The sequence below is a fragment of the Arthrobacter sp. IK3 genome (assembly GCF_051337705.1).
In the GTDB taxonomy this organism is placed as follows: Bacteria; Actinomycetota; Actinomycetes; order Actinomycetales; family Micrococcaceae; genus Arthrobacter_B; species Arthrobacter_B koreensis.
On record NZ_JBPPSW010000001.1, the window covers coordinates 335730 to 448322 of the forward strand.

Consider the following 112593-nt stretch of genomic DNA (forward strand, 5'->3'; position numbering starts at 1 on the left):
ACCGCGGCCCTCCTGGCCCGCGAGGGCCTGGACGTCACGGTGCTGGAGAAGAACAGCACACCCGGCGGCCGCACCGGCAACTGGGAAACCGAAGGCTTCCGCTTCGACACCGGGCCCTCCTGGTACCTGATGCCCGAGGTATTCGACCACTTCTTCCGCCTGCTGGGCACCAGCGCGGAGGAACAGCTGGAACTGGTGCAACTGGACCCGGGGTACCGCGTGTACTTCGAGGACGAGGCTGCTCCGGTTGATGTGCAGGCCACCCGTGCGAAGAACGTTGAACTGTTCGAGTCGCTGGAACCCGGAGCCGGCGCCCGGCTGGAGAAGTACCTGGATTCCGCTGCCGAGGTCTACGACGTGGCAAAGAAGCGTTTCCTCTACAGCACCTTCGCCTCTTTCCTGCCGCTGCTGCGCCCGGACGTGCTCTCCCGCGGGCCGCGCCTGGCGAAGCTGCTGCTGCAGCCGCTGAGCTCCTTCGTTGCGAAGCGGTTCACCGATCCGCGGATCCGGCAGATCCTGGGCTATCCGGCAGTGTTCCTGGGCTCTTCCCCGTTCACGACGCCGAGCATGTACCACCTGATGAGCCGCCTGGACCTGTCCGACGGCGTGCTCTATCCGCGCGGCGGGTTCCACCGGCTGATCACGGTGATCGCTTCCCTGGCCGAGTCCGAGGGAGTGAAGATCCAGCTGGAAGCCAACGTCACCGCGATCCGCACCGAACAGCAGGGCAACGGCAGGGCCCGGGCCACCGGCGTCGAATACCGCGACGCCGCCGGCATGCCTGCAGTGCTCGACGCCGATCTGGTGGTCTCCGCGGCTGACCTGCACCACACCGAAACCCGGTTGCTGCCCGCCCAGCTGCAGACCTACCCGCCGAAGTACTGGGAATCCCGCATCCCCGGCCCCGGCGGTATCCTCCTGCACCTGGGCGTCCGCGGCGAACTGCCGGAGCTGGCCCACCACACCCTGCTCTTCACCAAGGACTGGGAAGCGAACTTCGAAAAGATCTTCGGCAAGCACACGTCGGTGCCGGACCCGGCGTCGCTGTACATCTGCAGGCCCTCAGCCACGGATGAGGATGCCGCCCCTGAAGGACACGAGAACCTCTTTGTGCTGGTCCCCGTCCCGTCGGACCCCGCGCTGGGCAGTGGTGGCGTGGACGGCGCGGGCGATCCGCGGCTTGAGGCGATGGCGGACACCGTCATTGCCCAGATCTCCGGCTGGGCCGGCATCCCGGACCTCGCCGAGCGGATCACCGTGCGCCGGACGGTGGGACCGGGCGACTTCACCGCGGACTTCAATTCCTGGAAAGGTACGCTGCTGGGCCCGGCACACGTGCTGAAGCAAAGCGCCTTCCTGCGCGGCACCAATGCCAGCCGCAAGGTGGACGGCCTGCTGTACGCCGGCGGGTCAACCTTGCCTGGAATTGGGCTGCCGATGTGCCTCATCAGCGCCGAGCTGGTCCTCAAGCGCCTGCGCGGGGACACCAGCACCGAGGCGCTTCCCGAGCCGCCCCGGGTATCGGAGAAGACACACTGATGGGGGCTTTGTACCTGCTGTTCCTGCTGGCATCGATCGGCTGCATGATGCTGCTGGACCACCGTTTTCAGCTGTTCTTCTTTTCCGGGGCACCCCTGCGTGCCGCGGCCGTCCTGGTTGCGGGACTGGCATTCTTCCTGGTCTGGGACCTCTTCGGCATTGGCCTGGATATCTTCTACCGCGGCGAAACCCAATTCATGCTCGGCCTTGAACTGGCACCCCACCTGCCGCTGGAAGAAGCGTTCTTCCTGGCCTTCCTCTGCTACCTCACCATGGTGCTGTTCGGCCTGCTGAAGGTAGCGGCGGCCCGTTTCGGCAGGCCCCACACGCAGGCGGAGGCGCAGCGGTGACGTACTGGCTGCTGAACCTCTGTTTCCTGCTCCCCGCTGCGGGTCTGCTCGCAGCAGTACTCCTGCGCCGCCGTCGTTCCGGCCACCGCAACCGCGGCTTCATCCTGCGCCTGGCCGGAACCGCCGGGGTGCTGCTGGCACTGACTGCCGTCTTCGACAACCTGATGATCGCCGTGGACCTGTTCGGCTATAACCCTGAGCGCATCTCCGGTGCGTTCCTGGGCCTGGCCCCGCTGGAAGACTTCGCCTATCCGCTGGCCGCCGTCCTTTTGCTGCCCGCGCTCTGGGAACTGCTGTCCCCGCGCGCCGCCGCCCTCCCGGAGGAGAATCAATGAGCGCCCCCGCCACCCGCACGCCCGGCACCCTTCGGATGCTGCTGCTCTCCTCCCGGCCGCTTTCCTGGGTCAACACTGCCTACCCCTTCGCAGCCGCGTACCTGCTGACCACGGGCGGGATTGACGCGGCATGGGTGATCGGCACGCTGTACTTCCTGATCCCGTACAACCTGGCCATGTACGGCATCAATGACGTCTTCGACTATGAATCCGACCTGCGCAATCCACGCAAGGGCGGCGTGGAAGGAGCGTTGCTGGACCGCCGGTTCCACCGCATCACGCTGTGGGCGGCGGTCGCTGCCAACGTGCCGTTCCTGGCGGTGCTGGCGTTTCTGGGCTCCCCGCTGTCCTGGCTGGTGCTGGCGGTCAGCGTTTTCGCGGTTATCGCCTACAGCGCTCCCGGGCTGCGGTTCAAGGAACGGCCGTTCCTCGACTCCATTACTTCGAGCACGCACTTCGTTTCCCCGGCCGTGTACGCGCTGGTGCTCGCCGGCGCGCAGTTCAACCCGGGACTCTGGGCGGTGCTGGGCGCGTTCTTCCTGTGGGGCATGGCGAGCCAGGCCTTCGGCGCCGTGCAGGACATCATTCCCGACCGCGAGGGCGGACTGTCTTCCATTGCCACCGTGCTTGGCGGCAAGACCGTAGTGCGGCTGGCCTTCGCCGCCTACGCTGCGGCCGGAGCCCTGATGCTGCTCACCCCGTGGCCCGCGCGGCTCGGTGCACTGCTGGCAGTGCCGTACCTGCTGAACCTCGTTCCGTTCCTGGGTATTACCGACGAACGGTCCGAGGAAGCGAACACCGGCTGGAAGCGGTTCCTGAAGCTGAACTTCCTGACCGGTTTCCTCGTCACCATGCTGCTGATCTGGTACTGGCCCTCCCGCTAGCCCTCCCCAAATCATCGAGATAGCAGAAACTGCACGTTACAGCGCTGAGACGGGCAGTTTCTGTCATCTCGATGGGGGGGGGAAGACAAAAGCGGCCGGCCCCCGAAGGGACCGGCCGCTTTTCAGCTAGCCGAAGGGCCGCAGGCTACTCTGCGACGCCGACGAACTCGGCCTTTTCGTTGGCCGTGGTCTCACCGGCAGCCAGGTTGGCCCGCAGCTTGGCGCCGAGCTCGGCGTCAACGTTGGTCCAGTACTGGATCGCAGCTTCGCGGATGTGCGGGCGCTGCACACCGGAAACCGCACCGGTGATGGTCTCCAGGAAACGCTCCTTGGCGGCGTCGTCGAACACCTCGCGGTACAGCGTGCCGGCCTGGCCGAAGTCGCTGTCCTCGGAGTGCAGGGTCGCTGCAGAACGCACCAGTGCGCCGTCGTTCTCCCACGTGCCTTCGCCGGCGAGTGCCGGATCCGCCACGGGGCCGCCCAGGGTGTTCGGGGCGTAGACCGGGGTCTCCGGGGAGTTGAAGGCGAAGCGGCCGTAGCCGTCCTGGGAGTAGTTGTTGACCGGGGCCTTCGGCGCGTTGACCGGCAGCTGGTTGTAGTTGGTGCCCACACGGTAGCGCTGGGCATCCGGGTAGGAGAAGATGCGGGCCATCAGCATCTTGTCCGGGGAGGCTGCAATGCCCGGAACCAGGTTGGCGGGGGAGAGTGCCACCTGCTCAATCTGGGCGAAGAAGTTCTCCGGGTTGCGGTTCAGGGTGTGGGTGCCCACCTTGATCAGCGGGTAGTCAGCGTGCGGCCAGACCTTAGTCAGGTCGAACGGGTTGAACCGGTAGTTCTTGGCATCCTCGTACGGCATGACCTGGACGTGCAGGTCCCAGGACGGGAAGTTGCCCTCTGCGATGTTCTCGTAGAGGTCGCGGCGGTAGTAGTCGGCGTCGGCGCCGGCGATGCGCTCTGCCTCTGCACCGGTGATCTCGTGGTTGCCCTGGTTCGAAGTGAAGTGGTACTTCACCCAGAAACGCTCGCCGGCAGCGTTGATCCACTGGTAGGTGTGGGAGCCGAAGCCGGGCATTTCACGCCAGGAGCGCGGGATGCCGCGGTCGCCCATGAGGTATGTGACCTGGTGTACGGACTCGGGGGACTGGGTCCAGAAGTCCCACTGCATGTCTGCGTCACGCAGGCCGGAACCCGGGAGGCGCTTCTGCGAGTGGATGAAGTCCGGGAACTTGATGCCGTCGCGGATGAAGAACACCGGAGTGTTGTTTCCGACGATGTCGTAGTTGCCCTCGGAGGTGTAGAAACGCAGTGCGAAACCGCGGACGTCGCGCCAGGTGTCGGGCGAGCCCATTTCACCGGCTACGGAGGAGAACCGCTGGATGGTTTCGGTGGTGGTGCCGGGCTGGAAAACAGCGGCACGGGTGTACATGGACACGTCTTCGGTGACGGTGAATTCGCCGAACGCGCCGCCGCCCTTGGCGTGCACGATGCGCTCCGGGATGCGCTCCCGGTTGAACTGGGCAAGCTTCTCAACCAGGTAGCGGTCGTGGAGGACAACCGCGCCGTCAGCTCCGTGGGATAGCGAGTGTGCGTCGCTGGCAACCGGAGTGCCGGTCTGGGTGGTGGTGAAGTTCGACATTCTCTCTCTTTCTTCTTTTGGGTGGAGTGTTAAAGCCAAGGGGTCAGGAAGTCTTGACGGCAGTGTCCGGCTTCGCTGCGCAGTCGGCGCAGAGGCCCTGGTAGAGCACATCGGCAATCTGGATGGTCATGCCGTGGGTGTTGCTGGGGGTCAGGCATGGTGCATGCCCGACGGCGCAGTCAACGTCCTCGATGCGCCCGCAGCCGGTGCACATGGCGTGGTGGTGGTTGTCATCAACGCGTGTCTCATAGAGGGCGGGGGAGTGCGGCGGTTCGATCCGCCGCAGCATTCCTGTTTCCGTGAGGTCGGTGAGGACTACGTAGACAGACTGGAGGCTGATGTCCGGAAGGGTGGTCCGCACAATAGCTGCGACTTCATCCGCCCCTGCGTGGGGGGAATGGTCGACGGCGTCCAGCACGGCCAGGCGCTGCTTGGTGACCCGGCGTCCGTGTGCACGCAGCTGCGCTGACCACTTGTCAGTGGCTGCCGCGGAGGCTGCTGTGGAAGTCATGCAACAAGAGTACAGCTTATTCTGATCTATTCATAATAAGGTTCCCCTAAGTCTCCGGCTTAGGCTGGAAGCGCGGCCGTGAGTGCAGCCGCGAACCAGGAGGCGAAGTGTCCGCAACAGCTGCCAGGCCCGGGGTGCGCCGCCTGCGCACGGGTGGGATTGAGGTAGGACTCCGTTCGTCCGGAACGCCCGGACCAGACGTGGTCCTGGTGCATGGAATCGGCGCTTCCTCGCGCTACTTTGAGCCCCTGGCACGCGAACTCTCCCGGGACCACAACGTCCATCTGGTGGAGCTGCCAGGCCACGGCGGAATGGAGCGCCCGCAGGCAGGCCTTACCATGGCCGGTTACGGCGCGGCCGTTACCGGGGCCCTGCGGCAGGCCGGTATTGAAGATGCCCTGCTGGCCGGCCACTCCATGGGGTGCCAGGTTGTGGTGGAAGCCGCGCTCGCGGACCCCGGGCTGGTCGCTTCGATGCTGCTCCTTGCCCCTACCGTGAACCGGGCCGAGCGGAATGCTGCCGCCCAGGCCTTCCGGCTGGCCCAGGACACGCTGCACGAAACACTCGCCGTAAACCGCATCGTCTTCACCGACTACCTGCGCACGGGCCCGCGCTGGTACCTCGGCACCCTCCGCAGCATGCTGGACCACCGGATGGAAGCGCGGCTGGCACTCACGCACTGCCCGGTGGCGGTGGTCAGCGGCAGCAGGGATCCGATCGTTCCCCGCTCCTGGCTGCTCCGGCTGGAAGAGTCCCGCGACGGCGTCGTGCTCGGTGAGGTGCCCGCTGCGCCCCATGTCCTGATGTGGAACAGCCCCGAACCCACCGCCGAGTGGGTGCGCAAACTCCGGAAGGCCGTGAGGTGAGCGGCACGGTGTCCCGCCCGGACGCCGAGCGCGGACTGAAGTACCGCCTGCGGCTGGCCGCCGCGTGGGCGGCAGACTACGCCTACGTGGCCCGCTGGCAGGTCCAGGGTTTCCTGTGCCGCGAAGATCCGTCAGGCTACCTGCATCCGGACCCGGATGCCGGACAGCGCGAACCGGTAGTGCTGATCCCGGGAGTCTACGAGGACTGGCAGCTGCTGCGTCCGCTCGCCGAAGCCCTCGCGGCCCGCGGGCACCCGGTCCATACCGTCACGACGCTCGGCTACAACCGGGGCCGGATCGACGAGATGGCGCGGCGGGTGGAGCACTACCTGACTGCGGCTGACCTGGACAGCGCCGTGATTGTTGCGCACAGCAAGGGAGGGCTGATCGGCAAGCATGTCCTCCTGGGACCGCAGGGGCACCGCATCCGCCGCATGGTTGCCGTGAACGCACCCTTTTCCGGCTCGCCGTATGCCCGCTATTTCCTGGTCCCGTCCATCCGCGCGTTCTCACCGCGTAACGAACTGCTGCGCGGATTGCAGGCCAGCCTGGAGGCAAACGCCAGGATCACGTCGATTTACGCGGCCTTTGATCCGCATATTCCCGGCGGCAGCCGGCTCGACGGCGCCCGCAACCTGCAGCTGGAGGCAATGGGACACTTCCGGCCGCTGGGGGATACGGAACTGCACCGGCTGGTAGTGGACGAGGTGGAGGCAGGGGGCGCCTGACCCAGCCCGCCGGAAGGGGACTAGCTTGCCCCCTGCGCGAGCGCACGCTCGACCGCCGACTGGATGCCGGAAGTCCACGGCTCCCCATGCCCGGTGAGCACCGTGGGCGCTGCGGTCTCCGCCAGCGCCTGCAGCGAGGCGAGCGCCGCGGCGCTGTCCGCCGTCGCCGCCCCGGAGACGATCTGCGGTCCGCGGCCACCGGTGTAGGGATTCAGGGTCACAAGGGCGTCGCCGGCAATCAGCGCCCCGCGGTCCGGAAAATGCAGCGCGGTGTGTCCGGCGGTGTGTCCCGGGGTGTGGATCAGTGCGGGTGTGCCCGGCAGCGCTGCAGCAGCTGCCTCGTCCAGATCCAGCACGTCGGCCACGCCGCGGACCACCAGCGCGCCCGCCATCGTCATGGCACCGAGCTGGCGCAGGGACGCCGGAAAGCGCAGCGGGTACTGGAGCCGGGGCCGTTCGTGGCCGTAGCGGTAGGGGTGGGCGGCAATGTAGTGGTCCGCGGGACGGGCGAGCACCGGTGCCCGGAACTCAGCGCGCAGTTTCGCCGCCGTGCCCACGTGGTCAAAGTGCCCGTGGGTCAGCACGATGGCGCTGACCGATCCCGGGCCGTACCCGAGGGAGCGGACAGCGGAGGAGATCGCGTGCTGCGAGGCGGGCAGCCCGGTGTCCACAATCAGCACCTCACCGTCGCCCTCCACCAGGTAGGCATTGGTGTAGGCGTGCTCAATCAAGTGGATGCCCTCGGCAACATTGCGGGTCAGCATGGATCCTCCTGGTGGACAGTGCGGACGTCCCGGACGTAAGGCCCGGAGCAATATCGTAAGCATGCTTTGCTCCGGGAAGGGACGTTTTGGCCGGACCCGTAGTGCACGGCATCACGGAACACCCGCGGCGCTCGCCTAGACTGCTCTGGTGCCCAGACTGCTAGCTGACCTCTCCCCGCTGCGCGAAAGCCGGGATTTCCGCCGGCTCTGGACCGGAACCGCGCTCTCGGCGGTGGGCACGCAGCTGACACTCGTAGCCGTCAGCCTGGAGGTCTATGAGCTGACGCAGTCCAGCCTCTACGTCGGCATGCTCGGCGTCGTGGGGCTGGTGCCGCTGGTGCTGGCAGGGCTCTACGGCGGGTCCGTGGTGGACGCCTATGACCGGCGGAAGGTGGCCCTGTTTTCCGCCGTCGTCCTCTGGCTGACCACCATCGGCATTGCCGTCCAGGCGTGGCTGGGCCTTGAAAGCGTATGGCTGCTGTTCGCCCTGGTGGCAGTGAACGCCGGAGCGGGCGGCCTGAACCATCCGGCCCGCAGTGCCATCATTCCGCGGCTGGTGCGGCCCGAACTGCTTCCGGCCGCCAACGCGCTGAGCATGATCACCTTCGGCATTGCGATGGCGGCCGGACCGCTGCTGGCCGGTGTGCTCGTGGGCCAGGTTGGCTACGGCTGGACCTACACGATCGACGTCGTGACCTTCACCGCCGCCATGTGGGCGCTGTACCGGCTGGAGCCGATGCCGCCCGTGGGCCAGGTGCAGAAAGCCGGGCTGAAATCCGTCCTGGAGGGATTCACGTTCCTGGGCACCCGGCCAAACATCCGCATGACGTTCATCGTGGACCTCGCCGCGATGGTGCTGGCCCAGCCCCGGGCACTGCTGCCGGCCATCGGTGCCCTGATGCTCGGCGGCGGGGCGGAAACCGTCGGAATCCTGCTCGCAGCCACCGCCGCGGGCTCCTTCCTGGCCGGGCTGTTCTCCGGCCCGCTGGGCCTGGTGCGCCGGCAGGGGCTGGCCGTGATGTGGTCGGTGGTGGCATGGGGACTTTCGGTCTCGGCCTTTGGAGTAGTGGTGGTCCTGGCGGGGGAGCACGACGGCGGCGGAGTCTCGCCATGGCTCCTGCCTGCGGCGCTTGCCATGGGAGCTGCTGGAATCGCGGATTCGGTCAGCGGAGTTTTCCGGTCAACCATCCTCCAGGCCGCCACACCGGATGCAATGCGAGGCCGGCTGCAGGGCGTGTTCGTCGTGGTGGTTGCCGGCGGGCCGCGGCTCGGTGACCTGGTGGCCGGTATCGACGCGTCCTTCCTTGGCGAAGGCTGGGCCGCGGTAGCCGGTGGACTGGCTTGCGCCGTCGCCGTCCTGGTCCTGGCCCGGCTGCAGCCTGGGTTTGCCCGCTATGACGCCCGGCATCCCGAGCCCTGAGCCGGGCAGCGCTGCGGAACAGCGTGGATCCCGGATACGTTAACGCTGAGGAAAAGTACTGCGGAAGGTTCTGGACCTGCGCTCCTGATGGGAGGGCGGGGCCTCCCGCCTAGGAAGGATCGTGTACACGTGCACCGACATTTCAACGGTTTGAAGACAGCAGCCCTCTTTGGGGTGCTCTTCGCTGTGCTGCTGGGTATCGGCGGCCTGCTGTCCAGCGGCACGGGCAGTTCCGCGTTCATCTGGATTTTCCTGTTCATCGGGCTCGCCACCACCGCGTACAGCTACTGGAACAGTGACAAGCTCGCCATCCGTGCCATGCACGCCGTCCCCGTCACGGAGGCCCAGGCGCCGGAAATGTACCGGATTGTCCGTGAGCTCTCCGCCAAGGCCAACAAGCCGATGCCGCGCCTTTACATTTCGCCGACCATGGCGCCCAATGCCTTCGCTACCGGCCGCAACCCGGAGAATGCTGCCGTGTGCTGCACCCAGGGAATCCTGCAGCTGCTCAACGAACGCGAGCTTCGCGGCGTGCTGGGCCATGAGCTGATGCACGTCTACAACCGGGACATCCTCACCTCCTCGGTTGCCGCCGCGATCGCCGGAGTCATCACCTCGCTCGGCCAGTTCCTGCTGTTCTTCGGCGGCGGGGACCGCCGCAACCAGAACCCGCTGGCCATGATCGCCATGGCAATCCTCGCGCCGCTGGCCGCTTCGCTGATCCAGATGGCCATCGGGCGGACCCGGGAGTACGACGCCGATGAAGACGGTGCGACGCTGACTGACGATCCGCTGGCGCTGGCCTCGGCGCTGCGCAAGCTGGAAACCGGCACTCAGCAGGCACCGCTGCCCAACACGGACCAGAAGCTGGTCAACACCTCCCACCTGATGATTGCCAACCCGTTCCGCAACGGCGTGCGCGGCCTGCTGGCCACCCACCCGCCGATGGCCGACCGGATCCGCCGCCTCGAAAACATGGCGGGACGTCCCCTCGGTTCCTAACCGAACTGCCCGAGCGGAACCGGCAACGACACAGAGAGCGAGCACAGATGCGGCTGATCCTCGTCCGCCACGGCCAGACGCCGTCGAACATTGAACGGCTCCTGGACACCGGCGCACCCGGTCCCGGCCTGACAGACCTCGGGATGGCACAGGCGGCGGCCCTGCCGCAGGCGCTGGGGCACGAACAGATTAGCGGGGTCTATGCTTCCAACCTGGTGCGCACGCAGCTCACGGCAACACCGCTTGCCGACGCCCTGGCCCAGCCGATCGAGGTTCGGGACGGACTGCGGGAAATCTCCGCAGGAAGCCTTGAGATGCGCGGTGACAGCGAGTCCATCCAGGCCTATCTGCGCACCGTGTACGCCTGGGTGCAGGGGGACCTGTCCCTGCAGATGCCCGGCGGACCGGACGGCGCCGAAACCCTGGGACGCTTCGACGAGGTGGTGGCTGAGCTGCAGCGCACCGGCCTGGAGACTCCGGTGATCTTCAGCCATGGTGCGATCATCCGGGCCTGGGCCACGGCGCGCGCCCGCAACGTGGGACCGGACTTCATTGTCCACAACACGCTGAGCAACACCGGAATCGTGGTGCTCGAATCGCGTCCCGCCGCCAGCGGTCCTGCCTGGGAGCTGCTTACCTGGCAGGGAGAGGCCGTTGGCGGCGCCGCGCTGGAAGATCCGGATACGGACGGGCCCGCGGCCGACGACGTCGAGCTGGCACCCTAAGCGGGTTCCGGGCGGAACAGCGACGGCGGCGCTCCCCGAACCCGGGGGGCGCCGCCGTCGTCGTGTCCGGCCGGGCCGGATATACCTAACGGAAGTTGATGAACTGCAGGTCAACGTCCAGGTCCGCGCCCTTGAGCATGGCCATGGTGGCCTGCAGGTCATCGCGGGACTTGGAACTGACACGCAGCTCATCACCCTGGATCTGGGACTTGACGCCCTTGGGGCCTTCGTCGCGGATCATCTTGTTGATCTTCTTGGCCTGGTCCTGGGCGATGCCTTCCTTCATGGAGGCTTCGATCCGGTACTCCTTGCCGGAGGCGTAGGGCTCGCCGTCATCGAGGGACTTCAGGGAGATGCCGCGCTTGACCAGCTTGGACTGGAAGACGTCCAGGACGGCCTTGACGCGCTCTTCCGAATTGGCCTTCATGAGGATCTTCTCGCCGCTGAAATCAACCTCGGCACCGACGCCCTTGAAGTCGTAGCGCTGGGCAATTTCCTTCTGGGCCTGGTTTAGGGCGTTGGCAACTTCCTGCTTGTCGATCTTGCTGACGACGTCGAAGGATGACTCGCTGGCCATAGTGCGCTCCTTAGGTGTGCGTGGGTAGGTGGATATGTCCTGTGCACCAGCCTAATAGGTGGGCACGGCGTGCGGGCAGCGCCGCAGCTCACAGGAATCACCCAGCCGCAGTGGACGATCCTCCCATCTGGCTGGGAAATGGTGGGGTTCATGAGCACGACGCACCCCACCGACCCCAAGGAACCTCCGCGGACAGCCGTGCCGGCTGGCGAACAGGGACAGGCACCCGTGCCGCCCGGGAAACCGCTTCCGCCCGGTGCTGCGGCACAGGTGACCTCAGCGTCGCCGCGCCGCTCGGCTGGAATCCGGCTGCGGCAGGCAGCGGCCTCCTCGGTCCTGGCGGCTGTCTCCGTGACAGGGGTGGGCACGGCAGCGGCCCAGGCAAGCGAACCCCGGGAAGCGTCCGTCTCTTTTCCTGCCGGTGACGAGGCCGCGGTAACTGTTGCGGCGGTCCAGGAAGACGAGGCCCGGCAGGGGGCCGAACGCCTTGCCGGTGTCCGGCAGGACCTGGCGAACGCCGTCGCCTGGGGCAGCGTGACCGCCGCCCAGGCTGAGCATTTCTACGCCCAGATCAGCGCCCGGATTGCCCGCGGACTGTAGCGCGGGGGCCCGATTCGATTCTTGGCCGAATGTTCTGTAAAGTTGTCTTGCCCGCGGTTACCGCGGACAAAGTCTTCGCAAGAAGGCCTTCGGCAGATTACCCGAGCGGCCAAAGGGGGCTGACTGTAAATCAGCTGGCAATGCCTACGGGGGTTCGAATCCCTCATCTGCCACCGAAGAGAGAATATCCCCGGTCCAAGGACCGGGGATATTTTTTGTTTCCGCACGTCCCGGGGCAGAAAAACAGGACCGCAGGCAAAATCTCGGCATAAAAGCGGCCGTTATGGGCACGTCCCCGAGAACTAAGTGCCTAGGCCGTCTAGTGTTTCTAAGCATGAAAGAGGACCTGGCCCTGGACCGGCTTGCCGAGGATTTCCGGGAAGCGCTGCGCGAGGCCGTCTTCCTGGTGCGCCATATGGACACGGAGTTCGGGATCACTTCCAACCAGCTGGGAACCCTGCGGATGGTCGCCGGTGACGGCATGCGCGTCTCGGACATAGCCAGGAACCTGGGAGTCAAGGTGCCCAGCGCCACGGAGCAGATCATCCGCCTGGAGCATGCCGGACTGGTGCGCCGCAGCCCGGACCCGGAGGATTCCCGTGGGGTGCGGGTCAGCCTGACACCGGACGGGCGCCGCAAGCTGACAGTGGAGACCCAGAGGCGGGAGTCGCTGCTCTCCGACCTGCTGGCACGGCTGGGCGACGGGGACCGGGAAAAACTCCGCGAGGCTCTGCCCGTGATCGCCAAGGTCACGCATATGGGATTCTCCACCATGAGCTGATCCGGTTCTTCACCGCAGAGCGAACAATTGCAGACATGGCGCGGCTGGGGCGATAGCGTGGCTGGTATGGCAACTATTGACATCACCGAGGCAACGTTCCCCGAAACCATTGAGGAAAACGACATTGTGTTCGTTGACTTCTGGGCGGACTGGTGCGGCCCGTGCAAGCAGTTCGCACCGGTTTACGACGCCGTCTCGCAGCAGCACGAGGACATCACCTTCGCGAAGGTGGACACCGAGGCAGAGCAGGGCCTGGCCGCCGCCGCAGGCATCACCTCCATCCCCACGCTGATGGCGTTCCGCGAGAAGGTGCTGGTCTTTTCCCAGCCCGGCGCGCTCAACGCCAACCAGTTCAGCGAACTGGTTGAAGCGGTCAAGGGCCTGGACATGAAGGCTGTCCACGAGCAGATCGCAGCCCAGGAGCAGGGCCAGGCAGCAGCAGGCCAGGACGGCCAGGCCAGCTAGCCCCCAGCACAAGCTTTAGCAGGGAGCTCCTCCACAGCGGAGGAGCTCCCTGCTGTGCGTTAACGCCCGTAACCGTGCACGGACTGCGGTTTTTCGGGAAGATCTTCGCCCTAGCCGCGCGCACTTTTCGGTTGTAGGCTCGGACAACCCGGGGGAGCTGTGCGGCCACCGGCTGCCCGCCTCCCGGGGAACCCAGTCAACGTCGACCAAGGTTACAAGGCGAGGTACCAATGAGCGGTAATCGAGCAGTTGCTTATATCGAACCCGGTGTCGTGGAAGTCCAGGACATCGACTATCCCACCTTCGAACTGAAAGACGGCCCGGGCGTCAACCCGGCCAACGTGGGGCGGAAACTGCCCCACGCAGCCATCCTGAAAGTCCTGACCACCAACATCTGCGGCTCCGACCAGCACATGGTCCGCGGGCGTACCACGGCCCCGCCCAACCTGATCCTGGGCCACGAAATTACCGGAGAGGTTGTTGAAACCGGACCCGATGTTGAATTCATCAAGGTGGGCGACGTGGTTTCCGTCCCCTTCAATATTTCCTGCGGCCGCTGCCGCAACTGCAAGGAACGCAAGACCGGAATCTGCCTGAACGTGAACCCGGACCGGCCTGGCAGCGCCTACGGCTACGTGGACATGGGCGGATGGGTAGGCGGCCAGGCCGAATACGCACTGGTTCCGTACGCAGACTGGAACCTGCTGAAGTTCCCGGACGCAGACCAGGCCATGGAGAAGATCATGGACCTGACCATGCTCTCCGACATCTTCCCCACCGGGTACCACGGAGCCGTTACCGCCGGAGTGCGCACCGGCTCAACCGTCTACATCGCCGGCGCCGGTCCGGTGGGGCTTGCCGCCGCCGCGGGCGCCCAGCTGCTCGGTGCCGCCGTCGTCATAGTGGGTGACCTCAATGAGGACCGGTTGGCGCAGGCGCGCAGCTTCGGCTGTGAAACCGTGGACGTCTCCAAGGGAGACCCCAAAGACCAGATCGAGCAGATCCTGGGTGTTCCGGAGGTTGACTGCGGTGTGGATGCCGTTGGTTTCGAGGCGCGCGGACACGGACACGGAGCCGGGCAGGAAGCACCCGCCACCGTACTGAATTCGCTCATGGACATCACTGCCGCCGGCGGAGCCCTGGGCATCCCGGGCCTGTACGTGACCGGCGATCCGGGCGGCATTGACGAGGCGGCCAAGGTGGGTTCGCTCTCGCTCAGCCTCGGCACCGGCTGGGCCAAGTCGCTGTCCTTCACTACCGGCCAGTGCCCGGTGATGAAGTACAACCGGGACCTGATGATGGCCATCCTGAATGACAAAGTGCAGATTGCGAAGGCCGTGAACGCCACCGCGATCCGCCTCGACGATGCACCGCAGGCATACCGGGAATTCGACTCGGGTGCCGCCAGGAAGTACGTCATCGATCCCCACGGGGTCACCGGCGCCAACGCCAACTAGGCGCGCTCCGCACAGGGCCGCCGGGACGGCATCAGCACGAAGTGCGTTCCCCGGCGGTCCTTTGCGTGCCCGCACCTTCCGCCCGCAGATTACGCGTCGCTAGACTCGATGGGCCGGAGACACCCCTCCAGCTTCATGGACCTCCGGCGGCACCACTCATGCGGGCCACGAGTTGGAAGCGGGGACACCATGCGCGAACTGCTCATCTGCCGGGATGCTGCGGCAGCCCTGGACCAGGCTGCATCCCGGCTCATGCCGGCAATAACGGGCGGGCGCCATGGAGCCGCGCAGTGAACGGGGCGGATACCGCCTGGGTGCTGGTGTGCGCCGGGCTGGTGCTGTTCATGACCCCCGGCCTGGCACTGTTCTACGGCGGAATGGTCCCGGTACGGAACGTCCTGGCCATGATGATGCAGAACATCATTCCGCTCGGTGTCATCACCCTCACCTGGGTGCTGGTCGGTTACACGCTGGCGTTCAGCAACCGGGGAAACTCCGTCCTGGGCGAGTTCGACGCCTTTGCGCTGGTCGACGTCGATACGCCCCAATTCCACACCGTGGCCACGGGCGTCACCATCCCCGCCCTGGCCTTCGTGGCCTACCAGATGATGTTCGCCATCATCACACCTGCCCTGCTTACCGGGGCGACGGCCGGGCGTCTGAAGTTCGCCGGCTGGACCGTGTTCCTGGTGGTCTTCTCGATTGCGGTGTACCCGCAGGTTGCGCGCTGGCTCTGGCACCCCAAGGGATGGCTGGCACAGCTGGGAGCCCAGGACTGGGCCGGAGGACTCGTTGTACATGCCTCCGCAGGAGCTGCGGCGGCGGCCGTCCTCCTGATTGTGGGGCGCCGCCGGGGATGGCCGAACCTCCGGACCTCGCCGAACAACCTCCCACTCATGCTGGTAGGCGGTGGGATCCTGTGGTTCGGCTGGTTCGGGTTCAACGCCGGAGACGGTCTGCAGGCCAACGCCATCGCCGCCCAGGCGCTGCTGAATACCCACGTGGCAGGCAGCGCCGCTATGGTTACCTGGCTCATCGTCGAACGCCTGACCAGCGGTCACTCCACGCTGGTAGGTGCGGTGTCCGGTGCCGTTGCCGGCCTGGCCACCATCACACCCTCCGCCGGCTACGTAAGTACGGGCTCGGCGCTGCTGATCGGGCTGATCGCCGGCTGCGTGTGCTGCTTCGCGGTCCGGCTGAAGCACCTGCTGCGTTACGACGACGCCCTGGACGTGATCGCAGTCCATTTCGTTGGGGGCCTTCTCGGCTCATTCCTGGTGGGATTCTTCGCGGACAGCAGCGTGAACCCGGTCAGTGCGGACGGGCTGTTCGCCGGCGGCGGCGGAATCCTGCTGTGGCACCAGGTGGTGGCAATCGTCTGCGTAGTGGTGTTTTCCTTCGTGATCAGCTGGCTGGCAGCCGCCCTGATCAACAGGACCCTGGGGCTGCGTGAACCCGGGCCGGAACAGGATTCCCTGGACAAGGCGCAGCAGGGCCAATCTGCCTATTCGCTCGGCGGGATCACAGCCCACCCGACAACCAGCGGGCGCGGGGCCGGCGCGCCGCCGCTCGCGGCCCAGCCCGGTGAAACGTGGCACGTTATTAGCGCGGTCGTCAACACCGAACGGCTTGACGGGCTGCGCGACGCCCTGCTGATGGCCGGGGCCAGGAGCATGGAACTCACGGAGACCACCGTCTATACCGGCCGCGTCCGCACCGAGGTTTTCCGCTCCGACGTGCGGAAACTGGATTTCGAGGACCGAATGCGGGTGTACGCCGCGGTCGACGACGAGCATGAAGAAGCGGTAGCCGCTGTGCTCCGGCGCTTCGGGGCTGAACCGGAGTCCTTCCACCGGCTTGAAATCAGCCCGTAGCCACCCCCGCCGGAACAGCTCCCTGCGCCGCTGCGGCAACCCAGGGAACTGTTCCGTGCAGGGGCCCTAGCCGCGGTGCAGCGCCACCGGTTCTGCCAGCAGGGCGCTGAGGGACTCATCCAGGTCCTGCTTGGCCGCCCCGCGGGAGTGCCGGGCGAGGTCCTCTTCGGAGGCCCACTGTTCGGTCAGGACGATCCGGTCTTCGGACTCCTCGGTGATTTCATAGCGGAGGCAGCCGGGTTCGGCCTGGACCTGCTCGATTGCGATCTCCAGGGCCAGCTTGACCCGGAAGAACTCTCCGGGGTTGGGAACTAATACGGCTGTCAGGTCTACGGGTGCGCTCATTTACCCAACTCTAGGCGAACCGGCGGCCGGGGGAGCGGTCAGTGCCCGCGGTGGTCCTGAGGGGTGAGGCGGGGCCCGTAAGCCTGTTTCCGGAAACCGGTGAGGACGATCAACCGCACCACCCGCTGGCGGTGTCCGCGCCACGGTTCAAGCAGCGCCAGCATGCCGGCGTCGTCCGTCCGCTTGCCGGTGAGGGCCGCACCCACGTAGGCGGCGAGGTGGAAGTCGCCCACGGAGACGTGATCCGGCGAACCATGGGTACGCTGCAGGATCTCCGCCGCGGACCATGGGCCGATGCCGGGCAGGGACTGGAGCTTGGCGCTCACCCCGTCTCCCAGCGGTTCGGCGGCCAGGCGCTCAAGGCCCGACGCCGAGGCACTGGCACGCAGGATGGTGCGGGAACGGTGCGAATCGACTCCGGCGCGGTGCCAGTCCCAGCTGGGGATGCGCCGCCAGCCGGCGGCGTCGGGAGGAAGCATCAAGCCGGGCGGAACCGGCCCGGGTGCCGGTTCGCCGAACCGCCGAACCAGGTAGCGCCAGGCATGGACTGCCTCCATCTGTGTCACCTTCTGGCCCAGCACCACCGGTATCAGGGTCTGCAGGATCCTTCCGGTACTGGGCAGCCGCAGGCCGGGATGGTGGCGGCGGGCATCGCGGATTCCGGCAGGCAGGGTAGCAAGGAAGGAAGGGTCGTCGAAGGAGGACCAGTCGTCCTGTTCACCGAGCAGCGCAGGGACGGAAGCCAGTGCTTCATCTGCGCCCGGGCCCCAGGCCTGGGCGGAGACCCGGGCGGGGGAGCGCAGTGCCCCAGCGTGCTGCCGCAGCCAGAGCGTAGCCGGACCGGCGGCGGTGCGGAAAGCCAGCCAGGCTCCGGCTGGGGAGACCTGCACGGTGGGGTCGGAGGCACCCAGCGCCACGGTCCTCAGGGTGCCGGCGATTTCCAGCGGACGGGAGGATTCAAACTCCCTGCGCAGGCAGGCCGATCCGGAAGACATGCCACCATGCTCGCACGTCCGGAGTGAACTTCTGTCCCAAAACAGGGCAGGCAGTAAGCAAGTTTGCTACGCCGTGTTCAGCACGGCCTGTTCCTGCGCGGCACAGCCAGTAACGTGGTGCCCATGAAGTATGCCAACACTGTCCTGGACCTGATCGGCAACACCCCGCTGGTGAAACTCCACCACGTCACCGAAGGCATACAAGCCACGGTGCTGGTGAAGCTGGAGTACCTCAACCCCGGCGGATCCATTAAGGACCGCATCGCCGTGAAGATGATCGAAGCGGCCGAGGCGGAAGGCAAACTCCGCCCGGGCGGGACGGTAGTTGAACCGACCAGCGGCAACACCGGCGTCGGCCTGGCGCTGGTGGCCCAGCAGAAGGGCTACAGCTGCATCTTCGTCACTCCGGACAAGGTTGGTATTGAAAAGCGGGACGTCCTGCGAGCCTACGGTGCCGAGGTAGTGGTGACGCCCACCGCCGTCGCTCCGGAAAGTCCCGAGTCCTACTATGGTGTCTCCGACCGCCTGGTGCGGGAGATCGACGGCGCCTACAAGCCGGACCAGTTCTCCAACCCGGCGGCCCCGGCCAGCCACTACGAGTCCACCGGCCCCGAAATCTGGAAGGACACCGAGGGCAGGATCACCCACTTCGTCGCGGGTGCAGGCACCGGCGGAACCATCACCGGCACCGGCCGCTACCTGAAGGAAGTCTCTGCGGACCGGGCTTCCGGCCCGGTTCGGATCATCGCCGCGGATCCGGACGGATCGGTGTACTCCGGCGGCACCGGACGCCCGTACTTCGTCGAGGGCGTGGGCGAGGACATGTGGCCGGGCAACTACGACCCCTCCGTTCCTGACGAGGTCATTGCCGTCAACGACGCCGAGTCCTTTGCCATGACCCGCCGCCTGGCCCGCGAAGAAGGCCTGCTGGTGGGAGGCTCCTCCGGCATGGCCGTAGTCGCCGCGCTGCGCGCAGCCAAGGACCTGGGGCCCGACGACGTCATGGTGGTCCTGCTGCCGGACAGCGGCCGCGGCTACATCGGCAAGATCTTCAACGACGGCTGGATGAAGTCCCACGGTTTCCTGGCCGAGACGGACCAGGACGCCACCGTTGCGGACGTGCTTGCCTCCCGTGGCGGCGAAGCAGCCCCGTACGTGCCCAAGTCCGCCACCGTACTGGAGGCCGTCGAACTGCTGGCCCGGCACGGCAGTGCACTTCCGGTGCTTGCCCACGAACCCCCCGCGGTGCTCGGCGAAGTCCACGGTTCGGTGGACGAGCGCTCGCTGACAGAGAAGCTCTTCCGCGGCGAAGCCAAGCCAACAGATCCCGTCAGCGACCACCTCTCGGCCAAGCTCCCGCAGATCGGTGCGGCTGAATCCGTGTCCGCCGCCATGGAACGCCTGGCGGATGCTGACACGCTGCTGGTCGCCTCCCGCGGAGGCTGGCACGGCATCCTGACCCGCCGAGACCTGCTCTCCTACCTCAGCGCCTAGGCCCGGCCCGCGGCACAAATCCCGACCGCCGGCCAGCCGGCACAGGAGGAACAAACCATGACTGAAGGCTTCAACACCCGCGCTATCCACGCCGGGCAGGCACCGGACCCCACCACCGGCGCCGTCATTCCGCCGCTTTACCAAAGCACCACCTACGCGCAGGACGGTATTGGCGGCCTGCGCAACGGCTACGAGTACGGCCGCGGCACCAACCCCACGCGGGATTCGCTGCAGGCGCAGCTGGCAGCCCTTGAAGGCGGACGCCACGCCTTCTCCTTCAGCTCTGGGCTGGCGGCCGAGGACGCCCTGATCCGCGCCCTGCTCGCACCCGGGGACCACATTGTCCTGGGCAACGATGCGTACGGCGGAACCTACCGGCTGATCAACCGGGTGCTCTCGGCCTGGGGCATCACCAACGCAGCCGTGGACATGTCCAACACCGCTGCCCTGGAAGCGGCCATCGCCGCCGGGAACACGAAAATCGTGTGGCTGGAAACGCCGTCGAACCCCATGATGAAGATTTCGGACATCGCCGCAGTCGCGCAGGCGGCCCACAGCGCCGGCGCCCTGCTGGTGGTGGACAACACCTTCGCTTCCCCGTACCTGCAGCAGCCGCTCGCCTTCGGCGCGGACATCGTGGTGCATTCGACCACCAAGTACATTGGCGGCCACTCGGATGCGGTGGGCGGTGCGGTGATCCTGAACGACGACGCCGCCGCTGAAAAGATCGGTTTCATCCAGTACGCCGTGGGTGCCGTTTCGGCTCCCATGGAAGCCTGGCTCACCACCCGCGGGCTCAAGACCCTTGGAGTGCGCATGGACCGGCACTCCTCCAACGCCATGGCCGTGGCCCGATGGCTGAAGGAGCAGCCCGCCGTCGAGTCGGTGCTCTATCCGGGGCTGGACGAGCATCCCGGCCATGAGCTCGCCAAGGCACAGATGAAGGACTTCGGCGGCATGGTCTCCGTGAGCTTCAAGGGCGGGGAAGCCGCAGCCCGCAAGGTGGCGGAGTCAACGAAGGTGTTCACGCTGGCCGAATCGCTTGGCGGAGTTGAATCCCTGATGAACTACCCCTCGGAAATGACCCATGCCTCCGTAAAGGGCACAGAACTGGCCGTGCCGGAAAACCTGCTGCGGCTCTCGGTGGGAATCGAGGACGTTGAGGACCTCATTGCGGACCTGGACCAGGCGCTGAAGCAGCTCTGATTCCGCCGTCTGGCGGTGCACCTAGCGGCGTCCCGCCAGACGGCGCCGCCGGACCCGGGGGTCCGTCACTGCGTAGAAGCGGCTGCTTTGCGGCAGCCACAGCAGCACCGCGCAGGCCAGCAGCAGGGCGCCGAGGGCCATCAGCGACGGGCCGCGGAACAGCAGGGGAACGCCGGCGATGAGAGCCAGGGTGGTCAGGGTTTCCCGGCTGCTCCGCTTTCCCCGGCGAAGCCGCAGGGAGTAGAAGGCGGTAAGGGCACCGAGGGCGATCCCCAGGATTCCCAGCGTCAGCAGGCCCTGGGAATCCTGCCGCTGTGTCTGGGCGGTCAACAGGAAGGATGCGCCGGCCAGGATCAGGACGACGGCGGCAATCAGCCAGGCCGCCGTGGCCAGCCGCATCGCTGCGGGCATCGGGGTCCGGGGATGTGTCTTGCTCACGCTGGGTCTCCTTAGTGGGATCCGCCTGCAGCCACCGCAGGTATCCCGTCCACTGACTACGGTAGCGGCAGCCGCGGCCCCGCGGTTTGAACATGACGGACGCCACGGTAAGTCCGTCCGCCTGATTGCGGGACACCAGCGGCAAAATCGCCTCCTTCCCCCGTCAGCGCCGGGGCAGGCGGGTAGAGTGTGCCTCGCTCGCCTGCTCGCCAAAACGGCGGCAGCACAGGAGGGAAGCAGATGGCGCAGGGACTGCGTTCTCGGACCGCGGCGGCGGCCCTGGTGCTCGGTGCTGCTGCGCTTTGCGCCGGACTGCTGGCCCTCGCCATGGTGCTTGCGCCGCGGGACGGCATCGACTTCCGGGTCTACGTGGCCGGCGGACAAACGGTCCTGAAAGCCAGCGGCGAACTGTATTCGGTGGGCATACCCAACCCTCCCAATCCCTCCCTGATGTTCACGTACCCTCCGGCAGCCGCCCTGCTGTTCGCGGTCCTTGCGCCCTTCGGGGACTCCATCGGCTTCAACATTTTCCTCGGCTTCTCCCTGGCCCTGACCGCACTGACTGCCCTGTGGCTCGTGGCGCACTTCAGCGGCACGGGCCTGCGGGCGGTCCTGAAGGGGTTCTGGCTCCGGCCCGCAGCCATCGTTGCCTTTGGCCTTGTGACTGCCCTCGGGCCGTGGCGGGACACCCTGGCCCTTGGACAGGTGAACATCATCCTGTTCGCAATGGTCATGGTCGATTTCCTGAACCGCAGCGAGCAGTGGCCCCGGGGCCTGCTCACCGGCGTGGCCGCCGGACTGAAACTTACCCCGCTGGCCTTCGCGTTCTATTACCTGGTCCGCGGAGACTGGCGTGGCCTGCGGAACATGGCCTTCGGTTTCCTTGCCACCTTCGGACTCGGGTTCCTGATCCTGCCCCGGGAGTCGAAGACCTACTGGGGCGAACTGCTCCCGGACACCTCGCGGGTTGGCGGGGGAGCGTACGTTGACAACCTCTCCTTCCGCGGCGCGCTGCTGCACTTCGCCGGACCCGATGCGGACGTCACCGTTCCCTGGCTGCTGCTGTGCCTCGCCGCAGCGGCAGCCGCCGCGGTCATCATTCGGCTGGCGGCACGTGCAGGAGCGGACCTGCTGGCACTGTCCGCCGCAGCGCTGCTGATGCTGCTCGCCTCGCCGGTCTCCTGGCCCCACCACTGGGTATGGGTGGCGCTCTTCCTGCCGCTGGTCGCTGCGGGGACCTGGCGACTGCCACGGCGCCGCCGGGCCATGCGCGCTACGGGATGGATACTTTTCATGGCCACGGCCGCGGCCTTCTACCTGACGCCCAAGGGAATCGGGGGCCTGCTGGGTGCAGGGGACCTCGATTCCCAAACCCCCGAACTGTGGCTGATGGCGTCCAGCGCCGGAGTCTTCTGCGGCGCAGCCATGCTCGCCTGGTTCGTTCTACTGCTGTGGCCGGACCGGCCACGCCGGTGGTGGCGCGCCGCACCGGTCTCCGGCGATATCCAGGTTCCGCGCCCCTAGACTGTTGCCCATGACTTCCGGATCCCTCCTGGCCATCTGCCGCGTGCACGCCCTGCGGCCCACCTCCGATGCGGTTGGCGTCAGCGCGATCGACAAGCGTGCCGTCGAGGGTCCGGTCAAGGTCTATGCCCTGGGCCTGACCGGTGACGTGCAGGCCGACCGCAGGCACCACGGCGGTGAGTCCAAAGCCGTGTATGCCTACTCGCAGGAGGACGCGGACTGGTGGGCTGCCGAACTCGGCGAGTCCGTGCCGCCTGGCCGTTTCGGCGAAAACCTCCGAGTAGCAGGGATTGACGCGTCCCATGCAGTGATAGGGGAGCAGTGGCGGATCGGCACGGACGTGGTGCTGGAAGTGACCTGCCCGCGCACCCCCTGCCGCAACTTCGCCCAGTACATGGGCCAGCCACGGTGGGTGGCACGGTTCGCCGCCGCGGGACGGCTGGGAACCTACCTGCGCGTTGTTTCCCGCGGCTCGATCCAGTCCGGAGACAGCGTGGAAGTTATCTCCCGTCCGGATCACGGCGTGACCGTGGCGGACGTGTTCCAGGGGCTCTCGCCGGAACAGCATTACCGCCTGTCGGAGGCTGGGGAAGCGGGAACGTACCTGTCCCCGGAGATCCGCAAGGTGCTGCGCCGCAAGCCGGCCGCGCAGGAAGCGCCGGCAGGCGCAGTCTAGGGCACTGTGCCGGACCTCACGGCGTTACGGGGTGGGTAAGCGGCTCCCATGCCGTACACTTGAGTAATCCCCCACTCCGGTATTCCCTGATTTCCCTGCGGACTGAGAGTCCATTGCAGGTACGTTGTGTTGGGGCCCGCATGAAACATGCGGGCAGATTCATCTCCTGGGAGCGCCGGCAAAGAAATCGTCACACCGAGCCGCGGTCGCAACCCAGTGATACTGGCCCACAGCTGTGACGGAGAGTCCTGCCTGGGATTGCAACAGTGCCCGGACTTATGTACTCGTAGCCGCTCGAACCGGCTGCCCGGCCCCACTGATGAGGAATACCCTTGCCTGAGAACACCCAAGAAATTGTCGAAGAAAACACTGCCGCAGAAGCTGTAGAAGCTGAGGTCCTGTTCTCCGATTTCAACCTGGATGCCCGCATCCTCGCCGCGCTGACCGACGTCGGCTACAAGAACCCTTCGCCTATCCAGGCTGCCACCATCCCCGTCCTGCTTGAAGGCCGCGACGTCGTAGGCCTGGCCCAGACCGGCACCGGCAAGACCGCCGCCTTTGCTGTTCCCGCCCTGTCCCGCATGGCGGAGCTGGCCGAGGTCAACGGACCCACCAAGGACACCCAGATCCTCGTGCTGGCTCCGACCCGTGAACTCGCCCTGCAGGTAGCCGAGGCCTTCACCTCCTACGCCGTGCACATGGATGACTTCACCGTGCTGCCCGTCTACGGCGGTTCCCCCTACGGCCCCCAGCTCGCCGGCCTCCGCCGCGGTGCGCAGGTTGTTGTTGGAACCCCGGGCCGCGTCATCGACCACATTTCCAAGGGTTCGCTGGACCTGTCCAACCTGCAGTACCTCGTCCTGGACGAAGCCGACGAAATGCTGCGCATGGGCTTCGCCGAAGACGTTGAGCAGATCCTCTCCAGCACCCCGGATGAGAAGCAGGTTGCCCTCTTCTCCGCCACCATGCCCGGTGCCATCCGCAAGATCGCCAAGAAGTACCTGAACGATCCGGCAGAAATCACCGTCAAGTCCAAGACCACCACCGGCGCCAACACCCGCCAGCGCTACGTGCAGGTCATGGGTCCGCACAAGCTCGACGCAATGTCCCGCATCCTCGAGACCGAAGACTTCGACGGCGTCATCGCCTTCGTGCGCACCAAGATGGCCACCGAGGACCTGGCGGACAAGCTGAAGTCCCGCGGCTACAAGGCAGCAGCGATCAACGGCGACATCCCGCAGCAGCAGCGTGAGCGCACCGTCGAGGCGCTTCGCGAGGGCAAGATCGACATCCTCGTTGCCACCGACGTCGCAGCACGCGGCCTGGATGTTGAGCGCATCAGCCACGTCTTCAACTACGACATCCCGCACGACACCGAGTCCTACGTGCACCGCATCGGCCGTACCGGCCGCGCAGGCCGCACGGGCGACGCGATCCTGTTCATGACCCCGCGCGAGAAGTACCTGCTGCGCGCCATCGAGAAGGCAACGCGCCAGCCCGTTGAGCACATGCAGCTGCCCGGTGTTGACGTTGTCAACGCCAAGCGCCTGGCCAAGTTCTCCGAGCGCATCACCGAGACCCGCAACTCCGAAGACCTCTCCGTCTTCCGTGAGCTGGTCACCAAGTACATCGCCGAGAATGACGTTCCCGCCGAGGAAATCGCCGCCGCGCTGGCCGTCATGGCCCAGGGCGGACGCCCGTTGCTGATGGAAGAAATCCCGCAGGCACCGGCCCGCCAGCGCGAGCGTGCCGAAGGCCGCAACGACGGCTTCGGCTCGCGCGGCCCGACGCGCCCGCTGACCGAAGGCAACGCAACGTACCGCATCGCCGTCGGCCGCCGCCAGCGCGTGATGCCGGGCTCGATCGTCGGTGCCATCGCGAATGAGGGCGGCCTGTCCTCCTCGCAGATCGGCGGCATTGACATCCGCGCCGACCACACCCTCGTGGAACTTCCCGCGGACCTGTCCAAGGACCAGCTGCGTGCACTGTCCCGCACCCGGATCGGCGGCGAACTGATCCACCTGGAACTGGACAAGGGACGCCGTCCGGCCCGTGAAGGCGGCTCCTACGACCGCGCCGACCGCGGCTTCAAGAAGGACTTCAAGAAGCGCGACGGCGAGCGGTCCTTCGGTGACCGCGGCTCGGACCGCCCGTACAAGAAGAAGTTCGACGGCGACCGCAGCTTCGGCAAGCCGGCCGGTGCCGGTGCCCGCAAGCCGCGTTTCCGCGACTAGGAGTTAGCAGCAGGCTGGGCGTCCTTCGGGGCGCCCTTCCTGCGTTTAACGGCGGTTGGCTGCGCGGCTTGAGTTGATGCCCGCCGATTCAGACGCGTCCAGGGGGCGGGCGCGGCGGCCGCGGAACCGGTGGAAGAACCAGACGGCGGGTCCCAGCACAGGGAAGCCAAGGATGCCCAGCAGGCACAGGAACCGTATGCCCGGTGCGAGGTTCTTCTGCCGGGACAAGGAAATGACGGCGGTGACGGCCAGGAGCAGCATGATGATGCCTGCGGCTGGGACCATGAACTCCCAGTACATGGGAACAACAGGGTTGGCGCCTTGGTCGATGGGGTGCCTCCCGGGGCAGTCGGGTCCCTTCTTGGGATGTAACCTGTCAGTCTGCCACAGCCTGATCCCGGTTCAGCGCATCCCGGGCCTCCCGGACCTCCTGCCGGAGCTGGAGCACGCCCGAGGCGATGGCCGCCAGGTCCCGCAGGGTGCTCTCCTGCTCTCCGGTGAGACTCCGTGCGTCCCGGTCCATGACGCACAGGGTTCCCAGCGCGAGGCCCTCCGCATTGCGCAGCGGTACGCCGGCGTAGAAACCGAACCCGGGTGAGGCCGCAACCAGCGGGTCATCCGAGGTGCGCGGATCCTTCTGGACATCATCAATGATGAAGGGCGCGTCTTCGCGCACCGTCGCCGGGCAGAGGGACTTCGCCGAATCAGCCGAACCGCGTTGAGTTCCGCTTCCGGATACCGTCCACACCCGGTCCCCGCCCACAATCGAGACGGCTGCTACCGGAACGTCCAGCACCCGGGCGGTAACGGCGGTAATGCGGTCAAGCAGCGGATCGGGTCCGTCTTCCGACTCCGCGCCGAGTTCTTCCGCAGCACGGATCCGCTCAGGGTCTGCCGCAGTGCTGCGCCGGCCGCGGCCGGCCGTGGCAAGTTCCATCATGGCTTCGGATACTTCGTGCGCGGAGGGGCGCTCATCCACGTCCGGCGCCGTCATCGCCGCCAGGACAGCGCTCCATCCGGGGCCCAGCGAATCCGGGATCACCGGCCCGCGGAACAGGCGGGCCAGGGCGCTTTCAACGGCCATGCCCGGGAAAGCCCGTTCACCGGTCAGGCAGCGCAGCAGCACCAGGCCCAGCGAATACACGTCGCTGTGCGGCCCGGCGGGTTCTGAGCGGACCTGCTCGGGGCTCATGAACCCAGCCGTGCCCGTGAACTCGTCGGCCTGGGGCATTGGGTCTCCGGCCATCTGCGCCACACCGAAATCGGTCAGTTTGGCCCGCAGCCGGGATTCGTCTTCCCGGTAGTCGAAGAGAAGGATGTTGGCGGGCTTAATGTCGCGGTGGATGATGCCGGCCCGGTGGATGTAGTCCAAGCCGATCGCGACGTCGTAACCAAGCAGTGAGACCTGCCGTGCCGGCAGCTTGCCGCCCGCAAGGCGGCGGCTGAGGTCAGGGCCCTGGACGAGTTCCATGGCCAGCCACACAATCGAGGTGCCGGACGGCGAAACCTCGGTGCCGGCGTCGAACAATGTGATCAGGCTGTGGTGGTTCAGCTGCGATAGCACCTTGGCCTCGGCTTCGTCCCGGCGGCGTTCCTCGTCCGTCCGGGCGCGGGAAGCGATGAGTTTCACGGCGACATCGCGGCCCAGAAGCTCGTCGACCGCCCGGTGCACTGCCCCCATGGAACCAGCGCCGATTCTTTCCTGCAGGCGGTACCTGCCGCCCACTACTGTTCCTGGACCCATGTGCCTTGGCATCCGCGCACTCCTGTAAGAATCATCCTGCCGGCGGGGAGGCAGCGGCGGTGCGGAAACCCAGTTGTTTCCTGGCCTAAGTCTAAGTCCCTGGCGCCGTCCATCGAACGCGTGACAGGCCGCTGACGTGCAGCGAAAGTGTCTTCGGTCACAGAAGCGGGGTTTGGCCCGAATCGATTTCGTGATGCGGAGAAAGTACTGGTAGAGTCTTATGTCGTTGCCCCGGTAAGGGGCGATGCCCCGATAGCTCAGTGGTAGAGCGCCATCTTGGTAAGATGGAGGTCCCGGGATCGATTCCCGGTCGGGGCTCTCAATGGGAGGGTCCGCGTTTGTAAGCCTGTTGTCCAACATGGGGCGAAGCACGCGGGCTTGACTCATTTATGGCGGTGTAGCTCAGTTGGTTAGAGCGCACGACTCATAATCGTGAGGTCGGGAGATCGAGCCTCCCCACCGCTACAGAGTAAACCCCCCGGGATCCACGAGATTCCGGGGGTTTTCTGCTTTCCCGGACACTGTGGAGAGTGGTTGTGACACGCGGTCCCCCACGGGGGCCGAACGGGGGCGGCTTGTAGGATCACAGGGAGAGCCCCGTCCTAAGTCAATCGCCCGAGCACGGAACGAAAGATGCAGACCCCATGACAGAGAACAACCCTGCCGCCAACGATCAGGCATTGCCGACCAGGCGCGCCCGGCGGGCAGCGCAAAACCGTGATCTGTCCGGCGCTCCGGACGGTGCCGAACGGAGCACCAGCCAGACTGGCGGGGTCCGGGAGCCGGGCAACTCCGGCCAGGCGGCAGGGGAGCAGAATGACACCCTTCCGTCCCGACGCCGTGCCCGTGCCGAACGGCGTTCCTGGGGGAGTGTTCCGGCAGGGGAGGCGTCCGAGTCCGCGAGTGGGTCTTCACCGGCTCCCGCTCCAGGGGCGGTGCTCGAAGAGTCTGCCCCGGATGAAGGGAACGACGGCGGAGAGCCGGTTCCTGCGCCGGTGGCAGACGAGGCGGCAGACAGGCCGGAGCCCCTGACAGAACCGGATGCTTTGACGGAACCGGGTGCGGTGCCGGAGCCGGATCCCCTGACGGAACCTGATGCGGTGCCGGGGCGGAATACGGCGCCCGGACCGGAAACGGAACGCGATGTCGAACGCGCTGCTGATCACGAACCTGAACATGCTCCTGAAGCCGGGACCGCTCCTGACGTTGGGCAAGCTCCTGGACCCGAACATGCTCCTGAAGCTGAGCCAGCTCCCGAAGCTGAGCCTGCCTCCGACTCCGGGCCCGCCCGCGAACCCGAATCCGAAACCGAGCCGGTCTCCGCACCCGCGAACACCGTCCACGCAGCGCCTGCGGCCGCGCCGGAGCATGGGGTCCACCCGGCCCCTGAGCCTCTCCCTGGGCCGGGCGGGGGCGCCGATGGCCAGCCGCTCGCCGTCGCACTTCCCGAACTTCCGGCAGCACCGCCTGCCGGCCCACAGCAGGAGATGGAAATCACCGACCGCGAAGCCGCTGAAACCCCGGCTGGCCCTCCCGCCGGCCTCCCGCTGGAACCAGCCCACATGCCGGTCGATCTGCGTGAACGCACCCGGGCCGCGGTGCGCGGCGAGCCCAACGACGTACGCCGGGCAACGTTCCTCGACACGCAGACTGCCAAGATCCCGGCTGCCCGCGGGTTCCGCGGTTTCCTGGCGTCCCTGGGCATCCGGATAGCGCCGTCCGCGCGGGAGCTCGAGGAACGCCGGGACACCCGGATCGTGAGCCAGCACTGGCCCGGCCCGCGGACCATCTCCGTGGTGAACGGCAAGGGCGGCGCGAACAAGACCCCCACCACGGTGATGCTCGCGGCCATCTTTGCCCGCAACGGCGGAGGTCCCGTCCTGGCCTGGGACAACAATGAGACCCGAGGTACCCTCGGCTGGCGGACCGAGCAGGCCCAGCACGATGCCACGGTCATGGACCTGCTTCCGGAAACCGGGCTGCTGCAGTCCCCGGCAGCCCAGTCGGCCATGCTGGCCAAGTTCGTCCATCACCAGACGGATGACAAGTACGACGTACTGCGTTCCAACCCGAATGTCCTGGCCTCGGAACAGAAGGTCACCAAGGCTGACTTCGACGCGCTGCACTCCGTGGCATCCAAATACTTCCGCCTGAATGTGGTGGACTCCGGCAATGACGAAAGCGCCGAGCGGTGGCTGCGCATGATCGACCACACCGACCAGCTGGTCATCGCCACCACCACGGTCGAGGAACATGCCGAGGCAGGCGCGCTGCTGCTTGAAGCGCTGCAGGAACGAGGCGGAAAGTACGCGGAGCTGGCGCGCGGCGCCGTCGTTATTGTTTCCCAGGCTGACCGCAACGGCACCGAAGCGCAGGCACGGAGGGTGGCCGAGGCCTTCAAAGTGCTGGCGCGGGCCGCGGTAACAATTCCGTATGACCCGGCGCTGGTCAAGGGACAGATCCGCTACGCCTCCCTCCGGCCCGCCACCCAGCGCGCCTGGCTGCGGGCGGCGGCAGCCGTAGCCGGAGGTCTGTAGAAAGATCAGCTTGCTTATCTTTGCCGTTGTTTCCTAGGGTAGAGGGCAGAGGCGGCTCAGACCGGGCCGCCAGACCACGAACGGAGGCAAAATGTCAGCACATGATATTTCCGGCAAGAAGGTCGCTTTCCTGCTCACGGACGGCGTAGAGCAGGTCGAACTCACCAGCCCCTGGGAAGCCGTAAAGGAAGCCGGCGGATCGCCGGTCCTGGTTTCGCCGTCCAGCGGGAGCATCCAGGGCTTCAACGGTTTGGACAAGGGTGACACCTTCTCCGTGGACCTGGATGTGGCGGATGCCAAGGCGTCGGATTTCGATGCGCTGGTCCTGCCCGGCGGTGTTGTCAACGCCGACTACCTGCGCGTGAACAAGGACGCCCAGCGTTTTGCCCGGGACTTCTTCGAAGCAGGCAAGCCTGTAGCAGCGATCTGCCACGGACCGTGGCTCCTGATCGACGCCGAGGTAGTTAAGGGCCGGGACCTGACGTCCTTCCACACCCTCGCCACCGACCTGCGCAACGCGGGTGCCAACTGGAGTGACGAAGAGGTAGTGGTGGACCAGGGACTGGTTACCAGCCGCACGCCCGACGACCTTGAGGCATTCAACGCCAAGGTGGTCGAAGAGATCTCCGAAGGGCAGCACGCCGGGCAGCACGCCTGACGTTTCCCCTTTCCCGCTCCGCCCCGGAAGCCAGCAGGCATCCGGGGCGGAGTGCTGTCTGCAGCGATTCTGTGCGTGTTGACCCGGCGGTTTGGATGAGATGACCCGGTTCTCCCGGCCCAAAGTACCTAGGGTGGGGGAAGCCGTGGAGTCTGACGCAGATTCGAACCAAGGGGGAATTCATCCGTGACCAGCAGCGACACGACGCCGGAGGTCCAGCGGCCGCTCGAGGGAATCCTGGTGGCTGACTTCTCCCGGGTCCTTGCCGGTCCGCTGTGCACCATGACCCTGGCGGACCTCGGAGCCCGCGTCATCAAGGTTGAACGTCCGGGAACCGGGGATGACACACGCAGCTGGGGGCCGCCCTTCTCCGGTACCGGTGCCACGTACTTCGAAGCAGTGAACCGGAACAAGGAATCGGTCTGCCTTGACCTGGCGGACGCGCAGGGCATCCAGCTCGCGCGGGAACTGGCCCTGCGCGCGGACGTGCTGGTGGAAAACTTCAAGCCCGGGGGACTCGGCAAACTGGGCCTGGGCTACGCAGACCTGAGCAAAGCGAACCCCGGCCTCGTGTACGCGTCAATCTCCGGCTTCGGCGACGGGGGCGGCCGTGACCTGCCGGGCTACGACTTTGTGGTCCAGGCCCTGGGCGGACTCATGAGCGTCACGGGAGAGCCCGGCGGAACGCCCATGAAAGCCGGGGTGGCCCTGGTGGATGTGCTCACCGCCAAGGACGCCGCGACGGCGGTGCTCGCGGCACTGCTTTCCCGCCGCGTGACCGGCCGGGGGACCCACGTCCGGCTCAACCTGCTCTCCAGCCTGCAGGGAGCGCTGGCCAACCAGGCGCAGGCCTTCCTGGGAGCCGGCGTGGTTCCGGCCCGGATGGGCAACGCCCATCCCTCGATAGTTCCGTATCAGCTGCTGGACTGCGCTGACGTCCCGCTGGCGGTGGCGTGCGGCAACGACCTGCAGTTCGCCCGGCTGGCCCGCGAACTGGGTGCTCCCGGCCTGGCCCAGGATGAACGGTTCGCCACCAACAGTGCCCGGGTGCAGCACCGGGAAGAACTGATTCCCCTGCTGGAAAAGTACCTCGCCGCCGCGCCGGCCGCGCACTGGCAGGAACGCCTCAACCGGGCAGGAGTGCCTGCAGGCAGAGTTGCCGGCATCGACGAGGGGATCGCGTACGCCGAGTCGCTCGGCCTGGACCCGGTGCTTGAACTGACGGATGCCGACGGCGCTCCGGCCGGGCGGCAGATCCGCCACCCTGCCCAGTGGGAACCTGCCCTGGCTCCGCGGACGGATGCTCCGCCCAGGCTCGGACAGCACACGGAAGGCGTCCTGAAATGGCTGCAGGAACCGGCGCCCGGACGTACGGATACCCGCGGCTACCCCTGGCGCTGACGCAGCTCCAGCCACAGCGGGGCGAAGACATCCGGGTCATCCAGGTCAACGCCGAGCAGGGACGAGGCGAGTGCCATCCGGTGCCGGAGGGAATTGCGGTGGATGCCCAGGGCCCGCGACGCGTTTTCCCAGTGGCCCCGGTGACGCAGGTATTCGGTGACGGTACCCAGCAGGTCGGCGCGGGCATAAGCAGCCAGGGTTTGCACCCACACCTGTGCTGCGGCGCTGGCGGGTGCGGCCAGTCCCGCAAGGGTTCCGGCCGGTGCCTGGTCCAGCGCCCGCCGGAGTCCGGCCAGGACCCCCGGCACCTCGGAGAGGGTGAGCGGATCACTGACGGCGCCGGCGCCGTCCGGGGCTGGTGGTGCAGGGAAAGCCTCCGTGCGGGGAAGCTGGCTTTCGCTTTCCGGCAGCAGGACGTAGAGCACCCCGTCCCGTTCGTGGCGGAGGGTGCAGTGTGAAACCGTCTCAGGGACCGGCTGCACACCGGGCGCCGGCACAAGGGCCGGTGCCGCGGCCACCAGTTGTTCAGGGGCCGCAGGCTCTCCGGCCCTCAGCGCCAGGACCCGAACGCGGCGCGGCAGCTCGGGATGTCCCGCATCTTCAGCCAGGATGCGGGCCGCCTCTGTGTGTCCGTGGAGCACCAGCTTGGCAACAGCGGTTTCCAGCACGGCAGCGGCGCTGGACGCTGCCTCCCGCTGCCGGGCCTTCAGCGCCAGGAGCGTGCAGACGGTCATGATGACCTGCCGGTCCGGTGCAGCGAGCTTCCGGCCGGGCCCCACGGCGAGGAAGCCGTGGATCCGCCCGCCGGCGGCGATGGGGTACTCCACCACCGGCTGGCCGTGGAGTTCGAAGGTCGCGGCCGAATGCGTGCCGGCCCGGTTCAGCCGAATGGTCTCCTCACGCAGCAGGGGGAGCAGCGCGCCGGTGCTCTCCGGCCAGTACCGCTCCGGTTCAGCGTCCGAGGGCAGGAACGCCGCCCATCCGCCCAGGGCCTGTGCGAGTCCGCGGATGACGGCGGCGGCGCCCCCGGGGCGCATGGCCGCCTGGGCGAGGGACGTCTGGGTTCCGAGGCTGCCCAGCAGCTCGGCCTCGCCGCTGCGGGCCGAAAGCCGCCAGAAGGAGCGGGACACGTTCTGGAAGGGCACGCCGTCGGGCACTGCCAGCAGGTGGATCTGCGCTTCGTCGCAGGCTTCGGAGAGGAAGTGCGGAACTTCAGAAAGCCAGGGCCCCAGCCCGATACCGAGCGCATGGACTCCCCTGGCGCGCAGCCGGTCTACATAGCGGGCGGTGGCTGCGGGGCTTCCGCCCAGCGGCATGCCCGTGGTGAGCAGCAGTTCCCCGCCGTCCAGGTAGGGCGTGGGGTCCTCCAGTTCCGACACATGGACGCCGGTCAGTTCCCGGGCCGGAAAGGAGCGCCTGTTGACCGGCACCAGATCCGTTCCGAGGACGGCACAAAGCTCAGAAAGGGAAACCATGGGATAAATCATCCGGTATCCCCAGCCCAGTTGGGCCAAATGCTCAATGACGCATGTCGCAGGCCTCCGTAGCGTGTCCTCAAGACCTTGGAGCCTGCCATGCCCAGACCCGGCGAGGGCAGTCTCCACAGCCGTCAACCCGAGAGAGAAGAGCGCCATGAGCAGCACAGCAGTCCCGCCCGCGGAAACCCTGGAACCGGCAGACCTCATCAGCTTCGATTCACTGCTCAACAGTGACGAACTGGCGCTGCGGGCCAAGGTCCGCTCCTTCGTGGACGAGGCGATCCGCCCCAACATCGCCGGCTGGTTCGAAGCCGCCCATTTCCCGCTGGAGATCGTGCCGGAGATGGGAAAGCTCGGACTGCTGGGAATGCACCTGCACGGCTACGGCTGCGCGGGGCGTTCCGCCGTCGAATACGGGCTCGCCGGAGCCGAGCTGGAGGCCGGTGACTCCGGACTGCGCACCTTCGTCTCCGTGCAGGGCTCGCTGGCCATGAGCGCCATCTCCAAGTGGGGGTCCGAGGAGCAGAAGTCACGCTGGCTGCCGGGTATGGCCAAGGGCGAGGAGATCGGCTGCTTCGGGCTGACCGAACCCACCGCGGGCTCCGACCCCTCGGCCATGAAGACCTTCGCGCGGCGGGATGGCGAGGACTGGGTCCTCAACGGGACCAAGCGGTGGATTGGACTCGCCAACGTCGCCTCGGTGGCCGTGATCTGGGCGCAGACCGAGGAGGGTATCCGCGGCTTCGTGGTGCCCACCGGGACTGCCGGGTTCACCGCCGTCCCCATCGAGCCGAAGCTCTCCATGCGTGCCAGCATCCAGTGCGAGATCGAACTCAGTGACGTGCGGCTGCCGGCGCACGCAGTGCTTCCCGGAGCCCGCGGCCTGCGCGGACCGTTCTCCTGCCTCAATGAAGCGCGCTACGGCATCATCTGGGGGTCCATGGGGGCGGCCAGGGACTCCTTCGAAGCCGCCCTGGCCTACTCCAGGGACCGCCTGCAGTTCGACAAGCCGCTGGCGGGTTACCAGCTGACCCAGCAGAAGCTGGTGGACATGGCCCTGGAGATCAACAAAGGATTCCTGCTCGCACTGCACCTGGGCAGGCTCAAGGACGCCGGCACGCTGCAGAACCACCAGATCTCGGTGGGCAAGCTGAACAACGTCCGGGAAGCGATCGCCATCGCCCGTGAAGCCCGGACCATCCTCGGCGGCAACGGAATCACCCTGGACTACTCGCCGCTGCGCCACGCGAACAACCTTGAATCCGTCCGGACGTACGAGGGCACGGACGAGGTGCACACGCTCATCCTCGGCCAGCACCTCACCGGCGTCCCCGCCTTCCGCTAGCCCGGTCCGCCGGTCCACCGAACACAGGAGAAGTCCTTGCCCCACACCATCCCCGCCGCGGCCCTGCGGCAGTTCATCGCAGGCAAATGGGAAGACGGCGACGGCGCCGGGCTGGCCTCGGATAATCCGGCCAGGCCCGGGGAGACCGTGGCTGCCGGACGGCAGGCTACCGCGGAGCAGCTGGAGCGTGCCGTTGCGGCAGCCTCCGCGGCGGCACCGGCGTGGTCGGAGGTCCCCATGCACGAACGCGGGGCGGTCCTGCTGCGTGCAGCCGCGCTGCTGGAAGGCTCTGCCGAGGAACTCGGGCTTGAACTCGCCCGGGAGGAGGGCAAGACCCTGGCCGAGGGCCGGGGAGAGGTAGCCCGCGCCGCGCAGATCCTGCGCTATTACGGCAATGAAGGGGACCGGCCGGCGGGAGAGGTTTTTTCCTCCCCACGACGTGGCGAACAGATCCTGGTGGTCCGCAAACCGCTGGGCGTCGTCGGCGTCGTAACGCCCTTCAACTTCCCCATCGCCATACCGGCCTGGAAGATCGCCCCTGCGCTGGTGTACGGGAACACCGTGGTCTGGAAGCCTGCCAGCACGGTTCCTCTCCTGGCCCAGCGCCTGGCCGAGGTACTGGACGGTGCCGGCCTGCCCAAGGGCGTGCTGAACCTGGTGATGGGGCCGGGCGCGCTGGGGACGGAACTGGTGGAGCACCCGCTGCTGGACGGATTGACATTCACGGGATCCACCGGAGTGGGCCGCCGCCTCGCTGCGGCGGGCGCCGGACGCGGGGTGCCGGTGCAGGCTGAGATGGGCGGCAAGAATGCGGCTGTTGTCCTGGCGGGCGCGGATCTGGACCTGGCTGCCGAGCAGGTGATGTTCGGTGCCTTCCGGTCAACGGGGCAGAAATGCACCGCCACTTCCCGGCTGGTCCTCCAGGATTCGGTGGCGGATGACTTCCTGGCCCGACTGACCTCCCGGCTGCAGGACTGGAGCACCGGGAATCCTGTTAACCCGTCAGTCCAGATGGGACCGCTGGTTTCAGCCTCTGCTGCGGACGGCGTCCGCCGGGGAATCGATGAGGCGCTCGCCGGCGGCGCAACACTGGTGTTCCAGGGCGTCCTGCCCGAAGAAGCCGGCGATGCGTTCATTCCGCCCACCATCCTCGAACTGCCGGCAGGCCAGGCGGATGCCGAGGCGAACCCCGCCTGGACCGATGAATTCTTCGGCCCGGTTCTCGCCGTCCGGAGGGCCGCTGATGCCGCCCAGGCGTTTGAATGGGCAGGACAGGGCGAGTACGGGCTGTCCGCCGCCGTCTTTACCCAGGACGTTACCCGGGTGCTCGAGGCCGTGGAGGGCATCGACGTCGGAATCCTGCATGTGAACTCCGAATCCGCCGGAGCTGATCCCCACGTTCCGTTCGGCGGGGCAAGGAAATCCGCGTACGGGCCGAAGGAACAGGGGCAGTCCGCCAAGGAATTCTTCACCCACACCACCACGGTCTACCTGCGCGGCGGCAACCCTGCCTAGCTCCTGCCGGGGCTCCTAGACAGGTGCGGTACCGTGAACAGGCACCCCTAGCTCCCGGAGGCTCCGCTCAATGACTCACGCCATGTATCTCTGCAGCGGCACGGCGTGGGACGGCGACGGCGCTTTTCTCCGGCTGTTCCAGCCCGGCGGACGGTCCACGCTGAGACTGGATCCAGGAACCCAGCTGCGCTTCCGGGTCCGTTCCGAAGCCGCGCGCTACTGCCTGGGTTTCGAGCTGCTCGGCGAAGAGGGACGCACCGCCCAGCCCTGTCCGGCACAGGCGGCCGCAGAGCGGGGCTACCAGTGCAAGCGGTGCTTCTTCCAGGATGAGGGACGGCTGGTACACAACAGCCACCGCGGCGGTGACGTTCCAGCCGGACTGAAGAATTACCTGGCCCGGCCGCAGTGGCTGTACATCGCCACCTTCGCGGACGGGACCACCAAGGTTGGAACCGCCGCGGACCGGCGGAAGGCCCTGCGCCTCACCGAACAGGGGGCGCTCGCCGCCCGGTACGTGGCCCGCGCCGCCAACGGCCAGCAGGTCCGGGTGCTCGAAGACGAGGTCTCCGGCACCCTCGGCCTGCCACAGGCCGTCCGTTCCGGCCACAAGTGTGCGGCCCTGGCGGCTCCGCTGCCGTATGACGAGCTGGACGCCATTAACGCGACCCACGCCGACGCCGCCCGGGCAGTCCTGTTCAACCTCAACCCCGAGGGCTTCGAGGTAGTGAAGGACACCTGGGAGCGTCCGAAAGCCTTCGGCACGGTCCTGGCGGAGCCGGCACCGGCGCCCTACCCGCTTGGACTGGCTGCCGGCGAACACGGACTGGTGATCTTCGGCATGCTGGGCAGCACCGCACTCGCAGCCACGGATGATCCCGGCCTGCGTTTCCTGGCGGACCTCACCGCCCTGAAAGGCCAGCGAATCGAATTCGGCGACTTCCGCACCGAGCTGCCCGCCCTCCAGCAGCAGCTGTTCTGAGAGGTCCGTTTCGGTGCCTGCAGCGCCGCGACTGTATTCTGTAGCCATGCTTAACACCCCCTGGGAAACCGGTTCGCCGCTCTACCGCCGGCTCGTAGTCATCGCGCTCTCGGTGACCGGCGCCGGCATCCTCATGGTCATCCTGGGCGCCGTGACCAACCAGCAGATCATCATGTACCTTGCCCTGCCGGTGATTGTGGTGGGCATGAGCACGCACCTGAGCGGTATGGTGGTGCGAGCCCGCGACGCCCGCCGCCGGATGAAGGGAAACCAATGAGCATCAACCCCGAGCTGGCCGGCCGGAGCTATCCGGCCGGAGAGTCCTACCAGGTAGGACGGGAAAAGATCCGGGAGTTCGCCCGGGCCGTGAAGGCGACCAGCCCGGCCCACTACGAGATCGCGGCAGCGCAGAAGCTGGGATACGCAGACCTGGTAGCCCCTCCCACCTTCGCCATCATCGTGGCCCAGCAGGCTGACGCACAGCTGATCCGGGACCCCGGCGCCGGCATCGACTTCTCCCGGGTGGTCCACGCGGACCAGCGCTTCACCCACCACCGTCCCATCGTGGCGGGGGATGAACTGCTGGCTGAACTGCACGTGGACAACGTGCGGGCCATGGGCGACGGTGCCCTGATCACCACCCGCGCGGAAATCTCCACCGTGGAAGGCGAGAAGGTTGCCACCACACTCTCATCGATCCTCGTCCGGGGAGAGGGCCAGTAGCCATGTCGATTGCACTCAGCGAACTGCAGCCCGGACAGGAAATCGGCCGGAGCACCCTTGAGGTCAGCCGGGCGGACCTGGTCCGTTACGCCGGAGCCTCGGGAGATTTCAACCCGATTCACTGGAACGAACGCTTTGCCCGCTCCGTGGACCTTCCCGGCGTTATTGCCCACGGGATGTTCACCATGGGTGCGGCCGTGCAGCTGGTCACCGATTGGATCGGGGATCCGGGAGCCGTCCTGGATTACCAGACCCGCTTCACCCGCCCCGTGACCGTTGAAGACGTCGACGGCACTCCGGGCGCCGTCGTGGAAATCACCGGTGTGGTCGGAGCCGTGGATGCGGACAACTCCACGGCACGAATCGACCTGACCGTGACCTTCAACGGCCAGAAAGTTCTGGTCAAGGCACAGGCGGTTGTACGGGTCTGGTGAGCGCCCTGACCTCGATGCAGCTGGCATCCTTGACGACATCCCGCGTGGGCGGGCCGGCGTACCGCTACCTCAACGCGGAAACACCTGACGAACTGATCTCGATGGTCCGCGCGGCAGATGAGGCGTCGGAGCCCCTGCTGATCGTGGGAGGGGGTTCGAACCTGCTCATCTCCGACGCCGGTTTTGACGGCGCGGTGGTGCACGTCGGCAACCGCGGCATTGAGTTCCGTGACGGCGAGGGCGGCACCGCCGTCGTTGATGTCCAGGCCGGCCACCCATGGGATGACCTGGTGGCAAGGACCGTGGCCGAAGGCTATTCAGGCCTTGAAGCGCTGTCCGGGATTCCCGGGCTGGCAGGCGCGACGCCGGTGCAGAACGTGGGTGCGTACGGTTCGGACGTCTCCCACAGCATTGTCTCGGTGCTCACCTGGGACCGCCGGGAACGCGCCCGCCGCCGCTTCGGCGCAGCGGACCTGGAATTCGGGTACCGGGATTCGCTGCTCAAGCGCACCACGGTAAACGGCTCTCCGCGCTACGTAGTCCTGAGCGTCGAATTCGCCGTGACCAAGACAAACGCCAGTGCTCCGGTGCGTTACGCCGAGCTTGCCCGCGCCCTGAACGTTGAGGTGGGGGAGAGCGCGGATACCGCCGACGTCCGCCGGGAAGTCCTGCGGCTGCGCGCCGGCAAGGGCATGGTCCTGGACCCCTCGGATCCGGACACCTACAGCACCGGGTCCTTCTTCACGAACCCCATCCTTCCCGCCCCGGACGCCGACCGGCTCCCTGCGGACGCTCCGCGCTACCCGGTGGCGGAGCCGGGCAAGGTCAAGCTCAGCGCGGCCTGGCTGATTGAGCAAGCCGGTTTCGGCAAGGGCTTTGGCCTGCCGGGCAGCGCCGGGGAAGACATCGCCGGCGGACGGGCATCACTGTCCGCCAAGCACACCCTGGCCGTGACGAACCGCGGCAGCGCCACCGCCGAGGACCTCCTCGCCGTCGCCCGAGCGGTTGCCGACGGCGTCGAGCAGCGCTTTGGCATCCGGCTGCACCCGGAACCGCTGCTGATCAACTGCGCGCTGTAGCCGTTCCGCCACTGACGGCACCACGCCTTCCCGCGGAGGCCGGCACCATCTCCCTCTTCCGTCGCGCCCGATAGCGCCCGGCGCGCCCTCTCCCAACGCGCCGTCGGCGCCTTCCCAGCGGCTAATTGTGCTTAGAGCTTCTAATACTTAGAATCTTTAACTATGAGTTTCGATGAGTCCCTCCAGCTGTCCCGCGAACTGCGCCCCATGCTGCCCCGGCTCTACCATCTGAGCCGCCGCCGTATTCCCGGCTGGGACCTGACAACCTCCCAGTCCTCGGCCATGAGCACCCTGGTGGACCGCGGTCCGCTGCGGATGAGTGAGCTTGCCGCGCTGGAAGGCGTCCAACTGCCGTCGGCGACGTCCGTGGTCAACGGGCTGGTCAAGCTCGGACTGGTGGAGCGGCGGGCAGATCCAGCCGACCGGCGCGCCGTCGTTATCGATCTCACGCCTAAAGGGCGGCGCCAGGTGGACGAGCTTGTGGATCGCCGAAACCATTCCTTCGCCCTGCTGCTCGACCGGCTCGATGAACAGGACCGTCGGCTTCTGGAGGATGCCGTCCCGGCGGTGGCACGGCTTCTGTCCCTGGGGCCGGATACGCCGGAAGCGGACCAGCCCGGCAACCGTCCCGGGACGGACGACTAAAGACTTCCTTGAAAGGCGCCACAGACATGAGTAAAACTGCAGCCGTGCGGGAAGCTACCGCACATCCACGGCTCGCGGACGCACTGCGCGGTCAGCCAAAAACCGTGTGGGTCACGGCGTTCGCCGCTGTTATCGCGTTTATGGGCATCGGCCTGGTAGACCCGATCCTGAACACCATTACCGAGGAGCTCGGTGCTTCTCCCACTGAAACCACCCTGCTCTTCGGCTCCTACCTGGGGGTCCAGGTCCTTGCCATGCTGCTGACCGGGGTGATGTCCTACCGCTTCGGCGCCAAGCGCACCCTCGTGACAGGGCTGGTGCTCATAGTGCTGGCCGCGGGGGCCTGTGCGCTGGCGAACAGCATCGAGACGCTTGTGTGGCTGCGGGCGGTCTGGGGACTGGGAAACGCCTTTTTCATCGCAACGGCGCTCTCCGTCATTGTGGGGGCCGCTGCGGGAGGGCAGGCGGGCGCAATCCTGCTGTATGAAGCAGCACTCGGTGTGGGACTTGCTGTCGGGCCGCTGCTCGGCGCAGTGCTGGGAACCATCTCGTGGCGTGGGCCCTTTGCCGGCACGGCCGTGCTGATGGCCATCGGCGTCATTCTCTGCACAGCCATGCTGGCCAAGGACCAGAACAAATCCGCGCGGCAGAAGATCCGGCTCATTGACCCGATCCTGGCGCTGCGCAACCGCAACCTGCTGCTGACTTCCCTCGGATCCGCGTTCTACACTGCGGCGTTCTTCTCCATCATTGCCTGGTCCCCGTTCGTCCTCGGGGAAGGCGCCTTCTTCGTCGGATTCGTCTTCTTTGGCTGGGGCCTCTGTGTGGCGGTTTCTTCCGTAGTGCTGGCACCGAAGGTGGCCGGCTGGTTCGGCGAACGCGGGGGAGCGGTGATTACGGTCCTCATCTACGCGCTGGTGCTGCTCGCAATGGCGGCCGGGAACAAGACGGTGGTGGTCATCGGCATCATTGTCTCGGGTATCTTCTCCGGCATCCTCAACACTCTCTTCACCGGTACGGCCATGAGCTCAGGCGCTGGACCGCGTGCGGTGAACAGTGCCGGGTATAACTTCCTGCGCTGGTTCGGCGGAGCCGTTTCGGCGATCCTGGTGGGCCATCTGGCGCAGTGGCTCGGGATGCGGGCGCCGTTCTGGGTCGGTGCCATCTGCTGTGCCGTGGCCGCGGGCCTGCTGCTTCTGCGCAGCGGAGCCGGTGACCCGGATCCGCACGCGGTTCCGGAAGCGGCGGCCGCCGTCGGCGCCGACTAGCGCGCCGGCACTGCTCGACCGCAGGCAAAGCCCAAGCACGGCAGGGCCCGGCCACAAGAAACCGCCCGTTTGATGATTCAAACGGGCGGTTTCTTCGTGCTTCGCGGGTTAGAGGTTGCCGGTGGCGATGCGCAGCATCCGGCGCAGCGGCTCGGCGGCGCCCCAGAGCAGCTGGTCACCGATGGTGAAGGCGCTGATGTACTCCGGGCCCATTTCAAGCTTGCGGATACGGCCCACGGGGATGTCCAGCGTGCCGGTCACGGCGACCGGGGTCAGGTGTTCCATGGTGGCTTCCTTGGTGTTGGGAACCACCTTGGCCCACTGGTTGTCCGCGTCGATGATCCGCTCGATCTCGGCGACGGACAGGTCCTCGGTGAGCTTCAGGGTCAGTGCCTGGGAATGTGAGCGCATGGCACCGATGCGGACGCAGAGACCGTCGAAGGGGATCCGGCCGGAATCGGAGCCGAGGCCGAGGATCTTGTTGGTCTCCGCGCCGCCCTTCCACTCTTCCTTGGACTGGCCGTTGCCCAGGTCCGCGTCGATCCACGGGATGACGGACCCGGCCAGCGGAACCCCGAACTGCGAGGAATCCATGGACGGATCCTTCTGCTGGGCCAGCACTGCGCGGTCGATTTCAAGGATGGCCGACGCCGGATCGGCCAGGTTGGCTGCCACGGCAGAGTTCAGCGAGCCGAACTGGTTCAGCAGTTCGCGCATATGGCGCGCACCGCCGCCGGAGGCCGCCTGGTAGGTCATGGACGTGCCCCACTCCACGAGGCCGTTGCGGAACAGTCCGCCCAGGCCCATGAGCATGCAGGACACGGTGCAGTTGCCGCCCACAAAGTTCTTCACGCCGCGCGCCAGGCCGGCGTCGATGACGTCCCGGTTGACCGGGTCCAGCACGATGATCGCGCTGTCGTCCATGCGCAGCGTTGACGCGGCGTCGATCCACAGGCCGTCCCAGCCGGCGTCACGCAGCTTCGGGTAGACCTCGGAGGTGTAGTCACCGCCCTGGGTGGTGACGATAATCGGCAGCTTGGCCAGCGTCTGGATGTCGTAGGCGTCCTGCAGGGAGCCGGCACCTTCAGCGAAGGACGGCGCTGCGCCGCCTGCGTTGGAGGTGGAGAAGAAGACGGGGTTGATCAGGCCGAAATCGCCTTCGTCCTGCATGCGCTGCATGAGGACGGAACCGACCATGCCCCGCCAGCCGACGAAGCCCGCGGTGGGAACAGAAGAAGCTGCTGAAGTCATTCCTTCAGTCTAGGGCAGCCGGTCTCAGCCGTCCTGCTCGGTTACGTTCCGGTGCCGGGTCCACAGCGCGAACCGGTACTGCAGGCCGTTGGCGGACGTGTACCAGTCCTGGGCAGGGCTGACACCGCTGAACGTCCAGTCTGCCCCCAGATGCGGGGCATAGCTGTCGCCCTCGGTCTCGGTGTTGATCACCGTGACAACCGCAACATCCGCCAGCGGTTCAGCCTCGGCGTACACCTGGGACCCGCCGACGATCCAGATCCGGCTGCTGCCCTCACTGCCCTCGGCGGCTTCCAGCGCAGCTTCCAGGGAGGGCACGACGACGGCGCCGGCCGGCTCAAGCTCGGCGGCCAGTCCTTCGCGGGAGGAGATGACGATGTTCTTCCGTCCGGGAAGCGGCCTGAACGCTTCCGGGAAGGATTCCCAGGTGCGCCGCCCCATGATGACGGGGTGGCCCAGCGTGCTGGCCTTGAAGTGGGCGAGGTCTTCGGGCAGGTGCCAGGGCATTCCGCCGTCCTTGCCAATGACGCCGTCGGAGGTCTGCGCCCAGATCATGCCGACGAGCGGCACGCCGGTGTTCCCGTAGCCCCGGGCTGCCAGGGCGTCGTCGAGTCCGAGGCCCTCTTCGCCGGAGCGGCCAACGGGGTAGTAGCGGGTTGAATCTGCGAACCTGTTCGATTCAGTCAAGACGGGGCCCTTTCACACGGCGATAGGTGCCTTGATGCCGGGATGGTGCTGGTAGTCCAGGACCTCGAAGTCATCAAGCTCGTAGTCGAAGATGCTGGCAGGCTTCCGCCTCAGCCGCAGTTTAGGATACGGGAACGGCGAGCGGGACAGCTGTTCTGTGACTTGGTCCAGGTGGTTGTCGTAAATATGCACGTCGCCGCCGGTCCAGACGAATTCGCCCGGTTCCAGGCCCACCTGCTGCGCCACCATCAGGGTGAGCAGCGCGTAGGAGGCGATGTTAAACGGCACGCCCAGGAAGGTGTCTGCCGAGCGCTGGTACAGCTGGCAGGAGAGCTTGCCGTCCGCTACGTAGAACTGGAACATGGCGTGGCACGGCGGCAGTGCCATGTTCTCCACCTCTGCAGGGTTCCACGCGGTCACTATATGCCTGCGTGAATCCGGGTTGTTCTTCAACCCGTCGATCAGCTTGGCGATCTGGTCGATCTGGCCTCCGTCCGGCGTAGGCCAGGAGCGCCACTGGACGCCGTAGACCGGCCCCAGCTCGCCGTCGTCGTCCGCCCATTCATCCCAGATGGTGACGCCGCGTTCCTGCAGCCAGCGGACGTTCGAGTCTCCGCGCAGGAACCACAGCAGCTCCAGCGCCACGGACTTGAAGTGCACGCGCTTGGTGGTGATCAGCGGGAAGGACTCGCTGAGGTCAAAACGCATCTGGCGGCCAAAGACACTGCGCGTTCCGGTGCCGGTACGGTCGGATTTCGCGGTGCCGTGGGCCAGGATGTCGCGCAGCAGGTCTTCGTACGGTGTGGGAATCGTGGTCACGGCTCCAGTCTAGTAGGGAGGGACATGGCAGAGGCCAGCGCGCTGAGGACAACGGCGTCGGGAACCCCATGCCGGCGTGCAGTCTCCGCAAGGTGTCCGACGGCGGCACTCACCTCCGCGGGTAGACCGCCCGCTTCACCCGCAGGCGCGGCAGCACGCTGCGATATGACGGTGCCCCGACGGCGAAGAGCTGTGACGGTTCCCTCAGTTTCGAGTTCCCTGTAGGCCCGGGCGACAGTCCCGGGGGCCACGCCGAGGTCGGCAGCCAGCATGCGGATAGTGGGCAGCCTGTTACCCGGTGCCAGGACGCCCGCGGCCGCGAGGGCGCTCACCTGTGATCGGATCTGTTCGTACGGAGGTACGGGAGAGGCCAGATCCACGCGGATCTGGGCGCTCATGTCCGTTGCGCCGGGGGACGATCATGGTTCCATCGAGATGACAGAAACTGCCCGTATCCGCGCTCATACGGGCAGTTTCTGTCATCTCGTTTAGAGGGCGCCGCCCGCAGCTTCGGGAGCGCCGGCGTCGTGCCCGCCGTCGCCCACGCGCTCGCGGGCCATGAAGTTCTCAAGATCGAACAGGTTGTCCGCCCGGCGGGCCACTGTGAGCAGCGTGCTCATGGAGGCAACCTCCTCCACCTGTTCCTTGAGGAACCAGAGCATGAACTGCTCGCCCAGCGCGTCGCCTTCCTCCCGGGCCGCTGCGAAGAGGGCCTCGATCTGCGAGGTCACCTGCTTCTCCTGTTCCAGGGCGAGGGCGATCGGCTCGACGACGTCGCTGAAGTCATTCTTCACCGGGTCGACGCCGGGAATGCGGACGGGCAGGTCCCGGTCCAGCATGTACTGAACCAGCATCATGGCGTGGTTCCGCTCTTCGACGGACTGCGCGTAGAAGTGGCGGGCCAGCTGGGGAAGGTCTTCGCCGTCGAAGTACACGGCCATGGCCACGTACTGCTGGGAAGCGTTGAACTCGTTGCCAATCTGGGCTGCCAGAAGATCAGTGAATTTGCTCATGGGGACACAATATGCCCGCTGACCTGCAGGGAAAAGGACGGATAGGCTTAGCTCGCCAAGGCTTGGCTAGCCTCAGTACCTACCCGGTACGGGCTAGTCGTCGAACGGCCGGTACTGCTCCAGGGACATGATTCGGCGGGGATTCCTGCGGCTCACCTGGCAGACCACAATTTCGCCCGGCGCCAGATAGGGATCCTTGTCCGGCAGGAGCGTGGCCATCCGGTCATCCATCTGGTCGGCGAGGACGCCGAAGACCAGTGGAAGCACCGGCCGGTGCGTGCACAATGCCACCGGCCGGGCTTTCTCGAACAGGTTGTCCACGGCCAGCCGCGCCTTGGCAGGCTTGCGCTTGGCATTGTGCTCGGTGATCGCATCCACGGTCTTGAACTTGGGCTTGCGGGTGTTCACGTACGGTCCCATGGTCTGCACGCACCGGAGCCACGGGCTGGACACCACCCGGTCCGGATGCCAGGCCTGCAGCAGCCGTGCCACCGCCTTTGCCTGGCGCTGGCCCGTGGCTGCCAGAGGACGGTCACCCTCTGCCCGGGCCCAGGACGAACGCGGCTTGGCCTTCGCATGGCGGACTATGATCAGCGGCCAGGTATCCAGGTCACCGTCTTTATGGGCGCTGACGAGTGCCTCCAGCGGTAGCTTGTCGGTGGGGTTCGTCAGGAGCGCAGCGGCTTCCTCCGGGGAGCACCACCGTACGCCGTCCACTTCCTTGCCGTCGGGCCGGGGTTTGGCGTTGTTGCCGTTCGCGGCCCAGTAATGCACGGCCTTGATGCCGGAAGAGACCGGATAGCGGGTTTCCGGCAGCGCGATGCCAAGCCGGATATCCAGCCCTATTTCCTCTTTCACTTCCCGGACGGCGCATTCCGGAATGGTCTCGCCTGAGTCGAGTTTGCCCTTCGGCCAGGACCAGTCGTCATAGCGCGGCCGGTGGATGATGAGCACTTCCAGCTTGTCACCGCGCACGCGCCAGCACAGGGCACCGGCTGCGACCACCTTGGGGTCGCCGGCCAGGTCGAGGGCGGTCGCCCTGCCGTTCAGCAGCAGGGCGGCCGTGTCATCCGGTGTATCCCGGCCGTCGCCGGAAGTGTCCAGCGGCAGGTCCTCCGCAGCGGGCTCCCCGGTGTGCATCAGCGGCGGGCCACTGCGCGCTGGCGCGAGCGGGAGGCGAGCAGCCAGGACTGCACATCCTCAAGCGGGTTGCCCTCGTCATCCTTGTGGTGCCGGGTCCAGATGCCGTCTGCGTCGAGGTGCCAGCTTGCCGTCCCCGGATCGAGGTAGCGGTCCATGAGTTCGATCAGGTCTGCAATGTCCTCGGCGGATCCCAGCTGGACCAGGGCTTCCACCCTGCGGTCCAGGTTGCGGTGCATCATGTCTGCCGACCCGATGTACACCACCGGGTCCCCGCCGTTGGCGAAGGCAAAGACCCGTGAGTGCTCCAGGAAGCGGCCCAGGATGGATCGGACGGTGATGTTCTCGCTGAGGCCGGGAACTCCGGGCCGTACCGAGCAGATGCCGCGGACAATCACGTCCACGCGGACCCCGGCCTGCGACGCGCGGTACAGCGAATCGATGATGGCTTCGTCCACCATTGAATTCACCTTGATGATCACCCGGGCGTCCAGGCCTGCCTTCTTGTTGGCAATCTCGCGTTCGATCCGGTCTATGAGGCCCGAACGCACGGAGCGCGGCGCCACCAGCAGCCGCTTGAACGTTGACTTGGGTGCGTAGCCGGAGAGCTGGTTGAACAGCTTGGTCAGGTCTTCGCCAACCTTTTCGTTCGCGGTCAGCAGTCCCAGGTCCTCGTAGTAGCGGGCGGTGCGCGGGTGGTAGTTGCCCGTGCCGATGTGGCAGTAGCGCCGCAGGCCGTCCACTTCCTGGCGGACCACCAGCGACAGCTTGCAGTGGGTTTTCAGGCCCACGATCCCGTAGACCACGTGGACGCCGGCCTGCTCCAGCTTTCGTGCCCAGGAGATGTTGGCCTGCTCGTCGAACCGGGCCTTGATCTCCACGAGCGCCAGGACCTGCTTGCCGGACTCCGCGGCGTCGATCAGGGCATCGACAATGGGGGAGTCCCCGGATGTCCGGTACAGGGTCTGCTTGATGGCCTGTACCCGCGGGTCGGCTGCGGCCTGCTCCAGGAACGCCTGCACGGACGTGGAGAAGGAGTCATAGGGGTGGTGCAGCAGGATGTCCCGGCGGCGCATGGCGGCGAAAACGTCCGCCGGCTTGGACGTCTCGGATTCCTTCAGGTGCAGGGAAGTGTGCGGAACCTGCTTGGGGTAGTGCAGGTCCGGCCGGTCGATCTGGCTGATCGGACTCAGGCCGCGCAGGTCCAGCGGGCCGGGAAGGGTGTAAACCTCGTCCGCTTCCACTCCCAGCTCCCGGATCAGCAGCTGCCGGATGCTGGGATTGATGTCCGGTGTGACTTCAAGACGGACGGGCGGGCCGAAGCGGCGGCGCAGCAGTTCCTTCTCCAGCGCTTGCAGCAGGTTCTCGGCGTCGTCCTCTTCAACCTCCAGGTCCTCGTTGCGGGTCACCCGGAAGGTGTAGTGCTCCACCACGTCCATGCCGGGGAAGAGCTGGTCAAGGTGCTCGGCAATGACGTCCTCAAGCGGAATGAACCGGGCCGTGCGTCCGGCAACGTTCCCGGCACGCGGGCCGTCCACCGAGATGAGGCGCGGCAGCTGGTCCGGAACCTTCACGCGGGCGAAGAATTCCTTGCCGCTCACCGGATTGCGGACCACGACGGCGAGGTTCAGGGAAAGCCCCGAAATGTAGGGGAACGGGTGGGCCGGGTCCACGGCCAGCGGCGTAAGGATGGGGAAAACCTTGGCCGCGAACTGCCGGTGGAGCTGCGCCTTGGAGGCGTCGTCGAGGTCCTGCCAGCCCACCAGATGGATGTTTTCCTTCTCCAGGGCGGGGCGGATCTGCCGGGCGAAGACTTCGGCATGCCGCTGCTGGAGCCGGTAGCCGGCCTCGGTGATCTGCTCCAGCTGTTCCACCGGGCTCAGGCCCGCGGCGGACGGCACTGCCAGTCCGGTGGCGATGCGCCGCTTCAGCCCGGCCACCCTGACCATGAAGAACTCGTCCAGGTTGGAGGCAAAGATGGAGAGGAAGTTGACGCGCTCGAGCAGGTAGAGGTCAGGATCTTCCGCCAGTTCCAGTACCCGGGCATTGAAGTGCAGCCAGCTGATCTCCCGGTCAAGGAAACGTTCGGGGGTTATGTCGCCGCTGGGCAGCAGTGCCGGCCCAAAATCCGGAATGTCGATGCGGTCCTGTGTGGCCCGCGGCGCAGGCATCGCCTCGGACGACCCAAAGGGCGACCGTGCGCCGGCTGCGGTATCGGAATCCATAGTGTTTCTCCCCTGGCAGTTCTGGCAGGCCCGGCACCCCTGCAGCGCAGGGGCACAGCGCCCTCTCCTCAACCCTACAATCAGCAGGCGGCTATTCGGCGGCGTACATCACGTCCACGTCCCAGCGCACAAAGCCCAGCTTGCGGTAGAGGGACACCGCTGCCGTGTTGTCTGCGTCTACATAGAGCATGACGGCGTCCAGGCCGGAGTCGTGCAGGTAGCTGATACCGGCAAGGGTCAGGGCTTTTCCAAGTCCTGTTCCCTGCGCCTGGGGAGTCACGCCCACCACGTAGACCTCCCCGATGGCCGGGTGGCTCCCGCTGCGGGGATGGACCTTGGTCCAGTGGAAGCCCAGCAGCTCGCCGTCGGATTCGCGGACGGCGAGCAGGAAACCGCTGGGATCGAACCAGTCTTCGGCCATTCTCGCTTCGAGGTCCGCCCGGGTCATGGATCCCTGCTCCGGGTGGTGGGCGAATGCGGCGGCGTTTGCCGCGAGCCAGGCGTCCTCATCCTGGCCGGGAACGAAGGCACGTACCTGCACGCCGTCGGGTACCTTGGCCGTGGGCAGGCCCTGGGACAGCGCGTCGTGGGAGAGCCGCATCCGCCACAGCTCGCGCACCGGGTGGAACCCGAAGCGGGCAGCGAGCTTCACCGCCGCTTCATGGTTCCCGTGTGACCAGGCCTTGAAGTCCTGCCCGGAGTCCTTCCGCGCGGCTTCTGCCAATGCGGTGCCAACACCCTTGTTGCGGTAATTGGGGTGGACCACCAGTTCCAGTACGCCGGGCTCGTCCTCAGCTGAGACGGTGAGCACGGCGGCCCCGGCGAGTTCCTGCGCGGTGGCGGGGTCCGAGTGCTCGTCATGGGTCAGTGCCAGGAAGACCCGTACCTGGTCCGGGTCCGCGCTGGTTGAGCGCAGGTCAACCAGTGTCTGCTCGGAGAAAGGGGGATTGCCGTCGGCTTCGGCAGCTGCCGCGGCCAGCTCCAGGATGCCGCGGAGCGCGGATTCTTCCGGGGTGCCGCGCGTAGTGAGGACAGGCCATGTGGTCAGGGGGTTCTCGCTCATTGAAGAAGACTAACCACTCAGGCCGCAGTACGGGAGACGGCTTACGCTTCGTGCCCGGCCACGGCTGCCTGCTCCTCGTGGGTGCGTGCCTTCGCGAAGCGGTAGCCGACGTTGCGGACGGTGCCGATCAGGTTCTCATGGTCAGGGCCCAGCTTCGCCCTCAGCCGCCGGACGTGGACGTCCACGGTGCGGGTGCCGCCGTAGTAGTCGTAGCCCCACACCTCATGCAGGAGCTGGTCGCGGGTGAAGACCCGCCCGGGGTGCTGTGCGAGGTACTTGAGCAGTTCAAACTCTTTGTAGGTCAGGTTCAGGGCCGTGCCGCTGACGCGGGCGGTGTAGCTGGCCTCATCAATGACGACGCCGGAGGCGTGGATTTCGGTGCTGGATTCCTCCGCGGCCGCCTGGGTCCGGGAAACGGCCAGGCGAAGCCGGGCTTCCAGTTCGGCAGGACCTGCGGTGTCCAGGACGACGTCGTCTGCCAGCCAGTTGGCCGCGACCGCGGCCATCCCGCCCTCCGTAAGGACCAGAACCAGGGGAGTGCCCAGGCCGGTTGCCTTGAGCAGCTGGGTTAGTGAGCGCGCACCAACCAGGTCCTTGCGTGCGTCAACGAGGACGACGTCGCACGGGTCGATGTCCAGGAGTGCGGTTGGTTCCGCGGGGAGGATGTGGACCCTGTGGTTGAGCAGTTCCAGGGCAGGGAGGACTTCAACTGATGACCCCGGGCTGTTGGTCAGGAGCAGAATGTGCGACATAGTTCCTCCGAAAATTAGGCGCACATCATCGGGCACGTTATCCCATCCGGTCCCCAGCGGCCGAAGAGTGGTTGAAAGTATACCCAGCGGCGACCCGGCGCCCTGTAGCTTTTATCCGCGCTGCGTAATAAGGCAGTATGACTAGGGTGAAACTTTGGAGCATAGCGGTGCCGGCGGCAACTGTACTGGTCGGAATCGTGGCGGCATCCTTTGTTTCCCCCGAAGCCACGGCACTGTTCACCGGAGCCGCCGCTGCAGTGGCTGGTTTCGGCTGGCCCTATCTCCTTGGTGTCCCGGCCCGCAAGACCCAGGGGCTGGTGCTTGCACTCGTCGGCGCAGGCGGGGTTGCAGCCGCCTACTTCGCACCCGCCACCGCCATGCTTACCTGGATGCCCGGCATCGTCGCCGTTGGCGTAGGGGCTGTGTTCCTCATCCAGCTGCTGCGCGGCACGGGGCAGCCGCACCGGCTTGAGTCCACGATCGGCGTGATCGCCGGGGCCCTCGTTGCGGGAATGGCAGCGGGTTGGGTCGCAGCGGACCGCCTGCCGGGCGGGAATGGATCCGAAGGACTCATCTCTGCCGGAGCCGCGGCCATCGCAGTGGCCATCCTGATCTCCCTGATTCCGCTTGCGGACCGCATTACCGCACCGATCGGCGTCGTTGCCGGGGCCCTCGCGGGCGCCGGGGCAGCCGCACTGGTGACCGGCCTGCCTCTGGCGGCGGGTGCCTTCGTCGGAGTGCTGTGTGCAGCGGTGATCGTTGCCGTACGCCGGCTCGTGCTGATCCGGGACGATTCTCCGGGCGTCCTGGGAATCATCGCGGCGGGCGCCTCCCCGGTACTGGCTCTGGGTACCGCCGTGTACTTTGCCGGCCGGCTCCTGGTCCCCTAGGTCCGCGGCCGGGAGTCACAAGAGACAAAGACCCTGCGGGGCGGGTTAGGATGTAGGCATGTCGCTTCTTGCTCTTGAAATCTTCTTCATTGTCCTTCTGGGTGTCACTGGCCTGGCCATGGCAGGTTTCGCAGCCCTCGTTGTTTCCCGCCTGTACAAAGGCCAGAAGTAACCCGAAACGCACAACCGCCCGAACTGACCAGGGAAGGGTCCGGCCATGCCAATGGAGATCCCCACAGACCTCACGCCCGAACTCGTGCCGCTGTCCTGGCTCCTGGGAGTCTGGGAAGGAACCGGCCGCCTTGGTGAAGGCGATGCGGAGTCCGAGCACTTCTCCCAGCGGGTCACGTTCCGGCAAAACGGCCTGCCCTACCTGCAGTACACGGCGGAGAGCTGGCTGACGGACGAGGCCGGGACAGTGCTGCGCCCCCTCGCCGTCGAGACCGGCTTCTGGGCACTGGACCGTCCGCTGAACGACGCCGACGGCGGCCCGGGCCTTATCCCCGCGGACATTGTCCCGGCCCTGCGCAGCGCCGACGAGGTTGAAGAACTCCGCAACGACTCAGGCGGCTTCGACATCACGGCAACCATCGTGCACCCCGGCGGGATTGCGGAACTCTATTACGGCCAGATCAAGGGCCCGCAGATCCAGCTCACTACGGATTTGGTGATGCGCGGCGTGAACTCCAAGGAGTACACCGCCGCCACCCGGATCTACGGGCTGGTAAACGGCGATCTCTACTGGCGCTGGGATGTCGCGGCCGATGGCAAGGCGCTTGAAGCGCATGCCTCCGCGATCCTCAAGAAGCGGGACTGATCCCCGCAGACCGGGGGACCGGAATACCACTACCCGGCTAGGACGTTGCACCTGACATGAGCATCAAAAGCCCTCTCCTTGTCCGCCACGGAGCCGTCGAAGCTTCCGGCGCTGATGCCGGTACGGCAGCCCACTACGGCGACCCCCTGCGTGAACAGCGTGCACTGGCACGCGGCGAAGCGATAACCGACCTCTCCAGCCGCGGCGTCGTCACCGTCAGCGGTGAAGACAGGCTGAGCTGGCTGAACACCCTTTCCTCCCAGCAGGTCACCAACCTTCGTCCGGGCGAAAGTTCGGAACTGCTGCTGCTCAGCATCCAGGGCCGGATCGAGCATGATGCCCGCATCCTGGATGACGGCGAACGGGCCTGGCTGATCGTGGAGGGCGCCGAGGCGCCGCAGCTGGCGGACTGGCTGAACAGCATGAAGTTCATGCTCCGGGTGGAGATCCAGGACGTAACAGCCGACTGGGCTGTGGCCGGCTCAGTTGCGCCGGTGCCGGCCTGGACAGACTTCGCCGTCTGGGCAGACCCCTGGCCTCGGGTAGGCCCGGGCGGGCACGCCTACACGGAGACGGCGGATCCTGCGCACCCCGGCCATGAGCGCCCCTGGTACGAATACCTGATTCCCCGGGAAGGGTTCGAAGCCGCCGTCGATGCGTCCGGACTGCCCCTGGCCGGGTCCATGGCCGCCGAGGCACTGCGCATCGCGGCGTGGCGCCCGCGCCTTGGCGCGGAGACGGATGACAAGAGCATTCCGCATGAGCTGGACCTGATCCGGACCGCCGTCCACCTTTCCAAGGGCTGCTACAAGGGACAGGAAACCATTGCCCGGGTGCACAACCTGGGCCATCCGCCGCGCCGGCTGGTTTTCCTGCAGCTGGATGGATCGCAGCACACCCTTCCGGCCGCCGAAAGTCCGGTCAAGCTCGGTGAGCGGGTCGTTGGCCGGGTGACCTCCGTGGCGCAGCACTACGAGATGGGGCCGGTTGCCCTGGCGGTGGTCAAGCGCTCGGTGGATCCGGAGGCGCAGCTGGTGGTTGAGGATGAAGGTGAACTCTACGCCGCGGCACAGGAACTCGTGGTTTCTCCCAACGCGGGTCAGGCCGTGGGCCGCCCCACCGGCCTCCTGCGGACTCCACGCTCCCGCGCCTAGCGCGGGGGCACTTCTGGCAGGATCTATCATCGCCGGCGGCTGCCGGCAGGGAAGGACAAGGTTGATGGCTGAGACACCGGACCAGGCACAGACGAACGCTGCAGACCCGGAGATGCTTGAACTCGCCGAACGGCTGTTCGACGGCGCCCGCCAGGGGGACACCGAACTGCTGCGGACCTACGTCAGCGCCGGGGTGCCCGTCACGCTGACCAACGCTGCGGGGGATTCACTGCTCATGCTTGCGGCCTATCACGGGCATGCCGGAACGGTGCAGTCGCTTGTCGAGCTCGGCGCCGACGTCAACACGCTCAACGACCGCGGGCAGTCTCCGCTGGCAGGTGCCGTGTTCAAGGGATATGCGGACGTTGTCCGCACCCTGCTGGCTGCCGGTGCGGATGCCGACGCCGGAAATCCGTCGGCGCGTGCCACGGCCGCCTACTTCCAGCGCGCGGACCTGCTCGAAGGCTAGTCGGAGGCGACGGGGCCCGGGCTTCACAGCAGCAATGCCAATCCGCCCGTGGACCGCTAGACCGGCAGGGACACCGAGGTGCAGAGCCCGGCTGAGACAAAGCCTGCCCCGGACGCCATGCGGCTGGCCCCCAGGTTGTTGGACTGGATGCGGGACTGCGGGATCAGCCCGGCTGCCATCGCGTCTTCCACGGCGATGGAGGTGACATAGGAACCGAGCCCCCGCATTCGGTGGTTCGGATCCGTGAGGGTTCCAACGTCCGCGAGGATCCCTTCCCGGATGCTGTAGCCCGCACCGGCAACGGGAACCGGTGTGCCGGGGCCCGTGTCGTCGACGAGGATGAAGAGGATCTCGCGGCCGGAGAGTTTGGCTTCCACGACGTCGTCCGGCGGGCACAGCCGCTCAAGGGCTTCGGCGTAGTGGTAGTCGTCCGCCACGGCAAGTTCTTCCGCCGCCGGGATCGGCGGATAGGAATCGGTGTAGTACAGGTGTTCCTCTGCCATTCCCCGGCCGCCGTGGTCGAGGGAGAGGCGCAGCAGCCCGGAGAAGCTGCTGAGCTCCTCAGTGCTTTTGGAACGCACCTGTTCGGCGGCCCACTCGGGGCCGGAGAAGACTTCGCGGCCGAACAGCCGGACGAACCTGACTTCGTTCGCTTCGTCGTGCACGTCGTAAATGCGCTCTTCGTCTTCCGCAGCTGAGAGAGCGTCGTCTTCCAGTCCCAGCCTGCGGGACCAGGCGAGCTGGATAATGGCAATTGTGCCGGGGTCAAGGTCCATAGGACTCAAGCTACACGGGTGTGCGCAGGGCGGCGCAAGGTTCGGATAGCAAACTGATAGGGGACCTAACCAAAAAGAATGGCCGCCTCGTTGTAGCGGTGCTCGGGAACGGTCTTGAGGTTGTCCAGGGCCTTCTCGAACCCTACGCGGACAATGTCGGTTCCATGCAGAGACACCATGGTTCCCCACAGTCCGTCCATGACCGAATCTACGGCAGCCATACCCAGCCGGGTGGCCAGGACACGGTCGAAGGCGGTGGGGACTCCGCCGCGCTGGATGTGGCCCAGCACGGTGGCGCGGGTTTCGATTCCGGTGCGCGCCTCGATTTCCGGGGCGAGCAGTTCTCCGATCCCGCCGAGCCGGGGACGGCCGAAGGAATCAAGTCCGCGTTCGGAGTGCGGCGCTTCCATGTCTGTGGTGACGAAGCCCTCCGCCACAACCACCAGGGGCGCGCGGCCACGGTCCCTGGCCTCGGTCACCCACTGGGCAATCTGGTCCAGGCTCACGGGCTTCTCGGGTATCAGGATGGCGTGGGCACCGGATGCCATGCCGGAGTGCAGGGCGATCCATCCCACATGGCGGCCCATGACTTCAGCGACCATGCACCGGTGGTGGGACTCGCCGGTGGTGCGGAGGCGGTCGATCGCTTCGGTGGCAATCTGGACCGCCGTATCGAAGCCGAAGGTGAAGTCGGTGGCGTCCAGGTCATTGTCCACGGTCTTGGGAACGCCGACGATCTTCAGTCCGGCGTCGGTCAGGCGCTGGGCGGCAGCGAGGGTACCTTCGCCGCCGATGGCGATCACGGCGTCGATCCCGAGCCGTTCGAGCGTCTTCCGGATGTTCTCGGGTCCGCCGTTGGGGCCCTCGAAGGGATTGGTGCGGGAGGTGCCCAGGATGGTTCCGCCCTGTTTGGAGATGCCGCGAACCCGGGTTCGGGGCAGGTCGATGACGTCGCCGTCGACCACGCCGCGCCATCCGTCGAGGAAACCGACGAACTCAACGTTATGGGTCTTGATCCCGTTGAGGACCGCTCCGCGGATGACCGCGTTCAGTCCGGGGCAGTCGCCCCCGCTGGTAAGGATGCCGATCTTCATTACGTGACCCCTGGATCTGGTAGGTGGGCGGCGGCCTCCTACGATTCTAGCCACGCCCGGCCCGGCGCACGGTGCCCGGCACTCCCACCGGGCGCGGCATGACGCGGATTGACCGCCGCTGCACGCAGGAGGACGTGCCGGGCCGGCGGGGAATCAGCGCTTAATGAGCTTCTCAAGCATGATCTTGCCGTCCGTGGTGGGCAGCAGGAGCCAGGCCACCAGGTACGTGCCGATGCCAATGAACGGCAGCAGGAAGCTCAGCAGGACCGCAATGCGGACGAGGGAAACATCCCAGCCGAATTTCAGGGCTATGCCGGCACAGATTCCTGCCAGCCAGCCGCCGCGGGCCCGTTTGATGGGGGAGGAGCGCAATATATCGAAAAACTTGTCCATCGGTTGATTCTTTCCTTCTTCGTCGATTCGTACACTCTTTGCCAGCCGTTTCGGCCAGGGGCGAAACGGTCGGGGGAAGTCCTACGCGGCGCGGTTCTTCCCCAGGACGGCCAGCAGGCCGCCAATAACCAGTGCCGCACCGGCCCCGATGAGCAGGCCCAGCAGGACAACCCCGGTGTCCAGCCGGATTCCGGTGAGCTGGACTGCGAGGATCAGGGCCCCCGCCACCGCAAGGACCAGGCCCCAGACGATTGTGCCTACGCGCAGCGGCCGGCGCTCGGGTTCGTTTTCCTGGACGTATCCGGCGTCCGAAGCTGCTCCGAAGACGGCCGGATCGGAGTCGTAGCTGCGTGGTTGGTTCGTGGATTCGCTCATCGGTCCAGGCTGCTTTCGTCCGTGGTCACCAGGACGTTGCTGGCGACACCTTTGATTTCAATGATGATGCGGTTGCCCCGTGCACCGGGGTTCAGTTGCCGCTCCTGCGGACCGACCCACAGGCCTCCCGCGGAGCTGTACCTGCCGTCGTGTTCGAGTTCCACGTTGCCAAGGGCCATCTCCGAGTAGACCGAGACGGGAACGTTGTCCGGCACCAGGATGCTGAGGTCCCCGGCCGCCACGCTCACCGGAACGGTGACGTCACCTTCCCTGAGTTCACCCGCCAGTCCGCGCAGGTCCAGGTTCCCGTCAGCAGCGGCGACGCTGTAGCCTTCAGACGCCGCGGCTGACTGGCTGGCACTCCAGTTGGACTGGTTGGCAACCACAAGGTTGCGGTAGGCGAAGCTGCCGTTGAACAGCAGGGCGGCGATCAGGGCAAGGACGCCGAGCCCTCCTGCGAGCCCGGAGGACCTGCCGGCCGCGCCCAGTCCCACAATCCCGAGTCCGAACACAACACCGGCTGCTGCCAGGGCCACCGTCACCGGAGATCCGGTCTCATAGATGCCGCTGTAGTCCAGGGCGAGCAGCACCCCTGCGGCCAGGAGGGCAAACCCGCAGATCAGGGCAACCCAGGACGCCGGCGGGTGGTAGCTGACGGTCTTGGGTTCCTTGCCCGGCGGGGGGAACTGCACGTAGTAGCCGCCAAATTCCGGGTTGGGGGCAGCTGCCTGCCCGGCTGCCGGCGCAGCGTGCGCGCCGTAGGAGAGGGGCATGGTCGGTGCCTCCGGGCCGGGATAGCCCGCCGGCCGCGGGTCCGTAGTGGCAGGGCCGGAAGCATGCGCCGCCGCATCCTGGGCGGCGTCCGTCTTTTCACCGTATGAGCCGGCCGAGGAGAAGCCCTGCGTGTGCGGCTGGTTCGGGTAGGCATCCCCCTGCGCAGCGCCGGCGGGCTGGCCTGCCGGGCTGTTGCCGCTCCCCAGGGGCTTGCCGTTGTTCCGCGTGGTGAGCCAGTAGATCCCCAGGACCAGCGCCGCTACCCAGAACAGGCCCCAGAATACGGACCCAAACCAACCGTCATTGGCCCAGAAGGAGATCCCGGGACCGCTCAGGCCCAGGACGGTAAAGACCAGGGCACCGGTCATCCCGGCGGTCCAGGAACCCCGGACGGCCCCTTCCAGGTGGATTCGTCCGTCCGGCTCGGGCAGCAGTGCCCAGGCAACGCCATAGAGGACGACGCCGATGCCGAAGATCGACAGCACGATCACCAGGCCGCGGACAAGGATCGGGTCCAGTCCGGTGCGCTGGGCGATGCCTCCGGCCACGCCGCCTATCCACCGGTCGGGGGAGCGGCGGATGCCCAGTTGGCGGATCCAGGCAAAGAATGAGTTCTCGGGGGCCGCGCCGTGCGGCGGTGTGCCGGGCATGGGCTGCGGTGCCGGCGGGGTGTGTTCCCCGCCGGGGTTTCCGGGGTCAGTTGAGTGCGGGTTCATGCTTCCAGTCTTCCAACCAGGGAACGATCGCACATCCGGGTTTCCCCTGAGCGGCCCCTGAACGTACCCCTGAACGGGGAGCCGGAAAGGAAATATGTGCTGGTGACCGGCCGTCGCCGTGCTTGGATTGGAGCATGAGACCTCCCCTGCTCCGCGCCCCCGAGAAGGTGGTTGCCGGTGTCTGTTCCGGGCTGGCAGTCCACCTCGGCATGCCCGCAGGGACCGTCCGCCTCCTCATGGTGGTGCTTGCGCTCGTGGGAGGTGCCGGCGTCGTTCTCTACGGCTGGCTGTGGATCATGGTGCCCACCGCTGAGGAACAGGCCGCGGCGGGGGACAGGAATCCCCGCAGCGTGGCTGAGAACTTCGCCCGGTACCTGCAGCAGGGCCCGCAGTCCCGGACGGGCGCTGCCGGTTTGATCGGCAGCCGCGAGATCCTGATTGGTCTCGCCCTGCTGGGCCTGGCTGCCACGGTGGTGGCCCAGGCACTCGGCGCGCAGATCAACCTCCAGCTGATCTTCCCGTTCGCCGTGATCGCTGCCGGGGCCGTCCTGGCCTGGTCACAGCTGGACGCGAGCCGGAAAGCCGGACTCGTTGCCGGTGCCGGAGCGGACCGGAAAATGGGGCTGCTTCGGCTCGCTGCCGGCCTGGTACTGGTCATTGCCGGTTTCCTGCTGGTCGTCTCCGGATCCATCACGTGGGACGTGCTGCTGGCTGCTTCCCTGGCTTCGCTGGCGGTCCTGGCGGGCATCGCCCTGGTGCTGGCACCCTGGGCGGTCCGCTGGTGGCGCGCGTTCCAGGCTGAACGCGCCGGACGGATCCGGCAGACCGAACGCGCGGAGATTGCTGCCCACCTCCATGACTCGGTGCTGCAGACGCTGGCCATGATCCAGAACCGCGCGGGCTCCGAGGCGGAGGTCATCAAACTGGCCCGTGCCCAGGAACGTGAACTGCGCCAATGGCTTTACGCCGACCCGGAGAAGGGCACAGGGACGCTGGCGGACGCGCTGAAGGGCGTGGCCGCGGAGGTTGAAGACGCCTACGGGCATCCGGTGGACTTCGTCGCCGTCGGAACCGCGGAGCTCACGGTCCAGAGTTCCGCGCTGGTGCAGGCGGCCAGGGCTGCGCTGTTCAACGCGGCGCAGCACGCCGGAGGCCAGATCTCCCTCTATCTGGAGTGCGGTCCCGAGGCCGCGGAGGTGTTCGTCCGTGACCGCGGCGCGGGCTTTGACCCGGATGCGATCCCGCAGGACCGGCTGGGCCTGCGGGAATCAATCATCGGACGCATGCAGCGCCACGGCGGCACCGCGCGGATCCGAACCAGCCCGACCGGCACCGAGATACATTTGGCATTGCCCCTGGCCGGAGCGGACGCACCGGCAGGACAGCAGAAGGAAGCGGAGAACACGTGAGCACGGCGGCAGAATCCATTGACGTGGTGGTGGTGGACGACCACGCCATTTTTCGGTCCGGGCTCAAGGCGGACCTCGACGCGCGGATCAACGTCGTGGCGGAGGCAGCCACGGTTGAAAGCGCAGTCGCGGCCATCCGCAGCGCCAGTCCCCAGGTAGTCCTGCTGGATGTCCACCTCCCGGGCGGCTCCGGGGGAGGAGGGGCGGAAGTCATCGCTGGATGCGCGGACCTCCTGGCCTCCACCCGGTTCCTGGCGCTGAGTGTTTCCGACGCCGCGGAGGACGTTGTCACCGTGATCCGCGCCGGAGCGCGGGGCTACGTCACCAAGACCATTTCCGGTGCGGAGATTTCCGACGCCGTTGTCCGGGTGGCCGGCGGCGACGCCGTGTTCTCACCCCGCCTCGCCGGCTTCGTCCTGGACGCTTTCGGAGCGTCCACAACCGTCAGCGTGGATGACGAACTGGACCGTCTCTCGGTCCGGGAACGCGAGGTCATGCGGCTGATTGCCCGCGGCTACAGCTACAAGGAGGTGGCCCGGGAACTGTTCATTTCGGTAAAGACCGTTGAGACGCACGTCTCCGCAGTCCTGCGGAAGCTGCAGCTCTCATCCAGGCACGAACTGACCCGGTGGGCTGCAGCCCGCAGGCTGCTCTAGGCCTTGGCCTTTCCCAGGAAATCCTTCAGCCGGTCCATGCCGGTGGCCAGGTCCTCGTCGCCCAGGGCGTAGGACAGGCGCAGGTACCCGGAGGGGCCGAACGCTTCGCCGGGAACCACGGCAACTTCCACCGCGTCCAGGATCAGCGCGGCGAGCTCCGCGGACGTCTGCGGACGGACCGGTCCCGCGGCGTTGGGGAATTCGCGGCCCAGCAGTCCCCGCACATCGGGGTAGGCGTAGAAGGCGCCCTCGGGCATCGGGCAGACGACGCCGTCGATCGAGTTGAGTGCCTCCACCATGGCGCGCCGGCGGCGGTCGAAGGAAACCTTCATCTCGTCGACTGCGGTGAGCGGACCCGAGACGGCGGCCAGCGCGGCCATCTGCGAGATGTTGGAGACGTTGGAGGAGAGGTGGGACTGGAGGTTGGTCGCAGCCTTGATGACGTCAGGCGCGGCGATCATCCATCCAACGCGCCAACCGGTCATGGCGTAGGTCTTGGCGACGCCGTTGAGGATCACCACCTTGTCACCCAGTTCGGGGCAGCGGGTGGCAATGGATGTGAAGGGCACGCCGCCGTAGGTGAGGTGCTCGTAGATCTCGTCGGTGACCACGAACAGGCCGTGGTCCGCGGCCCACATCCCAATCTCGGCGACGTCGTCGGACGGGTACACCGCGCCGGTCGGGTTGGAGGGGGAGACAAAGAGCAGCACCTTCGTGCGTTCCGTCAGGGCAGCGTCCAGCTGGGAGACAGTGACGCGGTAGTCCTGTTCCGGCCCCGCGAAGATCTCCACGGGAACGCCGCCAGCAAGGCGGATTGCCTCGGGGTACGTGGTCCAGTACGGAGTGGGGACCAGCACTTCGTCGCCTGGGTTGAGCAGGGTGGCGAATGCCTCGTAGACGGCCTGCTTGCCGCCGTTTGTCACCAGCACCTGGGACGGATCCACCGAATAGCCCGAATCTCGCAGCGTCTTTTCCGCGATCGCCTTCTTCAGCTCCGGCAGGCCGGAGGCGGGGGAGTAGCGGTGGAAGCGGGGATCCTGCGCGGCTGCAACGGCGGCGTCGACGATGTACCCGGGGGTCGGAAAATCGGGCTCGCCGGCACCGAAGCTGATGACCGGGCGGCCGGCAGCCTTCAGGGCCTTGGCCTTCGCGTCGACTGCAAGGGTGGCGGATTCCGCAATGGAGGCGATGCGCTCTGAGATTCGGCCGTTGGAAGGCATGGCGTTCCCGTCTGGTTTGGTACTGGATGCGTGCTGTATTGAGTTCGTACGTGCGTGTGGCCTGCGGTTTCGCCCGGAAGGACTGGGTCCTCCGGGAAGGGGCGCGGCGTTACCTTATGCAAGCCAAGCTTAGGCGTGCGGGGGAGACATTGCAGTCTTTTACAGTTCCGTGGCCGGGCGCGGTGCCCGGAATTACTCCCCGGCAGCCCGCTGCGGCCGCCGTCCGGATGCAGGGTTTGGGACGTGCCGGGAGTCCGGTTCGACTCGGGGGCAAAGATTGCGTAGACTTGTTCCTCGGTGTTGTTCTCTTGATGCTGGAGCATGCCCGCGGACCGGTTAGGTTATGAGCGGGATGTGCCGGTAAACTAGAACTCTCCCGAAGGGTAGTGGCGCAATTGGTAGCGCAGCGGTCTCCAAAACCGCAGGTTGCAGGTTCGAGTCCTGTCTGCCCTGCGCATGACGTCGGTTTCGCCGTCTAAAGCAGTCCTTCATGAAGCAGCGGTGCCCAGCCTGAGGCTGCGGACCCGTGAACCGAACAGATGAGTGAGGCGAAAGGTGACCGAGACAGCTGCCAGCAGCTCCAAGGGACACCCCTCCGGCAAGCCTGCGAAGAAGCGGGGCTTCTTCGGTGCCATTGCTCTCTTCCTGCGCCAGGTTATTGCAGAACTGAAGAAGGTTGTAACCCCCACCCGCAAGGAGCTGGTCCGGTTCACCATCGTGGTTCTCGCCTTCGTGGTGGTCATGATTATCATCGTGTCCCTTCTGGACTTTGTCTTTGGTGCTGGCGCACTGTGGATCTTCGGTTCGGGCGGCGGCGAAAGCTAGCCATCGAATTCCCTGCCGCCAGCCGCGCGGGGAAGGTCCGTTCGAAGAACTGAGCTAGTGACAGACCAATAGAGCTGAAGAAGAAAGCAGGAACCTACGTGTCCGAGCAAGAACTCGAATCACAGATCAATGACGAAACCGCTGATCTGGATACCGAGGATCAGGTGACCGAAGCAGCCGCTGCGGCGGATGCCGGTGACGCATCGGCCGAAGACGCGGAGAATGCTGACCAGGCTCCCGCCGAAGAAGCAGAGGCCGGCGACGAAACCCCTGCCGCAGCCGAGCCCGAAGAAGACCCCGTTGCCGCCTTCAAGGCAAAGCTGCGCCGCCAGGAAGGTGACTGGTACGTCATTCACTCCTACGCAGGTTACGAAAACCGCGTAAAGGCGAACCTCGAGACCCGCATCCAGACCCTTGACATGGAAGAGAACATCTTCCAGATCGAGGTTCCGATGGAAGAAGTCGTCGAGATCAAGAACACCACCCGCAAGATCGTGAACCGCGTCCGCATCCCCGGCTACGTGCTGGTGCGCATGGAACTCACGGATGCGTCCTGGGGCGTTGTCCGCCACACCCCCGGTGTGACCGGATTCGTCGGAAACGCACACAACCCGGTCCCGCTGAGCCTGGACGAAGTCTTCTCCATGCTTGAGCACACCGTGGTGTCCCCGAAGACCACCGCATCCGGTGCACCGGCGAAGGCAGCCCAGGCACCCATCGCCGTGGACTTCGAGGTTGGCGAGTCCGTGACCGTCAACGAGGGACCGTTCGAGACCCTCCCGGCCACGATCTCCGAGATCAAGCCCGAATCCCAGCAGCTGGTTGTCCTGGTGACCATCTTCGAGCGCGAAACCCCGGTTACGCTCTCCTTCGGACAGGTCACCAAGATCCAGTAACAGACTTCGCTGCGTGCAGGACTGCTTTATCCTGCACGGCAGCGTACGGCCGCCGCGCCACGGCGGCCACCAACCCGGACGGACGCTCCTGTCCTTCGGGAACTTATTTCAGAGAAGGACCCTTTCATGGCCCCCAAGAAAAAGGTCACCGGCCTTATCAAGCTGCAGATCAATGCAGGCGCCGCCAACCCGGCTCCTCCGATTGGTCCCGCCCTTGGCCAGCACGGTGTCAACATCATGGAATTCTGCAAGGCGTACAACGCTGCGACGGAATCCCAGCGCGGAAACGTCATCCCGGTTGAAATCACGGTTTACGAAGACCGTTCCTTCACCTTCATCACCAAGACGCCTCCGGCAGCCGAACTGATCAAGAAGGCTGCAGGCGTAGCCAAGGGTTCCGGCACCCCGCACACCGTCAAGGTTGCGAAGCTGACCCAGGCACAGGTCGAAGAGATCGCCACGCAGAAGATGGAAGACCTGAACGCCAACGACGTCCAGGCCGCCGCCAAGATCATCGCCGGCACCGCCCGCTCCATGGGCATCACCGTCGAAGGCTAATAACGCCTCACCGCACGGCCGAACGGCCGGGCACAACCAAAATCATTCAGCCGAACCGCCCGCAACGGGCGTCCGGCACGTGGCAGGGCCGAGCGCGGTCCGACAGACCACAACTGCACAAGGAGAAAAAGCAGATGGCAAAGCGCAGCAAAGCATATGAAGCCGCTGTGGCAAAGATCGACGCGGACAAGCTGTACGCGCCGGCCGAAGCCGTAGCACTGGCCAAGGAAACCAACCCGTCCAAGACGGACGCCACCGTTGAGGTTGCTTTCCGCCTGGGCGTTGACCCCCGCAAGGCTGATCAGATGATCCGCGGCACGGTCAACCTGCCCAACGGCACGGGCAAGACCGCCCGCGTCCTCGTCTTCGCCACCGGCGAGAAGGCCGAAGCAGCTATTGCTGCCGGCGCCGACTTCGTTGGTTCCGACGACATGATCGAAAAGGTCGCAGCAGGCTGGACCGACTTCGACGCCGCAGTGGCTACCCCGGACCTCATGGGCAAGGTTGGCCGCCTGGGCCGCGTGCTCGGCCCGCGTAACCTCATGCCGAACCCGAAGACCGGCACCGTGACCCCGAACGTCGCCAAGGCTGTCTCCGACATCAAGGGCGGCAAGATCGACTTCCGCGTCGACAAGCACTCCAACCTGCACTTCATCATTGGCAAGACGTCCTTCGACGCCCAGAAGCTGGCCGAGAACTACGCCGCTGCCCTGGAAGAAGTACTTCGCCTGAAGCCGTCCGCAGCCAAGGGCCGCTACATCCAGAAGGCAACCGTGACCACCACCTTCGGCCCCGGCATCGCCGTGGACCCGAACGTCACCAAGGTCCTCGCCGACGCATAGTCGACGTACCGCTTGGGGAGGATTCCTCCCCGCAAACGGCCGCAGCACATGCTGCGGCCGTTTTGTGTTTCCGGGGCGGTACACGCTTTGGTTCCGGAGGCGTTCTCCGGAAGGATGAGGAGCATGACCGACTTGTCCATTGAACCCCTGGTCCTGCCGCAGAGCACGGAATCGCCGGATGCGGAGGACTTCCTGGCTGCTGCCCGGATCTTCAACGCCCAGCAGCGCGAGATGTGGGGCAATGACGACTTTCTCGAGACGCCCCAGGCGCAGCTCGCCAGGCTGCGGAGCACACCCACCCGCCGGCGTCAGCTGCTGGTTGCCCGTGCCGGTGCCGGACAGCAGATCCTCGGCGTGGCCCAGGTGAGCTTTCCCCTGACTGACAACCTGCATACGGGCACGATGAACGTTGTGGTGGATGCCCGTTCGCGGCGAAGGGGCGTCGGAACGGCGCTTAGTGCTGCTGCCGAGAAGCTGGCCGCCGCAGACGGCCGGAGAGCGCTGATAGCCGAGACCGATCATCCGCTGCGTGGAAGCAAGGGCCCATCCGCCCAGGGACCGGCGTCGTTCATCCCGCAGGATGCCGCGGCTTGCTTCGCTGTGGCCCGCGGGTTCAACCTTGAACTCGTTGAGCGGATCAGCCGGCTTGACCTGCCGGAGGAAGGTGCCGCCGAAGGTTCTCCGGAGAGTGTCCCGGGTCCCGCCTACGAACTGCTCTTCTGGCAGGGCGCGTGCCCCGTTGAGCTGGTGGATGCCTATGCCCGGTTGAGGCAGAAAATGAGCACCGACGCTCCGCAGGGAGGGCTGGACCTGGCTCCGGAAGCCTGGGACGGTGAGAGGGTCCGTGAAGCCGAGGGCAAGGCCCACGCGATGGGGTATGACGTGCTCGTGTGCGCCGCACGACACAGGGCCTCGGGCGAGCTCGCGGGGCATACGGTGCTGGAAGTTAACCGGGGCAACCCGGCCGTGGCCTACCAGGACGATACGCTCGTGCTGCAGGGCCACAGAGGTAACGGGCTGGGAATGGTGATGAAGGCCGGAAACCTCCGGCGGCTGGGGCAGCTCTTCCCCGCGGTGCAGCGGGTCTACACCTGGAACGCGGAGGAGAACCGGTACATGCTCGCGGTGAACGAGCAGCTCGGATTCCGGGCCATCGGTTACGTAGGGGAGTGGCAGAAGCCGCTTTCCCGGGGCTAACCCGGATTTGGTCCCTGCCCGGATCTCCCGTACTCTTGAACTACCAAAGACCGTCGGTCGATGTGCCTTCAATCCCACAGCAAAGCTGAACCTTCAGTTTCCGTGTGTGGAATCCGGTTGGAGAACCATCCGAAAGTCCCTTCCAAGGGCGGCCTGCGCAGGTGAACGAAGTGAACTCCGGGAGAAATTCCGTTGAGTGCCGCCCCGTGCATCTGCCCGGGGCGTTTTTTGTGTTTGGGACCCGATCCACCGGCATTATTTTCCCCGGAAGGAGGGTTATGGCAACGCCAACCAAGGTGTCAGCAGTTGAAGAAATCACCAACGATTTCAAGGATTCAACCGCCGCTGTCCTAACCGAATACCGCGGGCTCACCGTTGCACAGCTCAAGGAGCTGCGCCGTTCGCTCGGCCAGGACACCAAGTACTCGGTCGTCAAGAACACCCTGACGGGCATTGCAGCCAAGGAAGCCGGCATCGACGCGTTCGATGGCCAGCTCTCCGGCCCCACTGCAATCGCCTTCATCAAGGGTGACGCAGTTGCCGCTGCGAAGAGCCTGACGGATTTTGCAAAGACCAACCCGCAGCTGATCATCAAGACCGGTATCTTCGAGGGCAACGCCCTTGACGCCTCCGGTGTTGCTGCCCTGGCTGCGCTCGAGTCCCGCGAGTTCCAGCTTGCCCGCGTCGCCGGTGTCCTCAAGGCCCCGATGTCCATGCTGGCCCGCTCGGTCGATGCCCTGCGCATCAAGCTCGAAGAAGAAGGCGGCGCTGCTGCTCCCGCTGCGGAGGAAGCCCCGGCTGCCGCAGAAGAAGCACCGGCCGCCGAAGCAGCCACCGAAGAGTAAATCCTCTTCACCCTCAACTCCCGGTGCCTTAGCGCACCACTTATAGGAAGGACGCCACATCATGGCGAAGCTCACCAACGAAGAGCTCATTGAAGCTTTCAAGGAACTGTCCATCATCGAGCTCTCCGACTTCGTGAAGCTCTTCGAAGAGACCTTCGACGTCACCGCTGCTGCTGTTGCAGTTGCCGGCCCGGCTGGCGGCGGCGCTGCTGAAGCTGCTGAAGAGAAGAGCGAATTCGACGTTATCCTCGAAGCCGCTGGCGACAAGAAGATCGCAGTGATCAAGGAAGTCCGCGCGCTGACTTCCCTGGGCCTGAAGGAAGCCAAGGACCTGGTTGACGGTGCTCCGAAGGCTATCCTCGAAGGCGCCAACAAGGAGACCGCTGACAAGGCGAAGGAAGCCCTCGAGGCTGCCGGCGCCACGGTTACCCTCAAGTAGTACCGCTTCTGCGGCACGCCGCAGGACAGAAAAAACCCCCGCTTCGTTTCGAAGCGGGGGTTTTTTCATGCGTGCATCCTGGCGCTAGGGGAGCGGATCGGTGATCTCCGCGACCGTGGCGTCCAAGGCTGTGAGCAGGGCATCCCCGTCAACAAAGAGGCTGGCTCCATGCTCACCGGCACCCATCGAGACCCGGCGGCCCCGAATGCCCGGTGCAGCAAAAACAGGCCACGCAACCGTGCTGCCCAGCGGCGTGATGGTGCCGCGGGCATAGCCGGTGGCCTCAAAGGCTTCATCGGCAGGCGGGAGCACCAGTTTGTTGGCGCCCGCGGCCGCACGGAGCTTAGGCCAGGAAATCTGGGCGTCCCCCGGCACCAGGACGAACAGGTACTCGCCCGCTTTGCGCCGGACAACGAGCGACTTCACGATGTCCGCCGGTGTAATGCCAAGCATTTCGGCTGCTTCGGCCAGGCTTCCAGCCGGCGGCCTGTCGACTACCTCAACGTCCAGGCCAAGGTGCGCCGCAGCGGCCAGCACGCGGCTCCGTCCAGCAGGTAGGGACTCCAAACCTTAGGCCCTGTACAGCAGCAGGGCTTCACCCTGTCCACCGCCTCCGCAGAGTCCGACGGCGGCGCGCCCGGAACCTCGGCGGTTCAGCTCGTGCGCCGCGTGCAGTGCAAGCCGGGCACCGGACGCACCGATGGGGTGGCCGAGGGCTATGGCGCCGCCGTGGATGTTGCAGTCCGCGAGGTCGACGCCGAGCTCCTGCAGCGACTGGACGGCTACGGAGCCGAACGCCTCGTTGATCTCGACAAAATCCAGGTCAGCCGCAGTCCAGCCGGCGCGCTTGAGCGCCTGCGCAATGGCATTGGAAGGCTGCGAGTGCAGGCTGTTGTCCGGCCCGGCAACTTGTCCGGGCATTCCGACGGCGGCAAGGATGGGCAGGCCCTGTTCCTCGGCGAAGGCACGCGTGGTCAGGACCAGTGCGCTGGCGCCGTCGGACAGCGGCGAAGAGTTGCCGGCCGTAATGGTGCCTTCCGGGTCGAAAGCAGGGCGCAGTCCCGCGAGAGTCTCCACCGTGGTGGCCGGGCGGACACCTTCGTCGGCCGTGAGCACCACGGGATCGCCCTTGCGTTGGGGAACGGTGACCGGGGTGATTTCGACGTCGAAGATCCCGGCTTCGGCGGCCGCGGCGGCCCGCTGGTGCGAAGCCGCGGCAACTTCGTCCTGTGCAGTCCGGCTAATGCCAAGGGCGCCGTTGCCCCGCTCGGTGGAAACACCCATGGACTCGTTGTCGAAGGCATCCGTCAGCCCGTCGTGGGCCACGGAGTCCAGCACGGACATGCTGCCGTAGTTCCAGCCCTGGCGGGAACCGGGCAGCACATGCGGCCCGCGGGTCATTGATTCCTGGCCGCCGGCCACCACCACGGTGGCCTCGCCGCCGCGGATGAGCCGTGCAGCGTCGATCACCGCCGCAAGGCCGGAGAGGCACACCTTATTGATGGTCACGGTAGGCACGTCCCAGCCCAGTCCTGCCTTGATGGCCGACTGGCGGGCCGGATTCTGGCCGCAGCCGGCCTGCACCACGTGGCCCATGATCACGCTGTCTACCTGGGAAGCGTCGACGCCGGAGCGCTCCAGGGCACCGGCAATGGCGAAGGCTCCCAGTTCGACGGCGGTGAAGGAGGCCAGCTGGCCGTTCAGCCGGCCCTGCGGGGTACGTGCGCCGCCCACTATGACAACTTCGGGTGCGGGCGCTGTTCCGGATCCTGCAAATGCGTCAGTGCTCATGGCCGCTAGTCCGCTTTCAATAGAGGTTTTAAGAGAGGTTTCGACAGAGGTTCCAACAGAGGTTCACGAGAAAATGATCCGATGGTCCTGCGGATTCGCCTATAGGCTACCCGCTTGCCGTGGCGGGGAACACATTTGGGTGCCAGGTCCGGAGCGGGTTTTGCGGGCCGCGGGGCACAGGCGCCGGAGCTGTGGACGGAAATCGCGCGGATCCGCCGGACTTGGGGTACTCTATGGAGGTAGCCACGCGTCACATCGGTTCGCTGGCACCGCCCGCAGCTCCCCGGCAGGAAGCCGCAGCGCAGGAACTTTGAAGATTCCCGCTGCAGGATCCGGGGTTGAGCTGGCAGGGGTTTCGATTACCGGGTAGACTTCTGTGTCCTAAATGCCCTATAGTAGATATTTGCTTCCCTCTCTTAACCTTCAGCCTTCATATAGCGGTGGGCTGTGTCACGGGCCAAGCGGCGTCCGAAGTGTCCACGCAGGCGTTCCAAACGCACACGCGCTGGGCATGCCACGGCGCCCGGGACCGCCAGGACGCACGCGGACCAGGTCCGTCAGTGCAGAGTGGGAGCGCGAAACACGCCTGAAGGTCTGTGGAAGGATCCCTCTTGGTCGCCTCGAGCACCTCTAATAATGCAACCGCTACCAATCCGGAGAACGCAGCTTCCCGGATTTCATTCGCAAAGATTCACGAACCGCTGGATGTTCCCAATCTTCTTGCCCTGCAGACGGACAGCTTTGACTGGCTCGTAGGCAACGAGCGCTGGAAGGAACGCCTGCGGAAGGCCCAGGAAGAGGGCGACGCCGGTTTCGCCACTACCTCCGGCCTCGCGGACATCTTCGAAGAAATTTCCCCGATCGAAGATTTCCAGGGCACCATGTCCCTGAGCTTCTCGGAGCCGGAATTCGCTGATCCGAAGTACACCATGGCCGAGTGCAAGGACCGGGACGCAACATACTCGGCACCGCTGTACGTCAAGGCCGAGTTCATGAACAACAACACGGGTGAAATCAAGCAGCAGACCGTGTTCATGGGCGACTTCCCGCTGATGACGGACAAGGGTACCTTCGTCATCAACGGCACCGAGCGCGTCGTCGTCTCGCAGCTGGTCCGTTCCCCGGGCGCCTACTTCGAGCGCGCCGCTGACAAGACCAGTGACAAGGACATCTACACCGCGAAGATCATTCCTTCCCGCGGTGCATGGTTCGAACTCGAAATCGACAAGCGGGACCAGGTTGGCGTCCGCCTGGACCGCAAGCGCAAGCAGTCGGTCACCATCCTGCTCAAGGCCCTCGGCTGGACCGAAGGCCAGATCCTGGAAACGTTCGGCGAGTACGACTCGATCCGCGCCACCCTGGAGAAGGATCCCACCGAAACCCAGGAAGATGCCCTGCTGGACATCTACCGCAAGCTCCGTCCGGGAGAGCCGCCCACGGTTGAGGCTGCCAAGACGCTGCTGGAGAACCTGTACTTCAACCCGAAGCGCTACGACCTGGCGAAGGTTGGCCGTTACAAGATCAACCGCAAGCTCGGCGTCGAAAAGCCGATTGGCGACGCTGACGCTTCGGTCCTGAACATCGACGACATCGTCGCGATGATCAAGTTCCTCGTGGCACTGCACGCCGGCGAGAAGACCATCCCGGGCAAGCGCGACGGCCAGGACGTGGACATCCGCGTTGAGGTTGACGACATCGACCACTTCGGCAACCGTCGCATCCGCGCCGTCGGCGAACTGATCGAGAACCAGATCCGCACCGGTCTTTCCCGCATGGAGCGTGTTGTCCGCGAACGGATGACCACTCAGGACGTCGAGGCAATTACGCCGCAGACCCTGATCAACATCCGTCCGGTCGTTGCTGCGATCAAGGAGTTCTTCGGAACCTCCCAGCTCTCGCAGTTCATGGACCAGAACAACCCGCTGGCCGGCCTGACCCACAAGCGCCGCCTTTCCGCGCTGGGCCCGGGCGGTCTGTCCCGTGACCGTGCAGGCATGGAAGTCCGAGACGTCCACCCCTCGCACTACGGACGCATGTGCCCCATCGAAACCCCTGAAGGCCCGAACATCGGCCTGATCGGTTCGCTGGCCTCCTACGCCCGGATCAACGCCTTCGGCTTCATCGAAACCCCGTACCGCAAGGTAGTGGACGGCGTCGTCACCGACCAGGTCGATTACCTGACCGCGGATGACGAAGTAGAGCGCACGATCGCACAGGCAAACGCCCCGCTGCGCGAAGACATGCACTTCGAAGAGGACCTCGTCCTCGTCCGTGCCCGCGGCGGATCCGGCGAGCCCGTGCTCGTCGAGCCCGAAGGCGTGGAGTACATGGACGTTTCCCCGCGCCAGATGGTGTCGGTTGCAACGGCCCTGATTCCGTTCCTCGAGCATGACGATGCCAACCGCGCCCTCATGGGTGCGAACATGCAGCGCCAGGCCGTGCCGCTGCTCCGTTCCGAGCGTCCCGTCGTGGGCACCGGTATGGAGAAGTACGCAGCCATTGACGCCGGTGATTCCGTCACCGCCGCCAAGGCCGGCGTCGTCACCGAGGTTTCGGCTGACCTGGTTACCGTCATGAACGACGACGGCACCGAGACCAGCTACCCGATCATGAAGTTCGCACGCTCGAACCAGGGCAACGCCTACAACCAGCGCGTGATCGTCTCCGAGGGCACCCGCGTTGAGGTCAACGACGTCATCGCCGACGGCCCCTCCACGGACCAGGGTGAACTGGCACTGGGCAAGAACCTGCTCGTGGCATTCATGTCCTGGGAAGGCCACAACTACGAAGATGCCATCATCCTCTCGCAGCGCATGGTCTCCGACGATGTCCTGACCTCGATCCACATCGAGGAGCACGAAGTCGATGCCCGCGACACCAAGCTTGGTGCCGAGGAAATCACCCGTGACATCCCGAACGTGTCCGAGGAAGTCCTCTCCCAGCTCGACGAGCGCGGCATCATCCACATCGGTGCCGAGGTCGAAGCAGGAGACATCCTGGTTGGCCGCGTGACCCCGAAGGGCGAAACGGAACTGACCCCCGAAGAGCGCCTGCTGCGCGCCATCTTCGGCGAGAAGAGCCGCGAAGTCCGCGACACCTCCCTGAAGGTTCCCCACGGCGAGTCCGGAACCGTCATCGGCGTGCGCATCTTCGACCGCGACAATGACGACGAGCTGCCCCCGGGCGTGAACCAGCTGGTCCGCGTTTACGTGGCCCACAAGCGCAAGATCACGGACGGCGACAAGCTGGCCGGCCGCCACGGCAACAAGGGCGTCATCTCCAAGATCCTCCCGATCGAAGACATGCCGTTCCTGGAAGACGGAACCCCCGTCGACATCGTCCTGAACCCGCTGGGTGTTCCGGGCCGAATGAACGTCGGACAGGTCCTGGAAATCCACCTCGGCTGGGCTGCCAAGCAGGGCTGGAAGATCGAAGGCGAGCCGGACTGGGTCAAGGACCTGCCCGCCCTGCCGCGTGAAACCGGACCCACCACCGTTGCCACCCCGGTGTTCGACGGCGCCAGCGAGGATGAAATCACCAACCTCCTGGACTCCACGAACGTCACCCGCGACGGCGACCGCCTGATCGGATCTTCCGGAAAGGCCCGCCTGTTCGACGGCCGCTCCGGCCAGCCGTTCCCGGATCCGATCTCCGTTGGCTACATGTACATCCTGAAGCTGCACCACCTTGTCGACGACAAGATCCACGCACGCTCCACGGGTCCGTACTCCATGATCACGCAGCAGCCGCTGGGTGGTAAGGCACAGTTCGGTGGCCAGCGCTTCGGTGAAATGGAAGTCTGGGCCCTGGAAGCCTACGGTGCCGCTTACACCCTGCAGGAACTGCTCACCATCAAGTCCGATGACATCCACGGCCGCGTCAAGGTCTACGAAGCCATCGTCAAGGGTGAGAACATCCCGGAGCCCGGCGTTCCGGAATCGTTCAAGGTGCTCATCAAGGAAATGCAGTCGCTGTGCCTGAACGTGGAAGTCCTTTCCACCGAAGGCAACACGATTGAAATGCGTGACTCGGATGAAGAAGTCTTCCGGGCCGCGGAAGAGCTGGGTATTGATCTGTCCCGCGCAGAGCCGAGCTCAGTAGAAGAGGTTTAGTGCTGGTCCGGGCCTTCGGGCCCGGTCCGGAAGCCGGAACGGCGGCAACGAAATTTCCAGCTCGCAGAGCTCACAGGAAATATTAAAGCCGCCTTCCTCCGGCTCCCGGACCGGACCGTTGCCGGGCACCCTGGGTGCCCGCCCGGACTTCCACACTCTTCCCGTACCCGAGACATTCAGATCTAGAGAACAAGAGAGAACAGGGACCCATGTCCAACGATTCCACGTTCGGCCTCATGCGAATCGGCCTTGCCACTGCGGACGAAATCCGCAACTGGTCTTACGGCGAGGTCAAAAAGCCGGAAACCATTAACTACCGAACCCTGAAGCCGGAGAAGGACGGTCTTTTCTGCGAGAAGATCTTCGGTCCTTCCCGTGACTGGGAGTGCTACTGCGGCAAGTACAAGCGCGTGCGCTTCAAGGGCATCATCTGTGAGCGCTGCGGCGTCGAGGTTACCCGTGCCAAGGTCCGCCGCGAACGGATGGGCCACATTGAGCTCGCCGCTCCGGTAACCCACATCTGGTACTTCAAGGGTGTCCCCTCCCGCCTGGGCTACCTCCTTGACCTGGCTCCGAAGGACCTCGAAAAGGTCATCTACTTCGCTGCCTACATGATCACCTCGGTCGACGAAGAGAACCGCCACGCCGAGCTGCCGAACCTGCAGGCCGAGCACGACCTGGAGCGCAAGCACCTGGTTGACCAGCGCGACTCCGACATCGCCGCGATTGCCAAGGACCTCGAAGACGAGCTCGCTCGCCTCGAAGGTGAAGGCGCGAAGGCTGCCGACAAGAAGAAGGCCCGCGACTCCGCCGACCGCCAGATGGCCAAGGTACGCCGCGACGCCGACAACAACATCGAGCGCCTCGAGCAGGTTTGGGAACGCTTCAAGAACCTCAAGGTCGGCGACCTCGAGGGCGACGAAGGCCTGTACCGCGAACTGCGCGACCGCTACGGCCTGTACTTCGAAGGCTCCATGGGCGCCGAAGCCATCAAGAAGCGCCTTGAAGACTTCGACATGCAGCAGGAGTCCGAGAACCTGCGCGAGATCATCCAGAACGGCAAGGGCCAGCGCAAGACGCGTGCCCTGAAGCGCCTGAAGGTTGTCAACGCGTTCCTCACGACGTCCAACAGCCCCATGGGCATGGTCCTCGACGCCGTTCCGGTGATCCCGCCGGAACTGCGCCCGATGGTCCAGCTCGACGGCGGCCGCTTCGCGACGTCGGACCTCAACGACCTGTACCGCCGCGTGATCAACCGCAACAACCGCCTGAAGCGCCTGCTGGATCTCGGTGCCCCCGAGATCATCGTGAATAACGAAAAGCGCATGCTCCAGGAAGCCGTTGACTCCCTGTTCGACAACGGCCGCCGCGGCCGTCCGGTCACCGGACCGGGCAACCGTCCGCTGAAGTCGCTCTCCGACATGCTCAAGGGCAAGCAGGGCCGGTTCCGCCAGAACCTGCTCGGCAAGCGCGTTGACTACTCGGGCCGTTCGGTCATCGTCGTCGGTCCGCAGCTGAAGCTGCACCAGTGCGGCCTGCCCAAGCAGATGGCGCTGGAGCTCTTCAAGCCGTTCGTGATGAAGCGCCTGGTTGACCTCAACCACGCGCAGAACATCAAGAGCGCCAAGCGCATGGTCGAGCGTTTCCGCCCGCAGGTCTGGGACGTGCTGGAAGAGATCATCACCGAACACCCGGTGCTGCTCAACCGTGCACCCACCCTGCACCGCCTCGGCATCCAGGCCTTCGAGCCGCAGCTGGTTGAGGGCAAGGCCCTTCAGCTGCACCCGCTGGTCTGCGGCGCCTTCAACGCTGACTTCGACGGCGACCAGATGGCAGTGCACCTGCCGCTGAGCCCCGAAGCCCAGGCTGAAGCCCGCATCCTGATGCTGTCCTCGAACAACATCCTGAAGCCGTCGGACGGCCGTCCGGTGACCCTGCCCTCGCAGGATATGATCATCGGCCTGCACCACCTGACCACCAAGCGCGAAGGCGCAGCAGGCGAAGGCCGCGTGTTCTCCTCGATGGCGGAAGCCATCATGGCGAACGACCTCGGCGAGCTGCACCTGAACGCTCCGGTCAAGATCCGCGTCGAAGGCTTCGTGCCCAGCGATGAGCAGCCGGCTCCGGAAGGCTGGGAAGAGGGCGCTCCCGCTCTCATCCCGACCACCCTCGGCCAGGTGCTGTTCAACCAGACCCTGCCTGTGGACTACCCCTGGGTTGAGTCCGTGGCGGACAAGGGCCAGCTCTCCAAGATCGTGAACGATCTCGCCGAGCGCTACCCGAAGGTCGTCACCGCTGCCACCCTGGATAACCTGAAGGACGCCGGTTTCTACTGGGCCACTCGCTCGGGCGTTACCGTCGCCATCTCGGACATCGCTGCTCCGATCGACAAGCCTGCCATCATGGAGGTTTACGAAGCACGCGCTGCCAAGGTTGAAAGCCAGTACGGCAAGGGCCTGATCGCTGAAGACGAGCGCCGCCAGGAGCTCATCGACATCTGGAACCAGGCAACCAACGAGGTTGCCAAGGCTATGCGCGACAACATGCCGATCCAGAACAACATCAACCGCATGGTTTCCTCCGGTGCACGAGGCAACTGGCTGCAGGTCCGGCAGATCGCCGGTATCCGTGGCCTGGTGGCCAACCCGAAGGGCGAGATTATCCCGCGTCCGATCAAGTCCTCCTACCGCGAGGGCCTGTCGGTGCTGGAATACTTCATCGCCACGCACGGTGCCCGTAAGGGCCTGGCCGATACCGCACTGCGTACCGCCAACTCGGGTTACCTGACCCGTCGTCTGGTGGACGTCTCGCAGGACGTCATTGTCCGCGAAGAAGACTGCGGTACCGAGCGCGGCCTGAAGGTCACGATTGCTGTTCCGGACCACAACGGTGAACTGGTGCTGCACGAAGAGGTCGAGAACTCGGCGTACGCCCGTACGCTGGCTACCGACGTGACCGACGCTGAAGGCAACGTCCTGGCCAAGGGCGGCGACGACGTCGGCGATGTGCTGATCGAGAAGCTGTTCAAGGCCGGCGTCACCGAGATCAAGGTCCGGTCCGTGCTGACCTGTGAATCGGCAGTCGGAACCTGTGCCCTCTGCTACGGCCGTTCGCTGGCCACCGGCAAGACCGTGGACATTGGCGAGGCCGTTGGCATCATCGCCGCACAGTCCATCGGTGAGCCCGGTACCCAGCTGACCATGCGTACCTTCCACACCGGTGGTGTTGCATCGGCAGAAGATATCACCCAGGGTCTGCCCCGTATCCAGGAGCTCTTCGAAGCACGTACCCCCAAGGGCGTTGCTCCGATCTCCGAGACGGCCGGCCGCGTCACCATCGAAGAGACCGACCGCCAGATGCGTCTGGTTGTCACTCCCGATGACGGCTCCGAGGAAATCGCCTACCCGGTCCTGCGCCGTGCCCGCCTCCTGGTTGCCGACGGCGACCACGTAGAGGTTGGCCAGCAGCTGGTTGCAGGTGCAGTGGATCCCAAGCAGATCCTCCGCATCCTCGGCCCGCGCAAGGCACAGGAGTTCCTGGTGGACGAAGTCCAGCGCGTTTACCGCAGCCAGGGCGTAGGCATCCACGACAAGCACGTGGAAGTCATCGTCCGCCAGATGCTGCGCCGCGTGACCGTGATCGAATCCGGCGATTCCGACCTGCTCCCGGGTGAGCTGGCCGAGCGCCGTCGGTTCGAGAGCGAGAACCGCCGCGTGGTTTCCGAAGGACGCCGTCCGGCCGCTGGCCGTCCGGAGCTGATGGGTATCACCAAGGCATCCCTGGCAACCGAGTCCTGGCTGTCCGCTGCTTCCTTCCAGGAGACCACCCGCGTCCTGACGCAGGCGGCTATGGAAGGCAAGAGCGATCCGCTGCTCGGCCTCAAGGAGAACGTCATCATCGGTAAGCTGATCCCGGCCGGAACGGGCCTGCCCCGTTACACCGAGGTCACGGTTGAACCGACTGAGGAAGCAAAGGCCAATCTCTTCACCGGCCCGAGCGCCTTCAGCGACTTCGACTACGCCGGAGTTGACGGTGGTCTGAGCCCCGAGTTCCACGCCATCCCGCTGGATGACTACGACATGGGCAGCGAGTTCCGCTAAAGCTGAATAGCCCTGCGGAGCGCACACCGCGAAGGAAGGACCCCGCCGAAAGGCGGGGTCCTTCCCGCGTTAACGGCGCCCGTGGTCCGGAGGCGGACCGCAGCAGCGGGTCAGCGGCGTCGTATGCCAAAGTACTTGTATGGCCAATTCCCCCTCCGGCGACTCCATGGCGGAGCGCATTGTGCGCGTGATCTCGGCGTTCGACGCCGAGCGTCCCGCCATGCCGGTGGCAACCCTGGCCCGGCGGGCCGGCCTGCCGCTCTCGACGGCGCACCGGCTCGCGGGGGAGCTCGTGTCGCTGGCCCTGCTGCAGCGCACGGACAGCGGAGAACTGCGGCTGGGCCTGCGGCTCTGGGAACTGGCCAGCCGCAGCTCTGCCGCACTGGACCTGCGCCAGGTGGCCATGCCGTTCATGGAGGACATCCAGGCGGTGATCCGACAGCACACCCAGCTGTCCGTCCTGCAGGAGGACGAGGTGCTGTTCATCGAACGCCTCTCCAGCCGCGGCTCCGTATCCAACTTCGCGAAGGTTGCCGGCAGGCTCCCGCTGCACATCTCGTCCTCCGGCATGGTGCTCATGGCGCACTCGCCCCGCCATGTGCAGGAGGAGTTCCTCGACCGGCACCGAAGCGATCCGCCGCCGTTTCCTGCCGCCGACTCCCTGCGGCGGCAGTGGGCCGAGATCCGGCGGGAGGGGTGCGCGACGCTGCCCGGCGTCGTCGACCCCGATACAACGGGTATTGCCGTACCAGTCTTTGGCCCCCAGGGTTCGGCAGTAGCAGCACTGGGTGTGGTGGTTCCGCGCGGGAAAGAGAACACGTCCGCAACGGTCCCGGCGCTCATGACTGCCGCCAGGGGAATCTCCCGCGGATTGGGAACCGACTCAGCCGAAGCCGGCCCCCGCTACGGCGGCGGCGCAGGGGCAGGGGACTGACCCCGCCCATCGAGATGGCAGAAAAAGCTCTTATGAGCGTCCATAAGGGCAGTTTCTGCCATCTCGATGGGGAAGATTTCCATTGAATGGGAATTGGCTCGCGACGGAGGTGTGCTGGTCCTCACACTGGGAGAGGGGGTGCCAACCCCCGTTCTTCCCGCCTGTCCCCGAAGGAGTCCTGCATTGGCTGCAGCCCGTACCGTCCTGAAGACCAAAGTCGGCATTGTTGGAGGGGGGCCTGCAGGCCTGATGCTCTCCCACATGCTGGCCAAGTCAGGCATCGAGAGCATCGTGGTGGAAAAGCGCGATCACGAAACCATCCGCACCACCCACCGCGCCGGGATCCTGGAGCACGGCAGCGTCCGGATGCTCACCGAGGGCGGCGTCAGCGACCGTGTGCTGACCGACGGCTACAAGCATGACGGAATCGACCTCCGTTTCGGCGGCGAAAGCCACCGGATCGATTTCGAGGAACTGGTGGGGGAGTCGGTCTGGCTCTACCCGCAGAACGAGGTCTTCGTTGATCTGGCTGCCGCCCGCGAACGGGACAACGGCGACGTCCGCTACGCGGTATCCAATACCGAAGTGCTGGACCAGACGACGGCGGTTCCCAAGATCCGCTTTACCGATGCAGACGGCACGGACTTTGAAATCCACTGCGACATCCTGGTTGGCGCCGACGGCTCGCAGGGCATCTGCAAGCGCTCCATTCCCAAGGAGCTGCGCACGGACAACTTCATTGAGTACCCGTTCGCCTGGTTTGGCATCCTCACGGAGGCGCCGCCCAGTGCGCCCGAGCTGATCTACGCCAACTCCGAGCACGGTTTTGCCCTGATCAGCCAGCGAAACGACAACGTGCAGCGCATGTACTTCCAGTGCGATCCCAATGAGGATGCGGATGCCTGGGGTGACGAGCAGATCTGGAACGAACTTCAGCGCCGCGTCGACGGCCCGGACGGCTTCCAGCTCAAGCGCGGTCCGATCTTCGAAAAGACAGTCCTGAAGTTCCGCTCCTACGTCTGCGAACCGCTGCGCTACGGCAACATGTTCCTGGCCGGCGACGCCGGACACACGGTTCCGCCCACCGGTGCCAAGGGCCTGAACCTGGCCCTGGCGGACGTCAAGGTACTGTTCGAGGCAATCGATTCCTTCTATGCCACGAAGTCCGCGGACCTGCTTGACGGCTACAGCGACAAGGCGCTCAAGCGCGTCTGGCGCGCGCAGAACTTCTCCTATTGGATGACGTCCATGCTGCACACCCGGCCCGACGCAACCGACTTCGAACGCAAGCGTGCCCTGGGCGAGCTGAACGGTGTTGTCTCTTCCCGCCACGGACAGGCCTACCTGGCCGAGGCCTACACCGGCTGGCCGGAGCACTAAGTCCGTCCCGCCAGCGCCATATTCTGTTCACAATGTGAACGTCTGTACTAACAGTGAACACGAGGTGTACTGTGGGTTCCATCCACGGGATGCCTACCCATCGCGGGACGCAGTGACGCGTCCTGCCCTGACAGGAAGAAGGACCATGGACAAGAACACCATGGACACGGACAACGGTTCCGCCCTTGCGGAAGACCTGTTCTCGGACAGCCACGTCGTCGAGCGGCTCGACGCCGCCGAAGCATCGCAGGACCAGATCTCCGAAGAGATCCGGACTATCCACGAGGCGTACCGGAAGGGCGTGGAAGAGGGTGCTCCCGAGGAAACCCAGCCCCGCGTGGACTTCCGGCCGTACCGCAGCTCGCTGCTGCGCCACCCCACCAAGAACCTGCACCACACGGACCCCGAGACCATTGAACTCTGGTCCCCGGCGTTCGGCCACCAGGATGTGCATCCCCTGGAAGCGAACCTGACCATCCAGCACAACGGTGAACCCCTGGGCGAGCGCATCATCGTCCGCGGACGGGTGCTCGACGGCGACGGACGTCCGGTCCGCAACCAGCTGATCGAGGTCTGGCAGGCCAACTCCGCCGGCCGCTACATCCACAAGCGTGACCAGCACCCGGCTCCGATCGACCCGAACTTCACCGGCGTCGGCCGCGCCATCACCGGTGACGACGGTTCCTATGAGTTCCTCACGATCAAGCCGGGGCCCTACCCGTGGAAGAACCACTTTAATGCCTGGCGCCCGGCGCATATCCACTTCTCCCTCTTCGGGACGGACTTCACCCAGCGCATGATCACCCAGATGTACTTCCCGGGTGATCCCCTGTTTGCCCTGGATCCGATCTACCAGTCCATTACCGATCAGAAGGCGCGCGACCGCCTCGTCGCCACCTACGATCACAACATCACCTCGCACGAATGGGCCACCGGCTACAACTGGGACATCGTGCTGACCGGCAGCAACCGCACCTGGATGGAAGAAGAGGACGCAGAGTAATGAGCGAGAAACTCACGGCCACTCCGGGCCAGACAATCGGCCCCTTCTACGGTTACGCGCTTCCCTTCGAAAAGGGCGGGGAGCTTCTCGCCCCGGGCCTGCCCGGAGCCATCCGGCTGCAGGGAACCGTGCGCGACGGCGCCGGCGATCCGATTCCCGATGCACTGCTTGAAATTTGGCAGGCAGACGCCGAAGGTAACATCCCGCAAAAGACGGGTTCGCTGGTCCGCGACGGCTACACCTTCACCGGCTGGGGACGGGTGCCGGTGGACAACACCGGCAACTACACCTTCACCACGGTGAACCCCGGACCGACGGAAGAAGGCTCCGCGCCGTTCATTTCCGTGGTCATCTTTGCCCGCGGGCTGCTGAACAAGCTCCACACCCGGATGTACCTGCCGGAGGACCAGGACGCCCTGGCCGCGGATCCGCTGCTTTCATCGCTTCCCGAGGACCGGCGCCGGACCCTCATCGCTACCCGCGAAGCCGACGGCGGACTCCGCTGGGACATCAAGCTGCAGGGCGAAGACGAGACCGTCTTCCTGGCCTACCCGGGAGCGTAATTCCTTTGGGCTTCGCGGAAACTGCCGACTACGGACTCCTGTCGCCGGCATGGGCCGGCACCCGTGCTGCCGCTCTGACCTCGGACCAGGCGCTGCTGCAGGCCATGCTCGACGTCGAACTCGAGTGGCTGCGGGTGCTCGCTTCCGCGGGGCTGATCAAGGAGGGCGTCCCCGACGCCGTCGCGCCGGCCTGCCAGGCAAGCCGCTACGACATAGCGGACCTGGCAGCCCGGGCGCAGGGCGGCGGGAACCCCGTGATACCGCTGCTTGCAGACCTCCGGGCAATCGTGCGCGAGGAAGCTCCTGGCGCCGCCGGTCCGATCCACAGGGCCGCCACCAGCCAGGACATTCTTGATTCGGCACTCATGCTGATGGCTTCGCGTGCCCTGGAAACAATCCTCGCGGACGCCTACCGGGCCCAGGCCGCGCTGGCAGGCCTTGCCCGGGAGCACGCGGATACCCTGAGCGTGGCCCGCACCCTCACCCAGCATTCGCTTCCCTCCACCTTCGGGCTGAAGGCAGCCCAGTGGCTGCACGGCATCGGACAGGCCACTGCCGCCTTGGAAGCCGCCGCGGCTGCCCTGCCCCTGCAGTGGGGCGGCGCCTCCGGCACCATGGCAGCGCTCACCACGGCAGCTGAAGGATCAACCTCAACGCCGCTGGAACTCTCCGCGGATCTCGCTGCCCGCCTGGGACTCGCGGATCCGGTCGCGCCGTGGCAGACCAACCGCCTGCCGGTCACGGCGCTGGGCGGCGCACTTGCAGACCTGCTGGCAGCGGCCGGGAAGGTTTCCAACGACGTCCTGCTTCTGAGCAGGCCCGAAATCGGCGAGGTCAGCGAACCGCGGGAAGCCGGCCGCGGCGGATCCTCCGCCATGCCGCAGAAGCAAAACCCCGTCCTCTCGGTGCTGATCCGCAGCGCAGCACTGGCCGCACCCGGGTACACCGCCATGCTGCAGGCGGCTGCCGGTGCCGCCGACGACGAACGTCCGGGCGGATCCTGGCACGTTGAGTGGCAGGCCCTGCGCCAGCTGCTGCGCCTTGCCGGGGGAGCGGCTGTGAAACTTGCCGAACTCTCCGCCGGACTCCAGGTCCATACCGGGGCGGTCGCGCGGAACCTCACGGCAGCCGGCCCGCTGGTGGTCAGCGAAAAGGTCATGGCACGTGTGGCGCCACTTCTGGACGACGGCACCCCCGGACAGGGAAAAAAGCGGGTCCAGGAACTCGTCGCGCGTTCACTGGCCGGCGAAGACTTCCCCGCCCTGCTGCGCGACGCGGTGCCGGCACAGGCCCTCAGCGACGCGGACATCGCGGACTTGCTGAATCCCGCGAACTACATCGGCCAGTCCAGCGCCCTGATTGAACGAATCATCTCGGCTTACCCCGGAAGGAAAAACGCGTGAGCGTCCCGCAGATCAAAGCAACCCAGCTCTCCAACGCCGGCCCGTCAGCCCCGGTGCTGATCGCAGGACCATCGCTGGGCACCTCCGGTACCGCACTGTGGGCCAGCACCGCGGCCCTCCTGGACGGTTTCACCGTTCTTGCCTGGGACCTGCCCGGGCACGGTAACAGCCCCGCCGCTGCCGAGGCGTTCTCCATGGGGGAACTGGCCGCCGCCGTGCACCAGCTGGTGCAGGACGCCGTCGCGGCTGGCGACATTTCGCCTTCGCAGGACGTTCACTACGCCGGAGTCTCCCTGGGCGGCGCGGTGGGCCTCCAGCTGGGACTCGATTTCCCCAAGGCCTTCACCTCGCTGGCGATCCTCTGCTCCGGAGCAAAGATTGGTGACGCTGAAGGCTGGGAAACCCGGGCCGAGACGGTCCGGAACCAGGGCACGCCCGCGGTGCTCATCGGCTCGGCCCAGCGCTGGTTTGCCGAAGGGTTCATCGAACGTGAGAAGGGCGCCTCTGCGGCGCTGCTTCACTCGCTCCAGGACGCCGATCGGTTCTCCTATGCTTTCTGCTGCCAGGCCCTGGCAGCCTTTGACGTCCGGAACCGCCTGGCCGAGATCCAGGTCCCCGTGCTGGCCGTCGCCGGCGCCGAAGACGTGGTGACTCCCGCCTCCTTTGCCGAGCTGATCGCCGACGGCGTGCCCGCCGGGCGCTCCGCCGTCGTGCCCGATGCCGCTCACCTGGTGCCGGCCGAGCAGCCGGCCGTTACCGCGGAACTGCTCGGCAGCTTCTTCCGCGCGGCGAAGTAATCCGCACCGGCACAGCTACGCCTCCCGAAACACCCCGGAAGTCCAGAGAACAGGCATCACAGTGATTGAAGAGCACAGCACCAAGACCCAGCAGGAGATCTATGACGAGGGCATGGCGGTGCGCCGCGAGGTCCTCGGTGACGCCCACGTGGACCGCGCCAATGCGGCCAAGGACGGGTTTACCACCGACTTCCAGGACATGATTACCCGCTATGCGTGGGGAACCATCTGGACCCGCCCGGGGCTGGACCGCACAATGCGCAGCGCCATCACGCTGACGGCCCTGATTGCACACGGCCACCTCGAGGAACTGGCGATGCACGTCCGCGCGGCGCTGCGGAACGGCCTGTCGAGGGACGAGATCAAGGAAATCTTCCTGCAGTCCGCCATCTACTGCAGTGTTCCTTCCGCCAACTCCGCCTTCAAGGTGGCCCAGAACGTCTTCGCTGAACTGGACGCCGCCGAGAACTAAGGCTGGCACAAAACGCCAAACTCGGATAAATTCGCATCTTGTACGTATGTTCGCAGATTGAACACTGGATCGAGCACTAGCGGCGCCCCGGGGTGGATGCGATCCGCGGGTACAGGTGCCGCAACCAGCCAAAGGAGCCACGGTGAACCAGGCCTACATTTACGACGCAGTCCGAACCCCGTTCGGACGTTTCGGGGGAGCCCTTGCGGGGGTTCGGCCGGACGACCTTGCCGCACAGGTGATCCGGGCCTCCGTGGCCCGCGCGCCCGAACTCGATCCTGAACGAATCGACGAAGTGGTCTTCGGCAACGCCAACGGTGCCGGCGAGGAAAACCGCAATGTGGCGCGCATGGCCACGCTGCTTGCAGGCCTGCCGGTTTCAGTCCCCGGAACCACCGTGAACCGGCTCTGCGGTTCCTCCCTGGACGCCGCCATGATCGCTTCCCGGCAGATCAACACCGGCGAGGCAGACCTCATGCTGGTGGGCGGAGCCGAATCCATGAGCCGCGCCCCCTGGGTACTGCCCAAGAATGACAAGCCGTTCCCGGCCGGTGACCAGACGCTGGCTTCCACCACCCTGGGGTGGCGCCTGGTCAACCCGCAGATGCCCAGAGAATGGACAGTCTCGCTGGGCGAGGCCACCGAACAGCTGCGCGAGAAGTACGGCATCAGCCGTGAGCGCCAGGACGAGTTCGCGGCCAGGTCCCATGAGCAGGCCGCACGCGCCTGGGACGAGGGGCACTATGACAACCTGACCGTTGCGGTAGACGGCGTTGAGCTGGCCCGTGACGAGAGCATCCGGGCGGGTTCAACCGTGGAGAAGCTCGCGACGCTGAAGACCGTCTTCCGGCCGGTCTCCGATTCCCCGGCCGGCGGCACCGTCACGGCGGGCAATGCGTCCCCGCTGAACGACGGCGCCTCCGCAGCCTGGCTGGGCAGCGAAGCGGCTGCCGGGATCCTTGGCCTGGAACCGCTGGCCCGCATCGCCGGACGCGGCGCCGCCGCCAATGAACCGCAGTTCTTCGGGTACGCGCCGGTCGAAGCCGCGAACACCGCGCTCAAGCGGGCCGGGATCTCCTGGAGCGAGGTTGGCGCCGTTGAACTCAATGAAGCCTTCGCCGCACAGTCCCTGGCCTGCCTCGACGCCTGGGACATCGACCCCTCGATCGTTAACGCCTGGGGCGGCGCAGTATCCATCGGACACCCGCTGGGTGCCTCGGGCACCCGGATCCTGGGCACCCTGGCCCGCCGGCTCGAAGCCACCGGTGAACGGTGGGGCGTTGCCGCCATCTGCATCGGCGTCGGGCAGGGACTCGCCGTCGTACTCGAAAACACCAAAGCCTAGCTCCCGAGGAGAACCGTGCTGAACATTCTGCAGGACGTCGACGAAGCCGTCGCGCCGATCCATGACGGAGCAACCGTGATGATCGGCGGTTTCGGCAAGGCCGGGCAGCCGGTCGAGCTGATCGAGGCACTTTTGCGCCAGGGCGCAAAGGACCTCACTGTCGTGAACAACAATGCGGGCAACGGTGAAGAAGGGCTCGCGGCGCTGATCGGCGCCGGCCGCGTCCGGAAGATTGTCTGCTCCTTCCCCCGCCAGTCCGATTCCCAGATTTTCGACGCGAAGTTCCGGGCCGGGGAGATCGAACTAGAACTGGTTCCGCAGGGCAACCTGGCTGAGCGTATCCGCGCCGCAGGCGCCGGTATTGGCGGATTCTTCACCCCCACCGCCTACGGCACCCCGCTGGCGGAAGGCAAGGAAACCCGCATGATCGACGGCCGCGGCTACGTCTTCGAAACCCCGCTGCACGCAGACTTCGCGCTCGTGAAAGCGCTGAAGGCGGACCGGGCAGGAAATCTGGTCTACCGCAAGACCGCCCGGAACTTTGGGCCGATCATGGCTGCGGCCGCGAAGAACGCGATTGTCCAGGTCCGCGACATCGTCGAGGTTGGCGGTATCGATCCGGAAATCGTCGTGACCCCCGGGATCTACGTCAACACCCTGGTGCAGGTAACCCGCGAGAAAGAACCGGCAGCAGCATGAGCGAGAAGGCAGTGAACACCACCGTGAGCGAAAAACTGGACCGGAACTCCCTGGCAGAACTCGTGGCCCGGGACATCGCACCCGGTTCCTTCGTCAACCTGGGCATTGGGCAGCCGACGCTGGTCTCCAACTACCTCAAGCCTGAGCAGCACGTTACGCTGCACACCGAAAACGGCATGCTCGGCATGGGCCCTGAGGCGCAGGGCGACCAGATTGACGGTGACCTGATCAATGCCGGCAAGATCCCCGTCACGGAACTGCCGGGTGCATCGTACTTCCACCACGCCGACTCGTTCGCCATCATGCGCGGCGGGCATCTGGACGTCTGCGTGCTGGGCGCCTTCCAGGTTTCCGCCAGCGGGGACCTGGCGAACTGGCACACCGGCGCACCCGATGCGATTCCCGCCGTCGGCGGTGCCATGGACCTGGCCACCGGCGCCAAGGACGTCTACGTGATGATGTCCCTGTTCACCCGCGAAGGCGTCAGCAAACTGGTGAAGGAATGCTCCTACCCGCTCACTGGCGTTGGCTGCGTCACGCGCGTTTACACTAATGAAGCGGTGTTCCTCCTGAAGGAGGACGGTGTCCACGTTCGCGAGACCTACGGGATCAGCTTCGAGGAGCTGGCCGCGAAGGTGGATGTGCCGTTGATCGGCCCGTCGGCCGGCACCGACTAAGACCACCAACGGGGGAGACATGAGCGAAACGATCGCGGCCAGTGACCAGTTTGTCCAGTCACTGGCCCGCGGCCTGTCCGTGATCAGGGCGTTCGACGCCGAGCACGTGCAGATGACCCTCAGCGATGTCTCCCGGCGCACCGGACTGACCCGGGCCACCGCCCGGCGGTTCCTGCTAACCCTGGTGGAGCTCGGCTACGTGCGGACCGACGGCCGGAGCTTTGAGCTCACAGCCCTGGTCCTGCAGCTGGGGTACTCCTACCTGGCGGGGCAGTCGCTGCCTCAGCTGGCCCAGCCGCTGCTGGAGGACCTTTCCCGCGAGATCCACGAATCGACGTCGGCGTCCATCCTGGACGGCAACGAGATTGTCTACGTGGCCAGGATCCACACCCGCCGGCTGATGACCGTGGGCATCACCGTCGGAACGCGGTTCCCGGCGTACGCCACCTCCATGGGGCGGGTGCTGCTCGCCGGACTGGACGACGCAGCGCTGGACACCTACTTCTCCGAAGTTGAACTCGTTCCCCTGACGGAACGCACCATCACCGAGGAAGCGGCCCTGCGCCGTGAAGTGGAGCGGGTCCGCGACCAGGGGTGGGCCGTAGTGGACCAGGAACTCGAGCGGGGACTGCGCTCAGTGGCCGTTCCCATCTTCAGCCCCGCCGGCGACGTGATCGCGGCGCTGAATACCTCGATGCAGGCGACCCTCGGCCTGGACGGGCCTACACTGGAGGAGGCGGCAGCGCAGGTGCTGCCGCAGCTGCAGGAGGCGTCGCGGAAGATCACCCAGGCGCTGGCAGCCCGGAGCTGAGACAGGCTTCGAGGTGCCGCGGCAGCTCCCCGGCTTAAGCCTTCCGGGATGTCTGCTAGACTATTGGTAATTGTTTGTGTGGCAGTGGATGAAGGCCGCTCGCATGTTTCCCGGGATTCCGTCTCCGGGGCGCGGGTGGGGGCCTGTTTCCGGGTTGCAGGGTTCTTGTGCAACGAATGCCACACTTTTGCACGCCTACGGTCGCTTCGGTTCACGGAACGTCTCGGGGGCACTGCGGCAACAACTTTGAAAAGCCTCGCTCCGGGACCCGCACCAAGCGGACCGGGCAAGCGCAACCAGAGAATTTTTCTCGAGATAAAACGGAGAACTGATAAGTGCCTACGATTCAGCAGCTGGTCCGCAAGGGCCGCTCACCCAAGGTCTCCAAGACCAAGGCTCCTGCCCTTAAGGGCAGCCCGATGCGCCGTGGTGTGTGCACCCGTGTTTACACCACCACCCCGAAGAAGCCGAACTCGGCTCTGCGCAAGGTAGCCCGTGTCCGCCTCAACGGCGGCGTGGAAGTTACTGCCTACATCCCCGGTGTGGGTCACAACCTGCAGGAACACTCCATCGTGCTGGTTCGCGGTGGTCGTGTGAAGGACCTGCCCGGTGTCCGTTACAAGATCGTTCGCGGCGCGCTCGACACCCAGGGTGTCAAGAACCGCAAGCAGGCTCGCAGCCGCTACGGCGCGAAGATGGAGAAGAAGTAATATGCCCCGCAAGGGTCCGGCCCCCAAGCGGCCGCTCGCAGTCGATCCCGTCTACGGCTCCCCGCTGGTCACGCAGCTGATCAATAAGGTTCTCATCGACGGCAAGAAGTCCACCGCAGAGCGCATCGTTTACGGCGCACTTGCCGGTGCTCAGGAGAAGACCGGACAGGATCCGGTTGCAGCCCTGAAGAAGGCCATGGACAACATCAAGCCGAGCCTTGAGGTTAAGTCCCGCCGCGTCGGCGGCGCCACCTACCAGGTTCCGGTTGAGGTTAAGCCGGGCCGCGCAACCGCCCTGGCGCTGCGCTGGCTGGTTGGCTACTCCAAGGCCCGCCGCGAGAAGACGATGACCGAGCGTCTGCGCAACGAGATCCTGGACGCCTCGAACGGTCTTGGTGCTGCTGTGAAGCGTCGCGAAGACACCCACAAGATGGCCGAGTCCAACAAGGCCTTCGCCCACTACCGCTGGTAATTAGCACCACGAATATCTTTTCAGCCCAGGCCCTGCGGCCCGCTCCGGCGGGCCTCAGGGCCGAAGGCCGAATAGGTGACCGGCGGGGCCAGAACCAAAACTAGGGAGTAACCGTGGCACTGGACGTGCTTACCGACCTCAACAAGGTCCGCAATATCGGCATCATGGCGCACATCGATGCCGGCAAGACCACCACCACCGAGCGCATCCTGTTCTACACCGGTGTCAACCACAAGATTGGCGAAACGCACGACGGCGCTTCGACCATGGACTGGATGGCACAGGAGCAGGAGCGGGGTATCACCATTACCTCCGCAGCTACCACGTGCTACTGGGACAACAACCAGATCAACATCATCGACACGCCGGGTCACGTTGACTTCACTGTCGAGGTTGAGCGGTCCCTGCGCGTGCTTGACGGCGCCGTCGCTGTCTTCGACGGCAAGGAAGGCGTGGAGCCGCAGTCCGAGACTGTCTGGCGCCAGGCTGACAAGTACAACGTTCCGCGTATCTGCTTCGTCAACAAGATGGACAAGCTCGGCGCCGACTTCTACTTCACCGTCGACACCATCATCAACCGCCTGGGCGCCAAGCCGCTGGTTCTCCAGCTGCCGATCGGTGCCGAGAGCGAATTCGAGGGCGTCGTCGACCTCCTCGAAATGCGTGCACTCACCTGGCGCGGCGACGCCAAGGGTGACGTGACCATGGGCGCCAAGTACGAAGTTGAGCCGATCCCCGCAGACCTGCAGGAAAAGGCCGAAGAGTACCGCGCGAAGCTCGTGGAAACCGTTGCCGAAGCCAGCGAAGAGCTCATGGAGAAGTACCTCGAAGGTGAAGAACTCACCCTTGAGGAACTGAAGGCCGGCATCCGCAAGATGACCGTCAACTCTGAGGTCTACCCGGTTCTGTGCGGTTCCGCGTTCAAGAACCGCGGTGTCCAGCCCATGCTCGACGCCGTCGTCGCCTACCTGCCCTCCCCGCTCGACGTTCCGAACATCAAGGGCCACGATGTCCGCGATGAGGAAGTCGTGCTGGAGCGCAGCGCCGACGCGAACGCCCCGTTCTCCGCTCTGGCGTTCAAGGTCGTCACCCACCCGTTCTTCGGCCGCCTGACGTACATCCGCGTGTACTCCGGCAAGGCTGCTTCCGGCGCCCAGGTGATGAACTCCACCAAGCAGAAGAAGGAGCGCATCGGAAAGCTCTTCCAGATGCACGCCAACAAGGAGAACCCGGTGGATGAAATCACCACCGGACACATCTACGCAGCGATCGGCCTGAAGGACACCACCACCGGTGACACCCTGTGCGATCCCGCGAACCCGATCGTCCTCGAGTCGATGACCTTCCCGGAACCCGTTATCCGTGTTGCCATCGAACCGAAGACCAAGGGCGACCAGGAGAAGCTCTCCGTGGCCATCCAGAAGCTCTCCGAAGAGGACCCGACGTTCACCGTCGAACTCGACGAGGACACCGGCCAGACCATCATCGCCGGCATGGGCGAGCTCCACCTGGACATCCTGGTGGACCGCATGCGCCGCGAATTCAAGGTTGAAGCAAACGTGGGCAAGCCCCAGGTTGCTTACCGCGAAACCATCCGCCGCGCAGTCGAGAAGTACGACTACACGCACAAGAAGCAGACCGGTGGTTCGGGCCAGTTCGCAAAGGTCCAGATCGCGATCGAGCCGCTGGACACCTCGGAAGGCGCTCTGTACGAGTTCGACAACAAGGTCACCGGTGGCCGTGTTCCGCGCGAGTACATCCCCAGCGTTGACCAGGGTATCCAGAGCGCACTCAACGACGGCATCCTGGCCGGCTACCCGGTAGTCGGCATCAAGGCCACGCTGCTCGATGGTGCCTACCACGACGTCGACTCCTCGGAAATGGCATTCAAGATCGCCGGCCGCCAGGCTTTCAAGGAAGCTGCACGGATGGCCAGCCCGGTTCTGCTCGAACCGGTCATGGATGTCGAAGTCCGCACCCCTGAGGAATACATGGGTGAAGTCATCGGTGACATCAACTCGCGCCGCGGGCAGATGCAGTCGATGGAAGACGCCAGCGGCGTGAAGGTCGTTCGCGCCCTCGTTCCGCTGTCCGGCATGTTCGGGTACATCGGCGACCTGCGGTCCAAGACCCAGGGCCGCGCCGTTTACTCGATGCAGTTCAACAGCTACGCAGAGGTCCCGAAGGCAGTAGCCGACGAGATCATCCAGAAGACGCGCGGCGAGTAAAACCCCGCCGGCGTTCCGGTAATCCGGAACGCCGGCCATGTGCGGCCCGTCCCAGGGGGAGACCCGGACGGGCGGGCCGCACGGCCAGACTGGGCGGAACCTGCGGGGACCGCGGCACAAGGCAATTTCATCAAATAAACAGCCCCAAGTAGACTTGTATCGGATCAGTTGCGAGAAGCGCGGCTGGTGATTGAGTCTTCTAACCTTTCTAGGAGGAACCCGTGGCGAAGGCAAAGTTCGAGCGGACTAAGCCGCACGTCAACATCGGCACCATTGGTCACGTTGACCATGGAAAGACCACGTTGACCGCTGCCATTTCAAAGGTGCTTGCTGACAAGTACCCTGACCTGAACGAGCAGCGCGACTTCGCTGCTATTGACTCCGCGCCGGAAGAGCGCCAGCGCGGTATCACCATCAACATCTCGCACATTGAGTACCAGACCGAGAAGCGTCACTACGCACACGTTGACGCCCCGGGCCACGCTGACTACATCAAGAACATGATCACCGGCGCTGCTCAGATGGACGGTGCAATCCTCGTGGTTGCCGCCACTGACGGCCCGATGGCTCAGACCCGCGAGCACGTTCTGCTCGCCCGCCAGGTTGGTGTTCCCTACCTGCTGGTCGCGCTGAACAAGTCCGACATGGTTGAGGACGAGGAACTCCTCGACCTCGTGGAAATGGAAGTTCGCGAACTGCTGAGCTCCCAGGAGTTCGACGGCGACAACGCTCCCGTCGTTCGCGTTTCCGGCCTGAAGGCACTGGAAGGCGACCCCAAGTGGGTTGCGTCCGTCGAGGAACTGATGGAAGCCGTTGACAACAACGTTCCGGACCCCGTTCGCGACAAGGACAAGCCGTTCCTGATGCCGATCGAGGACGTTTTCACCATCACCGGTCGCGGCACCGTTGTGACGGGCCGCGCCGAGCGCGGTACCCTCGCTATCAACTCCGAGGTCGAGATCGTCGGCATCCGCCCGGTCCAGAAGACCACGGTTACCGGTATCGAGATGTTCCACAAGCAGCTCGACGAAGCATGGGCCGGCGAGAACTGTGGCCTGCTGCTCCGCGGCATCAAGCGCGAAGACGTAGAGCGCGGCCAGGTTGTCGTCAAGCCGGGTTCCATCACCCCGCACACCGACTTCGAGGCCAACGTCTACATCCTGTCCAAGGATGAAGGCGGCCGCCACAACCCGTTCTACTCGAACTACCGCCCGCAGTTCTACTTCCGCACCACCGACGTCACGGGTGTCATCACCCTGCCGGAGGGTACGGAAATGGTCATGCCCGGTGACAACACCGAAATGACCGTTGAACTGATCCAGCCGATCGCAATGGAAGAGGGCCTCGGCTTCGCTATCCGCGAAGGCGGCCGCACCGTTGGATCCGGCCGTGTCACCAAGATCATCAAGTAATTTGATGTTCTGACGCCGGGCCTTTTGGTTCAGCTTTGAAGGGTCCCGCTGCTACGGCAGCGGGGCCCTTCTGCGTTCCCGGCCCTGCCGATACGCAGCGCCGGGCAGGGAAGCTGCGACGGCCGTACCCGCCTCCAGACCTTCACGAAAGGCACGGACGGCGTTCAGGCCCGCTGCGGCCAGGGCCCCTCCGACGACGGTGCAGGGGATACCCGCTTCCTTGAGGTCCTCCTGCAGTCTGGTGTTTTCCACCTGGCCTGCGGCGATGACTACGGCATCTGCCGCAAGAAGTTCCGCCTCACCGTCCGGGCCGTCGATAAGCAGCCCCCCGGGGACCAGCTCCCGGTAGGAGATTCCGGTGCGTAGTTCAACGCCCGCGTTGCGCAGCGCCTGCAGTGCCGCCCACCGGGTGGACGGCCCGATGCCGCGGCCCATGGAAGGACCGCGCCGCAGGACGGTGATCTGACGGGCCGGACATGGTGGGCAGGGGTCAAGGTGCTCCCGGCGGAACCGTGCGGTGGCTTCCGCATCCGATTCAGGCACGGGGACCGCCGTGCCTTTTCCATGAACCAGGAAGTGCGCCAGGTCCACCGCTATCCCGCCGCCGCCGAGAATGGCTACCCGCTGCGGGAGTGCACCTGGATCCTCGAAGGCTGAGCGGTAGTCCAGGACCGGAACTCCCGTCCCCGGCAGGGCCACAATCCTGGGAAGAACCCCGGAGGCGTCCACGACATGCGCGAAGCTGCCCAGATCTGCGGCCGTAACGGCGACGCCGGTGTGGATGCGCACCCCAAGACGCGGCAGTTCGCTGGCGAAGTAGCGGATGGTTTGGGCGAAGTCGCTCTTGCCGGGGACCACCTGCGCCAGCTGGAACTGCCCGCCGATCCCGGGGCCGGCTTCGAAGAGCTGCACCCTGGCGCCTGCTGCCGCCAGCGTGGCGGCGGCCTGCATCCCGGCCGGCCCGGCACCGGCAACGGCCACCTCCGTCCCGTGACGCCGGTGAGAGAACGACGGCGGCGGGAACTCCGTCTCCCGGCCCGCCCTGGGATTGACCAGGCAGGAGACCCGGTCCGTGCCCAGCGAACGGTCAATACAGGCCTCATTGCACCCGATGCAGGTGTTCACCAGATCCTCGCGGCCGGCTTCGGTTTTGGCGACCAGGCGGGGATCGGCGAGAAAAGGCCGGGCCATCGACACGTAGTCGGCACTGCCGGACGCCAGGGCGGCCTCGGCCTGGGCCACTGAATTGACCCGGTTGGAGCCGATGACCGGTACCCGGTGGCCCCGGCTGTGCAGATGGGCCCGGACCCCGGCAGCGACGCCAAGCCAGCCGCCGTGCGGCACGAGTGACTGGACTGTGGGGATGCGTGATTCGTGCCAGCCGACGCCGATGGCCAACGCTGCCGCACCGGCGGCCGCCAGCGCCTCGGCGAGTGCCGCATATTCCTCCGGGGGAGCAGACCCCTCCACCAGATCCGCTCCGGACATCCGGAAGATCACCGGAAAATCCTTCCCAACGGCACCCCGCACCGCAGCCAGGACAGCCAGCGGAAAAGCCCGGCGCCGGGCTGCGTCTCCGCCCCACGCATCTTCCCGGTGGTTCGCGGCGGGGGAAGCAAACTGGTTAACCAGGTATCCCTCGGAACCCATGATTTCCACCGCGTCGAATCCCAGGGTCCGGGCCTGGGCAGCAGCCGCGGCGAAGTCCGCCAGCGTGACGCGGATTTGTGTTTCGTCCATGGCCTGGGGCACGGTCCTCGCGAAACCGGACCAGAGTGCGGAGGGCGCCAGGGGAAGTAGGCCGTAGGTGCCGGGGAAGGCGTAGCGCCCGGCGTGGAACAGCTGCAGCGCAATCCGCCCACCGGCGTCGTGCACCGCCCCGAGGGCAGCCTCGGCCGCCCGCAGGTAAGCCGGTTCCCCGGATACCAGGTAGGTGGGGCCACCGGAACCTGCACGGTTCACAGCCACGCCTCCCGTGACGATCAGGCCCGCACCGCCGGCGGCTCGTTCGGCGTAGAACGCCGCCAGCGCCGCGGCCTCGGTCTCGAAGTTCAGGTGCATGCTGCCCATGACGATGCGGTGCGGAAGCCCCATGGACCCGATACTTCCGGGGGCGAATGCATGGGGATGCTGCCGCACGCCCGGCCTCGGGTCAGATGCCACGGGGTCCTCCTAGCCTGCCGATTGGCCGAGGAGGGCTTTGGCAATCACGGATTTCTGGATCTCGTTGGTTCCCTCTTCGAAACGCTGTGCCCGGGCGTCGCGGTAGACCCGTTCAATGGGCTGGGACTGCCAGTAGCCAATGCCGCCGTGTACCTGCAGAGCCTTGTCGGTGACCCGCCCCAGCATGTCCACTGCGGTCAGCTTGGCCATGGATGACAGGGCAGGCGCCTCAGCATCTGCATTCTGCCAGGCTGCGGCAGCCGTGAGGGTCAGGGCCCTGGCCGCCGCGATGTCCGCGGCGTTTTCTGCGAGGCTGAAAGCGATGGCCTGCCGGGAGGAGAGCGGTTTGCCAAAGGTGGTGCGCCGGGCGGCATAGTCCAGGGCCAGCTGCTGTGCACGCTGGGCAAGTCCGACACAGCTCATGGCCACCGAGATGCGGCTGGGGGTAAGGAAGCCGCCCAGGGCGACTGCCAGTCCTTCGCCTTCTGCGCCCAGCCGGTTGGCTACCGGAACAGGCGCGTTGGTGAATGTCAGGGAAGCGTGGTCGGTGCCGCGCACACCCATGGTCCGGGAGGTGTCTTCCACCTCTGCGCCGGGGGTATTCCGGTCAACCAGGAGGGCTACTGTTCCTTCCCTGCCCGCAGTCCCCTCCAGCCGGGCGAAGAGCAGCCAGTAGTCGCAGCGGACCCCGAACGTGATCAGGTGCTTGGACCCCGTGAGGAAGTACGTGTCACCCTCCCGCCGGACGGAAGACGTGATGTCCGCTCCGCTGCCGTTCGCCGGTTCGGTCAGGGTGAAGGCAACCACCGACTGCCCGGCGACGGCGGGAACTATGAACTTCCGCCGCTGGGCATCGTCGGCGAACGGGTTCATGGCCCGCCAGGTTCCGTTAACCACGTGCACGATCATGCGCACCGATGCATGGGACCGGGAAAAGACCTCCATGAGGCCCATCCACTGCAGGAAGCTCAGCCCGGCCCCGCCGATCTCACGCGGTGCTGCGAGGGAGAGGAAACCTTCGGCACGCAGCTGGTTCCACAGCTCATCCGGCACAATGCCTGTGGTTTCGATTTCCTCAGCCCAGGCCTCGCCGGGGCCAATGACCCACTCAGTGACCCGGGCCAGGAGTGCCTGGTACTGCCCCTCGGGGATGGAGCTGCCGCGGCCGTCCGCTCCTGCGGCCGCTTCAACGCTGCTGGTCTTCACGCCTAGCTCCTGTCTGTGCCGTCCGCGGCACCTGCCGCCAATTGCCGCGCCCTGTCCCGAAGAATGTATTTCTGGACCTTTCCCACTGGATTCCGGGGAATAGCGTCCAGCAGTTCCAGCTGCTCCGGCCAATAGTGCTTGGAGACCTGGCAGCTGTCCAGATACCGGATGATTTCAGCGAGGGTGGGGCGGACACCCGGTGCCGGAACCACAAAGGCGCAGGCCCGCTCGCCCAGGCGCGGGTCCGGCATGGCTGCCAGCGCGACGTCGTCCACTGCCGGATGCCGGAACAGGAGCTGTTCGATTTCGGCGACCGGTATCTTCTCCCCACCGCGGTTGATGACGTCCCTCACCCTTCCCGTGATGCGCAGGTACCCGGAGTCATCCAGGGTGGCGAGGTCCCCGGTGCGGTACCAGCCGTCCTCCGTGAAGGCTTCCTTCGTCAGGTCCGGACGGTCCAGGTACCCCTCGAACATGGTGGGGCTGAGCATCTCAAAGTTGCCTTCGGTGCCGGACGGCAGCGGCTGGCCGCGGTCACTGACGATCCGGCCCTTCACCCCGGGCAGCAGCTGCCCATCCGTGCCCCAGACCAGTGCCGTGTCCCCTCCGGGGGAGGACACCGCACCGAGACAGGTTTCGGTGGTGCCAAACGCGCCGCAGACCCAGGCGCCCAGCACGCGGGTAGCCTGCTCGGCCAAATGCCGGGGTACGCCGGCCCCTGTGTTGACGAAGATCCGCAGGCCCGCCGGAGCAGGTGCTCCGGCTTCCACAGCCTTCACCAGGTCCGCCAGGAAGGGAGTCGCGGCCTGGACAAAGGTCCCTTTCCATCCCTGCAGCAGGTTCAGGGCCCGGAACGGATCCCAGACCGGCTGCAGGATCTGCGGAACCCCCAGCACGAAGGACAGCCACATGCCGTACAGGAAGCCGGTCTGGTGCGCCAGCGGTGACGGGATGAACACGACGTCACCAGCATGCAGGCCAAGGTGCCGCGCCTGCAGAGCCGCGGCACGTGAAAGAGTGCAGTGCCGATGAAGCACTGCTTTGGGCTCGCCGGTGGTCCCGGAGGTGAAGAGCAGCTGGGCTGCGGCATCCGCTGCCGGTGCCGCGGCGTCGATCCTTTCCCGGTCCACGGTCGTCTCGGACAGTTCCTGCTCCCAGCCGTGCCACGTGACGCTGGAGTTCCCCTGCAGCGCCGGGGCGGCACCGCCGACCACCAGGACATGCCGGACACTGAGGTCATAACCGGGGTTCATGCCGGTTCCGGCAGAGAGGATGCCGGCCATTTCCTGCGCATAGCGGCGGTCCCGGAACTGCTCCGGCACCACTACGACGGCGGCGCTGGACCGGTGCAGGGCAAAGGCCACCTCCCGCTCCCGGAAGATAGGCATGATTGGCGCAGCAACGGCGCCGATGCGCAGTACTGCTGTACACAGGAGCACGAACTCGGTCCAGTTGGGCAGCTGGAACGCGACCCGTTCGCCGGGACGCACCCCAAGGTCCAGGAGCAGGGCGGCTGCTTTGTCCGCACCGGCATCGAGTTGGGCCCAGGTCAGGTGCCCGGAGTCCTGCGGGCGTCCGTCCACCACGGCTGGCTGGTCCGGGCGCTCGCGGGCCCATCGGCGTACCCAGTCTGCTCCGGGAATCTGCGATGCCGCCTCGGGGGTTGGGGCGGTGGACTGGTCCGGGCGGGAGCGCGGCCTTCTCGATGTGCTGCGCCGGGGAACCGGCCCGTCCTGCACGTGCATCGCCAGGCCGAATGAATTCATGGCATCCAGGAACTCCGGATAGGAGATGCGGTAGGCATTGGGATAGCTGAGGGTACTGCGTCCGACGGCACCGGATGCAGCGACTGCGAGGGACATGAGGACCCGGTGGTCGTTGAAGGAGGAGAGATCCGCTGCCGTGAGGGTGGCGGTGCCCCGAACCGCCAGGTCATTTCCCGTGGCCCTGATGCCTGCGCCCATCGAATTCAGCTGTGCCATCGCCGCCACGCGGTCGGATTCCTTGAGCCGAACATGGCCGACATTGCGGAAAATGCTCTCTCCGTCAGCACACGCAGCCATCGCGGAAAGGACCGGAAGCATGTCCGGAACCAGCCTGCAGTCGACGTCTGCGGGCCGCAGCCGCAGACCGTCATGCCGGATCCGCACGCCGTCCAGTCCGGCGTCGTACTCCATTGGCAGCCCCATCTCCGCCGCAACGTCGAGGAAGTGGGCTTCAGGATGGTCTGCGCCGCGGGCGGTGACGGAGCGCAGCCCTCGCAGCAGGAGGTCCGACGGGTGGAGCGCGGCGGCGGCCAGGCCGAAGGCTGCCGAACCGATGTCTTCCGGCATCCTCAGATCTGCGGGCACTGCCTCCTGGGCCGGAGGGATCTCGAAGCGGTGCCAGTCCTCCCGGACGTTGACCTGCAGGCCGAAACTGCGCATCATCCGGACCGTCAGTTCCAGATAGGTGCGTTCATTCAGGGGACCGTCCACGACCACGGACGTGGGGTGTTCCGCGAACGGCGCGAGCAGCAGCAGCCCGGAAATCCATTGGGACAGTGTCCCGGCGATATGGACTTCGCCGCCCGCGGGCCTGCCGGCACGCACCCGGATGGGCGGGCAGCCGGTGGGGGAGCCGACGTCGAGCCCCATCTGTGACAGGGCCGAGAGCAGGGGGCCGATGGGGCGGCGCTGGAAATACTTCTGGCCTGTCACGGTGACGTCCCGGGTGCCCAGGGCCGCCAGTCCCACCATGAAGTACAACGTGGTGCCGGAGCTCCCCGCAGACACCTCGTTCCGGACCGGCCGGTATGGTCCGCCGTGCACCACGTAGGTTCCGCCGTCGATGTCGATCCGGGTACCAAGCTGTCGCAGCATCGCCACGGTGTAGTGGACGTGCCGGGCATCGGTGAGGCCGGTGATCCTGCTGATGCCGGGGGCGAGCGAGGCCAGAATCAGGGCCCGGTGGGCGTGGTATTTGGAGTTGGGCACCTGCGCGTGGCCGTGGATGCGCTGCTGTGTTCCCAGGACCGAAAGATACATGGCATTCAAGCCCTTCCGCCGGCTGTCCTACTCTGGCGGCCACCCCGGGGCCGACGTTACCAGTTGCTCCGAGGGGCCGGAACAGGACGTACTCCCAGTAGCACCGAAGCGGCGGCATTGGCTGCAGGGGGTGAGTTTTTCAACATCAGGGCACGCCGCCGGGCACGTTCGGCGAAGGCAATCTAGGATAGGCGGGTCTTGATGTCTAGAGGGGAAGCAGCAGGTCATGGGGGAGATTCTCTTTTTTCTCGTCGTCGCGGGAGTGGGATTCGCGGTGGGACGCCTAACCCCGCGAAGACGGTCAGTTCCACACAGTGATCCCTCAGCCGGCTACGGGTATGGCAGGACGCTGCCCCATCCGGCGCAGATCTTCGAGGAGGGTTATGCCGCGGGGCGGCGGGATGCCGCGGCGGCTGCGCAACCTTCCTCTACGCCGCAGGGGACTGCTGCGCCGTCTGAAGCTGCCGTGGGTCATGGAACTGCTGCTCCTCTTGGAACTGCTGCTCCTCTTGGAACTGCTGCTCCGGCGAGTGCCGCTGCATCCCGGGAAATCGGTACGCCGCAGCAGCGTCCGGGGCCACAGGATCAGTTCCCTCCACTGGTGCTGCCACCCGCTCCGCCGGCGCCCGCTCCGCCGGCGCCCGCTCCGCCGGCGCCCGTTCCGCCGGTGTCTACAGTCCGGCCCGCTGCACCTGCTGCGTTCAGGATGCCCGTTCCGGGGCCGCCGGTCCTGCCCCCTCGGCCGGCTGCCGGTTCCGGCGTGCCGGGTCCCGGAAATCCCGTACTCAACGACCCAGGAGCCCGGACACCGTCCACTCCGCCTCAGCCCACTCCGCCTCTGCCCGCTCCGCTGACGGAAGCGGAGCTCGCAGAGCGGAAACGCCGCAGGGACCTGCGCAACATCAACATCACCCTGTACTCGGGCAGCCTCCTCCTGGTGGCGGCCGCAGCCCTGTTCATCGGAATCTCAATTCCGGAACAGGCACGGTTCGCAGGCGTGGCAGTACTGGCAGCGCTCTTCTACGCCTCCGGTCTGGTGATCCACTCACGGAAAGAGGCACTCCGCCCGGCGGCAGTGGCATTCACCGGTACCGGCCTGGCACTCATCCCCGTTGTGGGGCTCGCTTTCTACAACCTAATCCTTCCGGATCCCATGCTGGCCTGGCTTCTCACCTCGGTGGTGGGAACGGCTGGCTTCGCCTATGCGGCCGCGCGGCTGGACAGCCGCGTTGTGTCCTACCTTGCGCTGACCTTCCTGCTCTCCACCGCCCTGGCATCGGGTGCTGCGCTCCGCTCCGGCATCGTGTGGTACTTCATCTGCACAGTCCTGCTGGCCACGCTGATTAGCCTCGCGGCCATCCGGAAACCCCGCTGGCTGCGGAACATCTACCTTGAAGCCTTCGTCGCGTCCCACCGTTTCCTGGTGCCGGCAACCGCCGCAGCCGCCGTCCTCACGGCTACGGACCTCGGTTCAGGACCGCTTTCCGTCCTCTTCCTGGTCTTTGCCGCTTACTACGGCGTCCTGCTCTGGGCCGCGCCGCGCAGCCAGGCACTGGTCCACAGCTACGGTTTGAGGTCAGCAGCGACGGCAGGCTTCGCGATACTCACGTTCCGCCTAACGGACAGCTGGCCGGCCACGTTGCTGGCTGCCGTCGTCCTGCTCGGTGCGCAGGCCGCCCTGCTGCTTGCCGGCCGGCATTGGTACCTTCAGGTCGCTGCAGGGGCGGACCTGCCCGGTGCGGGACGGCGTCCCCGGGCCGAAAGGGACAGCGACGCGGACGGCCACGTCCGGGGGCGGGCGGAACAGATACACCTGGCTGATGTCCTGGTCATTCTGGCTGTGCAGTTCCTGGCCGGAACGGCAGCTGCAGTGGCTTATGCCGTGGACTCCCAGGCCGGCGGCCCGGGTGAGGCCCTGCTGTTCGCGGCTACTGCGGTGACAGTCCAGCTGACGCTCTGCGCATCAGCCTGGCGGCTCACTCAGCGGGCCGAGTTCCTGGCTCCTGCCGGTGTGCTGACTCCTGCTTTGGCCAGTTTGCTGACCCCTGCCGTCCAGCTGTGGCCGGTATTGCTGAACCTGGGTATCCTCACCGGCTACTTTGTCCTGCGTGCAGTGCGCTCCGGCGGCCGCAGGCGCGGCGGTTTCGTCCTGGCTGCCCGGGCCTCGGCCGCCGTCGTGCTGCCGCTGGCAGTCTTCCTGGTGCTTCGGCATCAGGACGGAGGGACAGCGGGAAGCTGGACGTCGGCGGCTGCCTTCCTGGCGGCCGCGGGCAGCCAGCTGTGGTCCGTGCTGGCGGCCGCTTCCGGCCGCGGGGAACTGTTCCCGCGTACCGTGCCCGCAGTGTCCGCTGCTGCCGCAGTCCTGCTGGCTGCCGTGCTGCGCTTTCAAGACTTCCCCTCCACAGCACCAGCCCTGGGAGCGTTGTGGATCATTGTGCTGCTCAACGCGGCCTACTCATTGCTGCCGCTGCGCAGCAACCGCGAGCTGGCCGCGGGCTACGCGCCGGTCGCTTTCCTGGCAGCGGCTGTCCTCGGCGCAGGGCTGCTGGGTGTGCGCGGGTATGTCCTGCTCACCGGTGCCGCACTGGCCTACAGCCTGCTTCAATCCCTGAAACCAGTCATCCCCGCGCTGCGTGCCTGGCACTTCGCGGCGGCGCAGGTGCTGCTGACGGTCCTTGCCGGACTGCTGGCAGCGGACCTTGGACTTGGAACCGATGGGGTGTTCATCGTGATCGCCGCGGTTCTTGCGGCACAGCACGTCGCACGGACGCTGCTCGGGAGCCGGCTGGAGAACTTTGGGCCAGTCCACGCCTTGCGATGGGGAACGCTGCTGGCCCTGGCGGCAGTGCCGCCGGCGTACTACGTGCTGCTTTCCGCGGCGGCGCGGCCGGAGACCGGCACCGTCCTGCTGCTGACAGCGGCCGGAAGCGCCGTGCTCGCTCAGCTGGCCGCAGCCCTGCGTCCGCGTAGGGCCGGCGGCTTCCCCGGAGCGCCAGCCGCCGCGGCGGCGCTGGTGCTCCTGCTCGCGGTGGGTGTGCGCACCGCCGAGTTCCCGGCTGCGGTCTCTACCCTGTGGGTGCTTTGGGTGGCTTTCGCCGCCAACCTGCTGACGGCCGTCCTGCACAGACAAAACCGTCTTGCGCTCCTGGCACCGGCCGGATTTGCTGCCGGGATGCTGCTCGGAGCCGGAGTCCTCGGTCTCCGAGGCTATGAGCTGCTCTTTGCCGCAGCGCTCGCGTACTGCCTCGCCCTGGTCCGGGACCGGTCAACCGGACTGCGGGGCATCTACCTCGCCGGAGCGCAGGGAACCGGCACAGTCCTCGCGGCCCTGCTGGCCGCTGACGCTGCCGGAAATTCCCTCAGCGTGTTCGCAGCCGCACTGGGGCTGGGCCTGGCAGCCGGCCACCTCCTGCGGACGGTCCTCCACGACCGGCTGAAGGCACTCGGCGCCGTCGAGCCCCTGAGGTGGGGCGGCCTCACGGCGCTGGCGGCGGTTCCTGTCTCCTGCCTGCTGTTCGAGCACGTGCTCGATTCGGCAGCGGTGCTGACGGCAGTCCTCAGCGCTGCGGCAGCGTTTATGGGAACCGAGCTGGACGCGGCATTCAGGAAGGGCCGTGGGATGGCACTGCCGCACACTCCTCACCTAGTCCTGGCCGCGGGAGCCGGTGCGGCCCTCGCTGTCCCTGCCGTGCGGGTAATCGACGGACCATACGCGCTCTGGGCACTGGGTGTCCTGTGGTTGGGACTTGGCGCCAACGTGCTGTGTTCGCTTCTGCTTGGAGCGGGCCGCTGGGAGCTTCTCGCAGCCGCAGGCTTCACCGGCGCTGCGCTTACCGGTGCCGGACTGCTGGGACTGCGCGGCTATGAGCTGCTTGTTCTGGCAGCCCTGGCCTGCGGACTGTTCCTGGCCAGGTTCAGGACGGCACACCGGGGACAGTACCTGCTCGCTGCGCAGCTGCTGGCCGGAATCCTCGCACTGCTTGTGGCACGGGACGCCGGCGGAAACATTCATGGACTGGCTGCAGCCGGCGCCGCGGCACTTGCTGCAGCGCAAATAGTCCGTAGCCTCCTGGAACCAAGACCCGCGGCAGGATGGGCCCGGGCTGCTCTGTGGACGAGCATGGGTATCCTGGCCCTGGCGCCGGCAGCCTACGCCGTTCTGCTGACGGGGTCCCCCCGCCGGGACGTTGTTGCCCTGCAGCTGGTCCTCCTCCTGGCCGTTAGCGTGACGGAGTTTGCCCGGAGCCGGTATGTCCCGGCACTTCTCCCGGGGCTGTACGCGGTTGGTGCCCTTCCGCTTGTCCTGTCCGACGCCGTCGTGCTGGCGTCCGGTGCCGTGCTGACGGGACCCGTTATGCCTGCGGCAGCGGCAGGACTGGTCCTGGCAGCCCTCGGCGGTGGAGCGCTCGCAGGTCATATCCGGGTGCGCAGCGACGCCGGGCTGGCCACAGCCCTCCTCGCAGCCTCGGTGGCCTACGCGGTTGCCGTGCTGCCCGCAGCCGCAGCTAACGGAGGGAACCTGCTGGCAGCAGCGCTGGCTCCCGCGCTGCTCAGTGCTGCAGCGCTGGCAGTGTCCTATACCCGGGGCATTCCATGGCTGGCTGCCGGAACAGCCGTGCTGCTGCTGGCGGCGGCACTGCTCGCTTCCGCCGGCTTCGAGCAGGAGCTGCTGGGCCGGCCGTTCACTCCGGGCTACGGGCTGCTGTGGCCGGTTTGGGCAACTGCCCTGGTGCTGCAGGCGCTTCGACTGTTCCTGTCACTGGGAGATGACATATCCAGGCTCCGGGTGCGCATCATGGGTGCCGGATCCTCCTTTGTCCTGCTGCTGGGCGCGGTGCCGGCGATGGCGGAGTACAACTTGTCCGCGGTCGCCGGGGCAGTGAGCCTCATCGCGGCGCTTGGCCTTGCGGTGCGGGAAGTCCCGGGTGCACTGCGCGAGACCGCGGCCGAGGCAGCGTGCCTGCCGGCAGCGCTTGCCGTGCTGCGGATCGTCTGGTTCGCGGCCGGTGGAGTGGACGCATTCTGGTCCCTCCAGTTCTGGGTGGTGGTCCTCGCCGGAATCGCAGCATGGGAATACCTGCGCCACCGCCCCCGCCGGGGCACGGTGCTGCTGGCAGGGTCTGCGGTAATCCTCTCCGGCAGCGGACTGGGCACCGTCGTATCCGGCGGAACAGGGGAGCAGCTGTGGGCACTCGTCGCCCACGCCGGGCTCCTGGCTTTCGGCCTGCTGGCCAGCAGGAAGCTCTTTACGCTCTGGGGAGCGGCCGGGGTAGCGCTCGCCGTGCTGTGGTACCTCCGCGGATACACCTTCCTGCTGCTCGCCCTGCTGGCGGTGGGGCTGATCGCGCTGGCGGTCTGGCGCCTGACCCGGGTACGGGCGGCTCCGGAACCGCAGGTGCAAGAGACGCTGGAGGAGCGATGAGCGATGAGCGGGATGTGGGGGAGGAATAGCGATGAGCGGGTGTGGGGAAGCCTCGACAGCGGCGGTACCCCTTCCCGGTTGCTCTTTCCGGTACCCCTTCCGGTTGCTCTTTCCAGCCGTGGTCCTGCGGGGGGCTCCACCCGGCGGGCCGGGGATTGGGCCGGATTGGAGGGAGACTGACATCGCCCACTGGCCTCCGATAGGCTCGGAGGATGGAACTTCTCATCTTCCTGATCGTCGCGGCAGCCGTTGTCGGCGGGCTGGCCTGGGGCCGCCGCCACTTCTCATCCGAAATTGACCGCGCCAAACGCATCCGCCGGGCGAACCGGGACCAGCGCTGACCCGGGAACTGAGCTGCTCGGTCCGGTGCAGGGCGCTGGGCCGGTAAGCCCGGGCGGCACTCTGGAACCGGAGCCAGCCGCCAAACGGGCCGGCCGCCAGCCCGGCACCGGCACCGGTCTCTGGCGTCGGCACCGGTCGCGGGCGCGGGTGCAGCGGGCCCTGCTGCCGGGTGCAGGGCTGCCGGATTTCAGCACCGCACCGCGATTTAAGCTCCGGACCCGGCTGGGCTAGACTTGAAAAAAATGACGCGCCGCGAATCGTGCAATTCAGGTTCCCGGTGACTCCATATGCTAGAGGCCAGAGGCACCCGCTGGACGCTGATTAGCGTTCTGGGCGGCTATCTGGCAGACTAGAGAAGTTGTTCAAGCGCTTTTGTGCCCGCACGCGCTTCAGCAGGCTGCTAACGCGGCACTGTGTGCGTGATGAGATTGCGTCCCGGTCAGGATAATGCCTGATGCAGGGTCGAATCCTTCAGGGGAAAAGCCCATATATAACCCGCCCCCATTCTTGAACGGGTGTTGCCAGTTTCGAATCTGCGACACGCCCGAGCGCGGGGGTCGGAGCCTCGGCAGGTTGAGGAACCCGGAGCTTCCGGATTCAGCTTGTTGGAGGAGCGCCGGGGCCAACATGGCCGCCAGGGGCAAAAACTGTACAGAGAGCAATACTCGAAGAAAGAGGCACGACGCCATGGCGGGACAAAAAATCCGCATCCGGCTGAAGTCGTATGACCACGAGGTCATCGACGTATCAGCACGGAAGATCGTTGAGACGGTCACGCGTGCAGGCGCAACGGTAGTAGGCCCCGTGCCGCTGCCCACGGAAAAGAACGTGTACTGCGTTATCCGTTCGCCGCACAAGTACAAGGACAGCCGCGAGCACTTTGAAATGCGCACGCACAAGCGTCTGATCGACATCATTGACCCCACGCCTAAGGCCGTTGACTCGCTGATGCGTCTTGACCTGCCTGCAGACGTGAACATCGAAATCAAGCTGTAGGGGGGAGCAGATACTTATGTCTTCTTCACTTACCCGCCAGGTTAAGGGCCTCCTGGGCACCAAGCTGGGCATGACCCAGGTCTGGGACGAGAACAACAAGCTCATCCCCGTCACCGTGGTCCAGGCTGATTCCAACGTCATCACCCAGCTGCGCAATGCGGACAAGGACGGCTACACCGCCGTTCAGATCGGCTACGGCCAGATCGATCCCCGCAAGGTCACCAAGCCGCTGGCCGGCCACTTCGAGAAGGCCGGCGTTACGCCGCGCCGCCACGTTGTTGAGCTGCGCACCGCTGACGCTGACACCTACGAGCTCGGCCAGGAACTCTCCGTTGAGATGTTCGAAGCCGGCCAGAAGGTCGACGTCGTCGGTACCTCCAAGGGCAAGGGCTTCGCCGGTGTCATGAAGCGTCACGGCTTCTCCGGCGTTGGCGCTTCCCACGGTGCCCACAAGAACCACCGCAAGCCCGGCTCCATCGGTGGCGCATCCACCCCCGGCCGCGTCTTCAAGGGTCTTCGGATGGCCGGCCGCATGGGCGCCGTCCGCCACACCACGATGAACCTCACCGTCCACGCCGTGGATACCGAGAAGTCGCTGCTGCTGATCAAGGGTGCCGTTCCCGGCGCCCGCGGCCAGGTCGTCCTCGTACGCACCGCCGTGAAGGGAGCTTAGTCTCATGGCTAACAAAGCAACTGTTGAATTCCCCGCAGCAATCTTCGACGTTCAGACGAACGTTCCGCTGCTGCACCAGGTAGTTGTGGCCCAGCTTGCTGCCGCCCGCCAGGGTACGCACAAGACCAAGACCCGCGCCGAAGTTTCCGGTGCAGGCCGCAAGCCGTTCAAGCAGAAGGGCACCGGCCGCGCCCGTCAGGGTTCGATCCGTGCTCCTCACATGACCGGTGGCGGCGTTGTCCACGGACCGACGCCCCGCGACTACAGCCAGCGCACCCCCAAGAAGATGATTGCCGCCGCACTGCGCGGAGCTCTCTCTGACCGGGCACGCAACGGCCGCATCCACGTGCTGGAATCCCTGGTAGCCGGCGAGACGCCGTCCACCAAGGCTGCACGCGAAGCGCTGCGTTCACTTACCGACCGCAAGAACATGCTCGTTGTCATCGAGCGCGCCAATGATGTTGCTGCACTGTCCGTGCGCAACCTCAGCGATGTTCACGTGATCTACGTAGATCAGCTGAACACCTACGACGTGCTTGTTGCTGACGACGTGGTCTTCACCCAGGCCGCCTACGACGAGTTCGTCGGCAAGAACACTGTCAAGGAGGACGCCAAGTGAGCGCGACCACCGCTAAGGACCCTCGCGACGTGGTGCTTGCACCCGTCGTCTCGGAAAAGAGCTACGGCCTGATCGACGAAGGTAAGTACACCTTCCTGGTCGACCCCCGCTCGAACAAGACCGAGATCAAGCTGGCCGTGGAGAAGATTTTCTCCGTCAAGGTCGACTCGATCAACACCATCAACCGTGCCGGTAAGCGCAAGCGCACCAAATTCGGATGGGGACAGCGCAAGAGCACCAAGCGTGCGATTGTCACCCTGAAGGAAGGCACAATCGACATCTTCGGCGGTCCGCTCAGCTAGGGCGGAGACCACTTTAACGAGGAATAAATAATGGGAATCCGTAAATACAAGCCGACTACCCCGGGCCGCCGCGGCTCGAGCGTAGCCGACTTCACCGAAATCACGCGGTCGACGCCGGAAAAGTCGCTGGTACGTCCGCTGCCCAAGAAGGGCGGCCGTAACAACACCGGTAAGATCACGACCAGGCACAAGGGTGGCGGACACAAGCGCCAGTACCGCCTGATCGACTTCCGCCGGCACGACAAGGACGGCGTCAACGCCCGCGTTGCCGAGATCGAATACGATCCGAACCGCACCGCCCGCATTGCGCTGCTGCACTACGTTGATGGCACCAAGCGTTACATCATTGCGCCGAACAAGCTCAAGCAGGGCGACTTCGTGGAGGCCGGCGCCGGGGCTGACATCAAGCCCGGCAACAACCTGCCGCTGCGCAACATCCCCGTGGGTACCGTTATCCACGCCGTTGAACTGCGCCCGGGCGGCGGTGCCAAGATGGCCCGCTCCGCCGGTGCATCGGTTCAGCTCGTTGCAAAGGAAGGCCGCTTCGCCCAGCTGCGTCTGCCTTCCGGCGAAATCCGCAACGTCGACGTCCGCTGCCGCGCCACCATCGGCGAGGTCGGCAACGCCGAGCAGTCCAACATCAACTGGGGCAAGGCCGGCCGTATGCGCTGGAAGGGCGTCCGCCCGACCGTCCGCGGTGTCGCCATGAACCCGGTTGACCACCCGCATGGTGGTGGCGAAGGCAAGACCAGTGGTGGACGCCACCCGGTCAACCCGAACGGTAAGCCTGAGGGCCGTACCCGCCGCCCCAACAAAGAGAGCGACAAGCTTATTGTGCGTCGCCGTCGTTCCGGCAAGAACAAGCGATAGGAGCCTGGAAACATGCCACGCAGCCTGAAGAAAGGCCCCTTCGTCGACCAGCACCTCTTCCTTAAGGTGCAGGCCGAAAACGAGAAGGGCACCAAGAACGTCATCAAGACGTGGTCCCGCCGCTCGATGATCATCCCCGACATGCTCGGGCACACGATCGCCGTGCACGACGGACGCAAGCACATTCCGGTGTTTGTCACCGAGTCGATGGTCGGGCACAAGCTCGGCGAATTCGCTCTGACGCGTACATTCCGCGGCCATGTGAAGGACGACCGCAAGGGCAAGCGCCGCTAGGCGCTGCTCTTTCGGCAGAAGACGAGAGAAGGAAAGCAATGGAAGCCAAGGCAATTGCGCGTCATATCCGCGTAACGCCTATGAAGGCCCGGCGCGTCGTCAACCTTGTTCGTGGCAAGCAAGCGAATGAGGCATTGGCAATTCTGAAGTTTGCCCCCCAGGCAGCTTCGGAGCCGGTATTCAAGGTAGTTCAGTCGGCAATGGCCAACGCACGTGTCCTCGCGGACCGTGACGGCGTGGCCTTCGACGAAGGTGACCTCTACATCAGCGAAGCATTCGTTGATGAAGGACCCACCATGAAGCGGTTCCAGCCGCGTGCCCAGGGCCGCGCCTACCGCATCAACAAGCGGACCAGCCACGTCACCGTGGTTGTCGCAACCCCCGAGAACGAGGAGGACCGTTAAGTGGGACAGAAGGTAAACCCGCACGGGTTCCGACTCGGCATCACCACTGACCACGTTTCGCACTGGTTTGCTGACAGCAACAAGCCGGGCCAGCGTTACAAGGACTTCGTCCGCGAGGACATCAAGATCCGTCAGCTGATGTCCACCGGCATGGACCGCGCCGGCATCGCCAAGGTTGAGATCGAGCGTACCCGCGACCGTGTCCGTGTGGATATCCACACCGCACGTCCGGGCATCGTGATCGGCCGCCGCGGCGCCGAAGCGGACCGCATCCGCGGCGAGCTCGAAAAGCTCACCGGCAAGCAGGTCCAGCTGAACATCCTCGAGGTCAAGAACCCTGAGATGGAAGCACAGCTGGTTGCCCAGGGTGTTGCTGAGCAGCTCTCTTCCCGCGTGGCTTTCCGCCGTGCGATGAAGAAGGCCATCCAGTCCGCACAGCGTGCAGGCGCCAAGGGTATTCGTATCCAGTGCTCCGGCCGCCTGGGTGGCGCTGAAATGAGCCGCTCGGAGTTCTACCGCGAAGGCCGTGTGCCCCTGCACACCCTCCGCGCGAACATCGACTACGGCTTCTTCGAAGCCAAGACCACCTTCGGCCGCATCGGCGTGAAGGTTTGGATCTACAAGGGCGACGTCACTTCCAAGGAACTGGCTGCACAGCAGGCTGCTGCACCGTCCCGCGGACGTTCCAACGACCGTCCGGGCCGCGGCCCGGCCGACCGTGGGGACCGTCGTCGTCGTAACGACCGCGGCGACAAGGCCGCCGCGCCTGCTGCAGAGGCTCCGGCCGCTGAGGCAGCTGCCCCCGCAGCAGAAGGAGGACAGGCTTAAATGCTTATCCCACGTCGAGTCAAGTACCGCAAGCAGCACCACCCGGGTCGTTCCGGCGCTGCAACCGGTGGCACCGCTGTCAGCTTCGGTGAATGGGGTATCCAGGCTCTCACGCCTGCATACGTAACCAACCGCCAGATTGAAGCTGCACGTATTGCCATGACGCGCCACATCAAGCGCGGCGGCAAGGTCTGGATCAACATCTACCCGGACCGTCCGCTGACGAAGAAGCCGGCCGAAACCCGCATGGGTTCCGGTAAGGGTTCGCCGGAGTGGTGGGTTGCAAACGTCAAGCCGGGGCGGGTTCTGTTCGAACTCTCCGGTGTTTCCGAAGAGGTAGCTCGCGAGGCACTGCGCCTGGCGATCCATAAGCTGCCGTTGAAGGCACGCATTGTGCGTCGCGAGGGTGGTGAATAGCAATGGCTATCGGTTCAAAGGAACTTGCAACTGATCAGCTGGACGGGTTCGACAACGAGCGTCTCGTTGAAGAACTTCGCAAGGCTAAGGAGGAGCTGTTCAACCTCCGCTTCCAGTCCGCCACCGGGCAGCTGGAGAACAACGGACGGCTCCGTGCCGTAAAGCGCGACATCGCCCGCATCTACACGGTGCTCCGCGAGCGTGAACTGGGAATTCGTCCCGAGGCAGTTGCTCCCGTTGAGGAAGCAGCCCCCGAGAAGAAGAAGTCCAAGAAGAAGGCTGCGGAGTCCGAAGCTGCGGTTGCCGAGGATGATGCCAAATGAGCGAAAACAAGAATGAGGCAGCAGTGACAACTGACGCAAACGGAGCCGATGCCCGCGGGTACCGGAAGACCGCTCGCGGCTACGTGGTCTCCGACAAGATGGAGAAGACCATCGTCGTCGAGGTCGAGGACCGCGTGAAGCACGCACTGTACGGCAAGGTTCTTCGCCGCACCGAGAAGCGCAAGGCCCATGACGAGCAGAACGCTGCAGGCATTGGTGACCTCGTGCTGATCGCCGAGACCCGGCCGCTGTCCGCTACCAAGCGGTGGCGCCTGGTCGAGATCATCGAAAAGGCCAAGTAGCTAACAGCTGCTAAGCACATAACAGGCCGGAGCGTGTGCCGGGGGAGAGGCTGAAAAGCAGCTCCTTCGGCGCACAGGCGCCGTCCACAGCGTCAGGGCCCCGGCGGCGGAATCATACGATTTCGTTTCCGGGGCCCTTTCGCGGTAAACTTGAAATCTTGTCTGTGTGGTGCGGAAGCATGTCCTCTTTCGGATGCCCTTCCTCACCGCCGAATAAGGCAAAAGCCCGATAATCTTGTTCAGCATGGTGCTGCGGCTTGCGCTGCAGAGCGGCCCGTAGGGGCCGGTGCTGAGTACCAGTATTACGGGGTCCACCCATATCCGTTCCGCAAGGCTCAGGAAGACTGAGAACCGGCGCGACGACAGGAGTAATAAGTGATTCAGCAGGAGTCGCGACTGAAGGTCGCCGACAACACGGGTGCCAAGGAAATCTTGACCATCCGCGTTCTCGGTGGATCCGGCCGTCGCTACGCAGGCATTGGCGACACCATTGTTGCCACCGTCAAGGATGCAATTCCCGGCGGCAACGTCAAGAAGGGCGATGTGGTCAAGGCCGTCATCGTCCGTACCAAGAAGGAACGCCGCCGCCAGGACGGTTCCTACATCAAGTTCGATGAGAACGCTGCAGTGATCTTGAAGAATGACGGTGACCCCCGCGGTACCCGCATCTTCGGCCCGGTCGGCCGCGAACTTCGCGACAAGAAGTTCATGAAGATCATTTCGCTGGCTCCGGAGGTGCTGTAGTTCATGGCAAAGATCAAGAAGGGTGACCTGGTTCAGGTCATCACCGGTGCCAAGGCTGAGCGCGGCGGAGACCGCGGCAAGCAGGGCAAGGTTCTGAAGGTTTTCCCGGAGACCAACCGCGTGCTCGTTGAGGGCATCAACCGCGTCACCAAGCACACCAAGGTTGGCCAGTCCTCCCGTGGTTCCAAGACCGGAGGCATCGAGGTTGTTGAGGCCCCGATCCACGTTTCCAACGTGGCCGTCGTGGATCCCGAGACGAAGAAGCCCACCCGTGTTGGCTACCGCACCGAAATCGTCGAAAAGGACGGCCGGACCCGCACTGTGCGCATCCGCGTCGCCAAGGGCTCTGGGAAGGACCTCTAATGACTGAGACTGTCACGAAGATCGTTCCCCGTCTGAAGACCCGCTACGCAGCGGAAATCAAGCAGACTCTGCAGGACGAATTCAACTACGCAAACGTCAACCAGGTTCCGCGCCTCGTCAAGGTTGTCGTGAACATGGGTGTTGGAGATGCCGCCAAGGACTCCAAGCTCATTGACGGTGCTGTCCGCGACCTGACGGCCATCACCGGCCAGAAGCCGCAGATCACCAAGGCACGTAAGTCCATCGCACAGTTCAAGCTGCGCGAAGGCATGCCGATCGGTGCGCACGCTACGCTGCGCGGCGACCGCATGTGGGAATTCGTGGACCGCCTGGTCACCCTGGCGCTCCCGCGTATCCGCGACTTCCGCGGCCTGAGCGGCAAGCAGTTCGACGGCAACGGCAACTACACGTTCGGTCTGACCGAGCAGTCGATGTTCCACGAAATCGATCAGGACAAGATCGACCGCGTACGCGGCATGGACATCACCGTGGTTACCACCGCAAAGACCGATGACGAGGGACGCGCGCTGCTGAAGGCGCTCGGCTTCCCGTTCAAATCCGAAGATTAATTACTACGTAAAAGGTCTGTTGCTTAACGCGAGGCACGCCCCGCGCCGAGCAGCAGAAACCGTTACGAGGGAGGGCTAGAGCCCACATGACAATGACAGATCCTGTCGCAGACATGCTCACGCGTCTGCGCAACGCAAACTCGGCATACCACGATTCCGTGTCCATGCCGTACAGCAAGCTGAAGGCACGCGTTGCCGACATCCTGAAGGCCGAGGGTTACATCTCCGGCTGGAAGGAAGAAGAGGCACAGGTTGGCAAGACGCTGACCCTGGACCTCAAGTTCGGTCCGAACCGCGAGCGTTCAATCGCCGGCGTACGCCGCATCTCCAAGCCGGGCCTGCGTGTATACGCAAAGTCCACCAACCTGCCGCGCGTTCTGGGCGGGCTGGGTATCGCCATCCTGTCGACGTCGTCAGGTCTGCTGACCGACCGCCAGGCCGCCAAGAAGGGTGTGGGTGGGGAAGTCCTCGCCTACGTCTGGTAGCAGGGAAGGGAAAGAATAATGTCACGTATTGGACGTCTGCCCATCTCTGTCCCCGCCGGTGTCGATATTGCCATTGATGGCAACACCGTCACGGTCAAGGGTTCCAAGGGCGAGCTGAGCCACGTTGTGCCCAGCCCGATCTCGGTTTCCATGGACGAGAACACCATCACCGTCGCCCGCCCGAATGACGAGCGCGAATCCCGTTCCCTCCACGGCCTGACCCGCACCCTGATCTCCAACATGATCACCGGTGTGACCGAAGGCTACAAGAAGGACCTGGAAATCGTTGGCACCGGTTACCGCGTGCAGGCCAAGGGCTCGGACCTCGAGTTCGCCCTGGGCTACAGCCACCCGGTTTCCGTGAAGGCTCCGGAGGGCATCACGCTCACCGTCACGGGCCCCACGAAGCTCACCGTTTCCGGCATTGACAAGCAGCAGGTCGGCGAGGTTTCCGCCAACATCCGCAAGCTGCGCAAGCCTGACCCCTACAAGGGCAAGGGCATTCGTTACGCCGGCGAGATTGTCCGCCGCAAGGTCGGAAAGGCTGGTAAGTAATCATGGCCATCAGCATCAATAAGAAGCGCAATTCCAAGAGCAAGTCCGCTTCCCGGAGCCGCCGCCAGCTGCGGATCCGCAAGCGCATTGCCGGCACCGCGGCCCGTCCGCGCCTGGTCGTCAACCGCTCTGCCCGCCACGTATTCGTCCAGGTTGTCGATGACAGCCGCGGCGTAACCGTTGCATCCGCGTCCACCATGGAAGCAGACCTGCGTTCCATGGAGGGCGACAAGACTGCCAAGTCCAAGCGCGTC

Annotated in this window: 110 protein-coding genes and 4 tRNA genes (2 of these 114 running past the window's edge); 84 read left to right on the top strand and 30 right to left on the bottom strand. The window is 65.8% G+C overall.

All coding sequences use genetic code 11. The annotated features are described in order from the left end of the window. The 4 genes in view from crtI to ACSLGO_RS01610 are tightly spaced (each overlapping or abutting the next) and all read left to right on the top strand, a layout consistent with a single transcriptional unit that may run on beyond the window. Window positions 1–1539, top strand: the 3' portion of a protein-coding gene (crtI, locus tag ACSLGO_RS01595; protein WP_436399758.1) for a phytoene desaturase family protein. Its footprint begins 72 nt before the window's first position; 1539 of the gene's 1611 nt are visible here — the last part of the coding sequence; its start codon lies off the left edge, out of view; it ends in the stop codon at window positions 1537–1539. Continuing rightward, on the top strand, window positions 1539–1889 hold the full coding sequence (locus tag ACSLGO_RS01600; protein ID WP_091602425.1) for a lycopene cyclase domain-containing protein: 351 nt from the start codon (window positions 1539–1541) through the stop codon (window positions 1887–1889). The genes crtI and ACSLGO_RS01600 overlap by 1 nt, the downstream gene beginning before the upstream one ends. Beyond that, the gene (locus tag ACSLGO_RS01605) at window positions 1886–2224 is read left to right on the top strand and encodes a lycopene cyclase domain-containing protein (RefSeq protein ID WP_386917053.1); all 339 of its coding nucleotides are present in this window, start codon (window positions 1886–1888) and stop codon (window positions 2222–2224) included. The genes ACSLGO_RS01600 and ACSLGO_RS01605 overlap by 4 nt, the downstream gene beginning before the upstream one ends. Further along, window positions 2221–3108: a prenyltransferase gene (locus ACSLGO_RS01610; protein WP_433122311.1), complete on the top strand. Its 888-nt coding sequence runs from the start codon at window positions 2221–2223 to the stop codon at window positions 3106–3108. Before ACSLGO_RS01605 ends, ACSLGO_RS01610 begins: the two co-directional genes overlap by 4 nt. 145 nt (window positions 3109–3253) lie before the next feature. Here ACSLGO_RS01610 and ACSLGO_RS01615 read toward each other — a convergent pair whose 3' ends face one another. Further along, window positions 3254–4744 (bottom strand): catalase, encoded by a 1491-nt coding sequence (locus ACSLGO_RS01615; RefSeq protein WP_436399759.1) that lies wholly within the window; start codon window positions 4742–4744, stop codon window positions 3254–3256. Window positions 4745–4787: 43 nt separating this feature from the next. Further along, window positions 4788–5255, bottom strand: coding sequence for a Fur family transcriptional regulator (locus ACSLGO_RS01620; RefSeq protein ID WP_386885288.1), 468 nt, complete (start codon window positions 5253–5255; stop codon window positions 4788–4790). 107 nt (window positions 5256–5362) lie between these two features. Between ACSLGO_RS01620 and ACSLGO_RS01625 the strand changes: the two genes are divergently transcribed. Both ACSLGO_RS01625 and ACSLGO_RS01630 read left to right on the top strand, forming a co-directional pair. After that, the gene (locus ACSLGO_RS01625) at window positions 5363–6121 is read left to right on the top strand and encodes an alpha/beta fold hydrolase (RefSeq protein ID WP_091602441.1); all 759 of its coding nucleotides are present in this window, start codon (window positions 5363–5365) and stop codon (window positions 6119–6121) included. Next, complete coding sequence (locus ACSLGO_RS01630; protein ID WP_436399760.1) at window positions 6088–6849, top strand: esterase/lipase family protein; 762 nt, start codon at window positions 6088–6090, stop codon at window positions 6847–6849. Before ACSLGO_RS01625 ends, ACSLGO_RS01630 begins: the two co-directional genes overlap by 34 nt. A 20-nt stretch (window positions 6850–6869) precedes the next feature. Here the strand turns inward: ACSLGO_RS01630 and ACSLGO_RS01635 are convergent, their stop codons facing one another. After that, a complete protein-coding gene (locus tag ACSLGO_RS01635) occupies window positions 6870–7613 on the bottom strand; it encodes an MBL fold metallo-hydrolase (protein ID WP_436399761.1) in 744 nt (247 codons plus the stop codon). A 148-nt stretch (window positions 7614–7761) separates the two neighbouring features. Between ACSLGO_RS01635 and ACSLGO_RS01640 the strand changes: the two genes are divergently transcribed. The 3 genes from ACSLGO_RS01640 to ACSLGO_RS01650 all read left to right on the top strand — a co-directional run bounded on the left by ACSLGO_RS01640 (window position 7762) and on the right by ACSLGO_RS01650 (window position 10760). Further along, a complete protein-coding gene (locus ACSLGO_RS01640; protein WP_436399762.1) occupies window positions 7762–9033 on the top strand; it encodes an MFS transporter in 1272 nt (423 codons plus the stop codon). A 129-nt stretch (window positions 9034–9162) separates the two neighbouring features. Beyond that, the gene (gene htpX / locus ACSLGO_RS01645; protein ID WP_091602450.1) at window positions 9163–10035 is read left to right on the top strand and encodes a zinc metalloprotease HtpX; all 873 of its coding nucleotides are present in this window, start codon (window positions 9163–9165) and stop codon (window positions 10033–10035) included. Between the two features lie 47 nt (window positions 10036–10082). Then, a complete protein-coding gene (locus ACSLGO_RS01650; RefSeq protein ID WP_091602453.1) occupies window positions 10083–10760 on the top strand; it encodes a histidine phosphatase family protein in 678 nt (225 codons plus the stop codon). A gap of 85 nt (window positions 10761–10845) precedes the next feature. On the opposite strand, the gene ACSLGO_RS01655 is transcribed toward ACSLGO_RS01650, so the two are convergent. After that, window positions 10846–11337, bottom strand: coding sequence for a YajQ family cyclic di-GMP-binding protein (locus ACSLGO_RS01655; RefSeq protein ID WP_055239270.1), 492 nt, complete (start codon window positions 11335–11337; stop codon window positions 10846–10848). Between the two features lie 150 nt (window positions 11338–11487). Here ACSLGO_RS01655 and ACSLGO_RS01660 point away from each other — a divergent pair, with 150 nt between their 5' ends. From ACSLGO_RS01660 to amt, 6 genes are all read left to right on the top strand, one after another. After that, window positions 11488–11937: a hypothetical protein gene (locus tag ACSLGO_RS01660; RefSeq protein ID WP_141653632.1), complete on the top strand. Its 450-nt coding sequence runs from the start codon at window positions 11488–11490 to the stop codon at window positions 11935–11937. Window positions 11938–12028: 91 nt separating this feature from the next. Continuing rightward, a tRNA-Tyr gene (locus tag ACSLGO_RS01665) sits at window positions 12029–12110 on the top strand. A gap of 161 nt (window positions 12111–12271) precedes the next feature. Further along, window positions 12272–12718 carry a MarR family winged helix-turn-helix transcriptional regulator gene (locus ACSLGO_RS01670; RefSeq protein WP_152273738.1) on the top strand — a complete coding sequence of 149 codons (447 nt, stop codon included), beginning with the start codon at window positions 12272–12274 and terminating at the stop codon, window positions 12716–12718. Between the two features lie 66 nt (window positions 12719–12784). After that, window positions 12785–13183 carry a thioredoxin gene (trxA, locus tag ACSLGO_RS01675; protein WP_091602462.1) on the top strand — a complete coding sequence of 133 codons (399 nt, stop codon included), beginning with the start codon at window positions 12785–12787 and terminating at the stop codon, window positions 13181–13183. 230 nt (window positions 13184–13413) lie between these two features. Next, entirely contained in the window at window positions 13414–14640 is a 1227-nt protein-coding gene (fdhA, locus tag ACSLGO_RS01680; RefSeq protein WP_091602465.1) for a formaldehyde dehydrogenase, glutathione-independent, read from the top strand. A gap of 290 nt (window positions 14641–14930) precedes the next feature. Next, window positions 14931–16514, top strand: coding sequence for an ammonium transporter (gene amt, locus ACSLGO_RS01685; protein ID WP_436399763.1), 1584 nt, complete (start codon window positions 14931–14933; stop codon window positions 16512–16514). A 66-nt stretch (window positions 16515–16580) separates the two neighbouring features. Here the strand turns inward: amt and ACSLGO_RS01690 are convergent, their stop codons facing one another. After that, on the bottom strand, window positions 16581–16859 hold the full coding sequence (locus tag ACSLGO_RS01690) for a putative quinol monooxygenase (RefSeq protein ID WP_091602471.1): 279 nt from the start codon (window positions 16857–16859) through the stop codon (window positions 16581–16583). 38 nt (window positions 16860–16897) lie between these two features. Further along, entirely contained in the window at window positions 16898–17854 is a 957-nt protein-coding gene (locus ACSLGO_RS01695; protein WP_436399764.1) for a DNA-3-methyladenine glycosylase family protein, read from the bottom strand. A 123-nt stretch (window positions 17855–17977) separates the two neighbouring features. Between ACSLGO_RS01695 and ACSLGO_RS01700 the strand changes: the two genes are divergently transcribed. Both ACSLGO_RS01700 and ACSLGO_RS01705 read left to right on the top strand, forming a co-directional pair. Further along, a complete protein-coding gene (locus ACSLGO_RS01700; protein ID WP_433122306.1) occupies window positions 17978–19348 on the top strand; it encodes a cystathionine beta-synthase in 1371 nt (456 codons plus the stop codon). Window positions 19349–19405: 57 nt separating this feature from the next. After that, window positions 19406–20554: a cystathionine gamma-synthase gene (locus ACSLGO_RS01705; RefSeq protein WP_436399765.1), complete on the top strand. Its 1149-nt coding sequence runs from the start codon at window positions 19406–19408 to the stop codon at window positions 20552–20554. A 21-nt stretch (window positions 20555–20575) separates the two neighbouring features. On the opposite strand, the gene ACSLGO_RS01710 is transcribed toward ACSLGO_RS01705, so the two are convergent. Beyond that, window positions 20576–20992, bottom strand: a complete 417-nt coding sequence (locus ACSLGO_RS01710; protein WP_152273733.1) for a hypothetical protein — start codon at window positions 20990–20992, stop codon at window positions 20576–20578. Window positions 20993–21232: 240 nt separating this feature from the next. On the opposite strand from ACSLGO_RS01710, the gene ACSLGO_RS01715 reads away from it, so the two are divergent. The 3 genes from ACSLGO_RS01715 to ACSLGO_RS01725 all read left to right on the top strand — a co-directional run bounded on the left by ACSLGO_RS01715 (window position 21233) and on the right by ACSLGO_RS01725 (window position 25426). Beyond that, window positions 21233–22516 carry a glycosyltransferase 87 family protein gene (locus tag ACSLGO_RS01715; RefSeq protein WP_436399766.1) on the top strand — a complete coding sequence of 428 codons (1284 nt, stop codon included), beginning with the start codon at window positions 21233–21235 and terminating at the stop codon, window positions 22514–22516. A gap of 10 nt (window positions 22517–22526) precedes the next feature. Beyond that, on the top strand, window positions 22527–23192 hold the full coding sequence (locus ACSLGO_RS01720; RefSeq protein WP_325785839.1) for an MOSC domain-containing protein: 666 nt from the start codon (window positions 22527–22529) through the stop codon (window positions 23190–23192). Window positions 23193–23524: 332 nt separating this feature from the next. Further along, a complete protein-coding gene (locus ACSLGO_RS01725) occupies window positions 23525–25426 on the top strand; it encodes a DEAD/DEAH box helicase (protein ID WP_411800943.1) in 1902 nt (633 codons plus the stop codon). Window positions 25427–25471: 45 nt separating this feature from the next. On the opposite strand, the gene ACSLGO_RS01730 is transcribed toward ACSLGO_RS01725, so the two are convergent. Both ACSLGO_RS01730 and ACSLGO_RS01735 read right to left on the bottom strand, forming a co-directional pair. Continuing rightward, window positions 25472–25711, bottom strand: coding sequence for a hypothetical protein (locus ACSLGO_RS01730; protein ID WP_386917038.1), 240 nt, complete (start codon window positions 25709–25711; stop codon window positions 25472–25474). Between the two features lie 91 nt (window positions 25712–25802). Further along, the gene (locus ACSLGO_RS01735; protein WP_436399767.1) at window positions 25803–27170 is read right to left on the bottom strand and encodes a protein kinase domain-containing protein; all 1368 of its coding nucleotides are present in this window, start codon (window positions 27168–27170) and stop codon (window positions 25803–25805) included. Window positions 27171–27416: 246 nt separating this feature from the next. Here ACSLGO_RS01735 and ACSLGO_RS01740 point away from each other — a divergent pair. The 5 genes from ACSLGO_RS01740 to ACSLGO_RS01760 all read left to right on the top strand — a co-directional run bounded on the left by ACSLGO_RS01740 (window position 27417) and on the right by ACSLGO_RS01760 (window position 31766). Continuing rightward, window positions 27417–27488: transfer RNA gene (locus ACSLGO_RS01740), tRNA-Thr, on the top strand. A 73-nt stretch (window positions 27489–27561) separates the two neighbouring features. Next, a tRNA-Met gene (locus ACSLGO_RS01745) sits at window positions 27562–27635 on the top strand. A 1022-nt stretch (window positions 27636–28657) separates the two neighbouring features. Beyond that, window positions 28658–29707: a MinD/ParA family ATP-binding protein gene (locus ACSLGO_RS01750; protein WP_436399768.1), complete on the top strand. Its 1050-nt coding sequence runs from the start codon at window positions 28658–28660 to the stop codon at window positions 29705–29707. 91 nt (window positions 29708–29798) lie between these two features. After that, the gene (locus ACSLGO_RS01755; RefSeq protein WP_091602499.1) at window positions 29799–30365 is read left to right on the top strand and encodes a type 1 glutamine amidotransferase domain-containing protein; all 567 of its coding nucleotides are present in this window, start codon (window positions 29799–29801) and stop codon (window positions 30363–30365) included. 186 nt (window positions 30366–30551) lie between these two features. Then, complete coding sequence (locus ACSLGO_RS01760) at window positions 30552–31766, top strand: CaiB/BaiF CoA transferase family protein (RefSeq protein WP_436399769.1); 1215 nt, start codon at window positions 30552–30554, stop codon at window positions 31764–31766. Here ACSLGO_RS01760 and ACSLGO_RS01765 read toward each other — a convergent pair. Further along, on the bottom strand, window positions 31751–33241 hold the full coding sequence (locus ACSLGO_RS01765; protein WP_436399770.1) for a PucR family transcriptional regulator: 1491 nt from the start codon (window positions 33239–33241) through the stop codon (window positions 31751–31753). The genes ACSLGO_RS01760 and ACSLGO_RS01765 overlap by 16 nt on opposite strands. A 157-nt stretch (window positions 33242–33398) precedes the next feature. Here ACSLGO_RS01765 and ACSLGO_RS01770 point away from each other — a divergent pair, with 157 nt between their 5' ends. From ACSLGO_RS01770 to ACSLGO_RS01810, 9 genes are all read left to right on the top strand, one after another. After that, window positions 33399–34589 (top strand): acyl-CoA dehydrogenase family protein, encoded by a 1191-nt coding sequence (locus tag ACSLGO_RS01770; RefSeq protein WP_436399771.1) that lies wholly within the window; start codon window positions 33399–33401, stop codon window positions 34587–34589. Window positions 34590–34625: 36 nt separating this feature from the next. Continuing rightward, window positions 34626–36104 carry an aldehyde dehydrogenase family protein gene (locus ACSLGO_RS01775; protein WP_436399772.1) on the top strand — a complete coding sequence of 493 codons (1479 nt, stop codon included), beginning with the start codon at window positions 34626–34628 and terminating at the stop codon, window positions 36102–36104. Between the two features lie 70 nt (window positions 36105–36174). Then, entirely contained in the window at window positions 36175–37083 is a 909-nt protein-coding gene (locus tag ACSLGO_RS01780) for a DUF2797 domain-containing protein (RefSeq protein WP_436399773.1), read from the top strand. Between the two features lie 46 nt (window positions 37084–37129). Further along, window positions 37130–37360, top strand: coding sequence for a hypothetical protein (locus ACSLGO_RS01785; RefSeq protein ID WP_091602508.1), 231 nt, complete (start codon window positions 37130–37132; stop codon window positions 37358–37360). Beyond that, the gene (locus tag ACSLGO_RS01790) at window positions 37357–37806 is read left to right on the top strand and encodes an FAS1-like dehydratase domain-containing protein (RefSeq protein ID WP_436399774.1); all 450 of its coding nucleotides are present in this window, start codon (window positions 37357–37359) and stop codon (window positions 37804–37806) included. Before ACSLGO_RS01785 ends, ACSLGO_RS01790 begins: the two co-directional genes overlap by 4 nt. A 2-nt stretch (window positions 37807–37808) precedes the next feature. Beyond that, window positions 37809–38240, top strand: coding sequence for a MaoC family dehydratase (locus ACSLGO_RS01795; RefSeq protein ID WP_436399775.1), 432 nt, complete (start codon window positions 37809–37811; stop codon window positions 38238–38240). Window positions 38241–38245: 5 nt separating this feature from the next. After that, entirely contained in the window at window positions 38246–39319 is a 1074-nt protein-coding gene (locus ACSLGO_RS01800) for a UDP-N-acetylmuramate dehydrogenase (RefSeq protein WP_436399821.1), read from the top strand. 162 nt (window positions 39320–39481) lie between these two features. After that, window positions 39482–39964 (top strand): MarR family winged helix-turn-helix transcriptional regulator, encoded by a 483-nt coding sequence (locus tag ACSLGO_RS01805; RefSeq protein ID WP_152273725.1) that lies wholly within the window; start codon window positions 39482–39484, stop codon window positions 39962–39964. A gap of 26 nt (window positions 39965–39990) precedes the next feature. Then, window positions 39991–41232, top strand: coding sequence for an MFS transporter (locus tag ACSLGO_RS01810; protein WP_436399776.1), 1242 nt, complete (start codon window positions 39991–39993; stop codon window positions 41230–41232). Between the two features lie 108 nt (window positions 41233–41340). On the opposite strand, the gene asd is transcribed toward ACSLGO_RS01810, so the two are convergent. The 9 genes from asd to ACSLGO_RS01855 form a co-directional block, all read right to left on the bottom strand. Further along, window positions 41341–42483 carry an aspartate-semialdehyde dehydrogenase gene (gene asd / locus ACSLGO_RS01815; RefSeq protein ID WP_277665337.1) on the bottom strand — a complete coding sequence of 381 codons (1143 nt, stop codon included), beginning with the start codon at window positions 42481–42483 and terminating at the stop codon, window positions 41341–41343. A 24-nt stretch (window positions 42484–42507) separates the two neighbouring features. Then, entirely contained in the window at window positions 42508–43170 is a 663-nt protein-coding gene (locus ACSLGO_RS01820; protein ID WP_226802304.1) for a dihydrofolate reductase, read from the bottom strand. Window positions 43171–43182: 12 nt separating this feature from the next. Next, window positions 43183–43989, bottom strand: coding sequence for a thymidylate synthase (locus ACSLGO_RS01825; RefSeq protein WP_091602525.1), 807 nt, complete (start codon window positions 43987–43989; stop codon window positions 43183–43185). Next, window positions 43986–44387, bottom strand: a complete 402-nt coding sequence (locus tag ACSLGO_RS01830; protein WP_377955324.1) for a GntR family transcriptional regulator — start codon at window positions 44385–44387, stop codon at window positions 43986–43988. The genes ACSLGO_RS01825 and ACSLGO_RS01830 overlap by 4 nt, the downstream gene beginning before the upstream one ends. 90 nt (window positions 44388–44477) lie before the next feature. Beyond that, a complete protein-coding gene (locus tag ACSLGO_RS01835) occupies window positions 44478–45002 on the bottom strand; it encodes a ferritin (protein ID WP_091602530.1) in 525 nt (174 codons plus the stop codon). 93 nt (window positions 45003–45095) lie between these two features. Beyond that, window positions 45096–46142, bottom strand: a complete 1047-nt coding sequence (locus ACSLGO_RS01840) for an NUDIX hydrolase (RefSeq protein ID WP_152273723.1) — start codon at window positions 46140–46142, stop codon at window positions 45096–45098. Beyond that, window positions 46142–48367, bottom strand: coding sequence for an RNA degradosome polyphosphate kinase (locus tag ACSLGO_RS01845; RefSeq protein WP_091602536.1), 2226 nt, complete (start codon window positions 48365–48367; stop codon window positions 46142–46144). Before ACSLGO_RS01845 ends, ACSLGO_RS01840 begins: the two co-directional genes overlap by 1 nt. 91 nt (window positions 48368–48458) lie before the next feature. Then, window positions 48459–49430 carry a mycothiol synthase gene (mshD, locus tag ACSLGO_RS01850; RefSeq protein WP_436399777.1) on the bottom strand — a complete coding sequence of 324 codons (972 nt, stop codon included), beginning with the start codon at window positions 49428–49430 and terminating at the stop codon, window positions 48459–48461. Between the two features lie 41 nt (window positions 49431–49471). Next, the gene (locus ACSLGO_RS01855) at window positions 49472–50182 is read right to left on the bottom strand and encodes a winged helix-turn-helix transcriptional regulator (protein ID WP_091602542.1); all 711 of its coding nucleotides are present in this window, start codon (window positions 50180–50182) and stop codon (window positions 49472–49474) included. A gap of 137 nt (window positions 50183–50319) precedes the next feature. Here ACSLGO_RS01855 and ACSLGO_RS01860 point away from each other — a divergent pair, with 137 nt between their 5' ends. The 4 genes from ACSLGO_RS01860 to ACSLGO_RS01875 all read left to right on the top strand — a co-directional run bounded on the left by ACSLGO_RS01860 (window position 50320) and on the right by ACSLGO_RS01875 (window position 53512). Next, window positions 50320–51072 carry a hypothetical protein gene (locus tag ACSLGO_RS01860; protein ID WP_152273721.1) on the top strand — a complete coding sequence of 251 codons (753 nt, stop codon included), beginning with the start codon at window positions 50320–50322 and terminating at the stop codon, window positions 51070–51072. Between the two features lie 217 nt (window positions 51073–51289). Further along, the gene (locus ACSLGO_RS01865; protein WP_091602548.1) at window positions 51290–51889 is read left to right on the top strand and encodes an FABP family protein; all 600 of its coding nucleotides are present in this window, start codon (window positions 51290–51292) and stop codon (window positions 51887–51889) included. A 56-nt stretch (window positions 51890–51945) separates the two neighbouring features. After that, complete coding sequence (ygfZ, locus tag ACSLGO_RS01870; protein WP_436399778.1) at window positions 51946–53043, top strand: CAF17-like 4Fe-4S cluster assembly/insertion protein YgfZ; 1098 nt, start codon at window positions 51946–51948, stop codon at window positions 53041–53043. A 64-nt stretch (window positions 53044–53107) separates the two neighbouring features. Next, complete coding sequence (locus ACSLGO_RS01875) at window positions 53108–53512, top strand: ankyrin repeat domain-containing protein (RefSeq protein WP_263127459.1); 405 nt, start codon at window positions 53108–53110, stop codon at window positions 53510–53512. Window positions 53513–53568: 56 nt separating this feature from the next. Here the strand turns inward: ACSLGO_RS01875 and ACSLGO_RS01880 are convergent, their stop codons facing one another. From ACSLGO_RS01880 to ACSLGO_RS01900, 5 genes are all read right to left on the bottom strand, one after another. Continuing rightward, a complete protein-coding gene (locus ACSLGO_RS01880; protein WP_091602557.1) occupies window positions 53569–54288 on the bottom strand; it encodes a GNAT family N-acetyltransferase in 720 nt (239 codons plus the stop codon). 65 nt (window positions 54289–54353) lie between these two features. After that, window positions 54354–55382, bottom strand: coding sequence for a 6-phosphofructokinase (locus tag ACSLGO_RS01885; RefSeq protein ID WP_091602560.1), 1029 nt, complete (start codon window positions 55380–55382; stop codon window positions 54354–54356). Window positions 55383–55535: 153 nt separating this feature from the next. Beyond that, the gene (locus ACSLGO_RS01890; protein WP_325785823.1) at window positions 55536–55775 is read right to left on the bottom strand and encodes a PspC domain-containing protein; all 240 of its coding nucleotides are present in this window, start codon (window positions 55773–55775) and stop codon (window positions 55536–55538) included. Between the two features lie 81 nt (window positions 55776–55856). Continuing rightward, a complete protein-coding gene (locus ACSLGO_RS01895; RefSeq protein WP_226802303.1) occupies window positions 55857–56150 on the bottom strand; it encodes a hypothetical protein in 294 nt (97 codons plus the stop codon). Continuing rightward, window positions 56147–57640, bottom strand: a complete 1494-nt coding sequence (locus ACSLGO_RS01900) for a PspC domain-containing protein (protein WP_436399779.1) — start codon at window positions 57638–57640, stop codon at window positions 56147–56149. The genes ACSLGO_RS01895 and ACSLGO_RS01900 overlap by 4 nt, the downstream gene beginning before the upstream one ends. Before the next feature lie 134 nt (window positions 57641–57774). Here ACSLGO_RS01900 and ACSLGO_RS01905 point away from each other — a divergent pair, with 134 nt between their 5' ends. Together ACSLGO_RS01905 and ACSLGO_RS01910 are read left to right on the top strand one after the other, a co-directional pair. After that, the gene (locus ACSLGO_RS01905; RefSeq protein ID WP_436399780.1) at window positions 57775–59049 is read left to right on the top strand and encodes an ATP-binding protein; all 1275 of its coding nucleotides are present in this window, start codon (window positions 57775–57777) and stop codon (window positions 59047–59049) included. Beyond that, window positions 59046–59705: a response regulator transcription factor gene (locus tag ACSLGO_RS01910; RefSeq protein WP_325785821.1), complete on the top strand. Its 660-nt coding sequence runs from the start codon at window positions 59046–59048 to the stop codon at window positions 59703–59705. Before ACSLGO_RS01905 ends, ACSLGO_RS01910 begins: the two co-directional genes overlap by 4 nt. Here ACSLGO_RS01910 and ACSLGO_RS01915 read toward each other — a convergent pair. After that, the gene (locus ACSLGO_RS01915) at window positions 59702–60925 is read right to left on the bottom strand and encodes a pyridoxal phosphate-dependent aminotransferase (protein ID WP_263127453.1); all 1224 of its coding nucleotides are present in this window, start codon (window positions 60923–60925) and stop codon (window positions 59702–59704) included. The two genes, ACSLGO_RS01910 and ACSLGO_RS01915, sit on opposite strands and share 4 nt — an antisense overlap. A 380-nt stretch (window positions 60926–61305) precedes the next feature. Here ACSLGO_RS01915 and ACSLGO_RS01920 point away from each other — a divergent pair. The 8 genes from ACSLGO_RS01920 to rplL all read left to right on the top strand — a co-directional run bounded on the left by ACSLGO_RS01920 (window position 61306) and on the right by rplL (window position 66527). Then, a tRNA-Trp gene (locus tag ACSLGO_RS01920) sits at window positions 61306–61378 on the top strand. Window positions 61379–61480: 102 nt separating this feature from the next. Next, window positions 61481–61750, top strand: coding sequence for a preprotein translocase subunit SecE (gene secE / locus ACSLGO_RS01925; RefSeq protein WP_091602578.1), 270 nt, complete (start codon window positions 61481–61483; stop codon window positions 61748–61750). Between the two features lie 98 nt (window positions 61751–61848). Further along, window positions 61849–62646: a transcription termination/antitermination protein NusG gene (gene nusG, locus ACSLGO_RS01930; protein ID WP_091602581.1), complete on the top strand. Its 798-nt coding sequence runs from the start codon at window positions 61849–61851 to the stop codon at window positions 62644–62646. Window positions 62647–62772: 126 nt separating this feature from the next. Next, entirely contained in the window at window positions 62773–63204 is a 432-nt protein-coding gene (gene rplK, locus ACSLGO_RS01935) for a 50S ribosomal protein L11 (protein WP_091602584.1), read from the top strand. 134 nt (window positions 63205–63338) lie between these two features. Next, the gene (rplA, locus tag ACSLGO_RS01940; RefSeq protein WP_091602587.1) at window positions 63339–64046 is read left to right on the top strand and encodes a 50S ribosomal protein L1; all 708 of its coding nucleotides are present in this window, start codon (window positions 63339–63341) and stop codon (window positions 64044–64046) included. A 123-nt stretch (window positions 64047–64169) separates the two neighbouring features. Beyond that, window positions 64170–65243, top strand: coding sequence for a GNAT family N-acetyltransferase (locus ACSLGO_RS01945; protein WP_436399781.1), 1074 nt, complete (start codon window positions 64170–64172; stop codon window positions 65241–65243). Window positions 65244–65521: 278 nt separating this feature from the next. Continuing rightward, a complete protein-coding gene (gene rplJ, locus ACSLGO_RS01950; protein WP_091602593.1) occupies window positions 65522–66088 on the top strand; it encodes a 50S ribosomal protein L10 in 567 nt (188 codons plus the stop codon). 61 nt (window positions 66089–66149) lie between these two features. After that, window positions 66150–66527: a 50S ribosomal protein L7/L12 gene (gene rplL, locus ACSLGO_RS01955; RefSeq protein ID WP_091602597.1), complete on the top strand. Its 378-nt coding sequence runs from the start codon at window positions 66150–66152 to the stop codon at window positions 66525–66527. A gap of 84 nt (window positions 66528–66611) precedes the next feature. Here rplL and ACSLGO_RS01960 read toward each other — a convergent pair whose 3' ends face one another. Both ACSLGO_RS01960 and ACSLGO_RS01965 read right to left on the bottom strand, forming a co-directional pair. Next, window positions 66612–67064, bottom strand: a complete 453-nt coding sequence (locus ACSLGO_RS01960; protein ID WP_419243079.1) for an aminoacyl-tRNA deacylase — start codon at window positions 67062–67064, stop codon at window positions 66612–66614. A 33-nt stretch (window positions 67065–67097) separates the two neighbouring features. Then, entirely contained in the window at window positions 67098–68318 is a 1221-nt protein-coding gene (locus ACSLGO_RS01965) for an acetyl-CoA C-acetyltransferase (protein WP_091602604.1), read from the bottom strand. Window positions 68319–68929: 611 nt separating this feature from the next. On the opposite strand from ACSLGO_RS01965, the gene rpoB reads away from it, so the two are divergent. The 17 genes from rpoB to tuf all read left to right on the top strand — a co-directional run bounded on the left by rpoB (window position 68930) and on the right by tuf (window position 91436). Further along, window positions 68930–72430: a DNA-directed RNA polymerase subunit beta gene (gene rpoB, locus ACSLGO_RS01970; protein WP_091602607.1), complete on the top strand. Its 3501-nt coding sequence runs from the start codon at window positions 68930–68932 to the stop codon at window positions 72428–72430. A gap of 209 nt (window positions 72431–72639) precedes the next feature. Next, complete coding sequence (locus tag ACSLGO_RS01975) at window positions 72640–76530, top strand: DNA-directed RNA polymerase subunit beta' (protein ID WP_436399782.1); 3891 nt, start codon at window positions 72640–72642, stop codon at window positions 76528–76530. 139 nt (window positions 76531–76669) lie between these two features. Then, on the top strand, window positions 76670–77464 hold the full coding sequence (locus ACSLGO_RS01980; protein ID WP_091602614.1) for an IclR family transcriptional regulator: 795 nt from the start codon (window positions 76670–76672) through the stop codon (window positions 77462–77464). Between the two features lie 183 nt (window positions 77465–77647). Further along, the gene (locus tag ACSLGO_RS01985; protein WP_226802301.1) at window positions 77648–78844 is read left to right on the top strand and encodes a 4-hydroxybenzoate 3-monooxygenase; all 1197 of its coding nucleotides are present in this window, start codon (window positions 77648–77650) and stop codon (window positions 78842–78844) included. A gap of 145 nt (window positions 78845–78989) precedes the next feature. Beyond that, complete coding sequence (gene pcaH, locus ACSLGO_RS01990; RefSeq protein ID WP_263127447.1) at window positions 78990–79847, top strand: protocatechuate 3,4-dioxygenase subunit beta; 858 nt, start codon at window positions 78990–78992, stop codon at window positions 79845–79847. Beyond that, window positions 79847–80410 (top strand): protocatechuate 3,4-dioxygenase subunit alpha, encoded by a 564-nt coding sequence (gene pcaG, locus ACSLGO_RS01995; RefSeq protein WP_263127445.1) that lies wholly within the window; start codon window positions 79847–79849, stop codon window positions 80408–80410. The genes pcaH and pcaG overlap by 1 nt, the downstream gene beginning before the upstream one ends. Before the next feature lie 5 nt (window positions 80411–80415). After that, on the top strand, window positions 80416–81813 hold the full coding sequence (locus ACSLGO_RS02000) for a lyase family protein (RefSeq protein ID WP_436399783.1): 1398 nt from the start codon (window positions 80416–80418) through the stop codon (window positions 81811–81813). Next, window positions 81810–82610 carry an alpha/beta fold hydrolase gene (locus ACSLGO_RS02005; RefSeq protein WP_091602627.1) on the top strand — a complete coding sequence of 267 codons (801 nt, stop codon included), beginning with the start codon at window positions 81810–81812 and terminating at the stop codon, window positions 82608–82610. Before ACSLGO_RS02000 ends, ACSLGO_RS02005 begins: the two co-directional genes overlap by 4 nt. A gap of 61 nt (window positions 82611–82671) precedes the next feature. Further along, a complete protein-coding gene (gene pcaC, locus ACSLGO_RS02010; RefSeq protein WP_325785813.1) occupies window positions 82672–83082 on the top strand; it encodes a 4-carboxymuconolactone decarboxylase in 411 nt (136 codons plus the stop codon). 142 nt (window positions 83083–83224) lie between these two features. Then, window positions 83225–84427, top strand: coding sequence for a thiolase family protein (locus tag ACSLGO_RS02015; protein WP_325785812.1), 1203 nt, complete (start codon window positions 83225–83227; stop codon window positions 84425–84427). A gap of 15 nt (window positions 84428–84442) precedes the next feature. Beyond that, the gene (locus ACSLGO_RS02020) at window positions 84443–85126 is read left to right on the top strand and encodes a 3-oxoacid CoA-transferase subunit A (protein WP_152273705.1); all 684 of its coding nucleotides are present in this window, start codon (window positions 84443–84445) and stop codon (window positions 85124–85126) included. Then, window positions 85123–85803 (top strand): 3-oxoacid CoA-transferase subunit B, encoded by a 681-nt coding sequence (locus ACSLGO_RS02025; protein WP_263127442.1) that lies wholly within the window; start codon window positions 85123–85125, stop codon window positions 85801–85803. The genes ACSLGO_RS02020 and ACSLGO_RS02025 overlap by 4 nt, the downstream gene beginning before the upstream one ends. 19 nt (window positions 85804–85822) lie before the next feature. Beyond that, window positions 85823–86614, top strand: a complete 792-nt coding sequence (locus tag ACSLGO_RS02030) for an IclR family transcriptional regulator domain-containing protein (RefSeq protein WP_263127441.1) — start codon at window positions 85823–85825, stop codon at window positions 86612–86614. 335 nt (window positions 86615–86949) lie between these two features. Continuing rightward, window positions 86950–87324 carry a 30S ribosomal protein S12 gene (rpsL, locus tag ACSLGO_RS02035; protein ID WP_055239341.1) on the top strand — a complete coding sequence of 125 codons (375 nt, stop codon included), beginning with the start codon at window positions 86950–86952 and terminating at the stop codon, window positions 87322–87324. A gap of 1 nt (window position 87325) precedes the next feature. Then, window positions 87326–87796, top strand: coding sequence for a 30S ribosomal protein S7 (rpsG, locus tag ACSLGO_RS02040; protein WP_091602646.1), 471 nt, complete (start codon window positions 87326–87328; stop codon window positions 87794–87796). Window positions 87797–87909: 113 nt separating this feature from the next. Continuing rightward, entirely contained in the window at window positions 87910–90024 is a 2115-nt protein-coding gene (gene fusA / locus ACSLGO_RS02045) for an elongation factor G (RefSeq protein WP_386917005.1), read from the top strand. 221 nt (window positions 90025–90245) lie between these two features. Further along, complete coding sequence (gene tuf / locus ACSLGO_RS02050; protein WP_066295960.1) at window positions 90246–91436, top strand: elongation factor Tu; 1191 nt, start codon at window positions 90246–90248, stop codon at window positions 91434–91436. A gap of 51 nt (window positions 91437–91487) precedes the next feature. On the opposite strand, the gene ACSLGO_RS02055 is transcribed toward tuf, so the two are convergent. From ACSLGO_RS02055 to aroA, 3 genes are read right to left on the bottom strand one after another with little or no spacing between them, the layout of a single operon-like run. Beyond that, entirely contained in the window at window positions 91488–93599 is a 2112-nt protein-coding gene (locus tag ACSLGO_RS02055) for an FAD-dependent oxidoreductase (protein ID WP_436399784.1), read from the bottom strand. Between the two features lie 9 nt (window positions 93600–93608). Beyond that, on the bottom strand, window positions 93609–94805 hold the full coding sequence (locus ACSLGO_RS02060; RefSeq protein WP_387004241.1) for an acyl-CoA dehydrogenase family protein: 1197 nt from the start codon (window positions 94803–94805) through the stop codon (window positions 93609–93611). 2 nt (window positions 94806–94807) lie between these two features. Further along, window positions 94808–97831 carry a 3-phosphoshikimate 1-carboxyvinyltransferase gene (aroA, locus tag ACSLGO_RS02065; protein WP_436399785.1) on the bottom strand — a complete coding sequence of 1008 codons (3024 nt, stop codon included), beginning with the start codon at window positions 97829–97831 and terminating at the stop codon, window positions 94808–94810. A gap of 760 nt (window positions 97832–98591) precedes the next feature. On the opposite strand from aroA, the gene ACSLGO_RS02070 reads away from it, so the two are divergent. The 19 genes from ACSLGO_RS02070 to rplR all read left to right on the top strand — a co-directional run. Next, window positions 98592–103253: a hypothetical protein gene (locus ACSLGO_RS02070; protein WP_436399786.1), complete on the top strand. Its 4662-nt coding sequence runs from the start codon at window positions 98592–98594 to the stop codon at window positions 103251–103253. Between the two features lie 212 nt (window positions 103254–103465). After that, window positions 103466–103594 carry a hypothetical protein gene (locus ACSLGO_RS02075; protein ID WP_263127434.1) on the top strand — a complete coding sequence of 43 codons (129 nt, stop codon included), beginning with the start codon at window positions 103466–103468 and terminating at the stop codon, window positions 103592–103594. Window positions 103595–104282: 688 nt separating this feature from the next. Then, on the top strand, window positions 104283–104591 hold the full coding sequence (gene rpsJ / locus ACSLGO_RS02080) for a 30S ribosomal protein S10 (protein ID WP_003803825.1): 309 nt from the start codon (window positions 104283–104285) through the stop codon (window positions 104589–104591). 16 nt (window positions 104592–104607) lie between these two features. Then, a complete protein-coding gene (gene rplC / locus ACSLGO_RS02085; protein WP_325785806.1) occupies window positions 104608–105264 on the top strand; it encodes a 50S ribosomal protein L3 in 657 nt (218 codons plus the stop codon). Window positions 105265–105268: 4 nt separating this feature from the next. Next, window positions 105269–105883, top strand: a complete 615-nt coding sequence (rplD, locus tag ACSLGO_RS02090) for a 50S ribosomal protein L4 (protein ID WP_091602663.1) — start codon at window positions 105269–105271, stop codon at window positions 105881–105883. Next, a complete protein-coding gene (gene rplW / locus ACSLGO_RS02095; RefSeq protein ID WP_055239348.1) occupies window positions 105880–106185 on the top strand; it encodes a 50S ribosomal protein L23 in 306 nt (101 codons plus the stop codon). Before rplD ends, rplW begins: the two co-directional genes overlap by 4 nt. A gap of 30 nt (window positions 106186–106215) precedes the next feature. After that, window positions 106216–107055 carry a 50S ribosomal protein L2 gene (rplB, locus tag ACSLGO_RS02100; RefSeq protein WP_055239349.1) on the top strand — a complete coding sequence of 280 codons (840 nt, stop codon included), beginning with the start codon at window positions 106216–106218 and terminating at the stop codon, window positions 107053–107055. Between the two features lie 12 nt (window positions 107056–107067). Then, window positions 107068–107349: a 30S ribosomal protein S19 gene (gene rpsS, locus ACSLGO_RS02105; protein ID WP_055239350.1), complete on the top strand. Its 282-nt coding sequence runs from the start codon at window positions 107068–107070 to the stop codon at window positions 107347–107349. A gap of 38 nt (window positions 107350–107387) precedes the next feature. Beyond that, window positions 107388–107753 carry a 50S ribosomal protein L22 gene (gene rplV / locus ACSLGO_RS02110; RefSeq protein ID WP_055239351.1) on the top strand — a complete coding sequence of 122 codons (366 nt, stop codon included), beginning with the start codon at window positions 107388–107390 and terminating at the stop codon, window positions 107751–107753. Next, complete coding sequence (gene rpsC, locus ACSLGO_RS02115) at window positions 107754–108581, top strand: 30S ribosomal protein S3 (protein WP_055239352.1); 828 nt, start codon at window positions 107754–107756, stop codon at window positions 108579–108581. Beyond that, window positions 108582–108998, top strand: coding sequence for a 50S ribosomal protein L16 (rplP, locus tag ACSLGO_RS02120; RefSeq protein WP_055239353.1), 417 nt, complete (start codon window positions 108582–108584; stop codon window positions 108996–108998). 2 nt (window positions 108999–109000) lie between these two features. After that, window positions 109001–109321, top strand: coding sequence for a 50S ribosomal protein L29 (gene rpmC, locus ACSLGO_RS02125; RefSeq protein WP_055239354.1), 321 nt, complete (start codon window positions 109001–109003; stop codon window positions 109319–109321). Beyond that, window positions 109318–109623, top strand: a complete 306-nt coding sequence (gene rpsQ / locus ACSLGO_RS02130) for a 30S ribosomal protein S17 (protein ID WP_091602666.1) — start codon at window positions 109318–109320, stop codon at window positions 109621–109623. Before rpmC ends, rpsQ begins: the two co-directional genes overlap by 4 nt. A gap of 375 nt (window positions 109624–109998) precedes the next feature. Further along, window positions 109999–110367: a 50S ribosomal protein L14 gene (gene rplN / locus ACSLGO_RS02135; RefSeq protein WP_055239356.1), complete on the top strand. Its 369-nt coding sequence runs from the start codon at window positions 109999–110001 to the stop codon at window positions 110365–110367. A 3-nt stretch (window positions 110368–110370) separates the two neighbouring features. Further along, entirely contained in the window at window positions 110371–110730 is a 360-nt protein-coding gene (gene rplX / locus ACSLGO_RS02140; RefSeq protein WP_055239357.1) for a 50S ribosomal protein L24, read from the top strand. Next, the gene (gene rplE, locus ACSLGO_RS02145) at window positions 110730–111299 is read left to right on the top strand and encodes a 50S ribosomal protein L5 (RefSeq protein WP_055239358.1); all 570 of its coding nucleotides are present in this window, start codon (window positions 110730–110732) and stop codon (window positions 111297–111299) included. The genes rplX and rplE overlap by 1 nt, the downstream gene beginning before the upstream one ends. Window positions 111300–111385: 86 nt before the next feature. Then, complete coding sequence (rpsH, locus tag ACSLGO_RS02150) at window positions 111386–111784, top strand: 30S ribosomal protein S8 (RefSeq protein WP_091602669.1); 399 nt, start codon at window positions 111386–111388, stop codon at window positions 111782–111784. Window positions 111785–111802: 18 nt separating this feature from the next. After that, on the top strand, window positions 111803–112339 hold the full coding sequence (gene rplF, locus ACSLGO_RS02155) for a 50S ribosomal protein L6 (RefSeq protein WP_091602672.1): 537 nt from the start codon (window positions 111803–111805) through the stop codon (window positions 112337–112339). Window positions 112340–112341: 2 nt separating this feature from the next. After that, window positions 112342–112593, top strand: the 5' portion of a protein-coding gene (gene rplR, locus ACSLGO_RS02160) for a 50S ribosomal protein L18 (protein WP_091602676.1). 132 nt of this gene lie beyond the right edge of the window; only the first 252 of its 384 coding nucleotides appear in the window; its start codon is at window positions 112342–112344; the stop codon falls past the right edge of the window.

What these genes read in the sequence shown, in the direction of transcription:
- ACSLGO_RS01600 (WP_091602425.1), top strand. Translation starts at nt 1,539, where the DNA reads ATGGGGGCTTTGTACCTGCTGTTCCTGCTGGCATCGATCGGCTGCATG.
- ACSLGO_RS01610 (WP_433122311.1), top strand. Translation starts at nt 2,221, where the DNA reads ATGAGCGCCCCCGCCACCCGCACGCCCGGCACCCTTCGGATGCTGCTG.
- ACSLGO_RS01615 (WP_436399759.1), bottom strand. Translation starts at nt 4,744, where the DNA reads ATGTCGAACTTCACCACCACCCAGACCGGCACTCCGGTTGCCAGCGAC.
- ACSLGO_RS01620 (WP_386885288.1), bottom strand. Translation starts at nt 5,255, where the DNA reads ATGACTTCCACAGCAGCCTCCGCGGCAGCCACTGACAAGTGGTCAGCG.
- ACSLGO_RS01635 (WP_436399761.1), bottom strand. Translation starts at nt 7,613, where the DNA reads ATGCTGACCCGCAATGTTGCCGAGGGCATCCACTTGATTGAGCACGCC.
- ACSLGO_RS01650 (WP_091602453.1), top strand. Translation starts at nt 10,083, where the DNA reads ATGCGGCTGATCCTCGTCCGCCACGGCCAGACGCCGTCGAACATTGAA.
- ACSLGO_RS01655 (WP_055239270.1), bottom strand. Translation starts at nt 11,337, where the DNA reads ATGGCCAGCGAGTCATCCTTCGACGTCGTCAGCAAGATCGACAAGCAG.
- ACSLGO_RS01660 (WP_141653632.1), top strand. Translation starts at nt 11,488, where the DNA reads ATGAGCACGACGCACCCCACCGACCCCAAGGAACCTCCGCGGACAGCC.
- ACSLGO_RS01670 (WP_152273738.1), top strand. Translation starts at nt 12,272, where the DNA reads ATGAAAGAGGACCTGGCCCTGGACCGGCTTGCCGAGGATTTCCGGGAA.
- trxA (WP_091602462.1), top strand. Translation starts at nt 12,785, where the DNA reads ATGGCAACTATTGACATCACCGAGGCAACGTTCCCCGAAACCATTGAG.
- fdhA (WP_091602465.1), top strand. Translation starts at nt 13,414, where the DNA reads ATGAGCGGTAATCGAGCAGTTGCTTATATCGAACCCGGTGTCGTGGAA.
- ACSLGO_RS01690 (WP_091602471.1), bottom strand. Translation starts at nt 16,859, where the DNA reads ATGAGCGCACCCGTAGACCTGACAGCCGTATTAGTTCCCAACCCCGGA.
- ACSLGO_RS01695 (WP_436399764.1), bottom strand. Translation starts at nt 17,854, where the DNA reads ATGTCTTCCGGATCGGCCTGCCTGCGCAGGGAGTTTGAATCCTCCCGT.
- ACSLGO_RS01700 (WP_433122306.1), top strand. Translation starts at nt 17,978, where the DNA reads ATGAAGTATGCCAACACTGTCCTGGACCTGATCGGCAACACCCCGCTG.
- ACSLGO_RS01705 (WP_436399765.1), top strand. Translation starts at nt 19,406, where the DNA reads ATGACTGAAGGCTTCAACACCCGCGCTATCCACGCCGGGCAGGCACCG.
- ACSLGO_RS01715 (WP_436399766.1), top strand. Translation starts at nt 21,233, where the DNA reads ATGGCGCAGGGACTGCGTTCTCGGACCGCGGCGGCGGCCCTGGTGCTC.
- ACSLGO_RS01720 (WP_325785839.1), top strand. Translation starts at nt 22,527, where the DNA reads ATGACTTCCGGATCCCTCCTGGCCATCTGCCGCGTGCACGCCCTGCGG.
- ACSLGO_RS01730 (WP_386917038.1), bottom strand. Translation starts at nt 25,711, where the DNA reads ATGGTCCCAGCCGCAGGCATCATCATGCTGCTCCTGGCCGTCACCGCC.
- ACSLGO_RS01735 (WP_436399767.1), bottom strand. Translation starts at nt 27,170, where the DNA reads ATGGGTCCAGGAACAGTAGTGGGCGGCAGGTACCGCCTGCAGGAAAGA.
- ACSLGO_RS01750 (WP_436399768.1), top strand. Translation starts at nt 28,658, where the DNA reads ATGGAAATCACCGACCGCGAAGCCGCTGAAACCCCGGCTGGCCCTCCC.
- ACSLGO_RS01755 (WP_091602499.1), top strand. Translation starts at nt 29,799, where the DNA reads ATGTCAGCACATGATATTTCCGGCAAGAAGGTCGCTTTCCTGCTCACG.
- ACSLGO_RS01765 (WP_436399770.1), bottom strand. Translation starts at nt 33,241, where the DNA reads ATGGTTTCCCTTTCTGAGCTTTGTGCCGTCCTCGGAACGGATCTGGTG.
- ACSLGO_RS01770 (WP_436399771.1), top strand. Translation starts at nt 33,399, where the DNA reads ATGAGCAGCACAGCAGTCCCGCCCGCGGAAACCCTGGAACCGGCAGAC.
- ACSLGO_RS01780 (WP_436399773.1), top strand. Translation starts at nt 36,175, where the DNA reads ATGACTCACGCCATGTATCTCTGCAGCGGCACGGCGTGGGACGGCGAC.
- ACSLGO_RS01785 (WP_091602508.1), top strand. Translation starts at nt 37,130, where the DNA reads ATGCTTAACACCCCCTGGGAAACCGGTTCGCCGCTCTACCGCCGGCTC.
- ACSLGO_RS01790 (WP_436399774.1), top strand. Translation starts at nt 37,357, where the DNA reads ATGAGCATCAACCCCGAGCTGGCCGGCCGGAGCTATCCGGCCGGAGAG.
- ACSLGO_RS01795 (WP_436399775.1), top strand. Translation starts at nt 37,809, where the DNA reads ATGTCGATTGCACTCAGCGAACTGCAGCCCGGACAGGAAATCGGCCGG.
- ACSLGO_RS01805 (WP_152273725.1), top strand. Translation starts at nt 39,482, where the DNA reads ATGAGTTTCGATGAGTCCCTCCAGCTGTCCCGCGAACTGCGCCCCATG.
- ACSLGO_RS01810 (WP_436399776.1), top strand. Translation starts at nt 39,991, where the DNA reads ATGAGTAAAACTGCAGCCGTGCGGGAAGCTACCGCACATCCACGGCTC.
- asd (WP_277665337.1), bottom strand. Translation starts at nt 42,483, where the DNA reads ATGACTTCAGCAGCTTCTTCTGTTCCCACCGCGGGCTTCGTCGGCTGG.
- ACSLGO_RS01830 (WP_377955324.1), bottom strand. Translation starts at nt 44,387, where the DNA reads ATGAGCGCCCAGATCCGCGTGGATCTGGCCTCTCCCGTACCTCCGTAC.
- ACSLGO_RS01835 (WP_091602530.1), bottom strand. Translation starts at nt 45,002, where the DNA reads ATGAGCAAATTCACTGATCTTCTGGCAGCCCAGATTGGCAACGAGTTC.
- ACSLGO_RS01840 (WP_152273723.1), bottom strand. Translation starts at nt 46,142, where the DNA reads ATGCACACCGGGGAGCCCGCTGCGGAGGACCTGCCGCTGGACACTTCC.
- ACSLGO_RS01845 (WP_091602536.1), bottom strand. Translation starts at nt 48,367, where the DNA reads ATGGATTCCGATACCGCAGCCGGCGCACGGTCGCCCTTTGGGTCGTCC.
- mshD (WP_436399777.1), bottom strand. Translation starts at nt 49,430, where the DNA reads ATGAGCGAGAACCCCCTGACCACATGGCCTGTCCTCACTACGCGCGGC.
- ACSLGO_RS01855 (WP_091602542.1), bottom strand. Translation starts at nt 50,182, where the DNA reads ATGTCGCACATTCTGCTCCTGACCAACAGCCCGGGGTCATCAGTTGAA.
- ACSLGO_RS01860 (WP_152273721.1), top strand. Translation starts at nt 50,320, where the DNA reads ATGACTAGGGTGAAACTTTGGAGCATAGCGGTGCCGGCGGCAACTGTA.
- ACSLGO_RS01865 (WP_091602548.1), top strand. Translation starts at nt 51,290, where the DNA reads ATGCCAATGGAGATCCCCACAGACCTCACGCCCGAACTCGTGCCGCTG.
- ygfZ (WP_436399778.1), top strand. Translation starts at nt 51,946, where the DNA reads ATGAGCATCAAAAGCCCTCTCCTTGTCCGCCACGGAGCCGTCGAAGCT.
- ACSLGO_RS01875 (WP_263127459.1), top strand. Translation starts at nt 53,108, where the DNA reads ATGGCTGAGACACCGGACCAGGCACAGACGAACGCTGCAGACCCGGAG.
- ACSLGO_RS01880 (WP_091602557.1), bottom strand. Translation starts at nt 54,288, where the DNA reads ATGGACCTTGACCCCGGCACAATTGCCATTATCCAGCTCGCCTGGTCC.
- ACSLGO_RS01885 (WP_091602560.1), bottom strand. Translation starts at nt 55,382, where the DNA reads ATGAAGATCGGCATCCTTACCAGCGGGGGCGACTGCCCCGGACTGAAC.
- ACSLGO_RS01890 (WP_325785823.1), bottom strand. Translation starts at nt 55,775, where the DNA reads ATGGACAAGTTTTTCGATATATTGCGCTCCTCCCCCATCAAACGGGCC.
- ACSLGO_RS01895 (WP_226802303.1), bottom strand. Translation starts at nt 56,150, where the DNA reads ATGAGCGAATCCACGAACCAACCACGCAGCTACGACTCCGATCCGGCC.
- ACSLGO_RS01900 (WP_436399779.1), bottom strand. Translation starts at nt 57,640, where the DNA reads ATGAACCCGCACTCAACTGACCCCGGAAACCCCGGCGGGGAACACACC.
- ACSLGO_RS01905 (WP_436399780.1), top strand. Translation starts at nt 57,775, where the DNA reads ATGAGACCTCCCCTGCTCCGCGCCCCCGAGAAGGTGGTTGCCGGTGTC.
- ACSLGO_RS01915 (WP_263127453.1), bottom strand. Translation starts at nt 60,925, where the DNA reads ATGCCTTCCAACGGCCGAATCTCAGAGCGCATCGCCTCCATTGCGGAA.
- rplK (WP_091602584.1), top strand. Translation starts at nt 62,773, where the DNA reads ATGGCCCCCAAGAAAAAGGTCACCGGCCTTATCAAGCTGCAGATCAAT.
- rplA (WP_091602587.1), top strand. Translation starts at nt 63,339, where the DNA reads ATGGCAAAGCGCAGCAAAGCATATGAAGCCGCTGTGGCAAAGATCGAC.
- ACSLGO_RS01945 (WP_436399781.1), top strand. Translation starts at nt 64,170, where the DNA reads ATGACCGACTTGTCCATTGAACCCCTGGTCCTGCCGCAGAGCACGGAA.
- rplJ (WP_091602593.1), top strand. Translation starts at nt 65,522, where the DNA reads ATGGCAACGCCAACCAAGGTGTCAGCAGTTGAAGAAATCACCAACGAT.
- rplL (WP_091602597.1), top strand. Translation starts at nt 66,150, where the DNA reads ATGGCGAAGCTCACCAACGAAGAGCTCATTGAAGCTTTCAAGGAACTG.
- ACSLGO_RS01965 (WP_091602604.1), bottom strand. Translation starts at nt 68,318, where the DNA reads ATGAGCACTGACGCATTTGCAGGATCCGGAACAGCGCCCGCACCCGAA.
- ACSLGO_RS01975 (WP_436399782.1), top strand. Translation starts at nt 72,640, where the DNA reads ATGTCCAACGATTCCACGTTCGGCCTCATGCGAATCGGCCTTGCCACT.
- ACSLGO_RS01980 (WP_091602614.1), top strand. Translation starts at nt 76,670, where the DNA reads ATGGCCAATTCCCCCTCCGGCGACTCCATGGCGGAGCGCATTGTGCGC.
- pcaH (WP_263127447.1), top strand. Translation starts at nt 78,990, where the DNA reads ATGGACAAGAACACCATGGACACGGACAACGGTTCCGCCCTTGCGGAA.
- pcaG (WP_263127445.1), top strand. Translation starts at nt 79,847, where the DNA reads ATGAGCGAGAAACTCACGGCCACTCCGGGCCAGACAATCGGCCCCTTC.
- ACSLGO_RS02025 (WP_263127442.1), top strand. Translation starts at nt 85,123, where the DNA reads ATGAGCGAGAAGGCAGTGAACACCACCGTGAGCGAAAAACTGGACCGG.
- ACSLGO_RS02030 (WP_263127441.1), top strand. Translation starts at nt 85,823, where the DNA reads ATGAGCGAAACGATCGCGGCCAGTGACCAGTTTGTCCAGTCACTGGCC.
- rpsG (WP_091602646.1), top strand. Translation starts at nt 87,326, where the DNA reads ATGCCCCGCAAGGGTCCGGCCCCCAAGCGGCCGCTCGCAGTCGATCCC.
- aroA (WP_436399785.1), bottom strand. Translation starts at nt 97,831, where the DNA reads ATGTATCTTTCGGTCCTGGGAACACAGCAGCGCATCCACGGCCACGCG.
- ACSLGO_RS02075 (WP_263127434.1), top strand. Translation starts at nt 103,466, where the DNA reads ATGGAACTTCTCATCTTCCTGATCGTCGCGGCAGCCGTTGTCGGCGGG.
- rpsJ (WP_003803825.1), top strand. Translation starts at nt 104,283, where the DNA reads ATGGCGGGACAAAAAATCCGCATCCGGCTGAAGTCGTATGACCACGAG.
- rplC (WP_325785806.1), top strand. Translation starts at nt 104,608, where the DNA reads ATGTCTTCTTCACTTACCCGCCAGGTTAAGGGCCTCCTGGGCACCAAG.
- rplD (WP_091602663.1), top strand. Translation starts at nt 105,269, where the DNA reads ATGGCTAACAAAGCAACTGTTGAATTCCCCGCAGCAATCTTCGACGTT.
- rplB (WP_055239349.1), top strand. Translation starts at nt 106,216, where the DNA reads ATGGGAATCCGTAAATACAAGCCGACTACCCCGGGCCGCCGCGGCTCG.
- rpsS (WP_055239350.1), top strand. Translation starts at nt 107,068, where the DNA reads ATGCCACGCAGCCTGAAGAAAGGCCCCTTCGTCGACCAGCACCTCTTC.
- rplV (WP_055239351.1), top strand. Translation starts at nt 107,388, where the DNA reads ATGGAAGCCAAGGCAATTGCGCGTCATATCCGCGTAACGCCTATGAAG.
- rplP (WP_055239353.1), top strand. Translation starts at nt 108,582, where the DNA reads ATGCTTATCCCACGTCGAGTCAAGTACCGCAAGCAGCACCACCCGGGT.
- rpmC (WP_055239354.1), top strand. Translation starts at nt 109,001, where the DNA reads ATGGCTATCGGTTCAAAGGAACTTGCAACTGATCAGCTGGACGGGTTC.
- rpsQ (WP_091602666.1), top strand. Translation starts at nt 109,318, where the DNA reads ATGAGCGAAAACAAGAATGAGGCAGCAGTGACAACTGACGCAAACGGA.
- rplX (WP_055239357.1), top strand. Translation starts at nt 110,371, where the DNA reads ATGGCAAAGATCAAGAAGGGTGACCTGGTTCAGGTCATCACCGGTGCC.
- rplE (WP_055239358.1), top strand. Translation starts at nt 110,730, where the DNA reads ATGACTGAGACTGTCACGAAGATCGTTCCCCGTCTGAAGACCCGCTAC.
- rpsH (WP_091602669.1), top strand. Translation starts at nt 111,386, where the DNA reads ATGACAATGACAGATCCTGTCGCAGACATGCTCACGCGTCTGCGCAAC.
- rplF (WP_091602672.1), top strand. Translation starts at nt 111,803, where the DNA reads ATGTCACGTATTGGACGTCTGCCCATCTCTGTCCCCGCCGGTGTCGAT.